Here is a 115,343-nt window from a genome sequence, read left to right as displayed (position 1 = left end):
TTCTGTCCAAACAGGCTTCAACTCTTGGTGTGTACTCACCGTGAAACACTGAAGCGCACAAATGGAAGGGCCGCCCTTAAAAGCGGTCCTTTTTTTATATCGGGCATATTCGGGGGTGTTGCCATACCGGTATGGATCTGCTCTGTGGAACGGTTAAATAAGCGGTGGTTTCTGTTTTTTGATAAAGAACTTGAAATGTTGATTTTTTCTATATATTGCTGTTGATATATTAATTTCGTATTAACAAATCATATTTTATAGAAAAAGTAAAAAATGTCCCACAGCGAAATTGAAGGAAAAAAGTGGATTACAGAAAGATTTTTATACTCGCAAAGATGGGGCTGTTTCATAATATATTGGACTTAGGTCCCGGATGTGCAGATTTGTACGGCCCTTGATGGGTGGGATTGGGAAAATAAAAACTACTGAATCAGCAATCAAAATCAAATTGAGCGGAGTTGTATTGCAATGCCACGTTTTTTGCCCTGCGGTGAAGTCTGTATTGCTGTTACCGCATACAATCGTAGTGCTCATACTCGGCGTACAATTGAATCCATATGGGAGCATGCCGGATGCGATTTCACGCTATGCGTTGTAGATAATTCAAGTACTGACGACACCTGGGATACCCTTTGCGAACTTCGTGAACAGGGGCTGGTTCATAAGGCGTACCGTTTTACCAAGAATATGGGGCCGGCTGTGGCGACCAATTACGTATGGTCGCAGTTCACAGCTCCTTATTATCTTAGGCTGGACAATGACATCTTTTTTTCCAAGGACGGCTGGCTAAAAGAAATGTGTGAACTGGGCAAAAAACACAAAGATGTCAGCGTCCTTTCATATCCGATTTTTTATAATTCAGACCATTATAAGGTCGTCCCCACCATGTACGGAGAAGAGCTTTTGGATCGGGTTGATTTCAAAGGCAGTCATCCCGGAGGAATTTTTTTCATGGACTATTTTTCGTTTAAGGAAATGGGGCCGTGGAATGAAGATTACGGCTCATACGGGGCTGAAGACGGGGATTACTGTGTACGTATCGATCTGCAGGACAGGAAACGCTTCTATATCAATTGCTTCGACTGGGGAAGCCATGATGATTTCAGTGCCGAGGACAATGAAAAATATATTGTATCAAAAAACATCCGTCAGAAGTCCCATAAACGGTATGGGGGACTTTTTCAGATCAATAATCTTATGTACCATTTCAAACTGCGCAGCCTTCGTGTAAACCGCAAATATGATGCCCGGACTGAAGGTGACGACGTATCTTTTTTCCTCAACAGGGAATATTCATCCCGCATAACCCGGTTGCAATCAGAGATTCGCAAAGCAATGAAAATTGCAGAGGACAACGGAAACGAAATAGATCGTATCAATCGTTCCATTTTAGTTAAACTGGTCAAATCCGTTGCGCCCGGGTCGAAAATTGATGTTGCGGATGACAGTTATTAAGAAATCAATCTCCCTCTTTCCATTTATAGACCGAAAATTGATGCCCGTTTTTTAGTTATTTGGGGGCATACGCAGTGGTGAGACAAGTTTAAAAAAGTTCATTTTTCCTTCAAAGGCGGATCTGAGTAGCGGACTCAGGTCCGTCTTTCCATTTAATTGATATAGAGAAGGCAGAATTGTCTCAAAGTGTAAGGGGGCAGTCTCAAGTTTATTTGTACGTGTTTTGACGGACATACACACTTTTGCAGAGTTGTTATGGAGGAAAAATTAATTCCCGACCGGGCATTAAGTCCAAAAACTTTGCAGAGGCAGAACATGAACATCTCAGACTCCACCGGAAACTCTCGCCACTCCCTTACACTGACGGCAGTAAGCTTAATTGCAGTTCTATCCATTCTAATAGTATTTGCTTCCCCCTGTATGGCAACACCGGGAAGTTTAATATGGAATTTTGCACCAGAGACGGGAAAGGCATATCCCCCTGCAATCGGCAGTGATGGAATTCTTTATGTGGGTGGCTCAGATGGGGTCTTATACGCTCTCAAAACTGATAAAACGGAGAAATGGAAGTATCAAACTACGGGCGAAATCTATTCCCCACCGACAATCGGTAGTGACGGAACTATTTATGTCGGAGCATCTGACCAGATATTGTACGCTTTAAATTCAGACGGCAGCGAAAAATGGAAATACCAAGCAGGCAGTTCAATCGGCTATTCTCCGGCCATAGGAAACGACGGGACCATATATGTAGCAACAAACGATGGTAAACTGTATGCCGTAAACTCTGATGGTTCCGAAAAATGGATATATGACTCAGGCAAAAGGTTCAACTCTGCTCCGGTGATAGGGCCGGACGGGACTGTTTATGTAGAAGCAAGCGACGATAATTTATATGCAATCCAACCCGACGGCACACTTAAATGGACATATGAGGCAAGTGGATCCGTATATTTTCCTCCTGCCATCGGCAGCAATGGTGTCATCTACTTCGGCTCGGATGGAGCTGACCAGAATCTGTATGCAGTCAGGCCTGACGGAACACTGAAATGGAAATTTAAAACAGATACCGGAATTTCCTCTTCGCCGGCTATAGGCAGTGGGGGCGTTATTTATTTCGGAACAGCAGGCGCGGCAGATGACGATCAGGACGGTTATTTATATGCTTTGAATGCTGACGGCAGTGAAAGATGGAAATATACCACAGAAGGTTATGTAGGCTCACCGGCCATTGCCAGCGATGGAACCATCTATATTCATACACTTAATTCTAAATTATACGCTATAAAGGCTGATGGGTCGCTGAAATGGAGTGCGGATACTTCAAGAACAACAACCAGCGTATCCCCGGCCATAGGTAATGATGGAACAATTTATTATATCTTGAATCCGGGGTTCGATGCTCAATATTTGCGCGCATCAGAAGGGGATTCCGGTGGTCTTGCGAATACTGAATGGCCCAGGTCCCAAAAAGACAACCAGAATACCGGAGCCAGTGAGTCCGGCAGCGTCTTTCCAAGTGAAACCCAGGCGGACGGGGTAAGTGTCAGTATTTCCGAAAGCGTTGCCAAAGAAATGGACGGCACCGAACTTACTTCAAAATACAATTCCGGCGGATTTACACCCAAAAGTAATGTTGATTCCTTCAACGCCACCATTGATATAAATGGCGGCTGCGCTACTTTCAGGATCAGTTCCGCTACCATCCCGACCGGCAAGGTCTCCGACCTGACCCTGATGAAATTCTACAACACCAACGGGACATCCAAGGAATATAGTAATTACGCCCTGACCGGACCGGAATACAATATCGATGGCTACTGGTGGGTGACAGACGCAGATGGCAACCATCTGGCTCAAACGGACGACACCACACTGGGTACTGAGTATTTCATCTATTTTGTAATCAAGGATAACGGCAGCTTTGACGAAGACCGCGATCTCGGTGAAATATCTGACCCGGTGGCTGTTGGAACCAGCACAAGTTCCGGTTCCGCTTCCTCCACAGGCTGCACGCTGAATCCGCAGGCAACCTTCAGTGTTGAATGGTTGCTGCTTCTGCTGGCCCCGTTGGGCTTTCGCCTGCGCCACATATTTAAAAGATAATTAAAGGGACGGGCATCAAACCTATCTTTTTTCGGTCTTTTTTTACACCATGCGTAATAACATCCGCTGCAGAAAGTTAGGCTGCCTGAAATAAACGGTGAGTAGAATACCGGCTGATATTAATTATCCACTAACTCAAAGGTAACATCAATATCTCCGGTCTTTCGGAATATTTCTACACCGGATTCGATATGGCCGATCTTTTGTAAATTGCTGATTCGTTCACCATTCTGTTCATACATGATGACGAAACTGTGTCTCGGGGTCCAATACACAATGTCCCCAACGTCGTAACCGCTGGTGCTGGCTTCATTCGCGGGTAACGCATCAGGGAAGCGATAACACATTTCGCGGGAATAAAGATCCATCATCGAAACTGTCAGCGGGAATTTGGCTATAAGCGCTCTTGTTGTCTCATTATCAATGAACGTTGCTTTCAGCACGTGACCTTGCACGGTTATCTTGACCCGTATGCCTTTTTCCGCTTCTGCAGCTATGGCCGGCACTGCTATAAAACAGAGAAGTGAAGCGCAAAAAATAAATAATTTTAACATGATAATCTCCCGTGTTAACGACAGGTAAGCCAACTCCATATAAATCTGTATGGAACCCCCATAGGTGAAGAGTAATCTGAAGTCTCATTTCAAACCTGCTGAGGATCATAATTGAGTGGAGCTATGGCGCGCATTATTCCGCCTACCACGTTTAAACTCACGTTCAGCGGAAGTCTCCAGTCAAAATCTGATCATACAAACACGGTAGGGTCAACAAACCGCTTCAGGGGAGATGGGCCACTCAAACAAACTCCGACTCCTGGGACTCTCCTCCGATAATCATGCTGAATTCTTTAGCATTCGTTTTATTGAAAAGGTGCCCGTATCTTGCCAATGCTTCAGCGGGGTCCTTTTCGTAAGCTTTGGCGAATTCCTGCGATAATTTCACGGCTTCAGCAATACTGTTCTTTACGCTTATTCCTCTGAAATCATTTGATAGATCACGGTTGTCTTTGAAAAGCTGCTCAATTTTGTCTTTTTGTGGATGGTCGCCCTTAACTCGCACATAGCCGGAACTGTCGGAGGTAAGTTCTACCGGTGGATCGGTGCTGATACCGTTTTCCAAAAATAGAATGTTGACATCATCCTTGAATTTTTTGGTTATTGTTTCCAGGCTTTCATCATTATCAAAGAAATCCAGAGACTCTGACAAAAGAGGCGTCATTGAAGCCAGTTTTCGTGCCGAGTCGGAGATGGTTACTGTATCCCCTGATTTCTGTTTTTGTGTAGTAGTTTGCGTTTCAGCGCGGTATTGGAGTTTATTAACAGGACTGCTTGCATATGCGGACTGGACTGTGTTGATCATATCAGGCTCCGTTTATCGGGAAATTTTTTCCTGACCCGAAAATATGCAATGTCTATTCCGTAAAATCAGCTGATGTATATTCAAGCAGGCTGGGTAATCAGATGTATTCAGTCCTCATGCCGCCGTGTTTCATGAGGTATTCGCTTTGTTGTGATATTCCCCATGACTTTTGTGCTTTCGGCGACATTTATTTAATTATCATAAGTGTTATCGATAGCTGAATCTGAAAAAATTGCTAGCGGCATCTGGAGTGCCTAGTAAATAGCTGGCAATTCGCTGATATGGTTTTCTATGTTCGTTTATTAAGTTCGTTTATCGCAAGAACAGGGTTATCGGTAACAAGGCCTGTAACTCCCCATTTCGCAAGGCGAGCCACATCGTCCGGTTCATTTACAGTGTACGGATTGATAGCTGTTCCGCATTCTCGGACCGCAGCAATGATGTCTGCTGTCAGAAATCGGAATCCGGGATGCCATGCATCGGCTTTATTTTCTTTGAGCAGCGCAACAGGATCTTTGCTGAATTTGTGCTCAGTCAAAAGTCCGGTCAGGATTTTCGGATTCAACACCTTACTTCGCTTCATATAGGAGTGGTTAAATGAAGAAAGGAGCACCTTGTCATTCATGGAATACAAGTCAACGCTCTTGAGTACCCTTTCTACAATGTCATGTTCAATCTTTGCTGGCACAGCCCTGGAAAGGTCCTTGATCTCGATATTTACCCACATGCCGAGTTTGTCTGCAAGTTGCAGAACTTCGCCGAGAGTGGGGATGCAGACATCATTTGAGACTGTCGTAGGCATATCCAGCCAGGGTTTTTCCGCATAATGAGGAGGACAGAATCTGCGTGGGAAAATGTCAGCCGAGAGCTGCTTAAGCTCCTCCAATGTCGCCAGCCATGGCAGGGGAAATTTCTTGCCCGACATGACAGGATGAACCCCTGCATTCGTGGTGCGCAGCAGATTCAAGTCATGCAGAATGATAAGCTCCCCGTCAGCTGTAGTCTGTACATCAATTTCCCATCCGTCCGCTCCGGCATCATGCCCCTTACGCATGGCACGCAATGTGTTTTCGGGAGCAAGAGCCCGAGCACCGCGATGCCCCCAGATCAGGGGGGTATCGTTAATAAGTTTTAATTTCGACAATGAAAAAACTCCGGCGAAAAGAATCGTGATCGGTCATGTTGAAAAAACGAATATGAATTAATGATTTAAAATCTGCTCAAGGAAAAGTCTGCTGCGTTCTTCTTTCGGTGCGGCAAAAAACTCTTTAACAGGTGAATATTCAACTACCTGTCCTTTATCCATAAAAACCATTGTATCAGACACCTCTCTGGCAAATCCCATCTCGTGGGTAACGCAGATCATGGTCATTCCCTGCTCAGCCAGTTCGCGCATAACATCCAGAACTTCCTTGATCATTTCGGGGTCAAGGGCAGAAGTCGGTTCATCGAAAAGCATGATTTTGGGCTGCATGGCCAGAGCTCTGGCTATGGCCACCCGCTGCTGTTGTCCACCTGAAAGCTGGCCGGGAAATTTATCCGCCTGCTCGGCAATTCCCACTCGTTTGAGATAGGTCATTGCAATTTCTTCAGCCTGCTTACGCGGCATGTTGCGCACATGAACCGGACCGGAAATTACATTTTCCAATATGGAAAGATGCGGAAACAGGTTGAATTGCTGAAATACCATGCCGACTTCGCGTCTGATCATCTCAATTTTACGGACATCGTTGGTCAAAGTGGTTCCCTTGACTTCGATTGTTCCTTCCTGATGTTCTTCAAGGCGGTTGATGGTTCTTATAAGGGTCGATTTGCCTGAGCCGGAAGGTCCGCAGACAACAACACGTTCACCCTGGCGGACTTCAAGATTGATGTCTTTCAGGACATGGAACTGGCCGTACCACTTATTCAATCCGCGAATTTTTATTACCGCCGGACTTTCTGCCAGATGCAGAGCATCATGGGGATGAGTTCTTTGCACTTGGTTTTCCTTTATTATAGCAACCCGCTATTTGTCTGCGGATGGTATTTTATTTTCAAGATGGCGGCTGTAACTGGAAAGAGCAAAACAAAGCACCCAGTACCAGAAGGCCACAAAAACATAAGCTTCTTCAAGACGTCCGAACCATTTTGGATTTGAAGTTGTAGCAAAAGCAACCTGCAGAAGGTCCACAAGGCCGACGATTCCGACGAGAGATGTGTCTTTGAGTATCCCTATGAAATTATTGACCATCGGAGGTATTACAATGCGTAATGCCTGAGGAAGAATGACCACAATAGTCTTTTTCCAGTAGCTCATGCCCAATGCATCCGCAGCTTCATACTGCCCTTTGGATATTCCCTGAAGTCCGCCGCGAATGTTTTCTGCCAGATAAGCGGAAAAGAACATGGTTATACCGACCATTGCCCTAAGCACTTTATCGAGTTTTACATCACCCGGCAGGAACAAAGGCAGAACAACCGAGGCCATAAAAAGGATTGTTATCAGCGGGACACCCCTGACCAGTTCAATATAAGCAATGCAAAACGGCTTAGCCACCGGCATGTCCGAAGTCCGGCCAAGCGCAAGAAGAACGGCAATGGGGAATGCGGCAATCATGGCCACTACTGCCAGAATAACTGTAAGCATAAGACCGCCCCAGTAGTGAGATTCCACTACCGGAAGACCGCTGAAAGCACCGCCGTGCACAAGGCCGTAAACAACAAAAGGAGAAATAATCCATAAGGCGCGGAGCCATCGTGTGGAGCGTAATTTCCCGGCCATGCTCAAACAGATCAGCAGAATGACCAGGGCAAGAGCAACAAGCGGACGCCAACGATCCGCTGCCGGATAAATCCCGGTCATGAAGACCGGCCACATCTCGCGTATAAATCCCCATGCGGCGCCGCTGGATTGCTTCGCCACTTCCGGGTCAAGTGAAATGGAAGCGTTTACAACCGCCCAGTTCCAAAACGGTTTGACCAGAATGTAAACAATGAAGGCGGTACTGAAAGTCAGTACGGCGTTGTACCATGGGCACAAAAGATTGTTGCGTATCCAGCCGATAAAACCGATGTTTTTAGCAGGCGGAAGTCTATCCGGAATTTCTTTAACCATACCTATCTCTCCACCAGCCTGACTTTATTATTGTACCAGTTCATTCCGCCGGAAATAAGCAGGGAAATACACAGATAAACCCCCATCCAGATTCCGACAATTTCAATTGCCTGCCCTGACTGATTTAAAATGGTTCCGCCGACGCTGACAAAATCCGGGTAACCTATCGCAACGGCCAGAGAACTGTTTTTGGCAATGGCCAGATATTCACTTGTCATCGGCGGGACAATAACCCTCATAGCCTGCGGCAGAATAACCACCCGCATTACCTGACGTTCTTTCATGGCCAGAGCACGCGCGGCTTCCCGTTGTCCCTTGGCTACAGATTGAATTCCGGAACGGATTATTTCGGCATTGAAGGCGGATACGTAGACACTCAGTCCGACAACAAGGGCGGAAAATTCAGGAGTAAGCCCGGTTCCGCCCTGATAATTAAATCCTTTAAGAACCGGAAAATCGAGGCTGAATGGAGTACCGGTGATTAACCAGGCAAGTGAAGGGAGGACAACCAGCAGCGCAAGTCCCGGCAGGAACACTTTGCCCGGAGTCCCTGTTTCATTGCGCATGCGTTTTGAACGTCTGAGGAGAACCAGAATGCCCAGAATGGCCGCGAGAACGGCTGTACAGAACAACCAGGCCCCGGACAGGGGTACGAGTGACGGTATATAAAGTCCGCGTTTATTAAGGATCAGCCAGCCGCCTATATCAATTGATTTGCGCACATTCGGAAGCTGTTGGAAGACGATAAAATACCAGAAAAACAGTTGCAGCAGAACAGGGAGGTTGCGGTTCAGTTCGACATACCAGCGGCATAGGTTACGTAAAAGCCAGTTGGGGGAAAGTCTTCCGAGCGCAACCAGAAGTCCTAGGACAGTTGATGCTACACAGCCGATAAACGTAACTTTCAAGGTGTTTATAAGGGCTGTATCCAGTGCTAGAGTATAGCTTGAAGATTCCGAATAGCGGACAATCTCGATATCATTTCTGAACAGGTACAGCGTGAGCAAAGGCAGTCCGAAACTTATGAGCAGGCATACGGAAAACCACCGACTGTCCATGGGACCGTTATTTTTATCCTTCAGATACCGTGAAATAATCTTACATATTGCAAGGCCTGCAATCAGACTGACAAGAAACCAGAGGACCCCGCCCTTTGGAAGCGGTATGGAATTTATCTCACCGATTCTGAATCCGGCTTCATTGGAAAGAAAACCGAATCCGGAACTGATTCCACGCTTGGCAAGGTTTGTAAGAGCATTTCTGTAAGCGGATATCGCCACATACAGAAACGCTGTCATCATACAGATCTGAAATATCCAGGCCCTGCCTTGCGGGCTGCGCCAGACCGGAACTTTCGGAGGTGCGGATTTTTCGGACATTAAAAAAGCTCTCCATTCGAGCCGAGGTGGATTCAAGTTAAAGAAGTAAAAGATACACAGGGCTCATGGATTTTAAAATATAAAATCCGTGCCGGCATTATGCCGACACGGACTGGATCAGTCTTGTAGATTCTAACGGAAAGGGGGAGCGTAAACCAGACCGCCGTCGGTCCACTGGGCATTCAGGCCTCTTTCAAGGCGGAGAGGGGTTTTAGGGCCGAGGTGGCGGTCAAAAATCTCGCCATAGTTGCCCACAGATTTAAGAATGCGTACAGGAGCCTTGTCATCAAGACCCAAATCTGTCCACAGCGAGCCTGTTTTTCCCAGCATACGCTGGACTTCAGGATCCTTGCTGTCGGCATACATTTCTTCAACATTAGCCTGTGTAATGCCTTTTTCTTCAGCAGCCATAGTCAGCCAGACAGTCCAGCGGACGATATCTTCCCACTGATCGTCACCCTGACGGACATAGGGTCCGAGAGGTTCCTTGGAAATGACTTCAGGAAGAATGATGTGCTCAGCAGGGTCTTTCATGAGTGAACGCTGTGCAGCAAGACCGGAAATATCCGTTGTATGAACATCACAGCGGCCTGCATCATAAGCTTTGCGAACATCAGCCTGTTTATCGAATACAACAGGCGTAAACTTCATTCCATTCTTACGGAAGTAATCTGAAATATTGAGTTCGGTGGTAGAACCGGTCTGGAGACATACGGAAGCTCCGTCCAGATCTTTGGCACTTGTTACTCCAAGAGATTTGCGAACCATCATTCCCTGACCATCGTAAAGAGTGGTGACGGTAAAATCGAGTCCTAGTTTTACGTCACGGCTCATGGTCAAAGTCGTGGTGCGAGCCAGAAGATCAATTTCTCCGGATTGGAGAGCGGGCAGACGTTCCTTTGAAGTCAGGGGAACAAATTTTATTTCGGGAACATTTACTGCGGCAGCGACTGCACGCATAAAGTCGACATCAAAACCGACTCTCTTGCCGTTACTGTCCAAAGAGGAAAATCCCGGGTTTTCAATGTGGGTTCCACATTTAAGAAAACCTTCCTTGCGAACGTTTTCAAGTGTGCTCGCGCTGGCTGTGGCAGCGATCAGCATAAGCACCAGACCTACTGAAATTACACGTATAAATTTCATACTTTTCTCCCGCCCCCGCAATAAATCAGCTAAGACAGAATCATTGAGGGCTTTTGCTACCACATGGAATCCATGCGGTAATATGCTGCAGGTTGAACGGATAAAACCTTTGCCTAAACCAAAGGCAATCATTCCCGGACTGAATATTAACACATTCAAGGAATGAGTCTTTCCTTACACAATAACTTTTACATTAGCAATTGGGTTAACCCAGATTGCGAGTTTTTGTGTTACAAAGCCGTAATGACATTGTTAAAAATAAGTGCCATACGAACGTGGTGATAAATAATGAGGGATTTTAATGGAAAAACAGCGTTTTTATCAGATTGTACGGCAGGTTATTCTTGATCGGTTAAAATCCGGTGAATTACGGCACGGGGACAAGCTTCCGTCAGAACGCGAGCTTTGCGCGGAAACAGGGACTAACCGCAATACCGTGCGTCACGCGTTGACCATGCTGCAGCGTGAAGGAAAAATCTATCGACTTGACCGCCGGGGGTGGTACGTCAATCCCGTTCGCCTGGTTTACAATCCGGCTCACCATGTAAACTTTGCCCGGCTTGCCGCATCGCAAGGCCGCGAAGCCCGCTGGACTACGGAGGAAGATGGGCGGATTACAGTTGAAAAGGATAAAGATTCGTCCGGATTGTTGGAAGGCTTTCCTGATGGGACTGAAGTGGATGTGATGAAAAATATTTTTTTTCTGGACGGACAGAAAGTCGCATACACCAAAAATTATCTCCACGCTGAACGCCTTGCGGGAATTATTCCCAAGACCCGTACGGAGGCTATGACTCAGGTTCTTGAGAAAGAATACAAGATAAAACTGATTCAGAAAGATCTGTTGATACGCCCTCAATTTCACTCACCGGAAGTTTCAAACGAGCTTGATGTTCTGCCGGGGTCACCGGGAATGTATATCCGCAGGATAAAGACAGATGGATCAGGCGTTGTTTTGACTGTGGAGCATGAATACTGGAGATTTGATGCTATTGAGTTGCGGGTTAGAAATATGCCTGCAGGTATATGATTTTTTTTCAGCCGAGAGTCAGCTTCCGTCTGTAAGCATAACCGTTGGTGCTTTGCTTGGGCAGATCTGCCGAGCAGCTTCAAAGGCTGCTTCCTTGGTTTTCTTGGTTATAATGACTACTTCCGCACCATAAAAATTATCCCAGGTGGGGGCATCGCTCTGTATGAGTCTCCCCTGAGCCTCAATTTGCACATATCTAATAAAATATTTGCATTCATCGACCATAAAGAGAGTTTTTTCAGTAGCCTCATACACTTGATTCCTGCGTGCCTGAGCTTCTTTCGTCAGGTAAGCTACGACCACATAGTGGTAACCCTCTTTGGTTGGACAGTGCCAAACTTCTCCACGAAGATGCCAGACCTCAATTTTGGTTACATCATCGCAAGAGAGCGGTAATATAGATTGTGCCCAGCTATTCATTGGTATGAACAGTGCGATGAGTAGAATGAATGTTGCGAATTTCATTTAACCTCTTATGGGATAAAAAACACTGCAATTGTCGGCTCCATCACAGGTGATCGCCACTTCCCATGGCACCGGTATTTCGCAAAATTTCGTGAATTCAAAAGATTCCGACATTCCCGGAGCCATCCACCCGGAATATTCACCTACACTGCCGTCAACCTGAATTTTAGCTCCGGAAACAAAGGGGGAGATAAAGCCGGGTAAAACAGAAGCACCGCAGCAAGTGCTGACGGGGCTTCTTGATTTTTTCAACCTAGAGTCAGCTTCCATCTGTAAGCATAACCGTTGGTGCTTTGCTTGGGCAGATCAGCCGGGCAGCTTCAAAGGCCCCTTCCTTGGTTTTCTTACTTATGATGACTGCTTTGTAACCACGGAAGTTGTCCCAGGTGGGAGCATCACTCTGTATGAGTCTACCTTGAGCCTTAATTTGCACATGTCTAGTGAAAACCTTGCAATTATCGACCATAACGATAGTTTCTTCAGCCTCCTCATATATTTGAGCCGATCGTGTCAGGGCCTCCTTCGTCAGGTAGGCCATGACTATATAATGATAGCCTTCTTTGGTTGGACAGTGCCAAACTTCTCCACGAAGACGCCAGACCTCAATTTTGGTTACATCATCGCAAGAGAGCGGCAATATAGATTGTGCCCAGCTATTCGTTGGTATGAACAGTGCGATGAGTAGAAAGAATGTTGTGAATTTCATTTAACCCCTTATGAAATAAAGAATACTGGAATTGTCGGCTCCATCGCAGGTGATCGCCACTTCCCATGGCACCGGTATCTCGCCGAATTTCGTAAAATCAAAAGACTTGGACTGGCCCGGAGCCATATGTCCAGTATTTTCCTCCACATCGCCGTCAACCTGAATTCTTGCCCCGGCAAAAAAGGGGCCGAGATTCCTCACTTCAACAACGATTTTCTGCCCGGCACCGAATTTATGACTTTCGCTGCTGCCTTGACCATCAAGTTTACCCATAATAGTGATGCCCTTGAAATGTCTCTTGATTTCGCACTTACAGTTGGGGTGCGGTCTTTCAGGTTCTTTCTTAAAGGTTTTTCCTTTGAGTGCCTGACATTTTTCGCAGGCATTCTCTTTGGGAGTTACCGTCCAAAAGAAATTTTCGTCTTCCTTTTCAGGCTCAGTTCCTTCGCCCTCGTCTTCCTCCTGCGCCTCACTGGTGTCACTCAGACCCATACGGTCGATAAAGTTAACCGGGTCATCTCCGCAGTAACCATAAAGATCCACATCACCGCCAGCATACCCCAAAGGATCAGGAGAAATGAATCTACCAATGGTCGGATCGTATTCTCGGTAGCCGAAATGGATCAGCCCGGTATCGGAATCACATAGTCCCCCGGCAAAGCCGAGCGGGAGCACTAGTTCGGGATGGCTGTTTTGTATCATAACTCCGAAAGAATCATATAGGACTTCCTGTACACTGTTTCCTGAGGAATCGGCAACAGTAAATGGCTCTACCTCAAAGAAAGGGCAGTGAAGAATCCTGATAAAAAAGGACTTACGATTTATTAACGTAAGTCCTTGAATTCTCTGGTCGGCACGAGCTTCTTTGAACTGTTGACCTCTTGCGTGTCAAGCACAGGGGTACGGCCTTAACTGTTTGTATTTATTGGTCTATTTTTTTGAAGGTCAACATTTTTCAGTGATGTAATAGGGGTGTTATAGGCATTGGCTGGCCGTCCCGGTTGACCCTGTTTTTCGGGGATGATTCTGGGGCTTGTGGGATGATGTTGAGACAATTTTAAATCGTTTATTTTTCCTTTCAAGGCGGACCTGAGTTAGCTGATTCAGGTCCGTTTTGTCATTTAATTTTGAGGTCAAAGGGGAGGGCTGTTTTGGATCACAAGGATTCTGGGCACTCCCCAACAACCTTTAAGACTGGAGGAAAGAATGAAATCTTTCACTAATTACCGGATGGAGCTTAGACCCCGCAGTGAATTGACAACTGGTCTGGTGCTGTACGGTGAAACCGAACCAGCGGAAATGCAGATCGAAAATCTTTGGAAGATAGTTGACCGCAGAACAGGTGAGGAACTGAAAGAGCCGAGAGTTGATTTTTCAGAATTTTCAATGGGAGACAAACTTTATTCATCTATGATGAAGCCGGAGACCAAACGTAGATGGGATCAGAAGTTATACGAGCAGGAGCAATCCAAAGCTATTTTCGCCAAACTGAAGCGAATGGTCCATGCTCAGTTTATGGAACAGAATCCAAACCTGCCCGTTGTTCGCGGACTGGCTGAAACGGACTACGGAAGGAAAGCTGTAGCAGAATTTAGTGCAGCCACAGCAAGTGTTAATCATCAGCATTCTCAACATCCGCTTCATCCATATGTACAAGCTGGAACCGGAGAAAGTATTCAGGACGAACTAGCCAAGGATGGTATTGAAATTGATCCTGATGAAAAGGTTCGTACCATCGCTTTTACTGTCCCCGGAGCTGATAAGCCCTTCTCCATTCTGGCTGCTGCACGTGATGAAAAGTGGCGCATATTTGAGAGGTTGCTCGCGTTTGATCCGAATGATCTTCATCTCCAATATGGATATGATGCAGGCGGGAGACTGAATAAGGTTTGGGAGGGAGATCGTCTTGTTGAGCAGTACCAGTACGGAGCGCAGGGCGAGCGGTTAGTTTCTGAAACATTGCATTCTGGGCGTAGGCACTACGAGTATGATGATAAGCTTCGTCTTCTACAGGCTGGTGATACCACATACACATACAATGCTTATGGAAGCCTGTCTGAGAAGAAAGTCAAAAATAGGGTTACTCAATACGAATACCTGTCCAATGGTCAGCTCTGTAAGGTTGTTCTGCCTGATGGTCGAATTATTAAATACGTTTTCGATAAACGTGGTGTGCGCATTGCTAAGAAAATTAACGGTGAGATTGTCGAAAAATATAAGTGGAAAGATTTCAAGACTATTGAAGCAATCGCTGACGGAACGGGTAAGAATAAAATAACTTTTACCCACGATGAAGAGTCTGACCAGATTATCATGACATCCGAGGGTAAGACGTTCTATCTGGCAGTTGATCAGGTCGGATCGGTTTTTATGGTTGCTGATGATCAGGGAAATGAGATAAAGCGAATTATATACGATTCGTTTGGAAATGTGTTGGTGGATACAAATGAGCAGTTTTATCTGCCGCTTGGCTTTGCATCCGGGCTTACTGATAAAGATACCGGGTTGGTTCATTTCGGTTTCCGCGAGTATGATTCCGAGATTGGGCGTTTTACAGCCCAAGATCCGCTTGGATATGGTGGCGGTGATGTGGATGTTTATGGGTATTGCTTGGATGATCCGATTAATTTTAATGATCCTGATGGGTTGATGACCGGTGGAGTTGGGCCTATCGATTTTCCTCCTGAGCGAACTGTTTTAGGGATTTTCTATCGGTGGCAAGCGAGTGATGGGGCATGTGCTGAATGCAAAAAATTGGATGGTGAATACTTCGATACCCCTGCGGTGAAAAGGCCGCATCCGAATTGTCGATGTCGACTAATTGAGTGCGTTGTCTGGGAGGAAGTCACAAAATGGGAAAAAGTGAGAGAAACTGATATTTATTATGAATATATCCGTGCTTTCATTGTAGGGTCTGGGGGTTCTGCATATTGGCGAAAATATTATACGGCAGAGGAACAAAGGACCAAAAGAAGGGTCAGGGAATGTGAGGACTCAAAGACAGAATTGTTAAATAAAACTGAAACCCGGCAAGTCGATGAGACCGATGTCGTTGAGACAGATGTCACAGTGATTTGCCAAGGTAGAAATATTGAACATGGAGATTTTGTATTTACCTATCATCCGGGGACAGGAAAGACCGTTGTACTCAGTAATAATTAATGCCGTATTGGTTGTTTTGGTTTTAGTTTCCCAAACTGTTTGGGCTTCTTCTGATGTGTCTCAGTTTTTAGGGCCACAGCCAGGAGAAAGCATAAAATTAAAATTAAGTGATTTTGGGATCACCAAAAGGGTAATATGCACTACGGTGAATGATGATGGAAGCTATGTTATTGAAGAATGGACGAAGTTACCTAAAGTAAGAAAAGTTTCACCGGGCGAGAGACTAAAAACTAAGCTTCCTGAAGGAGTTCGCTATGCGGATGATCTTCCGGAAGAAACAATGTATCGTTACTACCTCACAGCTGAAGATGGAAAATTAATTTTCAACAAGGGCAAAAAGAATGAAAATATTATTCTTGACTTAAATAATAGAGAATGGAGCCAGCTTATCTGGTCTTCGACCGGGAAGGTGAAAGCTGACTATGTGATTGTTAAAGAAGAGGAAAGAGTAGTTCTGGGTAAGTTACGCAAACTTGTACACGTTAAGTATTCACTTGATCTTGCAGGGATGCACATTGAGAAATTATACGTGGTGGCTTCTGGGTTGGGTATTATCCGAGAAGAGAGCTTAGCTCCCAGTTCAAACAAACTTACGTCTACTTTGGTTGAAGAGTAAATTTAAAGCCAGTCTCCCGGGAGGCTGGATTTTTTTAATCGTAATTGTAACTAAAATATGTGGGATACAGCTTGCCAAGGCAAGCAGTCAGGGAAGCATTTACGGATCACTGTAAAACCAAACAGGATCACTATAAGATCTCCAGATGTTGACCCTTGTGTTGACCCAACGAAAAAAGGACTCACGATTTTCATCGTAAGTCCTTATAATTTACCTGGTAGGCACGAGCAGCTTTGAACTGCTGACCTCTTGCGTGTCAAGCAAGCGCTCTCCCCCTGAGCTACGCGCCTATTTTTGGGCCGACTCGCTGTCGACGAAGCAGGTTCTACGTGAGAGGGGCTTTGCTGTCAAGCTGCTTTTTAGATTTTTTGTTGATTCTGTCTGTTCTTCTAAATAATCAGCCGGTTGAACCGTTTAGCGGGGTTGTTGGCTGGTGTTTTCGGGCTATGCTCTGTAGAGGGAAAGTTTGTTCTGTTCGGCAGATATTCGGCTCTTTTGGGCTTTTCTAAGGAGTGCCTCTCTGATACTAAGATATTCTATGTCAGGACAGATTGAAGAGAAAACATATAAGATCGGGCAGGCGGCCAAACTTGTCGGGCTGAAGTCCTATGTCCTGCGTTTTTGGGAAGGGGAGTTCGAGCAGCTGGAGCCTATCCGGACCCTTTCCGGACAGCGTCTCTACAGCGATGAGCATATTTCGCTGATCCGCCGGATCAAGGGATTGCTTCATGACGAAGGATTGACCATAGAAGGTGCCCGCAAGCGACTTGAAGGTTCAGAGAACGGCAATTGTGCTGAACAGAATAGAGCCGCATCTCCGGCCCCCGTAGATCAACTGCCGCTTTTGCGCATCGGGAATGAATCGGAAATGATCCCGGAAAGGAAAATTTTGCGTGAGGTAAGAGCGGAACTGCAGGAGATCAGGAAACTGCTCGGCTGATATATTTTGGATTATTGTGATAATGAAAAGGGGAAACGCCGGTTAATGCCGATGTTTCCCCTTTTTTAATCAATTGGTTCAGCTCTGGGGGGGCGGAAATATCCTTGTATCGCGGGAGTGAAGGTATAGACAGAAGGCGCTGAAAGCGACAATGAATCCCGGCAGAATGGGTTCCCAGGGGATGTGGTAAAAAACGGGATGTACCATCGCTGCTCCGTACAGGGTTGCGAAGCAGGCTGCAAATGACATGTAGAATGACCGGGAAAGTGCTCCGGCCGCGGCAATTACCATCCCGGTCCAGAATATTTTTTCCGGGAGTATGTGCGGATCAAGGTTGTAGACTTTCCACGATATGAACATTGTTCCGGCTGCAACAAGAGCTTCAATGACAGGGGAGAATCTGTTCTGATCCAGCAGAAACATTATGGCTCTGGGCAGAAGAAAGCAGGAATATGCTGAAAATCCCAAAGCCAATGGAAAGATATAGAAAAAAGCTTCCGTCATGTATGGCGGGTCCGGGTCCGGGTGAAGCATGTTCATCAGGAATCCCTGATAGCTGGCGTAAAAAAAGAATGCCCCCAGCAAAACGATTATGCTCGGCCAGAGTATTTTTCCCGGCACTTTCCTGTGCGGTTTCAACTTGAAGATCTTGGCGATGGTTAGGGGAATGGCAGCCCCGAAAATTGCCATATGTCCGATGCAGAAATATAGCAGAGGGGTATTGCCTTTCAGTTTTATTGCAAATCGGTATCCCAGTTCTTCGGGCCAGAAGCCCAAAACACCGTCCAGAAAATGAGGCAGGCTGACCATGGTGATAAGATACAGGGCATACGAAACAATACTCGCCAGAAGAAGAAACCACTTATTTTTCATGACGACTTATTGCCCGATTCCGCAGCAGTTGGCAATAGCCGCTTGAATGTGATCCGTTGAGACTTGTTTCTGAAACGAGTTCTATTATCTATAATAAGATTTGATTTTATCTGCTGTGAAGATATACTGAAGCTGATGTGTTTTTTTGCATCTGATTTTTAAATGAATTTGTACTGCTTTTTCAGTCTATACCAAGCGGGGAACTTATGGGAAAAGTATCCAAAATTGCCATTTGGATTGTAGCTGGTCTGGTTACGGTTATTGCGGCAGCCATGGTGCTGGCGACTGTTTTGATTGATCCGAATGATTACAAGGATGATATTTCAAAAATTGTTCGGGATAAAACCGGGCGTGAACTTGTTTTCAAGGGAGATCTTTCTCTCTCCGTCTTTCCCTGGATCGGGGTGCGAACCGGTGGTTTGGCCCTTTCCAATGCCAAGGGATTCGAAGGTCAGGATATGCTCAGCCTGAAATCCGCTGATGTAAGCCTGAAACTCGTCCCCCTTATTTTCGGGTCAATCGAGCTCAATAACATTGATGTGGCTGATCTCCAGCTTTACTTGATGCGTGACAAACAGGGAAAAACAAACTGGGATGATCTTGTAAAAGCGGAAGAAGCTTCGGCACAGGCGGAAGCTGCAACTCCTTCCGATTCAAAGGAAACCAAAGCGGAAAAGGGTGGTGCATCAATTCCGATTTCCGTGGCCGGAATAAATATCGAAAACGCGCAAATTGTCTGGGATGACAGGATGGAAGACATTCGGCAGGCCATAGACGACTGCGATATTAATGTGAATGGATTTGCACCGGGGGACCCGTTTACTTTTAAAATCCATGTTGCCGCTTCCTCCACCCGTCCTGAAATAAATGCTGATATCAATGTTTCCGGCAAGGCTGAACTTTTCGAAGATTTCAAAAAGGCCGGAGTCACCGGATTGAGTGTTGTAGTTGAGGCTTCGGGGCAGGCTGTTCCGGGGGGCAAAGGCACGGTCAAAATTTCCGGTGATGCTGCTTTTGATCTGCTCAAAGAGTCGGCGGATGTATCCGGGCTCGTTCTTGAGGCATATGGCCTGAGGGCGGAAGGCAATCTTAAGGCTTCCGATCTTGGTAATAAAAAAATGAAATTTTCCGGTGACATCAATGTCCCGTCCTTTAATCTGAAAGATTCCCTGAAAAGGATGGGAACACCGCTGAAAACAGCGGACGCCAAGGCGTTGACCTCGGTCGGGATGAATTTCAATTTTTCCGGAACCAAAAGTTCCGCAGAGATCAAGGACCTGCTGGTCAATCTTGATGAGACTACTGTAAAGGGGCTGTTCTCCATCGCAACCCCGGATCGCCCGAACATCGTGGCGCAGGTTGATGTCGATTCCATTGACGTGGACAGGTATCTTCCACCGGCTGAAAAGAAAAAGGCCGAAAGCAAATCCGCAGCTGAAAAAGAAGGTAAAGCAGAACCTGCCACAGAAGATCAGGGGCTGATCCCGGTTGAATTGCTGCGCAAGCTTACCCTCAAGGCTGATCTGTCCGTGAAGAGTCTGGTTGCGTCAAAGGCAAAACTTACGGACCTGATTATCAAGGCGCGGGCAAAGGACGGGGTTCTGACCGTAAAGCCGGCTTCGTTCAACCTGGCAAAAGGCTCTTTCACAAGCTCCGCCGTTGTTGATGTGCGCGGTAAGCTCCCGGTTATTTCCACGTCCGCATCGCTCAGCGGTCTGGATGGGGCGGTGCTTGCTCAGGATATGACCGGAAAGGACAGCTTTTCCGGTAAGGTGGATTTCAATACCGGACTTAACACCAAAGGAAATGACCTGAAGGCGATTTATGCCAATCTGAACGGGAAGCTCGGTTTCAAGGTCCTTGACGGTTATGTTTCCGGATTCGATATGCTTTATCTGGCCGGAGATGCCTTTTCCATATTGACCGGCGGGGCGTTCGGAAAGAGAGACAGCAAGAGAACTGAATTCGGAGAGGTTTCCGCTACCGCCACCATAAAAAACGGAGTGGCCGTAAACAAGGATCTGGTCATGCAGTCCCCGTTGCTGCGCGCTGCAGGTCAAGGATCGCTTGATCTGAATACCATGAAAATAGATTACGCTCTTGATGCCAAGATTGTTGGAACACTGGAAGGTCAGGGCGGAAAGGGTATGGACGATCTTATCGGACTGACTGTTCCTTTTACCGTGACCGGGGAGGTTGCCGATCCTTCCGTTATGGTTGACCTGCCCAAGTTTACCGTGATTCTTGCCAAATCCGGTTTCAAGATTGTCGGTAGCGTGATTGAAGGCGTGGGAAATGTCCTTGAAGGCATAGGCAACACACTTTCCGGAAAGAAGAGTTCCGGGACTGAATCCAAGGACAAGAACCCGGTTCAGGAGCTTGGAAATACCCTCAAAAAGCTTTTTTAATAAGTACCCGCATAACCCCTCTGAAGCAAAGCCGTTCCTACGCAGGAACGGCTTTTTTATTTTGCCGCCAAAAAATGGCAGAGACTGTCCTTTATAGAATTTAATATATCTTTATAGACAAACAAGGAGGAAGGGGAGATGAGAGATAATGATTTGTATGAGGCAATCCTCAGGGAAATGCATAAGGTCAAGGCCGGGGACAAATGTCCGGAGAACGCGGCTTTCAGTGTAATGAACGAGTTTTCGCGGGAAAGTATCTATGTTTCGACCCGTTTTCTAAGGCATGCACGCCTTGGGGAAAAGGTGCTGAAACTTCGCAACTCCGGTATCGGGACCAGTGAAATAGCCGAGCGTCTGGGAATCTCTAAAAGACATGCCAGGCGACTTTACGCGGCAATGCTCAACTGACACCTGATGTGGTCGGGACACTATTCCATTATGTTCTGTTCAAATCCGGGCATGGGAGTGGGCATCGGCACGGGCTGCGCTGCATCTCCTGTTGCAAAGCTTCCGCTGCTTTCTTTTTCAAGCGGTCCGGAAGTGTTCACCAGCGGCTCCATATACGGGGACTCTTCAATCGGAAGCAGTGAACGGGTCTTCGAGTTGAGCGGAACATTCCAGTCGTATGAGCCCATTATTTCACCGTCTTTTACGGTGGAAACAGCAGCAGTTATGAAGATCTGTTCCTGACCGACCGAGTATGCTCCGGCCAGAACACATTTGACCGGGGCCGGAAAATCGGCGTCTTCTGATTTTGTCGGAAATCCGGAACTGTCGGCCACTATGGCAAAGCCTTCCTGAGCCAGCCTGGATGCAACCTGTTCGGTAAGAACCTTTGCGAAATCTGTTTGAATCTCACTGCCGCGCATGCGGAACATGGTAACGGTAATGGGAGACCCCGGAGGGAGCCTTTCTTCAAGCTGGCGGGCTATTGTATCGCCTGCATTGTAGTTGAGTTCCACCATGGGTGTGTTGTCTTCCTTGAAGAAAGGTCCTGTTGTAGGTCTTTCTCCGAGGTAGTCCAGTGTGCGGTCCTCCCATCCGGAGCAGGCGCAGATACTGGTCATGACCATGAAGGCAAATAATATGAAGGCTGATCTTGATTTCATCGGTTATCCCCGTTGTTGCATGCTGGAACCATGCAGGCTTTTCCTGCGCCAAGTGTCAAGCAATGAAGATGCCATGGAATAAAAGCGGTGTTTATCCGGTGTATTGACTCTGCTCAGGGGTGATTTGTGTCAGCAATTCAGGCAAATAACGCCGGAATTCCGACTCCGGCTAATCCTGCCGGGAAATAATTTCTCTGATCAGGGCGGACATGGCTGCAGATGATTTAGCCGCCTGCTCAATTACCGCTTCGTGAGTTGTTTCGGCCATGCAGTCCGGGAGGTTCTTGTTGGTCAGGCAGGCAATGCCCATGACTTTTATGCCCATATGAACTGCGGCAATGGCCTCAATGGCTGTGGACATCCCGACGGCGTCCGCTCCCAGAGTCCTGAACATGCGGGTTTCAGCAGGTGTTTCAAGGTTTGGGCCGGACACCTGAACATAGACACCCCGTTCCAGACGCACGGAAACCGTTTTGGCCGCTTCTATGGCTGTGCTGCACAGTTCTTTGCAATACACCCGGCTCATATCCGGGAAGCGCACGCCCCATTTTTCGTGGTTCGGCCCGGAAAGCGGTGAGCATCCGGTGAAATTTATGTGATCGGTGATCAGCATCAGGTCGCCGGCATCGAATTGGGGGTTGAGAGCTCCCGCAGCATTGGTGATGAATATCCGGCCGATGCCGAGTTCTCCCATCACCCTTACCGGGGTGCATGCTTCTGCTGCACTGTACCCTTCGTACAGATGAAAACGACCGCTGAAGACCATAACCGGCGTTCCGTCCATGAAACCGTAAAACAGTTTGCCGCCATGCCCTTTGACTGTTGATTCCGGAAACCCGGGAATGTCCGAATAAGACAGTTCGGTGCATTCATCCAGACGTGTGATTGCTTCGCCGAGCCCGGAACCCAAGATTATCCCGGTTGCTCCGGGTTGAAAATTATCTATCTTTTCTAGTATATGCCTGTTAATATAACTTATGGATTCGGGGGAGGTCATAGTCTTTGCTCGTGTTTTTAAGTTGAAATGCAGGTGTTGCACAGGGGAGGGGCTGTTGCGCCGCTCTATCGCCTGCTCCACTACTAACTGAAAAGAGAACGGGATTCTATGGATTTTTCCACTTTGATCGGCATGCTTGTGGGGCTTTCCCTGGTTGTCGGAGCTATATTTATCGGCGGAGCCGTTAATGTTTTCATTAACGTTCCCGGTATGATGATTGTTGTCGGCGGAACCCTGGCCTCTATTTGCGTTGCCTTTCCGTTTGAAGAGGTCCTGCAGGCCATGCTTGCCGGGTTCAAGGCTTTCGCTTCCAGAAAAGTCAGGGTCAACGATGTAGTCAACATCATGGTCAAGGTTGCTGAAATCAGCCGCCGCGAAGGCCTGATCGCTCTTGAGAACGTTCAGACGGAAAATGTGGTCCTTAGAAAATCCTGCCAGCTTATTGCGGACAATGCCGATCCTGAACTGATCCGGGCCACTCTGGCTATTGAAATTTCTGCAATGAAAAGGCGGCACAAGATTGCACAGGACGTATACAAGCGTCTTGCCGGTCTGGCGCCTGCCTTCGGAATGCTCGGAACCCTGATCGGTCTGGTCCAGATGCTTTCAAATCTGGAGGATCCAGCTTCCATCGGGCCTGCAATGGCCGTTGCCATTCTGACCACTTTTTACGGGTCCCTGCTGGCTACACTGCTTTTCATACCCATCGGGGCCAAACTTCGGGCCAGAACGTTGCAGGAGCAACTGCACCTTGAGATAATTTTCGAAGGCGCCAAATCAATTCTTGAGAATAATAACCCGAGACTGGTTTATGAAAAGCTGTCATCCTTCCAGGCTCCCAAGGACCGTACCGGAGACTAGCCATGGATGACGAACTCCTTAAAGGTTCGCTGATTCAGGATGACGGCGAGGAAGAAGATGATTCCAATGAGTGGATAACCACCTTTGCGGATCTTTCCATGCTTCTGTTGGTCTTTTTTATTCTGCTTTATTCCATGTCCGAGATTGATGCCAAGAAATTCGATATGACTTTTCAGTCTGTGACCCAGGCTATTCACGGTAAGATGGATAAGGTGGCCACGAGCAGGACCGAAAGGGAGGAGGCCGGGGCCATCCTGAATCAGGTGATGACCCGCAGGCAGATAATAAAGGCGCAACGCAGGGTTTATGAAGATGTGAAGTATCTTCAGACCACTAAAGGTGTGGCCGGGTTAATGAGCGCCAAGTTCGAGGATGGAAAAATCACTATAAAACTGCCCTCGGATGTCCTTTTCCAACCCGGTCAGGTAGACCTCACCAAGGAAGGCATGGCGGCAGTCAGGGCGTTGAGGGATTTTTTTCTCAAACATCCCGATCAGTACATCAACATCAAGGGGTACACCGACAACACCCTTCCCGGAAAGGGGGGCAGGTTGAAGGATAATTGGGAGATATCTTCTCTTCGCGCAGTCAATGTGTTAAGATATTTGATGAAACTCGGGCTTAAGCCTAACAGGCTTACAGCCACGGGACTTGGTGAAATGAATCCGTTGGTGCCGAACAGTTCCCCCCGGAACCGTCAACTCAACCGTAGGGTGGAATTTGTTCTGGATAAGATAATGACAGGGCCGTAAATCGCGGTTGTCCGGCAGTGGGTTGTCGGCGTTTTTTGGAGTGAAAGATGGATATTTCATTTGACAGTAAGAATCAGGCCAGAGGGGCTTTCCGGACCAGCATTCCGGGACTGGCTATCAAGATTTCGGGAAAGCCGGCTCCATACTCGGTTAAGGATTTCAGCGTCAACGGGCTGGCTTTCTCCTCCGGTGGCCGGAAGTTCAATGTGGGAGAACAGTTTTCGGCCGATTTCGTGCTGGGACCGAAAGTGATTCTCTCGGGGCTGACGATCAAGATTGTGCGGGATATCGGCAAGGGGCTCATGGGCTGCATTTATGTGGATCTGGACAAATATCAGGAAGAGCGTCTCGATAAACTCGTTCTTGAGGTTCAGAAACGTATGATCATGATGCGCAAGCAGAAAGGTGCTAACAGCTGATATTCCCGGCGGTTTGATTTTGCATAACGGACGGCATAAAATCCTGATCGCAAACCGTGGCGAAATTGCGATTCGTATAGCGCGGGCCTGTGTCGAACTCGGTCACGGGTTCGTTTGTGTGTACACAGAGGCGGACAGCCAGAGCGGGCATGTGGACTACGCCCGTGAACATGGTGGGCCGGACTCCCTGTTCAGGATCGGTTCGTACCGCGATGCCAATGAAATTTTCAGTGTTGCGGACAAGGCCGGAGCCACTGCCATCCATCCTGGATACGGCTTTTTCGCCGAGGATTTCCGTTTTGCCCGGCGCGTTACCGAGCGCAGCAATCCACTTATATTCATAGGGCCGTCCTGGTGGATAATCAGGGAACTCGGCGACAAGATCAATACCAAGCGGCTGGCCCGCAGTCTGGGTGTGCCCACGGTTCCAGGATCGGACAGTCCCGTTTATGACGAACTTGAGGCCGTGGAACTGGCCGGTAGCCTCTTCTCATTTCAGCGGGAGCAGGGCTTTCAGTCTCCGGCCATAATGGTCAAGGCTTCCGCCGGAGGTGGAGGCATGGGGATTGAGGAAGTTTCTGATCCTGACGAGTTCCGGTCCGTATACAGACGGATCAGAAATTATGCCAAGCGGCAGTTCAATGACGATGGTGTTCTCATTGAACAGCGTATCTACGACTTCAATCACCTTGAAGTTCAGGTTGTTTCAGATCGGGAAGGTCGCAACCATGTCCATTTCGGCACCCGCAACTGTTCTGTTCAGAGCAGCGGGAACCAGAAACGCATTGAAGTTGCTCCCGGCTTCGCTCCAGATGAAATTCATTATATTTTCGATGCCGGAAACCTGCTGGAAAGAATTACCGGGCATTCTCTGACCATGGCCCGTGAGGTGAATTACGACAGTGTGGGGACCTGGGAGTGGATTGTCACGCCAAGGGGGGAACCTTTCCTCATGGAAGTGAATACCCGTATTCAGGTCGAGAACGGGGTTTCAGCCGCAATTGCTTCCATCTGCGGAAATGATGATGTGGACATCGTGCGCGAACAGGTCCGGTTGGCTCTCGGAGGTCCCATGGATTATTGCCAGCAGGATATCTCTTTGTGCGGCGCTGCATTGGAATACCGTATTATCGCTGAAAATCCTGCTGCTGATTTCGCACCATGGGTGGGCTGTATTGACGAATTCGCCTGGCGGGATGAGGATTGGCTGGAGGTTTATACTCAGGTTCCGGCTGGCAGAAGCTACGAAATTCCCACTGAATTCGATCCCAATCTTGCTCTGGCCATTGTGCGCGGAAGTTCCCTGCGTCAGGTTCAGGAACGGGGACTGCGCTTTCTCCGCGATCTGAGCCTCAAAGGTGCGGACCGCAATGGTCGTCTCCTTGAATCCAATGTTTCATATCTGATGGACAAGACTGCCGGGCTGCTGGAATTTTAGATGAACATCGATAAGCAGATAGATATCCTGACAGAGCGGTTGAACTATATTCGCGATATTTTCGGCAACAATGAAAATGCCAATATCACTATGCTCGGTACGGAACTGGCCGAATTCCGTGCCGATGTCCGGGGGCTTTCACATTCCGAATCCGTTCATCGACTGACCCGTCTGGAGGACCTTTTCGCATTTCTGGAATCCAAGCTGGAAAAGGAACTCACCCCCATGGATCGGGTGCGCATAGTCCGCCATCCGCAACGGATATGTCTGGCCGACATTCTTGAAAACGTCTACGACAACTATACCGAACTGGGCGGGCTGGGGGAATACAGCATTGATCCGTCCATGGTCATTGCTCAGGCGTACATCAGCAGGCGCGTGGGGCAGAAGGTCGTGCATCAGCCGGTCATGGTTATCGGGCAGGAGAAGGGACACGGGCAGGAGTTCCGTAACGGCGGATCAGTAAAGCCGTGGGGAAACGCCAGAGCGCTCCACTATATGAAAGTCGCACAGGCCGAGGGGATTCCCATCCATACATACATATTCACGCCCGGATCATATCCCGTGGAGGATTACCCCGGTGCAGCCCAGCAGATTGCCAGAAATATATATGAAATGTCGCGAATCGATGTGCCGATAATAGCGGTTATATCCGAGGGCGGGTCCGGAGGGGCGGAAGCCATTGGCCTTGCCGATCGTCGGCTGATGCTTTCCCATGGGTATTATTCGGTTATTTCTCCGGAGGGGGCTGCTGCCATAGAGGCCGGTTCCGGCAGCGGCAGGCGCGTCAGTGAGGAGCTTGTGGCCAATTGCGCCCGCCGACTCCGCATTACTGCCGAGGATAATCTGAGGATGGGCTATGTGGACAGGATAGTCCAGGAGCCCCATCTCGGCGCCAAACCGAACAGTTATAATTTTTTCAAGATGTTGCGGTCTTCGGTTATAAAGGCCACAAATGAGGCCTGTGTCTCCGTAAGGGGGATCAAGCTGTTCAGGGCCATGGCCCTGAAACAGAAGGGGAGCAAGGGCGGCGAAGATGTTTTCATGCGTTGGAGCCTGTCTCCCCGGGCGCGGGAAAGGCTTGTTGAAAAGCGCTATGAGAAGTTCCGCAGTCTTTCCACCGGATCATATCTGGACAACCGATCCATTTTTTTGCGGGTCGGTGCAGCTATTCAGGGCGCGGCCTGGACCACGCGGTCATGGGTTGTCTATAACTTTGTAGGTCGCGGCATACGCGCTGCAAAGAACGGAATGGAGGAGATTCAGGCCGAAGCCCATATAATTAGAGAGAGGACCGCAAGGCTGCTGCGAAAGGAAGAAAAGAAACGCAAGCCTCGCGCTGCCTTATCCTCTGACACTCGCGATAAGCTGTTCTGCCTGTCCAACCCCGAGCAGGGTCCTTGTTTCGAGGACGGGAAATGGAAATACATCAGTGTCCGGGCCAAAGAGGACCGCGCATACTCCTGCCCCAATTCCGGAACGGAAGGATGCCTCGATCTGTGGGGGCCGGATCTGTTTGGAGATTTTGCCGGGGTATGCAGCCATTGCGGACATCATTTCCCGATGGAGTACCAGTGGTATCTTTACAATGTTTTCAATTACGCAGACGGGTTCGAGTTCAATTCCGGGATAGAATCAGCCAACCCGCTGGATTACGAAGGGTTTGACCTGAAGCTTGATGAAGCCCGCAAGAAAACCGGCCTGAGATCTGCCTGCATTACTTTTGAAACCAGGCTGGACGACATCAACGCGGTTGTAATCTGTCTGGCGGCTCCGTTCAGGGGAGGGTCCGTGGGGGCTGCCGAGGGTGAAAAGATTATCCGTGCGACCGAACGGGCCCAGCGCAAGCAGCTTCCCCTGATTGCCTATGTGCATGGAACTGCCGGGATAAGGATTCAGGAAGGAACAAACGGTGTGCTGCAGATGCCGCGCTGTACCATGGCCCTGCGCCGGTATATGGATGCCGGGGGATTGTACCTTGTTGTTTACGATACCAATTCATACGGCGGTTCTGTGGCCAGTTTTCTGGGATGCTCCGCGTACCAGTTCGGTATCAGGTCCTCCAGCATCGGCTTCGCCGGACCCAGAGTCATTGCCGAGACAACCGGGATTTCAGTTCCGCCGGATTATCACAATGCCTGGAAAGCCTTGTCCCGGAGCCATATTCTGGGGATCTGGGATCGCCGTGAAATGGCGAAGAATATCCGGCAGGCATTGCTGACCATGGGCGGCAGGAATCTGTACTACAGGTAGTTTTTACCTTCGCTTATGCATGTACTTATCGTTGTCCGTTTTCTATGATAGGACCCTCATGAATCTGTTGACTTCGGGGATATTGTCTGCAAGTTTCCCGAAGCCGTGTTTTTCGGACCGCCTGCCTTGCGGTTCCGGCGTATAAAAATGTATATAATGGACTGCCGCCTGAAGCGCGCTGCATCAGTCATAAATGAATCGAGGTCGATAAATGCTTAATATCAAGGAATTACTTGAAGAAATAAAGGCTTCTCCGTATGAGGAAATCGAAATTTCAGTTCCGCATACCGGACTGGTGGAATTTGCCGGTCTCAAACCCGGAGACAAGGTGAAGGGACCTTCCGGGGAATGGAAGGAAAAACAGGGAACCGTGCTGGCCAAACTCACTCGCGAACGCAACACCAAGAGTATAACAGCACCGGAAAAGGGCGAAATAGTCTCTGTACGGCAGGAGCTGGAAGGGCAGTTTGTGGAAGCCGGTGAAGTCCTGATCAGGATTCGTCATTTCCTGTCCAAGGAAGAGGTTATCGAGCAGATTCTCAAGAAAGCCCTTTTTCTGTTTAATGCTCCGGAAAAGGCAAAATATTATTTTATTCCTGAGGTCGACAGCAAGGTCAAAGGTTCCGGCGCCCGTTCCGTAAAGGTCGGGGAAGGCATGGATCTTTTTATCGTTTCCCGCATGAAACGTGAAACAGCACTCAACTACAGCGGACCGGAAGGGTTGATTTATTCCGTTTATTTTCATAACGGAGACAATGTAGATGCGGGACAGCCGCTTATCGGAGTCTGTCCGGCCGATCAGCTCAAACAGATTCAGGAAGTTGTAAACCGGGTACAGAGCGAGTGGGAAGAACGCGATTAAAGTTCTTCAACAGATCCTTTCCGGCTTTCCGATTTTCTGTCTGCAGCTTATAAGGAGCCTGTAATGGGAGACGTACTTCAGATAAGGGTTATGGCCCGGACTTATGATGAGGGCGAGGTGGAAAAGAAATGGCCGGCTTTGGTCGCTACCGCCTGGGAGGAACCCCGGTCGCCCGGAAGGGCCAGAGGAGTCATCGAGCTTGTTGAGGACTTGAAGGACAGGCTGGAACTTGGCATGATTCCCGAAGACAAGGCCGAAGCCGTTGGCGAATCCATCCGCCGGGCTTATGACTTGAAATTACGTCTGGAAAAGGCTCTCGGGGACTGGAAGCCCTCGGAAGCCAATACGATCAGCTATGATCTTGAAGAAGAATTGAGTGCTGCCGAAAAAACGGCGGCTAAAAGAAAATTTAGATAAGTGGGGACCGAAAATGGCTGGAAGCATGAACAAGGTTATATTGATAGGCCGGATCGGTCAGGATCCGAAAATTTCGTACACTACCTCCGGCCAGGCATTTGCCAACCTGTCAGTCGCTACCGACGAAGGGTACAAGGACCGCAATACCGGACAGCGGGTTGATAAAACCGAATGGCACCGTGTTGTGGCCTGGCGCCAGACCGCTGAATTCGTAGGCAAATATCTTTCCAAGGGACGGCTTGTACTGGTTGAGGGTAAACTGCAGACCCGCAAGTGGCAGGACCAGAACGGTCAGGACCGCTATACGACTGAAATCGTGGCCAACAATATTCAGGGCCTGGACAGCAGACAGGATGCCGGCGGCTATCAGGGACAGCAGGGCGGCTACAGTCAGCAGAATAACCAGGGCCAGTATAACAACAACCGCCAGCAGGGCGGATATCAGCAGCCTCAGCAGCAGGGTGGCTATCAGCAACCCCAGAATCAGCAGAACGGCTATCAGGATGATGAAGATCTCGGCCCGGCTTTTCCTTCCGAGGCCAGCGGAATGGACGAGGTTCCGTTCTGATTCGTTGTGTAAGAAGAGTGTCCAGTTATTAGTCTATGAGTCTTCTTTAGCCTAGAATTGACAAGGGCTAACAGATTTCAAGGAGTGGTTTTAACCACTCCTTTTTTTTGATTAATCAGTGAGATTGCTATGTCTTTTTGACTGGTCGGAAAGTTAGATATGAAGCTGAAAACCATAATCCGGCAGAACCGGTGAAAGAAAAAAGGGTTCGGGGCCGCTATTGAGGTCCTCCCCTTCGGTTCCTGCCGGGACCGTGGCCTTCAGGCACACAGAAAATCCGCTTATTGCGGGATATGCAGAGTCCTTTAAGGGGGCCATGGGGAGTCTGCACTGTGCAATCGTCTCCGACAGCGCGTCCTTCGCAGGCTGTGAATGCTTCTTCAGGCGGGCCCTGCCTGTTTCCGGGACCCTGCCCCATGGAATTGTCTCTCATTTCCCCATTATTCCGGTTGTTGAAGCTCGAGCGTCCGTTCTGATTCGGATTTCCTCCGAATTCCTGTAGACCATTCCTGCCTCTCATTCCTGAACCGGAGAAGCCTGCAGTTCCTTTCCATACGGGTATTTTGACATAAGGCGGATCATAGGTTTCTACATCGCCACCGGCCACACAGCGTACATAGTTGTAGATGCGTATATCATCCCCTTGAGGACCGCGCCCGGAGGAATAAGCATCGGGATCACCAGATTTGGGATCGCTGCGTTGTGCTCCCGCTCCGTGGACATCCATCCAGCTTTTGTTCTTGCTGCGAAAAGGTGCGAAATTGCCCATGGCCCGACCGAAAGCGACATAACAGGCCGCTCTGGGACTGGGGCCGTCCAGATGGGTTGTGGAAGAGTAATAATAAGATTCTATGTCAGTGACATCAAATACAGGATCGATGGCAGCAGAATTGGTTGTTTCTGGGCTGCGTGAGTAATCAACGATTGACTGCAGTTCCTTCACGCTTGGCAGACGCCAGTCATTGCGGCCTCCGTAGGTAAGATTCTCGCAGTAACTGAGAGCCTGCTCCCAGTTGAGCTTCCGGCCGCTGTCAGTCTTCTGCCAGATGAGTCCGGTGGCCCTGTCTTCAATAGTACCGTCACTGCGCTTAACAAAAATATTTTTTCCGTAATCAGGATTTCCACGAACGTAACGTATGTATTTTTTATCCATGGGTCTGCGATGTGTTTTCCCATACCCTTTTATGCGTCCGTCAGCGAAATTGACTCCGAATGCGGTGGGGTTGCCGTCCATGGTTCTGCTCACATAGCTGGTCGAAGACCAGTCCTGGCAGTCAATTATGCGGTTTCCTTTCGAGGTGTCTCCAAATTTGAAATCGAAATATTTTGTGTTTATGAATGGAATTGAACTTGATTCGGAACACTGAACCCATCCGTTAAAATTTATAAGAGAGTACAGTTCCTTAATGGTTGGGGCACGCCAGTCGGTATATCCGCCCACCCTGCAGTCTTTTGCCCCGTCCATGGCCTCCTGCCATGAAAGCTGAGGCCCTCGGGCTTTGACCCACATCAGACCGGTCACCAGATCCGAAACCGTTCCGTCTCCATTATCCCGGTATTGCGGTTGGTTTCCTTTATACTGGGCATCCTGACCGTAAAAGCTGTCACCTTTATCCGGGCAACTTATCTGCCGTGAATTGTTGAAGCATGCTTCCTGCCCGCTATCCACTATGGGGTATGATCCGGCATGGGCTGCTATGGCGAAAAACAGCAGTGAGACGAAGACTGTCAGTATATGAATTCTTTTCATTCAACTATCCTCCATCCTCTGTACCTGTTTCAGATTAGACAGCGAAAGAGTCCTGATTCCGGCAGTCAGTGTTTCAACAGCTGCTTTCTGTCGGTGTTTTATTAAAACATAAAGTTGCAGAAAAGAGTAAGCAGTATTTAAATAGTGGTCAGCTGTTTTTCCGGCCCCCGCCGCAGCAGCGGAGGCCGGGAGCAGTGTTTATGAAGGGTTTTTGACCTTGTAGAACATGGAATAAAGAACCGGAACAACCAGCAGTGTCAGCACTGTGGCAAAGGCCAGACCTGCCATGATGGTAACCGCCATGGCCGAGAAGAAGGCATCGGTTACCAGCGGGAGCATGCCGAGTATGGTTGTGCCGGAAGCCATGGCCACCGGGCGGATACGGCTCAGCGCCGCATCCATGACCGCACGGTATGGGGGCTTGCCGTCAGCCAGTTCTATGTTGATCTGGTCCAGCAGGACGATGGCGTTTTTGATGAGCATTCCCGAAAGTGAAAGGAAGCCCAGCAGAGCCATGAACCCGAACGGCTCTCCCGTGGCCAGCAGTCCCCAGGTTACCCCGATGATGGACAGGGGCACAGTCAGCCAGATTATGGCCGGGACCCGCAGGTTGTTGAAGAGCATTATGGTTACGATGATCATGATCAGGAACGGGCCGCCGAGACATTTTGCAAGACTGGTCTGGGCGTCCTTGGAGTCTTCATATTCCCCGCCCCATTCCATGGAGTATCCCGCGGGAAGTTTCATGGCTTCGATCTGCGGACGAAGCTCTTTGAAAAGCATCGAAGGCAGGCCGCTTACCGGCTCGCAGGATACGGTCACGGTCAGCATGCGGTTGCGTGTGCACAGTTTGCCCGGTTCGATATTTGTTTCAAATCCGGAAACGACTTCCTCTACTGGTATCATGCGCCCGGCCACAGGGCTGAATATCTGTACATCCCCTATCTGGGTTACATCCAGCCTCTCCTTGTCCGGGGGGCGGGCAACAATAGGCAGGAGCTTGTCACCTTCCCTGTAGATTCCCACGTTGGTGCCGGTGAAAAACATATTCATGGCTTTTGCCAGGTCCGGACGGGTGATACCCGCGATTTTGGCCTGTGCCTCCGATATGACCGGGCTGATGATTTTGACATCCTGCCGCCAGTCATCTCGTACTGATTCCGTTTTTCCTCCAGCAAGCATTATTTCCTGTGCGTCGCGTGATATCCTCCGCAAAACAGATGTGTCCGGACCGCTGAACCGGACTTCAATGGAGGCAGCCCGGCCTGGACCAAGCTTGAATTTTTTTACCTTTGGTTCAGCATCAGGATAGTTTGTTTCAAGATATTTTTTATAGCGGGCCATGACCTCGCCGGTAGTTTCATAATCCTTCACTTCCACCAGCAGCATGCCGTATGATGAAGCCGTCTTTTCCGGGGAATAGGTCAGGATAAAACGGGGTGCTCCTTCGCCGGTGAAAGTGGTCACATTTTTGACCTGCTCGTCTTTCCTTATTACCGCTGCTATTTCATTTACATCCTCAGCCGTGGCCCGGATATCCGTTCCCTGCGGTAACCAGTAGTGGATATAAAAACGGGGCTGGGTGGAGTCCGGAAAGAAACTCTGCTTGACGTAGCCGAAACCGTATATTGACCCCACCAGCATCAGGAACAGGGTTGCCATGGTCAAAACCCGGTTGCGCAGGCAGAATTCGAGAATGCCGCGATATATGCGAAAGAGGACTCCTCCATATGGATCACCGGATTCGCTGATTTTGGGCCGCAGGAATATTTCACAGAGCAGCGGGGTTACTGTCACTGCAGTTACCCAGCTCATCATCAGTGAGATGAACAGGACAATAAACAGGGATCGGCAGAATTCGCCGACCTTGTCCGGACTGAATCCTATTCCGGCAAAAGCCATAATCGCTATGACTGTGCCGCCGAGAAGAGGCCACTTGCTTTGCTCTACAACGTCAATTGCGGATTGGATGCGGTCCATGCCTTTCTGGTAGCGGATGAGCACGCCTTCCGTTACCACAATGGCGTTGTCCACAAGCATTCCCAGTGCAATGATCAGCGCGCCGAGGGAAATGCGTTCCAGCGCCACTCCCGCCATCTGGATGAAAATGAACGATCCGCAGATGGTGATGAGCAGGATTGCCCCGATGAGCAGACCGGATTGCAGCCCCATGAACAGCAGCAGTACGATAATGACGATGACCACGGCTTCAGCCAGGTTTATGACAAAGGAATTGACTGCGGCTTCCACTCGGCTCGGCTGGAAGTACACATGTTCCACATTCATGCCAACCGGGGTCTGGGCCTGCAGTTCATCCAGCTTTTTATTGATGGCTACGCCAAGGTCGACCACATTGGCCGATGGAGTCATGGAAATTCCGATGGCAACGGCATTGCGCCCGTTGAAGCTCATCAACTGCGAGGGCGGGCTTTGATAACCGCGATGAATTTCGGCCACGTCCCGTAGCGGAACCAGTCTGCCCGAACCGTCCCTTATGTAGAGGTCCCCAAGGTCTTCAACCGATTCAACTCCGCCTGACGGTGAGATCTCGATATATTCCCTGCCGACCTTGACGTTGCCGGATTTGACCACAAGGTTGCGGTTGGACAGAGTTTTGTAAATCGAATCAAGGGAGACTCCCAACCGGGCCATACGCGCCCTTGAAATCTCCACGAATACGGTTTCCTGCTGTTCCCCCCAGACCGTGATCTTGGCCACATTGTCCACCAGCAGCAGCTGCTTGCGCAGGAACGTCACATAATCCTGCAGATCCTGCTGAGAGTATCCGTCCCCGGAAATTGAAAGCAGAATTCCGTAAACATCACTGAAATCATCTATGACAAGGGACTTCCCTGCCCCGGGGGGGAGGGATGGCTGGGCATCACTGACCTTCCGGCGGAGTTCGTCCCAGACTTGGGGCAGGGTGTCCTTGTCATATCGGTCCTGCACTTCAACGGTGACAATGGACTGTCCACGGTTGGAGATGGAGGTTACCTTCTTGAGTTGTTTGAGTTGCTGGGCCGCCCCTTCAATCACATCGGTGACTTCGTCAGCCACTTCCGAGGGAGTGGCTCCGGGGTACGAGGTTACTACCAGCGCTTCCTTGATAGTGAATTCGGGATCTTCAAGGCGGGGCATATTCAGAAACGCCATTATCCCGTATAGAAAAAACACAATTGTCAGGACCACTGAGACGGTTTTCTTCTCAATGGTCAGCCGTGCAAGACTCATCCCCGGCCTCCGATTCTGCCCTTCAGGATCTTAACTTCCTGTCCTTCGCGCAGGTAATGCGCTCCGGATACGACAACCTGTTCGCCGGGGTTGACCCCCTTGTGGACTTCAAACCTGTCGCCGATGATTCTGCCTATTTTGACATTGCGTTTCTTCACAGTGCCCTTTTCGTAGATCCAGACGAATTTGTCCTGATCCGGAAAGCCGACAACGGCTGAAACAGGTACGGAAACAGTTTTCACTCCTTTTGTCTCCGGCATACTGGCCACGACCTCTGCGGTCATACCCGGATGTATGGACAGTCCCTCGGGTTTTTCCATTTTGAGGGTTACCTCATAGGTCTGGGTCTCGGAATTGGCCTTTGTCTGGAACTCCTTGATCCCAAGCTTGAAATCGCGGCCCGGGTAACTTTCAAACCTGGCAAAGGCGTTGAAGGTGCGGCTGTCCTTATTGATGAATCCGCGAACCCATATGTTTTCCGGCACATCCACAACCACATCCAGAGCTGATGTGTCCTCAAGCTGCACAATAGGCTCCTTGGCCTGGATGAATTCATGATTGTCCACTGATTTTACGGCAATTGTTCCGCTGAAGGGTGCTACCAGCCGGGTGTACTGCAGGTTGAGCTTGGCCCGGCGCAGTTCCTGAACCAGCGAGTTGACCCGGGCCCGGCTGCTTTCATACGTACTTTTGGCTGAATCAAAGGAAGACTGGGCCACGGTATCGGAAGCGAGCAGTTTGCCGTTGCGTTCATAATTAAGTCTGGCTTCGTTCATCACAGACCTTGCGCCCAGAAGCTTTGCTTCCAGATCTGCTACCGCGGCCTGAAAATCCCGCTGGTCAAGCTCGGCAATCACCTGTCCCTTTGCAACGAAATCGCCTTCCTTTACATCAAAATGTTCAATCTGCCCCGGAACCCGGAATGCAAGGGTCGCCTCACGGGTGGCCTTGACCTTGCCGGGAAATTTGCGTTGTTCCGGCATGTTCTGGTCTGTTATTTTAAGAACCCGCACAGGGCGTATGGGCTGCTCCACCTGAACTTCTTCTTTGCATCCCGGTAGAAGCAGCATTGTCAGCATCAAAAATAATATTGTATTGCGCATGGCTATCCCCCCTTATGGCAATATTTCGACGTATCTAATCAATCAGTTGATTAGTAATCGTGCAAAAAAAATGGGAATATGGATGTTCCGGAGCCCATCATTATTCAATTTCGCGAACACCCATATCGGTCTAATTCTCTGATCATGCTTACGTCCTTGGACTGGTGACCGGAAAAGGTTCCGGCAGTCGCAGCAGAAGCAGTGAACCTCTGCGATCTGGGTTTGTCGTAACTAAATGCGGCCAGAGTGAAAAAGTAGCAACGCTACGCAAGTCATCCGTTTGCTTCTTTGTTACGGCATTATGTGAATTGATGAGATATCCGGCGATATCCGTTTCTCGGCAATGTCTTTTTGCACGCCTTCATGGCCTTAATTAATCGCATGATTAAAGAATGTCAATCGATTGATTAGATGTTGACATCCGGAAAATATTCCAACTGTCCTTGCATGTTGGATCAGAACGACAATAGGTAAACGCGCCATAGGGTGCAGTAAAATTTTTAGTTAGGTCTCTTATAAGATTTTCATCTGGGCAGTTCAGGGAATATTTTTCTGACAATGGCCGCTGCTTCCTGTGTTGCCATGATGGCTCCGAAGTCGCTTATGAAGGGTTTCAATTCGTCAATCAGCAGGGGAATTTTTTCCGTGCAGGATTTTGCTGTATTGAAATCGGATTCAGCATCAGCTGCGTCCGGTCCTTTCTGGTAGAGGTGGCAGGACAGCTTCCAGGCAACCTGAAGATCACGATAGGCCGAGCGGTATTCCTTGAGGGAAGAGTATGCCTCCGCCCGGAGCATGAATGCGTGTGCTTTGACTGATTCCGATTCATCCGAACCGATTACGTTGTCCAGAGTCTGTACCGCAGCCTCATAATTGGATTCCCGGCTGTATTCCTGCGCCTGGTCCAGCGAGCCGTGCATCATGGCACAGCCGTTCGCCATAATCAGCAGCAGGATGAGTATCAGTTTTGCCGCAATGCTCAGTCGTGACATGGAGTATTTCATGATGCCGTCATTATTGCACATCAGGAAGGACACTGTCCATGCTTGAGCATTGCGGTAGTCTGGGGTGGGAGTTTATTCTATTTCAGCGGGGCTGTTCGCGAGGAGGTTCGGTGAGATGTGTTTTTCGATAAGTTCCTGTTTCTGGTCATCGCTAATTTTCACAAATTGCAGTCCGTACCCGAATTTTCCGTTTTCTTTTGCAGCAGACCAGCGGATGGCCCCGTATACAGGAAGTTTGTTTGAGATGTCGTGAAATCTCATGTGTACGAATCTGTTTGCGGAAAGGTCGGTTTCGGTTGTTATGAAGCATCCTGCTTCGGACAGGTTCTCGACATTGGCGTAGAACTCCCTTGCCATTACGTGGTCGTCCTCGTGGCTGAGCTGCACCTGCAGAGAAACGGGAACCCTTTCATACAGGCGGGTTGATCTGGTTTTTCTCTGCATGCAGTCATTGCGAAAACAGACCGGGTCGTCAACCGGCAATGTCTGCCGACCATTTCCTCGTATTCTCATCATGGGTCTGCCGGCAGCAAGGGCGAATATCTTGTTTCGATCATTTGCCGGTGTGCTCATGACTTTTTTCATCTCCAGGATAACACCTGAAAAATCGTTTTCGAGCATTTCATCAAGAAAGCTTTCCAGGTCCCGGCAGTGTCTGATGTTCAGTTCCGGATATGTTCCGAGTGACGGGCAGCAGTTGCCGCTGTCCGCATAGGCTATCACGGCAATTTCAGTATTACAGTTCATCTTGTTTCTCCTTTCAGGTAAAAAGGCCCGGACTCTCTTAAGAGAGTCCGGGCCAACTTAATTTGATCCGGTTATATTTTTGTTACGTGCAGGTTAAATTTCGAACAACATTTCAAGATCGTCACGGGTGAGCGACTTGAGGGCGGACTGGCCGGGAATAATGGCATCCGCAACGTTTTTCTTCATTTCCTGCAGCTTGAGTATTTTTTCTTCCACCGTGTTCTGGCAGATCATCTTGTACGCAAAGACCTGACGCTTCTGTCCTATGCGGTGCGTACGGTCTGTTGCCTGGTTTTCCACTGCCGGGTTCCACCACGGGTCGTAGTGGATCACGTAGTCGGCAGAGGTCAGGTTCAGTCCGGTTCCGCCAGCCTTCAGAGAAATGAGGAAGATGGGGATGTCCGGGCTGTCATTGAAGCGGTCAACCTGATCGAAACGGTCCTTGCTGGAGCCGTCAAGATAGGCAAACGGAATATCCTTGATGGTCAGCCAGGAGCGGATCACATGCAGCATCTGTACGAACTGTGAGAAGACCAGCACCTTGTGTCCACCTTCCACGATATCAAAGACCAGGTCCTTGAACGCATCGAACTTGCCGGAGGGCAGGTTGGTGGAAAGTCCGGGCATATCCAGTTTGAGCAGGCGCGGATGGCAGCAGATCTGCCTGAGTTTGAGCAGGGCGTCGAGTATGGACATCTGGCTTTTGGCCATGCCTTTTTCGTCCACATCCTTGAGCACCTGGTCCTTGAGCCGCTTTGCAAGAGCGTTGTAGAGCTCCCTCTGCTCCTCGATGAGGTCGCAGTAATGCACGGTCTCGATCTTGGGCGGCAGGTCTTTGGCCACTTCAGACTTGGTGCGGCGCAGGATAAAGGGTTTTACCCTTGTCCGCAGATAGTTCAGAGTTTCCTCGTCCCCGTCCTTGATCGGTTTTACTATTCCGCGCTGGAACGAATGCTGTGAACTGAGGAATCCGGGCATGAGGAATTCAAACAGGGACCACAGTTCAAAAAGGTTGTTTTCTATCGGCGTACCGGAGAGACACAGTCTCATGTCGCTCTTGAGCTTGCGGACCGATTTTGCCGTTATGGTATTCGGGTTTTTGATGTTCTGGGCTTCGTCCAGAATAACCGATGTGTATTCGTGCTTGAGCAGTTCTTCCAGATCCCGCCGCAGCAGCGCATAGGTGGTGATGACGATGGTCGATTCAGGAATCTTTTTGAACAGGTCTTCACGCCTTGAACCGTAAATGGTCAGCAGGGGCAGATGCGGACAGAATTTTTGTGCTTCCCTTTCCCAGTTCGGCATTACCGAAGTGGGAACAATGATCAGGTTCGGACCGGTGATTCCCCGTTCGTGCAGAGAAAGGATGAACGACAGGGTCTGGATGGTTTTACCCAGCCCCATTTCGTCAGCCAGAATCCCGCCGAAGCGGTATTCACGCAGGAAGTTGAGATAGCTGAGCCCCTGAACCTGATACGGCCGCAGGGTGGCATTGAGCGCCTTGGGCTGATCAATCATCCTGATTTCATCGAAGTTATGAATCTTTTCCCTGAGCTTGACGAAATGTTCATCTGTTCTGGCATCGGGGAGATCCTCAATGATCTTATCGAGAACCGGAGTTTCATATTGTTCGTACTGCTGTCTTGGCGGCTGTTCGGGATCGTAACCCAGAGCCTTGAGCTTGTGGCTGAGTTTCTTGAGCCATGATTCAGGCAGGCTTGTATAGGAGCCGTCCTTCAACTGCACGTACCGTTTGCCCTGACTCCAGGCTTCCCATATCTTATCAATGGGTACCCGCTGGTCGTCGTATTCCACGTTGATGTCGAGGTTGAACCACTTGTTGTCTTCGTCAGTCTCGATTTCGGCGACAATCTGAGGCGAGGTAAGTCTTACCTTGTAGCGGGTAAGGTTCTTTTCCCCGTATATTCTGTAGGCTTCGACAAGCTGCGGGTAAAAGTCCAGCAGAAAGGTTATGGCCGCTTCCTGTTCCATGAACCAGACCGAGTTGCTTCTCGGCTGGAATCCCATGTCTCTGAGTTCCGAAAAAAGCTGTGCTTCCTCGTCCTGTGCCCGGCGGACCAGGTAGGATTTTTCGCCGTCCCTGTAACTTCCGGTCTGCAGATCCGGGTTGGGATCTCCCATGGAGACTTCCCCGTGCTCGGTATCGTAGATGTTGTCGATCTTGATCGTCAGCAGCGAGCCTTCCTCGTTGAGGTAAAGCTTGGGATTGAAGGTTGCGGGAACGAAGAACGGCTGCATCTTTTCCAGAAATTCTTCGTGATCATGCAGGTCGGATACCGGAATCTGGGTCCAGACGCGGTCAAGGAATTCCGGTATGTCCGCGGGGGGAATCACCGGATTCTGTATGCGCATTTCCTGCACCAGCTTGGGCGCAAGGGTGGTCTGGACGGGGTAGAATCCCTGTTTCCAGTATACCCACAGGGGCAGCCGCCCGTAAAAAAAGACCTCATCATCATCCATGATGGAAAACGGCGGTTTGCCTTCATCAGACAAAAGTATATCGAACCTGAGGCCTTCCTCGGAAAGCTCCGGAGAGAGTCTGAGCTGCATGGTCCTGCTTTCAATGCGGATCGGAATATCCGTATCCCGCAGGAACATGTAGTATTCATCCTTTACAGCAGTGAAAAACCAGGCATGCAGCCCCGGAGGGATTTCCACCCGGTGCCCGCGGTAATCAAGGTAATGCCCGATCTGTTCGGCCACCAGCGGAAGGCCGGGTGACGTTTCGCTCCAGTCCGGCTTGTCGATTATATCCTGCAGCTCGATTTCGTTCTGCACCTGAGACAGGCCGGACTTGTTCTGTCTGGCTCTGAAAAAAGCAACCTGCAGGCGTTCCGGTTCCGGGTACATGCGGTACAGGATATAGTGCTTGCCCGCTTCCGGCTCCAGTTCCGTGGCAAAAAAGGATCGGAAGTTCTGGCGCCAGTCAACGGTGTTCTGTGCCTCCGGCTGATCCTCGTCAGTATCAATAGTCTGAAGCAGCTTTATGGCCGCAGCACCGACATGTTTGCATACCCCGGAAAACGATTCAGGACAGTTGCAGTAGAAATTTATGCTTTCCTCGGCCAGATTGAGGCCGAGTTCCGTGGAATATATCTGGAAATCTTCTCCCTGGATTGACGCGTCTACATCCCAGTATCTTTCTCTTTTTTTCAATTCAAGACGCTGTACTCCGTCACAGGCCACAATAGAGTGTGAGCCGTCGAGGATATATTCCGGTACGGTACCGGATAAAAATGATTTCAGAATCGATTTAACTACGGTTTCTTCATTTTGTGACATACTTACACGTTCCCCCGAACTATAAACTTCAGTATGTTATGTATAATTCAGTCTTTGTTATAATGATAATTATTCTAAGTAGAGGCAGATAGAATGTTTCCGTAAAGTAAAATCTGTTAGCGGTCAATATGCCGCTGCACATTGCTTGGCTTTTCCAGAACAATAGTCCATACTGAATATGTTAGCAATCTAGCGATCTTTATGGAAGATTTTTATGCAAAAAAATAAGGGCAACATGAACAGACCTGCGATAGTTTTTATGTTTTTTTTGTTTCTCGCACTGCTTGCAGGGTGTGGGGATGCTCCTGATGTTAAAAAAGAGGAGCCTGCGAAAGAGGTTGCGCAAGCGACGATTGATGACTCGAAACCGGTTTTCGGCGGCAGGCTGACCGACCCTGTGCTGGCGGAGCCTATGTGTCTCCTTTCGGCTCTGGCTTCCGATTCCGCCAGTCACGGAGTTGCAAGCAAGCTTTTCGTCTCGCTGCTGAAGTACAACAAGAATATTGAGCTTGTCCCGGACGCGGCCGAATCTTTCGAGGTTCTGGATGGCGGGAAGCTGCTGCGCTTCAAACTCAGGAAGGATATCCGCTGGACGGACGGAGTTCCTTTGACTGCCGAAGATGTGGAGTTCACATATAAAATGATGATCGATCCTGATACGCCTACGGCATATGCCGGGGATTACAGAAACGTCAGGGAATTCCGGCTGACCGGGAAATATTCGTTCGAAGTCCGTTACGATAAGGTGTTCGCCCGTTCCCTGATTTCCTGGGCAAACGACATCCTTCCGAAGCATATTCTTGAACACGAGAACCTGAACGAAACAAAATACAGGCGCGAGCCCATCGGCGCAGGCCCCTACAAACTCAAGGAATGGATTCCGGGCAGGCGGCTCGTGCTGGAGGCTAATGACGATTATTTTGAAGGCCGTCCGTATATTGATGAATTGGTCTACAGGGTCATACCGGACCAGTCCACGCAGTTTCTGGAATTCAAGAGCGGTTCTCTTGATGACATGGAGCTTACCCCCCAGCAGTATCTTTATCAGACCAAAGGGGGAAACTGGGATAGCAATTTTCAGAAATACAAATATCTGTCGTTCTCATACACCTACCTCGGCTTTAATATGGAGAGTCCTTTTTTCAAGGACGTCAGGGTGCGTCAGGCCGTCAATTACGCCATAGACAAGGATGAGATAGTAAAAGGGGTTCTGTTTGGGCTGGGCTATCCGGCAATCGGTCCGTACAAGCCGGGCACCTGGGTATACAACGACAAGCTCAAGCCTTACGGATATCATCCGGAAAAGGCTCTGGCCCTGCTTAAGGAAGCCGGGTGGACCGATACGGACGGGGACGGAATTCTCGACCGTGACGGCAAGCCTTTTTCCTTCAGCATCATCACCAATCAGGGAAATTCCTTGCGTATTAAGTCCGCAACAATTATTCAGAACCGGCTCAGGAAAATCGGTATAGATGTCAAGATACGGACAATTGAATGGGCTGCCTTTCTCAAGGAGTTTATTGACAAAGGTCGATTCGATGCCACTATTCTCGGTTGGAATATCTTGCAGGACCCGGATATCTATTCCGTATGGCACTCCTCCAAGGCCGTTCCCGGCGGCTTGAATTTCATCAAGTACAAGAACAGCGAAGTGGATGAATTGCTCGACAGGGGGCGCTCCACTCTGGATCAGGCTGAGCGGAAACGGATTTATGACCGCGTTCAGGAGATCATGCACGAAGAGCAGCCTTATTGTTTTCTTTATGTTCCCATGTCTCTGCCGATTTTCAGCAAGAGAATAAAGGGGATCGAAGTGGCCCCGGCAGGGCTTGATTACAATGCAAACGAGTGGTGGATTCCGAAAGCGCTGCAGAAGAAACCCACCTTACAGCAGTAGATTATGATACGCATCAATGAAATAACTGACATAGTCAGTTCCTATATCAGCGACCCGGACCTGGCCCTGATCCAGCGGGCATACGTTTTTTCGGCCCGGGCTCACGAAGGGCAGGTCCGTCTTTCCGGTGAGCCTTATCTTGCCCACCCCCTGCATGTGGCCAAGATTCTGGCGGACATGCGTCTGGACGAACCTACCGTGGCCGCCGGCCTGCTCCACGATACGGTGGAGGACACCGATGCCACCATCGACGAGATCGCCGATCTTTTCGGTGAGGAAGTCGCCGATATCGTGGACGGGGTGACCAAGATAAGCATGATGGATTTTGAATCCAAGGCCATTGCCAAGGCCGAGAACATCCGCAAGATGATTCTGGCCATGGCCGAGGATATCCGGGTGCTTATGGTCAAGCTCGCCGACCGTCTGCACAACATGCGCACCCTTGATTTCCAGAAGAGCTACAAGCAGATGCTTATCGCTCAGGAGACCCTTGATATATATTCCCCGCTGGCCAACAGGCTCGGTCTGTACATGGTCAAGAGGGACCTTGAAGATCTCTGCCTTTATTATCTCAAGCCTGATGTATACAAGGATATCACGGACGGACTGGCGAGGCAGCATACCCTCGGCAAGGAGTATGTGGACAAGGTAGTCAGTCTGCTCGGCGATATGCTCAAGGACAACAAGATCAAGGGGACCGTTTACGGCCGTACCAAGCACAAGTTCAGCATCCACAAGAAGATGCAGCGGCAGGGACTCAACCTTGATGAAGTTCACGACATAATCGCCTTCAGGGTCATTACCGATTCCGTCAAGGACTGTTACGCTGTTCTGGGGCTGGTCCATTCCATGTGGAAACCTGTTTCCGGCAGGTTCAAGGACTATATTTCCATCCCCAAGGCCAACATGTACCAGAGTCTGCACACCACGGTCATCGGCCCGGAAGGGGAGCGCATAGAAATCCAGATACGTACCGATGAAATGCAGCAGGTTGCCGAGTACGGGGTTGCGGCTCACTGGCAGTACAAGGAAACCGGTTCCAGTGCCGCCAAGCAGAACCGTGATGCCGAACGTTTCTCGTGGCTGCGTCAGATAATGGACTGGCAGCGGGAGCTTGAAGATCCCCGCGAGTTCATGTCTTCGTTGCGTTTTGATCTTTTCAACGATGAAGTCTACGTTTTCACTCCCGCCGGTGAGATCAAGGAACTGCCGGACGGTGCAACTCCCGTGGACTTTGCCTATTCCATCCACACCGAGGTGGGGAACCATTGTGCCGGGGCCAAGGTCAACGGAAGACTTGTGCCTCTCAATACCGCGCTCAAGAACGGCGACACCATAGAGGTTATTACCGACAAGAAGCGCAAGCCCAGCCGGGACTGGCTTAAATTTGTCAAGACAGCCAAGGCGCGTACTCGGATCAAGCATTACATCCATACCGAGGAACGGACCCGTTCCATCGTACTGGCAAGGGAAATGCTGGAAAAAGAAGGCCGGCGCATGAATCTCAACGTTACCAAAGCCATGAAGGACGGTTATTTCGTCATTCTGGCAGACGAGTTTTCCTGCGGCAGCGTGGACGACCTGCTTTCCAATATCGGATATTCCAGAATCACGCCCAGAAAGGTGCTGCGCCGTCTTTACGCGGTGATCAATGAAGCTGAAGGTCTGACTGACGAACCGCAGCAGCCGGAACACCACGAGCCGGGAGAGGGGGGCGGCAAGAATGCTGCAAGCTCCATCAATATCGAAGGTGTGGACAATGTTCTGATCCGTTTCGCAGGTTGCTGTACTCCGCTTCCGGGCGAACCGATCATCGGATACATCAGCCGTGGCCGGGGCGTGATAATTCACTCTGCCACCTGTCCGAACATCAAGAATCTGGAGGCCGAAAGGCTGCTGAATGTATCCTGGGAAGGCGGGCAGGAGGAAACATCGCATCCTGCTCAGATCAGAATCCGCTGCCGCAACCGCAGGGGGATGCTGGCCCAGATATGTACTGTGCTGACGGAAATGGACGTGAATATAGATTCCGGAAACTTCAAGTCCGATGTAGACGGTATTTCGTTTCTGGAATTCACAGTGGAAGTAACCGATCTCGGCCACTTGCACCGTTCCCTGAACAAAGTCAAAACCATTGATGGAGTTCTGGAAGCAACCAGATTGAGTTGATTTGTTTTGTGCCGAAGTCCATGTCTAATTAACGACAGAGGAACCCCGACTAGATTTATAGCCCTATCAAATAAAGTCCCGCTGATTTAGGTCAGCGGGACTTTTTTATGCCCATGAATATTCGTAAGCGCACGATAACCCCCTTCTTACAGCAGCACCCCATCAATGCCATGATGCCCTTCAGCTCAAGGAGGAGCATCCATGGCCAAGGCATCCCGAAAACAGAAGAAACTCCGTTCAGCCGACTTTTGGCGTAAACATGTCGATGGTTGGCGTGCGAGCAAGCTGACGCAAGCCGAATACTGCCGCAGACACAAGCTTTCCGCAGGCGCGTTTTATCACTGGAAACGGCGTTTCCTGGGGCAAAGTGAAGGTTTTCGTGTCAAGACGCCGGACATAGTTGCGATTCCGGTGCAACAGATCACGGCCAAGGAAGTCCAACAGCTATTCACCCTCGCGTTCCGGCAAGGTTGCCGAGGGGCTGGTGCGTGAATTTTCAGGCTATCTGCAAACCGACGGGTATGCGGGGTATAACGCCTTTGGGGGGCGAGAGGGCATCATCCATGTCGGCTGTCTGGCGCACGTGCGGCGTAAGTTCATGGACGTGCTCAAGGCCGGGACAAAAAAACGAGGCACGGACTTGTACAGCCTGGTCGAGACTGCGTAGGCTAACGGGCTGGAACCGCTGCGATATCTGCACTTTCTCTTTGAAAGACTGCCTGGCGTAAAGTCGGATGATGAAAGAAGAAGCTTGTTGCCTCAGTATCTTGCAGTAGAAGATCTGGCGTGATAAAAGGACTTGGACGATTGGAAGAGGGCAAAAAATTTGAGCGCGCGCCAGCCTTCCCAGGTCAAAGGACGCGCCTTTCAAAATCGTCCTTTTTCCGCCATGCCGGGCGGTTGTCTGGCATGGCCGCCTCCTGGCCCCTCGGCAATATTTTTCAAGGCCGTGCCTGTCCGGCCATTCCCAATCATATACCCGCCGGCAACGAGAAAAAGATTGACGATAGAGTATAGCTGCTATACACATTGCGCATGTTGGTTCGTAGCAAAGAAGAATCCGGTGTAAGCTATCAATTGTTGCGCGTGGCTTGGCTGCTTTTCGATCATGACAAGCGGACCCATTACTACGGCACGGACGAACGCCTGTTCGAGGCCGAAATCCATTTGATAGTGGCAATCAAGGACAATCCAGGATTCCATGTGGCCGCCCTGGCCCAAAGGTTCGGCGTGACCAAAGGCGCGATTTCCCAGATAATAAAAAAGCTGGAAAAAAAGGGAATGGTCGTCAAGGCCAGCGATCCGAAGAACCAGTCAAGGCTTTTGCTGAGCCTTACCACCAAAGGGGAAACAGCCTATGAGGCCCACGCCAGGCTCCACCGCGACTTTGACGAAATGGTGGCCGGGCTGCTTGAGCAGGAGTCCGAAGAACATCTCGTGTTTCTGAAAAATTTTCTGCGCAGGGTGTCCCAGGAGATCGAATCCCACGAGGGATAATTTTTTTATCTAAAGTGTATAGTAGCTATACGCTTTAATCACAATCATAAGGAATCATATGAACGCCAAAGACAAAAGAATCCGCATCTTGAGCGAGGAAAAGGTTTCAACTGCCCTTTTGAAGCTCGGGCTCCCGGCCATCATCGGGATGCTGGTCTCGGCCTTGTACAACGTGGTGGACGCCTACTTCATCGGTTGGCTCGGCCCCAGCCAGATGGCCGCTGTGTCCATTGTTTTTCCGGTGGTGCAGGTCGTCATCGGCCTGGGGCTGACATTCGGATGCGGGGCGGCGTCCTGCATCTCCCGGTACATGGGCGATGGCGACATATCCGGCGCGAGCAAGGTCGCCTCCACGGCCCTGTTCTCCGGTATTGCCGCTGGAGCTGTCCTTACCGCCGCCTGCATGCTGTTTTCAGAGGAATTGTTGACATACCTGGGGGCAACGGAAACCATCCTGCCCTATGCACGGGATTATTTCTCGGTCTTCATGCTGTTTTCTACTGTAGGCGTATGCTACATCACCATAAACAACATCGTCATCTCCGAAGGCGCGGCCAGGATGTCCATGGTCGTGATGCTGTTCGGCGGGGTGCTGAACATGGTTTTGGACCCGGTATTCATCTTCGTGTTCAACTGGGGAGTTTATGGGGCCGCGGCCGCGACGGTCATTTCCCAAGCCTCCATGCTCGCGGTTTTCATCTGGTATTTCGCAAGTTCCAGGGCAAATGTCAGCATCGCTCCAAAACATATGACTTTTGAAAAAGACGTATATCTCAACGTGCTCAAGCTGGGCCTTCCCATGTTCGCCTTTCAATTGCTTTCCGGCCTTTCCATGGGAATGACCAACACGGCCATCAGCGAATACGGAGACTCGGCGGTTGCCAGCATCGGGGTCGCGCTCAGAATACTGGCCTTGGTGTCCTTTGTTGTTTTTGGTTTTGTCAAAGGATTTCAGCCCATAGCTGGATACAACTATGGAGCGGGAAACTATGGCCGCTTAAAGGAATCCATCGCCGTCGCGCTGAAATGGACCGGAGCCTATTGCGCCGTGGTGGCCGTATCCCTGTGCCTTTTCAACGGCGAAATCATGAGGCTTTTCAGCCACGGAGACTTGAACATCGTGGAAATAGGCGGGAAAGTCCTTATGTACAACGGGCTCGTCTTCATATTGTTCGGACTTTTCGTGGTTGATGCGACGCTTTTCCTGGCCCTTGGAAAGGCCGGGGAAGGGATGCTGTTGAATCTCAGCAGGCAGGGAATATTCTTCATTCCCGCGATCATGATCCTGCCCGGAATATATGGAATGAAAGGCGTGATCTACGCCCAGCCCGTGGCCGAGGTATTGTCCTTCGCCCTTGCCTTTTTGCTGTTCATTCCGCTGAAAAGGTCTTTGAACGGGCTGGAGGAGAATTCAGCATCCCTTGTGCCCCGCCATGGGGTGTGAGGCCAGGGATCGCAGCCAGATAGGCGCTCGCGGCAACGACGCAGACCTTTTGGTCGTGTGGGTGTTCTTCAGGTTTCCGGACTTACCGTACACAAATTTCCGTTTGGTGAAGAGAGCTCTAAATGTCCTCATATTGCAGCTTCGCTCCCACCGGGAGTCAGCTTCATAAGGGGAGTGCAGAATTCGGAAAAAATCGTACGGTAAGGGGGCATTCCATAATCTGGGAAAAATCCCACGCTAACGAATATTTCCTGGAGAAACTTGCTGCTTTAACACTCTACTATACCTGAACATTAGTCTGGTTTATCTTTCCTGTTTGTATATAAACAAAAGTTTTGAACAAATATTTTAAACAAACGTTTGACTTTATAGTGAACGGTGTTTATTTAGTTCCTGTAAGAATGAAAATAGATTGCGGGCGGTCGATTTTCGCCGCCCGATCAAATGTGAGGTTTCCGGGTATGAAAACTAATGCCACGTGTACGGTGTGCAAGTCCAAGGGAATGACCAACAAGGCCAGGGGAGAAGAGACCCGCAGACGGCTGATAGAAGTCGGGTTGCAACTGTTTGCCATGAACGGGTTCAACGGGGTGAGCATGCGCAATCTGGCTTCCGAGGCGGAAGTCAACCTTGCGACCGTGGGGTACCACTTCGGGGGAAAACAAGGGCTTTACGAGGCTATTCTGAATGAGATCATTGCGTGTCGCGATGAAGTCATGCCCGGCATGGATGTCGTCATGGAGAAAGTATCCGAATACGAATCCGGAACGCTTAGCGGCGAAGAAGCAGTGGCCTGGTTTTTCAGATCCTTTATGAGCGGAATGCTCAGCAATCCGGCTTCCATCTGGGGTATAATGCTTATCAACCGGGAGCTTGCCGCTCCCAGTGAAGCGTATTCCATGCTTGATGAGAAATTTTTCAGCCCTTCCATTGATGCCATGAACATGCTGCTCAAGGCTGTCATGCCTGATGGAACCACCTTTACCGAAATTATGATCGTGGGTACCGCTCTGATCGGTATCGCGCTTAAGTTTGTAAATCACAAGGCTTTTTCCGACCGTGTCGGGTGGGATGAAATGACCCCGGAAAGAATTGATATAATAACTGAAACCCTGTGTAAAAGAGCCGTGGCTTTTGTCTGCTGCAACGAGGCTTAATATGAAAAAAATATTAGTTGCTACGATAATCCTGTTTTTGTTCGCGCTTGGCGGGTGCAAGGAAAAACCGGGTCCGGCGCAGGAAATCCTGCGTCCGGTCAAGACAATGACTGTCGGAGAATCTGCATCCAGCAGGCAGTGGGTTTTTTCCGGAACGGCTGAGGACGCCCTCCAGTCAGACCTGTCTTTTCGTGTCGGAGGCAAGATAATTTCCTTCCCCGGCGACCAGATAGGTCGCAAGTTTCAGGCCGGAGAAGTTATTGCCCGGCTGGACCCTGCCGACTACGAGCTGGAAGTGCGCCAGAGCGAATCCAACCTTGAACAGGTCCGGGCCAACTATGTCCGCGCCAAGGCGGATGTGGCCCGCATCAGAACCCTTTATGAACGCAAGGTTGTTTCCAAGTCCGAGCTGGATCAGGCCGATGCGGATTTCAAATCCTTTCAGGCTCAGCTGAACGCTTCTGAAAAGCTGCTTGATATTGCGCGTAAAAGGGTGCGTTACACAGTCCTCAAGGCCCCGTTTGATGGATGGGTCGGTTCCGTGGATGTCAATGTGCACCAGAACGTGCAGCCCGGCCAGAAGGTCGTGGGATTCAATGCCGGTAAACAGATGAAAATGTATATAGCTCTGCCGGATACCCTCATTTCAGAGATATCGGAAGGCGAGAAGGTGCTTGTAACCTTTGATGCCCTTCCGGGAAAAGTCATGAACGGGGTGATCATGGAGGTCGGCATAGGCACGAACCATGGTTCCTCTTTTCCGGTCAAGGTTTATCTCGATAATTCCAAGCAACTGGTTCGCAGCGGCATGTCCGGAAACGTGAAGTTTCTGGGGCGTTCAGCCGGTGGCAGTCTTTTTGTGGCTCCGTCCTCGGTCGTGGGCGGATCTGACGGCAGCAAGTACGTGTGGGTGCTGGAGAACGGGACTGTGGTTAAACGCCGTGACGTAAAGGTCGGGACTCTTTCCAGGCAGGGACTGGAGATTCTGGAAGGCCTGAAGTCCGGTGAAACAGTTGTCACACGCGGTGTTCATTCGCTGAAGGACGGCATGAAAGTTCGCAGCGTGGGGGGATTGTCGTGAATCTTGCCAGATGGTGCATAGAGAACAGCCGCACTTCCATAGCTCTGTTTCTGCTCATCGCCCTTGGCGGCGTGATGACTTTCATGAGCATTCCGAAGTCGGAAGATCCGGATTTTACAATCCGCACGGCCGTGGTCATCACCGCGTTTCCGGGAGCCTCTCCACAGAGGGTGGAGGAACTGGTTACCGACAAGCTTGAAGAGAAGATTCGCGAGATTGATGTAATCAAGAATGTCCGTTCGCAGTCCATGACCGGCATATCCATCATAGAGGTCGAGTTTCAGGATAGCCAGAAGGATATGAATCCTATCTGGCAGAAACTGCGTAACAAGGTCTCAGACGCGCAACCGACACTGCCGCCGGAAGCCATGACCCCGAGCATCAATGACGAGTTCGGAGATGTGTACGGAATTCTGGTCGCCCTTACCGGTGACGGCTTCACCTATCGGGAACTCAAGGACGTGGCCGACTATACCCGCGACAAGCTGTTGCAGACTCCCGGAGTCGGTAAGGTCGAGCGGTGGGGGCTGCAGGACGAGCGGGTTTTCATCGATTTTTCAAACTCGCGCATGGCAGCGGCAGGTATAACTCCGTTTGCTCTGGGACAGATGATCGATCACCAGAACTCGATCCGCCCCAGCGGTTCGGCCAAGGTCGGACCGGAGCGTATTTCCATAGAGCCGACCGGTGAGTTCAAATCAGTTGACGACATCGCTGACCTTTCCATGAGAATCGAGGGCATGAAGTCTTCGGTAAAGCTTTCCGATGTTACCAAAGTCAGCCGCGGATTCGCCGATCCTCCGGGTGTTCTGGCCAGGTATAACGGAAAACCGGCCATTATGCTCGCCATCTCCATGGCCGACGGCAACAACATCATGGAAGTTGGCAAACTGGTCAGCGCAAAGCTGGATGAGCTTTCCAAGGATCTATATCTCGGCATGGACTACAATATAGTAGTCTACCAGCCGGATTATGTTGATACGGCCGTTTCGGATTTCATGCTCAATCTGCTTGAGTCTTTTGTCTTCGTGGTCGTGGTCATTCTTGTTTTCGCCGGGTTCAAGACCGGGCTGATCGCCGGATCGCTGGTTCCCATGGCCATGCTGGGGTGCATCGGTCTGATGCCGTTTTTCGATGTGGGGATGCAGAGAATATCCATTGCCTCGCTTATCATCTCACTGGGTATCCTTGTCGATAACGGTGTCGTTGTTTCGGAAGCCATTCTTGTACGCCTTGCGGCCGGTGAGGACCGTATGAAGGCGGTTGTCGGTTCCGTTTCAGAACTCTGGATGCCGCTTCTTGCTGCATCGCTGACAACAGTTTTCGCTTTTCTGCCGATTCCGCTGGCCGACAATACCACCGGGGAATACTGCTTTTCACTGTTCATAGTCGTGAGCCTGACTCTGCTGTGTTCCTGGGTGCTGTCCATGTCCATGGTGCCCATGCTCTGCTATTACATACTCAAGCCCAAGAAGGTCATTCAGACATTTTCCAGCCGTATGTACAGAATCTACAGGAGCATGCTCATCGCCTGCCTGAAACACAGGACCGTGTTTCTTGTCATAGTTCTTTTCGGTTGCGCGGTGGCTTTCTGGGGATTCAAGTTTGTCCCTAAAATGTTCTTTCCGCCCAACGAACGGGCCCAGTTCACAATTGATTTCTGGCAGCCCTTCGGATCGGACATAACCACCACCGCCGAGGAAGCCGGGAAGCTTGAACAGTTCCTGATGTCCGATGAAGGGGTGGAGAGTGTCGGAACTTTCGTAGGCCATGGCGGTCCGCGCTGGTACCTGCCGCTCAACCTTGAACAGCGCAATGACAACCTCGCCACTTTTGTGGTCAACACCAAAAGTGTTCCGGAAACCGATGCCGTTATCGAGCGGGTCAGGAAGGAGTTAAAGGGCAAGTTCCCGGATGCGGACTTCAGTCTCAAGAAGCTTATGAACGGTCCTCCGGTGGGTGCTCCGGTGCAGATTCGTATTTCCGGTCCGGACCAGAAGACTCTTTATATGCTACGTGACAAAATCGCCGCACTGCTTGATAAAACACCCGGAGTTGCCCGTGTATGGGACGACTGGGGGCAGTGGACCAAGAAAATGGAAGTCGATGTGGATCAGGACAAGGCCCGGCAGGCCGGTTTGTCCAGTTTCGATGTTGCCGCTTCCCTGCAGTCGGCCATGAGCGGCTATCAGGCTTCAACTTACCGTGAAGGAGATACCAATATTCCTATCCTGCTGCGCAGTGAGGAATCCTTCCGCAACAGGCTGGACAAGCTGGACAGTATAAACATCTATTCATATCAGGACGGCAAATCCGTGCCGCTCAGCCAGATAGCCAGTTCCAGACTGGTCTGGCAGCCTTCGGACATACGTCGCCGTGATCAGACCAGAACCATGACCGTCAAGGCCGACCTTCTGGACGGCTATTTCGCCATGCAGACTCTGGATGCTGTTCGCCCGGAAATAAACAGGATGATGAAATCGCATGAATGGCCGGTGGGTTATTCCGTTGCATACGGCGGTGAATTCGAGAAGAGTCAGGAAAGCCAGGAAGCCATAAATGCCAATATGCCGCTGGCCATGGGGCTGCTTGTGCTGGTACTTATTTTCCAGTTCAACTCCTTCAGGCGTCCGCTCATAATTCTCCTGACCCTGCCGCCCATGATGTGCGGGATCACTCCGGGAATGATCCTGACCGCTTCCCCGTTCGGGTTCATGCCCATGCTGGGTATGATCAGTCTTCTGGGAATCATCGTTAACAATGCCATAATGCTGATTGACCGCATTGAGATTCTGCGCGGCCGGGGAATGATTTTGAGCGATTCCATAGTGCTGGCTTCGCTGGAACGTGCAAGGCCGATCATAATGACCGCCACCACCACTATTATAGGTATGGTGCCGCTCTCGCTTCAGGGAGGGGAAATGTGGCGGCCCATGGCCAACTGCATCATGTCTGGCCTCATGTTTGCCACCGTGCTTACCCTGATTCTCTGCCCGGTTCTTTATTCCATATTCTTCAAGCAGAGCTTCAAGGGATATGAATGGGATTCGGCAGTGATTGCGAGAGGCGGCGACTAAATCCTGATATTCATCCGTAACGGGTGGTTGAAAATATATAAGACAATAAAAAAGCGCGGTGTTCCGGGAACATCGCGCTTTTTATTGTTCTGTATGAATGAGTTAAAGCTTTTCCAGAATCTGCTGGATAATGTCCACAAGGTGCTTCGGAGTTGATGCCCCGGCAGTTAGCCCTATTGTCTTTATCTCCTTCAGTTCATCAAGAGGCAGTTCTGCCGCAACTTCAACATGGGTGCATTTTGTACCGGCTGTTTCGACAACCTGCACCAGCCTGCGGGTGTTTCCGCTGATGCGGCCGCCGACAACGATCATGTGATCTACTTTACGGGAAAGGGATATAGCTTCTTCCTGTCTCTGGCGCGTTGCATCACAGATGGTATTCAGCGTTACAAAGTCGATGCCCTTGCCCTCAAGGAAACGGATGCTTTCTTCATATACACTGCGGTCCTGAGTTGTCTGGGCGGCGAGACAGTATTTCTTGTCCGGGTAGAGTTTAATGGCCTCCAGTTCCTCTATGGAGTCGAAAAGGTGTGTGCCGGACGGGGCATAGCTTAAAAGTCCTTTAACTTCCGGGTGGCTGTCTTCTCCGTAAAGGAGAAGAATCCGGTCATCTTCAGTGTTTTTCTTGATGAGCAACTGCGCTTTTTTCACCTTCGGGCAGGTGGCATCAATGACGTTTACTCCCCGTAAACGCAGTTCTTCTTCCGCGTTTTTGGGTATTCCATGAGCCCGGATGACTCCGTAGGCTCCTTCGGGGACGTCATCCGGCGTGTGTGCGGTGATTACGCCTTTTTTTTCGTAGTCCTCCAGAACCTGCGGGTTGTGGATGATCGGACCGAGGATATATATTTTGCCGTTTTCATTCTTATCAATGAGCGAGTCCAGTTTGTTGAGGGCCAGGTCAACCCCCATGCAGAACCCTGCTGTCTCGGCTCTTATAACTTTAACCATGTCATGGTCTCCTTTATTTGCGTGCCGTCTTTTCGGCCTGTTCAACTTTTCCGCGCAGGCTACAGTTCCCGCTCTGTTTTGGCAATGCACTAATGCATGAATGAACGGGTTATCCATTGACCGCGAACTGGAAGCGGAGTATTTCTCGTGAAAATCATATTCAACGCCATTTTGCAAAGGTACACTGGAGCCTGATAGAATGAGTACTGAGATTGTAGAAAAATATCAAGAAAGGCTTGCGGAGGCTTATACCCTGCACCGCAAGTTTGTTAACCCCCAGTTCGTGCGTGTTCTGGAAGTAATCGGGTATGACAGGAATTACGTTTCCGCGGAAGGGGCATACCTTACGGATGCCAACGGTGTTAAGGTTCTTGATTTCCTCGCCGGGTTCGGGGTCTACAACATAGGCCGCAACCACCCCCATGTGGCGCGAGTGCTGCATGATACCATCGATGCCAAAACCGCGAGCCTTGTTCAGATGGACCTCGGAGTACTTTCCGGTATGCTCGCCGAAAAACTGGCGGAGATAACTCCGGGTAATCTTGAAGCCGTTTTTTTCACCAATTCCGGTACGGAAGGTGTGGAAGGGGCTCTCAAGTTCGCCCGCCAGGCCAGCGGCAAGCATAAGATAGTACACTGCCATCATGCTTTCCACGGTCTGACTCTGGGAGCGCTTTCCGTAAATGCAAACCCTGAATTCAGGGAACGTAACGAGCCTCTGCTGCCCGGCTGTATACCCGTTCCTTTCAATGACCTTGATGCTCTTGAAGAGGCCCTTCGCGGCGGAGATGTCGGAGCATTCATTTTCGAGACCGTGCAGGGCAAGGGCGTTTTCGTTCCCGATGATGATTACCTTAAAGGAGCACGGGAGCTTTGTGACCGCTACGGCACCTACATGATTGCCGATGAAGTTCAGTGCGGGCTGGGGCGGACCGGAAAGATGTTCGCGGTGGAGCATTGGGGAATTGTTCCGGATATTCTGGTCATTTCCAAGGCTCTTTCCGGCGGTTTCATCCCCGTCGGAGCAATCGTCACCACCCGTGAAATCCATGGAAAGATTTTTGATTCCATGGAACGCTGTTTCGCGCATTCCAACACTTTCGGTCAGAACGACCTTGCCATGGCCGCAGGACTGGCCACCATTGAGGTGCTGGAGAAAGAAAATCTTGTGGAAAATTCTGCCAGAATGGGCGGACGTATTATCGCAGGCATGCAGAAGCTGACCGAAAAATACGAAATGCTCAGCGAGGTTCGAGGCAAAGGACTGATGATCGGCATGCAGTTCGCAGAACCTAAATCCATGGCTCTGAAGGCCAGTTGGAAGCTGCTGCACAAGATGAATAACGATCTCTTCTGCCAGATGATCACCATGCCGCTGCTTGAAAAGCACAACATTTTAAGCCAGGTTGCCGGTCACGGTCTGGATACGGTCAAGATTCTGCCTCCGCTTATGATAAATGACGTGGATGTGGACAAATTTCTGGCCGCAATGGATGATGTGCTCAAGGAAGCGCACAAGATTACCGGCTCGGCCTGGAAGACGGTGAAAGACCTCGGCATAAGGACAGCAAGGACATCCTAATAGCCGGAAATCCGCTGCTGCGGAAATAATAGAGTTTATCATGGAAGGCAGACTGTGCTATGGTTTGCCTTCTTTGTTTATTTGAGATTTTTCATAAAAAGCCCCGTCCGTATCCCGGCGGGCACGTATTGCGTGAACGTATTCAAGAATATTCAGATTTCTTTCATCATGGGACTGTGGAACATGGTCCGCCGGGCTCCGGTTCTTGTGGTTGTCTGCGGAATTCTTCTGGCGGTTGCCTGCGGAGTTTCATCTGCATTGTGGCTGCATCTGGACAGTGATCAGGACAACCTTATCTCGCATGAACTGCCGTTTCAGAAACGCAACCTTGATCAGATCAGGAATTTCGGGGATCAGGAATACATGTTCGTGGTCATCAGAACCGGCGGTACCGATTCCGGAAGGGATAAGGCCGCGCAGTTCGCTACAGTTCTGGCCTCGCGGCTGGAAAAACGTCCTGATCTTGTCCGGGAGGTACATTACGCTATGTCCCCGCGGGAAATGGGGCCGGGAGTGCTGATGTTCGCCAGCCCGGACGAGTTGCGGGAGTTTGTGAAGCTCGCGCAGGATTTCGGTCCGCTGGGCCGGGAATGGTTCAAGGAACCGGGGCTTGCCGGATTTCTGAACATCACGGCCGGACTGCTGGGCGGTAAATACGGAAACGGCGGTGCAGACCCGGAAATGTTCGGCCCGGTAATGGGGGCACTGGGTTCGTTTGTCGGTGACATGGAATCCGCTCTGGAGCAGGGTCCTGACGCCGCAGCCAAGGGCGGCCCGGTACTCGGTCTGGACAAGGCCGGAATACACTATTTCTTTACCCGCAGCGGCAAGCTCCTGATCATGCGCATCCTGCCCAAGAAAGATTTCGGTGCCATGGATGTCATCGGGCCTTCGCTGAAATTCGTGCGCGAATCTCTGGATCAGGTACGGCAGGAATTCCCCGAGGTCGAAGCCGGGCTGACCGGGCGTCCCGTGCTTTCAGCGGACGAGATGCATACCACCGACAAGGACATGACCCTTGCCGCGATTATTTCCGCCGTGGCTGTGGGACTTCTGTTCATGATTATACTGCACGGCTGGCTGCGGCCCATGCTGGTCATGGTGTCCCTGTTCTGCGCCATGGCCTGGACCTTCGGGTTCACGCTGGTGACTCTGGGCAGTCTGAACCTGCTTTCCATTGTCTTTGCACTGGTCCTTGTAGGGATCGGGGTGGATTTCGGTATCCATATTGTCATGCGCTACGTGGAAGGAACCGCGGCAGGACTGACTCCTGATGACGCCGTCAAAGAGGCTCTTATTCATACCGGTCCCGGCGTTCTTCTGGGGGGTATCACCTCGGTCTGCGCATTTTACGCCGTACTGGGGCAGGACTTCGTGGGGCTGGCCGAACTTGGGCTGGTAGGCGGAACCGGAATCATTTTCTGCCTCATTGCCATGCTGACCGTGCTGCCTGCCATGTTGCTCATTGCCGGGCGCAGGGACATGTTTCCCTCGTCCCATCCGCGCATGGCCACCATGCCGTTCATGGAAAAAATTGTTTCGCGTCCTGTACCTGTGCTTCTGGCGGTCGTTCTGCTTTCCGCTCTTGCCTATCCGGGACTTCAGAAAGTCGGATTCAATTACAATCTTCTGGAACTGCAGGCCAAGGGGCTGGAATCCGTTGAATACGAGCATGTGCTTATCAACGAATCAGATGAATCAACATGGTTTGCGGTCATGACCAGCCCGGATCTTGCGGGTGTGCGCCGACTGACCGCCGAGTTGAAAAAGATTCCTTCGGTAGGGCGGATAGAGTCCATTCTGGATTACCTGCCCGAGGGCCAGAAGGAAAAAGCTGAAATTCTGCGCGGCGAAGCCAGGGTTCTGGCCGGAATTGATTTTAAACAGTCCGGGCTGCACACGATTGAACCGCACAAGGTGCAGCTGGCTCTGGCCAACCTTATCGAGTCTCTTGAAGGGCTGGAGGAAAAGCTGTTTTCGGCCGGAGCGCGGAAGGAGCTGGATCAGGTTTCGGCCATTGTCGACAAGGCTGAAAAATGTATCGATATGATCGAGGAGAACCCGGCGGTGACGCTCAACCTTGCTCCGCTACAAAGCGGACTGGTGACGGAACTTTCGGATTCATTCCGCTGGCTCAAGGAGATTCTGGAAGTGCGCTCCGTAACCCCGGACAACCTTCCGGAACAGTTGCGGTCCATGTACGTAGGCAAAGACGGCCGTTACATGATCAAGGTTTCGCCCGTTGACAATGTCTGGGATTTTGACAAGCTTACCGGATTTGTAGCCGACCTGCGCCGGGTCGATCCCGATGTGACCGGAGTACCCGTGGTGGTTCACGAGTCTTCGCTGCTCATGCGCGAGACTTTTCTTGAGGCTGCCGGGCTGACGGTAATTCTGGTCTCGCTGATACTGTTCCTTACCTCGTTCAGCATCAGTTACGTTATTATGGCGCTTCTGCCGCTTGTTGCCGGTATATTCTGGCTGCTGGAGGTAATGGGGTTTACCGGCCTTAGCTTCAATCTGGCCAATTTTTTCGCGGTGCCCATTTTAATTGCCATCGGTGTTGACGGAGGGGTGCATTTTCTGGCCCGCTGGAAGGAGCTTACCGAGGGAGAAAGGCTTTACCATACCAGCACGCCGGTAGCTGTCGGGCTGAGTTTCTGCACGACCATGATAGGTTTCGGAGGACTTCTGCTGGCCCATCACCGGGGACTCGCCTCACTGGGAGGGATCATGGTCACCGGATCGGCCACCTGTCTCGTGGGTTGCATGGTTGTGCTTCCGGCCGTGTTCAGACTTATTGAAAAGATCAAGGGAAAATAGTCTATGTTCAGAAAGATACTGCTTTTCGCGTTGCTTTCGGTTTTCGTCTTTGCCGCTTCCTCCTTTGCGGCAGGACGATTCGACTTTGCGGTTATCCAGCCGGGGCAGCCCGGCAATACGGCCGAAGCACAGCCGGTTATGGATGAACTGGCCGGGTACATGAGCAAAAAACTGGGTGTCCCGGTAAAGGGCGTGTACTACAATGATCTTCAGGCTGCTCTGTCCGGCCTAAGCGCAGACAAGCCTGCCTGGGGGATTACCGACCTTACCTTTTTCATGAGCTTCAGCAGCAAGTTCAACATGGTTCCCGTAGCCTCGACCATGCCGCAGGGGCAGAGCAAGGATGTCTGGCGGCTGCTCGTGCCTGCTGACGGGCCGGATTCCGTCCGGGATATCAAGGGAACGGTTTACGGCTCCATGCTTTACACGCCGGAGTCCACCGCAATCCTTTTCGGTGGAAAAGAGAAGACTTCCTTTTCCATTGAAGGAACTCATAATGCCCTGCGCGTGCTGCGCAAGGTCAATAAGGGGCGTGCTGTTGGAGTCTGCCTGGACGGCGCGCAATATTCGGTGGTTGAAGGGTCGGACCGCTACGGAAACACCAAGGTTGTGTACACTTCCGGAAAACTGCCCACCAGTCCGGTGGTCTGGTTCGACAAGGTGGATGATGATGCTCTGCGTTTGCAGGCAGTATTGCTGGACATGGCAAAGGATCCTTCGGCAGCAGGTCTGCTCAAGCTCCTACAGACAACCGGGTTCGGCCCTGCCGACAAGGAGCTTAAGTGATGAGACTTCCATTGCGCACGGTTCTATTGTTGTTGCTGCTTGTCTGCTGCGGATGTTCCGCTGCCCGGTATGATCTGCCTCTTTTTGAATACAATGCCGGAGGCGTGGTTCTCTGGAAGCCTTGTTCCCGCGCTCAGGCGGAAGTTCTGGCAACCGGTAAAAATGATTCGGATATCCTGCAGTCCGCTGCATGTTCCGCATGGCTTCTGGAAAGCGGTACGGTCAAAAGTGCCGATTACGCCAAACAGAGTCAGGCTGTCTTGCGTCAATTTCTGCAAAAAAAGCCGGACTCCGGCCTCGGACACTATCTTTTGGCTTATTTAGTTGCTAAAGAGGCTCAGCTTGCTCCGGTCAAGGGACTTGACCTTGTGCCTGTCATGGAGCAAGAAGCACTTCTTGCGTCGAAACTTGCTCCGGAGGTCGATTTCGGCGGTCCGGACCGCATGCTCGGCGAATTGTACCTCAAAGCCCCGTCCGCTCCGATAAGCGTCGGCAGTCTGGATAAGGCTCTTGAATATTATGAAAAAGCTGTGAAAGTGGCCCCGGATTTCGCCATGAACCGGCTCGGGCTTGCAACGGCTCTTCTTGAAGACGATGAACAGGAAAAGGCCTGTGCAGAGTACAAAACGGCCATTTCCAGCAAAAGCTACCATGAGAAACTTTTGAAAGTGGACGCCTGTGAAAAGCTTGTGAAAGCCTGCTCCGCTAAAAAATAAACCCGCCGGACCAGGGCGGAAAAAGAGGTTGATACCTTGGCAATTCCTGCAATTCAAATAGCTAGACTCGGCAAATATATTCTTACCCAGACCATCAAGGGAAACAAGCATTATCCGCTGGTTCTCATGCTTGAGCCTCTGTTCCAGTGCAACCTGCGCTGCAAGGGCTGCGGAAAGGTCAACCAGCCCCCGCACATCCTCAACCAGCGTCTTTCCGTAGAGGAATGCGTTGCCGCCGCAGAAGAGTGCGGAGCACCCATCGTCTCCATTCCCGGCGGTGAACCCATGCTGCATCCCGAAATGCCTACCATAGTCAAGGAACTTACCAGACGCAAAAAATTCGTCTACCTGTGCACCAACGGCATCCTGGTTCCCGAACGGATCAGCGAATTCAAGCCCAGCCCTTACCTTACCTTCAACATTCATCTCGACGGCAAAGAAGAAGTTCATGACAAGATCGTTTGCAAACAGGGCGTTTTCCAGTCCGCCGTGCGTGCGATAAAACTGCTCAAGTCCAAAGGGTTCAGGGTCAACACCAACACGACCCTGTTCGGCGGGCAGACCGCTGAGGGAGCAGCTGAATTCTTTGATTTTCTCATGAGTCTGGGCGTAGACGGAATGACCCTGTCTGCTGCATTCAGCTATGAGGCTGCTGAAGATCAGGACAGCTTCCTGACCCGTGAACAGAGCAAGCAGCTTTTTCGCGAAATTTTCAAGATCGGCCGGAACAAAAAATGGGATTTCAGCCACAGCAGTTTCTATCTGGATTTCCTTGCCGGAAATCAGGATTACAAATGCTCTCCCTGGGGTAACCCCTGCCGCTCCGTACACGGCTGGCAGCGTCCCTGCTATCTGCTCGAAGACGGTTTCGTCTCCTCCTACAAAGAGCTGATGGAAGAAACCGAATGGGACAAGTTCGGCGTAGGCAACGATCCGCGCTGCTCGAACTGCATGGTTCACTGCGGTTTCGAACCGACCGCTGTAGCAGACTCGGTCAGAAGGCCGCTCAAGGGCATGATGCTCGCGCTCAAAGGCGTGAAAGTAGACTGATGATGTTTGCCGGATGGGGACCTTTGGTTTGGTAGGACCCCGGCAGGGCCGTCGGAGACTATCTGTCTCATCTAGCTGAGAAAAAAGTAAATCCGCAATGTCATATGGCATTGCGGATTTTTTATAGAACTTCGTTGTTGTAGGTTCGGCTGTGACGCGGTCAGATAATTCCGGCCATGATTCTGTTTTTCCTCAGCAGTGCGGTGACGATCCAGCAGACAAGGGTAGAGCCGACCAGCAGCAGCGGGGCCTTTATGAACGGGGATGCATCAAACCGGAGCAGGTAATAGGCCCCGTAGTATACTGCCAGGGAGTGAAGCAGGTAAATTCCATAGGAGCTTGCGGCAAAGGATTTCCATACCGGAGCACTGCTGTTGACGAATTTTTTGAAAAAGGAAATTCCGGTCATCGCTATGGAAAAGGCAAATGTATTGAATCCCAATGCGTTGCTCGCCTGTACAGCCAGTTCCGTGCCGTTTGTGTGCATCTGGAATTTGAAATGAGTGTAAAACACAGCGGATAAAACAGACAGAACAAGCCACGGAAGCAGTCTGGGAGTGTATCCCTGTCTGGTGAACCAGTTCCGTTTCCACGCAAGTATACCCAGCCAGAAATAAAGCAGGTAGATTGAAATACGCAGTGGTTCGAAGGTAAAAATATAGTAGTCGTTAATCCATGTGTCTGCCGGGAAAAATTGGTTCATGGACAGAAACAGACTGGTCGTGATGGCTATAAAGATAATGTGCAGTAGTGGTGACGGGATCATACTGCGTCTGGATTGGCTGCGCAGTACCGGGAAAAAATTGTATAGCGCGGAAAGGATCATGTAAAACAGCGTCAGTATGCCCAGAAACCAGAATACTGACTGGCTGAACATGGGGGGTACCCAGAACGTTTTGGCCCAGAAATTCATGTAGTCCGGACTCTTGCCGCGTGAAAGGAGAATCATGTACATTGCAGGCGGGGCAAGGAATAGTACTCCGATTATCCAGGGGATGATTATGCGTTTGAATTTGGCCGTCCAGAAGCCAGACAGCCCGTATCTTTGCATAGAGGACAGTGCGAAATAGCCGGCCAGAAAAAACATGGTCGGCATAATCGGGACATCAATCAGGATGACTGCATAAGTAAAAAAAATGCTCTGACGCGGATCAATGACGAACCACCATGACGGGGCGAAGATCATATAGCAGAGTGATACATGCAGGGCCACGACCATGAAAATGGTAACAGCCCTAAGGTTGTCCAGAAAGTATAGTCTGTTGCTCATGCTGAATTCCGTTCTGTAAATTAAACGTTTGAATAATTGCCAAAGTAATATTCCGGCATCAAAAGTAAGTCAAATTTCGGACCTGAGTATTTTGTCTGTCGTATACCTGTTTAATATCAGCGCATTGCAAGAGGATTGGAGATGGAAGTAAAGAACTTGGTCGTAATAGCGGCCATGGAGCAGGAAGCCCTTGCCGTGTTTCCGGGAGCGCAGAAAAAAAGTTTCGGTCGGTTCGATATGATGGCAGGCACGCTTGCAAATGGTGTTTCGTTCCGGTGCATTGTTTCCGGCATAGGGATTAAGAGAGCCGCCGAAGCAGCAGCAGCGGTATGTGCCGAAAAACCGGACCTGCTGCTGAGCATAGGTGTTTCAGGCGGACTTGTTCCGGGGCTTTGCGCCGGAACCACTGTAACAGCCACCTCCATCGTTTCCGACATCAGCGATATTCCGTCCTGGAGGGAAAATGCGGCCGATGAAGCCGCACGGGAGGCCCTGCTGCCGGCCTGCGGAGAATTTGCCTGCGGTCCTCTTGTCACCGTACAGAGCCCGGTTCTGACTCCCGATGAAAAGCAGACTCTCTATGAGCGCACCGGAGCATTGGCTGCGGATATGGAATCAGTGGTTGTTGCGAACACTGCCGTAGCAGCAGGGATACCCTTTGCCTGTATCCGTGCCATAAGTGATGATTGGAGCAGGGCGGTGCCAAGCGAGGCAATGGAAGGGGTTGATGAGGAAGGAAGAACCAGAATCCGCCCTATTCTGAAAGCCCTGCTCAAGCGACCGGGCCTTGTTTTTGAACTGATTCCCATGGGCAGGGATTATTCAAAGGCACTGAAAGCCTTAGGCAGTATTTTTTGATAGGGTATGGCTCCGGCGGCGAAATCAATTAATAAAAGCGCAAAGCGCATCAGCTTATTTCACAAAGAAAAAGCCGCTGCGGGAGTTTTCCCGCAGCGGCTTTAATTGCTGATTTACTTGGTGCAGCAGCCCCCGCCGCTTTTTTTCTTTTCATCCTTTTCTTCGTCACCGGCTCCGAAGTTCTTGAGTCCTTCGGCCAGATCGATCAGGCGGGCGTCCACTTTGCCGTAGATTGAATCTTCGGGGTATTTCCCTTCACCGTCTTTTTCTCCGGCGGGAATGCCGGTGAGGATTTCTATGCCCTGTTCGATGGTTGACACCGACCAGATGTGAAACTTGCCTTCACGCACGGCCTCGACCACTTCCTTGCGCAGCATCAGATCCTTGACGTTGGGTTCGGGGATCATGACCCCCTGCTCACCAGTGAGTCCAGCATGCTTGCAGCAGAGGTAGAACCCTTCCACTTTCTGGTTTACTCCGCCGATGGGCTGGACTTCTCCTTTCTGGTTGACCGAGCCTGTCACGGCGATGCCTTGCCGGATGGGAACTTCCGCGAGGCTGGAGAGCAGGGCGTAAAGTTCGGTTGAGGAGGCCGAATCGCCGTCTATGCCTCCGTAGGACTGCTCGAAGGCGATGCTGGCAGTAAGGGAGAGCGGTTTGTCCTGAGCGAAACAGCGGCGCAGGAAACCGGAGAGAATGAAAATTCCCTTGTTGTGCGTCGGCCCGGACATATCTGCTTCTCGCTCAATGTTGATTATGCCGCCTTTGCCCATGGCGGTTACCGCCGTGATGCGTGAGGGCTTGCCGAAGGAGTAGTCGCCGAGGGAGTATACGGCCAGCCCGTTGACCTGTCCGGTTACTTCGCCGTCGGTGTCCACATACAGGCTGCCTCGGTCGATCATTTCCTGAAGGCGTTCCTCGGCCTGATTTGAGCGTTTGCGGTGGGCTTCTATGGCCTGCTCAACATGCTCGGCCTTGACTGATCCTGAACCGTTCCGGCCTGCATAGTGGCTTGCCTCGCCCAGCATGTCCGCCAGCAGGGGAAATGACGTGGTGATTTTCTCCTGACGCCCGGCCATGCGTACAGCCTGTTCAATGATAGCTGCGACTCCGGTCCGGTCGAAGGGCATGAGTTTGTCTTTTTCAACCATGCGGCTGACGAATTTTGCAACGGCATCAACGGCCTTTTCGTCCCGGTCCATGGTGGTTTCGAAATCCGCACGGACCTTGAAGATTTTGGGTACGTCCGGGTCGTAGTGGCGCAGCAACTGGTACAGATGGGGGTCGCCGAGCACAACTACCTTTACGTCCATCTCAATCGGTTCCGGTTTGAGGCCGGTGGATGAAATGAAGTAGTAGGGGTCGAAGGTCTGGATTTCAATTTTTTCGGTTTTGAGAGAGCGTTTGAGCGTGGGCCAGACTCCGGGCTCAACAATGGCGTCCATGAGGTTGATGACCAGATATCCGCCGTTGGCCTTGATGAATGATCCCGCCTTGATTTTGGTGAAATCGGTGCGCCAACCGCCGCTGCGGTCCATGACCCTTTCGATGGAACCGAACAGGTTGCGGTAGGTGGGGTACGCCTCGAAAATAACCGGGGGACCGGACTGTTCCGAGTTATCCACCAACTGATTGACCTGATACGGGTGGAGGATGGCATCTGCCTGCGGGGGCATGAACATCATTCCGCCTTCCATGGCCTGCGGCTTTTTACCGATCATGCGCAGCGAGTCGAGGTCTTCGCTCATGTTTTCCAGCATCTCGTCAAAATATTTCATGGTCTTTGCGTCCGGGTATTTTTCCCGCAACGGACCGATGAGATCCTGAGCAAGGGTCATGAACATCAGCTTGTCCACGTCATCGCTTTTCTTCTTTACCTCTTTCTGAAGCTGGCGAACCTGAGCAAGGATGTTGTCGACTTCTTCCTTCAGTTCCTTTTGCTTTTCCTTGAGCCGTTCGAATTCTTCACGGGGAAAGCGGCCCTTTTCGACTTTTTCCTCCAGCTGGATCATGCGTATGGGCTCACCGTCCACCAGCGGGACCACGTCCGGGCGCTGGAAGTGGCCCATCTGCATGTTTACTATCACCAGACCGGAATCCTTTACCTTTTCTTCAATTCCCTGAAAGAATTCACGGGTCTGCTTTTCATGCATTTCGATGATTTCATTTTTGCGGGCAATGTACTCCTGGCTTTCGAAAAGCTGAGGCACTTCCCGCTTTATCCCTTCCAGAAAATCATGCACTGCTTTGCGGAAGGTTGTGCCTTCCCCGGCCGGCAGCCGGATCAGTACCGGAGATTCGTTCGACTTGAAGTTGTTTACGTACAGCAGGTCGTCAGGTGTCTTGTCGGATTTTGAAAGATCCTTGAGCATCTTTTTCACCGAGGCCTGCTTTCCGGTTCCTGCCGGCCCGGTTACAAAAATATTGTAGCCTTTCAGCTGCATGCCCATGCCGAAGCGGAAAGCCTCCACACCCCGGCACTGGCCTATTATTTCATCTTCGGGTTCCAGATCGTCTGTAGTGCTGAAGGCGAGGGTTTCAGGATCAAGGGTCCACCTGAGTTTTTCAGGTTCAAGTTCTCTTTCTTTGAGGATGTTGGTCATTTGTGTCTCCGTTATGCGGATTATTCAGCGTTGATGGAGATGGTCTTCTGAGGCTTGATGATGCATTTGAGCAGGATAATTTTCAGTATTCCGTCTTTGAACGTCGCCCTGACGTTTTCCGGGTCCACCCGGCAGGGCAGGGGGATTGTCTTTTTGAAATGGCTGGATTGCCGGCCGCCCTCGAAAGTGACTTTTTTCTCGCCGGAAATGGTCATGGAAGTCTCGGTTACCTTTACTTCCAGATCTTCGGCCTGGAATCCGGGCATGGTTGTGGATACTTCAAGCGCATCACCGACTTCTTCCATTTTTGTTCTCGGGGTGCAGTCTATTATTCCGCATACGGAAGGGATGCCGTAATCGTTGCACAGACTGTTGAACAGCCTGTCCATATCGGTTTTAAGCTTTTCAAGCTCCCGGCTTCCCCATGATGTAAGGTTGGGCATTTGCGGTCTCCTTGTTAAAAACAGATGGGAGTATGAATTATGAACAGGTTAGCATACGGGGAAAAAGTTTAGCAACCGCTTTGCTGCACCGGAACTGCTTTATGCCGTATTTATAATAACCGAAAAAATATGGTAAAAAAAATCGTGCGCGGCGTATGATCCTCACAAATTTGATAAAAAAGGGTCCGTGCGTTCAGTTTTGCATGGTAACAGCCTTGCAAGTTGCCGCTTCATGAGCTATTCGATTCAACGCTTTGGGTTTCCGTCCGGACGGTTGGAACCGTTTTCCATATCATGCCCGGAAACCTGGAAATGCAATACCAAATTTTAGGAGTGACGCATGAAAAGGGTATTAGTAATTCTCATGGTTGCAGTGATGCTGGCATTTGCAGCCTCCGCTATGGCAGGTGACGGTTCTCTCGAAAAGGTCAAACAGGCAGGACAGCTTGTAATCGGCCTTGACGATACTTTTGCTCCCATGGGTTTCCGTCAGGATGACGGTACACTGGTCGGATTCGATGTTGATGCCGCTGAAGAAGTCGGTAAACGCATGGGCATCAAAATAGTATGGCAGCCCACAGAATGGTCCGGTGTTGTCCACTCCCTGAATGCCAAGAAATTCGACTGCATCTGGAACGGCATGACCATCACCCCCGAACGTGAGAAGGCTGTTTCTTTTTCCAAGCCCTACATTATGGATGGACAGATTGCCGTAATCACCATGGGCAACAAGGCCATCAAAGGCCAGTCCGACCTCGGTGGTAAAATCGTAGGCGTTCAGAAAGGTTCTCCCGCTCTTGAAGCCGCAAAATCCATCAAGCCCGCTGCAAAGGAAATCCGCGAATACGATACCAACGTCAAAGCCCTGCTTGACCTTGAAGCCGGTCGTCTTGATTCTGTTGTAGTAGACAGCATCGCAGGCCGCTACTCCATGGCTCAGCGTCCCGGCAAGTATGTTGCCCTTCCCGGCTACATCACCAATGAAGCTTTCGGTATCGCTTTCCGCAAGGACGACAAATCTCTGCAGGCCGAAGTTCAGAAAACCATCGACGCTATGATTGCCGACGGCACCATGGGTAAAATCTCCCGCAAGTGGTTCGGCGAAGACGTCACCGACCCCGCCAAATGGTAAGGTATGCTTAGTTTTAGAATTAAACTCGGAAAGAGCGGGGCGGCTGCCTCGCTCTTTCTGCTGTTTGTGCTCCTTCTTTCCGTTTCTGCTGTCTGCGCTTCAGTGGACGCCGATACTCTGCTCAAGCAGGGGCGTGACGCCCTTGCCGCAGGGCAGATTGACAAGGCGTGTTCCATGTTCAGCCAGGTGCCCGCGCCGGGACCTGACGGGGATGACGGACAGTTCGTATATTCTCGTATGCAGCTTGCCCGGATCAGTTATTCCATGAAAGATCCGGGAAAGGCACGCAGCTATGCCGAACAGGTTATAAGCGTTTATCCGGGCAACGTGGAAGCAAAGAACTTTCTGGCCTCGCTCGACCGGGAAACGAAACCGGAGTGGCGCAGGGCTCTGGACGACTGCGCACGGTTTATGCCCAACCTGTTCAAGGGCGCTACCATGACGCTGGTGCTGGTGTTTTTCACCATGATAGTCTCTCCCATTGGAGGACTGTGCATTGCGCTGGGCAGAATAACCAAGGTGCAGCCTTTCTGCGCCATAAGCTGGTTCATTATCTGGTTTTTCCGCGGCACTCCGCTTCTATTGCAGCTTTTTTTCATCTATTACGGACTGCCCGCAATAGGGATAACCCTTTCCCCGCTGGTGTCGGCACTTATCGGACTGGGCATCAACTATTCGGCTTATCTCGCGGAGATAATCAGAGCGGGGATAGAGTCCATTGACGATGGTCAGACAGAAGCGGCCAAGGCGCTGGGCATGACCTACGCACAGACCATGCGCAGGGTAATCATCCCCCAGACGTACAAACGGATTATACCGCCGGTGGCCAACGAATTCATCGCGCTCATCAAGGATACCGCCCTTGTTTCAACCATTGCCATGGTTGAGCTCATGCGTGCGGCGGATCAGATGTTCAACGCATATTTCAATGTAACCGTGCTGGTCATGGCCGCCATAATCTATCTCATTTTCACGACCGTGTTCACTTTCGTTTTCGAGAAGATCGAATACAGGGTCGGGGTATACGAAAGGCGTTAGATGGAAATCATTTTAGAACTCAAGAAGGTAGTGAAGACCTTCGGCTCCCTCACTGCGGTCAACAATATTGACCTGAAGATCGAGAGAGGCGAAAAGGTCGTTATTGTCGGGCCCAGCGGGTCCGGCAAGTCCACTCTGCTGCGGACCATGAATTTTCTGGAAACAATTGATTCCGGTGAAATTCACTTTGAAGGGAAGCGCTGCGGCTACACGTACAAGGACGGTGTACCCGTTCTTGATTCCCAGAAAAAGCTTTGCGCCATACGTTCCGAGATCGGGATGGTGTTTCAGCAGTTCAACCTGTTTCCGCACATGACCGTCCTGCAGAATGTCATGGAAGGACAGGTCACAGTGCTTGGAAAAAGCAGGAATGACGCGCGCAAGACCGCGCTGCAGATGCTGGACAAGGTCGGGTTGTCCGACAGATCGGAAGTTTTCCCGGTAACCCTTTCGGGCGGACAGAAGCAGCGTGTGGCCATTGCCAGAGCCCTGGCGATGCAGCCCAAGATGATGCTTTTCGATGAGCCTACTTCCGCTCTCGACCCGGAACTTGTGGGCGAGGTTTTCGATACGATCCGTTCGCTGGCCGACGACGGCATGACCATGGTTATTGTCACCCACAACATGGGCTTTGCCCGTGAGGTTGCCGACACGGTTATTTTTATGGAAACCGGAGATTTTATAGCCAAAGGCACTCCCGCCGAGTTCTTTTCCTCCGATACGCAGCATCCGCGCATCAAGGAATTTATGGATAAGCTGCTTTAATTATGATGTCCTATGTTAGGATTTTTAATAGCCTTGTGCCATTTGCAGAGGTGGCTGTTTCAGCGCAGCAAAACATTTGATTAGCATGCCTTATAATTAATGAATTTAAATTATTAGGGATTCCAAAGGGGATTATCCCCTTTGGCTGCCAGAGGCGAAATCAAGTTATTAAAAGCGCGAAGCGCAACAAAATTAAAGTTAAAATCCTGAAACAAACGTATGCCGATATGCGTTTGTTTCAGGATTTTTTTTTGCTTTTGTCCCGGCACCCTAACGTAGCCTGTCCGACTTGAAGTTTAAACACTGCTGATTTAATGTACTAGGTGATGTATAAGATAATATCCGAATTTTATAGAATTTTTATCAGGCCGGTCGATCCGGGGCTTTTCATGACCAAGTATGCCCTCAAATCGGTCGCAGCCTGTGTCGCGGCTATTTTTCTGGCCTGGCTGGTCGGTTCGGAAGCAGGCACCATTCAATGGTGCGCTTACGGCTCGCTGGCAGTTTCCATTTTCCGGTCCGGCAGCACGCTTGCCAGGCGCAAGATGGTGGCGGCGGCAATAACCGCAGCGACGGTCTGTCTGGTTCCTGTCTCAACGGTGTTCGGAAACTGGCCGGGCTTTCTGGAAGTATACCTTTTCCTGCTTGCATTTGCCGTCTTTTTCATACCTGTGCTCGGTATGTCTGCGGCTACAGCCGGCATCGGAACTCTTATCGTGAACATGCTGGCTCTTACTTCCCCGGATACTTTTGCCGCCGGACTGCATCGGTCCGTGGCTCTGTTTTTCGGTGCATCGGTCTCCTATATCGTTCTGTTCTACGTCTTCCCCATGAAACCGGAGCAGGTCCTCAACCGGGCCGGAGCGGTCGCCCTTACAGATATAGGTGATTATTTTCGCGCCGTGGCTTCCTCCTCCGGAAGTGATGATGACCTGCGGGAAATTGCGCAGGTTCATGAACGGTCCGTTGAATCGATCCGCAGGTACAGGAGTTTTATGGAAGCCATGAATGTCGACCCGGTAAAGCATCTCGGCAGCTACGAAGGGCCGTCGGCTCTGTACGCTCTCCTTGTGCGGATGTTCGAGGCTGTTGTGGGACTTGCCAACAGCAGACAGTTCGCGGACCACAGTCCCGTGTTTTCCGGCATGCGTTTCAAATTCAGTGATATTGCAGGCCGGAGTTCGGTTGTTTTTGATGTTCTCGCCGCAAGGCTTTCCACCGGAAAGGGGGAAGTAAATCTCGGCGAAATAGAGAAGGGCATCGCAGATCTGGAATCCGAACTGCTGCAACTGGGCGCGTACAAGAGAGATGCCGGATTGCGGGATGAATTTCTGGAAGCCTGGGGGGCCATATACGGTCTCAGGAATCTTGTGCTTGAATTTACCGAGATGAACAGGCTCAGCTGTTCCGGGGGGAGTTGCAGTGTTCGCTGATCTGGTTGCAACCATCCGCCGGGAGTTTCGGACCGACTCTGTGGCATTCAGGCACGCAATCAAGGCTGCCACGGCCATTACTTTTGCCGTTGTCGCGGCCAGATTTCTGGAACTGCGCCATGCAGTCTGGCTGCCGGTAAGTGTTATCGTAATCATGCGGCCTTCGGTCGGGGGCACTTTGCGTATGGGCTGGCGCAGGTTGTGGGGAACTGCAATCGGTGCTGCCATCGGGGTGGTAATCCTGTTTCTCAATCCCGGCACTGTGGTTCTCGGAGTATTGACTGCGCTTGCCTTTTTCCTTGTCATACTGCTGCGGGTTTTTAACTACACAGCCTTTTCATGCTGCCTCGCCGCCGGGAGTATACTTCTGCTGGGCATAGTCTTTACGGATGGCTGGCAGTTCGGTCTGGAGCGTATACTGGATACTTTTCTGGGAGTTTCCATCGGTATTGCGGCTTCTTTCGGTGTCTGGCCGAATCTGGCCCGCAAGAACCTGCGCGAGAAGATGGGGAGCCTTGTAACCGCGCAGGGAGTGCATTTCAAAAAATTGTCGGAATCATATCTTTATGGCGGGGTGAAAGAATCGGAGCTTGTTGCCAGCCGCATCGAGGCATCCCAGATGCTGGACAAATGCTCGGAATCTTTCCGGGAAGCTGCGGCCGAGCCGGGTCTGCAGGTCTGGCAGCGTGAAGACCTTACTCGCCTGCTGCGAACCTTTACCCGCATGCACAGCCTGCTGGTAAGCATGTCCACTATCATACGCCGTGGTTACGGCGGACCTTTGCCTTCCATTGCAGACGGTATGCGGAGCATACTTACCCAGACCATTGACTATTACGCATGGCTTGAGTGTTATGCCCTCACGTCGGACGATTGCCCGGAGCAGCCTGATTTCGACAAGGCGGTAAACGAGTTCATGAAGGCGGTCGGTGATGCCCGTATTCGAGGAGATTTTGAAGATGTTCCCCTTGAGCGGCGCAACAACATTTCGGCTTTTATCTGGAACATTCGCGCGCTTGGCAGTGAAATAGAGCGAGCCGGGCGGCGAATGCGCGAACTGCGTTACGGCCGGGCCGAGGATTGATGCCTTTTTGATGCGCTTCGCGCTCTTGATGGTCTGATTGCGCCGCTGGCGGCCAAAGGCGAAATTAAATTATTAAAAGCGCGCAGCGCATCAAATTCAGTGCCTTAAATATTTTTTTGAAAAATTAATGAAATAGCCAAATCAATATTTGTCTTTAATCGGTGCATCCCTAAATACAGGAAGGTCAGTGATGCTTGATCAAAACGGTCCCTATACTTTCGACAGGGTTGTCCGTCTGGTTCTCGCGGCGGGGTTCATCTGGGTAAGCATACAGCTTCTGCGTACGCTTAGTGATGTGCTGATACCGTTTGCCGTGGCCTTGACCCTGGCCTACATGCTTAACCCTCTGGTCGGTTTCACGGCCAGATACATCCGCAACCGCACGGCCGCGGTGCTGGTAACGCTGATAGTCCTGCTTGTTCCGACAGTAAAACTGTGCTGGCTGGCTCTGCGCATGGTCGGTGGGGAATTGAAACATACTGGGCAACTGCTGGCCAAGCTTGTTAACGATTCCAATGTTGCCCGCAGGGCGGCCGAATACATCCCGGACGATATCTGGCAGAAGGTGCTGGATATAGCAAAGCAGGAGGATGTGCGTTCCTTTCTCAGTGAATCGGGCCTGAGTGATTTTTTGCAGACCACGGCCCACAAGGCCCTGCCGGGCATCTGGAATCTGGTCAGCGGTTCCGCTCAGACCATGATTGCATTTGCCGGAATTTTTGTGATTCTCCTCTATCTGGTCTTTCTGCTGAGCGATTACGACCGGCTGTCCCGCTGGCGGGAATTTCTGCCTGACACCATCCGCAGCAGGGTGGGAGCGTTTGTGGATGAATTCACTGCCGTCACCAATCGTTATTTCCGTACGCAGGCCCTGATCGCTTTGGTGGTGGGCTGCCTTTTCTCCATCGGTTTTGTGATCGTAAAACTGCCGCTGGCAATCCTGCTGGGCATGTTCATAGGGCTGTTGAATATGGTGCCTTATCTGCAGATTATCGGTCTGATTCCGGCCTTTTTCCTTGCCGGAGCGGACGCTCTGGCTACCGGTGGAAATCTCTGGGTGGCACTAGGCGGTGTGGCCCTTGTTTTTGCCGTGGTGCAGGTTCTTCAGGACGCGGTATTGGTTCCGAAGCTTCAGGGGGAGAGCATGGGGCTGGCACCGTGGATGATACTGCTTTCACTTTCCGTATGGGGAAAATTGCTTGGGTTCCTCGGTGTGGTTATGGCTCTTCCTTTAAGCTGCATGGTGCTGGCCTTTTACCGGCGGTACGTGAAAGAGAAAGAGGAACTGCGTGCTGAAGGGACGCTCGCTATTGAGGACGGCGGGGAGTAGATTCTTGCCCGATAGATAGCTTTGCGGTTGAAAATTGATTAATCGTGCCGGTGTTTCTTTTTGAAGTTGCGTCCTATCCGTCATCTCCTTTGATTCTACTTCTGTTGCTGCATTTAACTTTTCGGCAAAATAGATCGGTTTTATAAAAATATTTAAATAGAAATATAAGTTATTTTAGCTATCTGTTTGAGTTGATATTGCGGCAAACATTCCGGCAAAAATTTCGGGAGTGTTTATGCTTGTTCCTGATCATCAGTGAGTAACAACTTTGGCCTGCGGAACTTTGAGATTTTCCGTGTCCTTGCGGGGTGTATTCGACCCTTTGCTTATGGGCGCGGGCATTCCTGAGGCCGGTTCAGCGGCGTAGTTTGTTGCGCAGCGCAAAACCGAAAAGGGCGGCCTGTACCGATATAGCCACGTTGAATAGTGCCCTGAACAGTTCATTCCAGCCGGTTGGTTGAAGTTTGTCTATTTTCAATAGAGGCATGTACCACAGCCAGGATTTGATGAATCCTCCTGATACCTCGGGCAACTGTGCTGTGGCAGATGTTTGCGTTGCCTGCGCTGCGTCCGGGCCAAAGAAAGCGGCAACCATTGCGCCGAAAATGAAAACCAGCAGCCACGCTCCGGCTCTGAGCGGTTCTTCTCCATAGCCGGAAACAAGCCAGTAGGCTGTGTTTAGGAACCGTATGAAAGGAGTGCTCTTTTTTTCCGCAGCTGCAACCAGCCCGGCTGTTTTTTGCTGGAAATCCTCAATGCCGCAGGGCAGGTAATCGCAGACCTTTGCGTATATATTTTCGATTATTCCGGGCCCGTTTTCTTCCCGCAGCCTTTTACGAAGCATTTCTTTTTCTTTGTAATGCCAGGTTGATGCCCGCATTTCATCGTTGTTTTCACGGGCAACTTTTTTCAGTCTCCGGTATATTTCTTCCAACTGCCGGTATATTTTTTCCAGTTCGGCGGGTTTGCGCTTCTCTTTGCATTCAAGTTTGACCGTCTCATCACGAATGATTCTGTGCCCGTTTTTACCCTTTGGCCATGTACATTCAGTAAATTGAAATGATTCAATATTGGTTTCCGAGAGGCTTAAGAGGGAAAGGTCTGCGGCTTCAACGAGAATGGTTTCCTTGGAGATTGTTCCGGCAAAAGAGGTCGGGGCCAGAAATTTTACATTGCGGAAATAGGTCCATTCCTTGAAAAGGGCATGGCGGAAGGAAACAGGGCCGTAAAAGCGGGTTTTTTCGAAATTAGAGTATTCGTGGAAGATTGCGTTGGTGAAGGTTGTTTTATCTAAAAAGAAAGCTCCATCCAGATGGGTAGGACCTTTGAATTCCATCTGGTCGAAATTTGCTCTGTTAATGGCAGCGTCTTTCAGCAGCAGCTGCTTGCGGGATTCCGCCCTTTTAAAATTGGCCTTATGAAAGCCGCAGCCAGTAAAGTCGGTATCTTCCCTGAACTGGGTTTGATTAAAGGAGCAGGCTCGGAGGAAGTCACAATGCCCAAAGTCAGAGTTTTTCCGAAACTGGCAGTTTGAAAATGTGCCGCTGTCGCAAAAAAGCGAGTTGGAAAAGTCTGTCTCTTTTCGGAATTGGGTTCCAGCGAAAGTATATCTATTAAGAAATAGCGAATTTTGGAAATAGGTGTTCCCCCGGAACTGCGATTTGCCGAAATAAGCGTCCCCCCGGAACTGCGATCCGCTAAAAGAAGTTGCCTCCCAGAACTGCGATTCGCTGAAATAAGTTGCTTTACAGAATTGCGATTTATTAAAATAAGCGTTGCCTCGGAACTGCGATTCCCTGAAATAAACCATCTCCTGGAACTGCGATTCCGCGAAATAAGCGATCCCCCGGAATTGCGATTTCGCGAAATAAGCGATTTTCTGGAATTGTGATTTTCGGAAATCAGTGTCCTCCCGGAACTGCGATTCTTTGAAAGAAGAATTTCCCCAGAATTGTGATTTCTCGAACTCAGCTTCCCCCCAGAACTGTGAGTTCTGAAAATTTACCGGGGGTAGATATATATTGTTTTTTGAGTTGAAGTCTGAAAATGAAATGAAGACATGAAAAATTGTACCTGCAAAATTGCATCTTGGGTTCCAGTCAAGATAATAAAACTTATCCCGCTCTTCATCCTCCCCGGCATCCAACACTCCTTGTATTCGGTCAAATACAAGCTGGTTGAATTTGTTACCATCCATCAGGGGCGGCTTTTCCCCTCCTTCCCGCTCATCATAAAGCTCGACAAATTTGCAGTCAGCCGGAGCATGGAAAATGCAGTATTTGTTTCCTTCCTTATCTATGTACCTGATGGGATAGCTGGGGCCAGTGGGATTATCCTGACACCAGTTGTGATATTTTTCTCCGATGCAACAGCCCATATTTCAACCTTTTAGCGTTAATTATTTGCAGGATCAGAACTGCATACAGCATTACCGTATACTTAATCCAGAGTTGCGGGACGGAAAAATTAATATTGGTGTAGGCGGTGTGGGGTGGAGTGTTTTGTGCGGGCAGTCGAGACAAAAAGCAACGGCAGGAAATTTGATCAATCGGGTTTGCGCCCCTTTCTTCGGTGTAGCCCCATCTTTCTGCCCGCTACCGAGTCTCTTTTACTCTGTCGGTCAAGGCATCGGTTATCCATGCGTTCAGACTCTTGCCGGATATGGCTGCGGCTGCCGCAGCTTCCCTGTGGAGTTCCGGTTTTATGCGCAGATGCAGTTTTCCGGAATACGGTTTTGCCGGTTCCTCCCCTTCTTCGCGGCAGAAATCCAGATAATCTTCAACAGAGTCAGCCAGGGCGGATTTCAGTTCATCAATGCTTCGGCCCTGAAAAGTTACCACGTCCTTGAGGTTTATGACCTCGCCGTGAAAAATATCTGCGTCAGGGTCATAATCAAACTTTCCCAGATAGCCTTTATATTGGATGGTGTTCATGGCTTTACTCCTGCTTCTTCAAGGAAACGTCGTACAGATTTTACCGCGCCTTTATCCGTCGTAGGCTCTGGATGCGGTCGGTGGAAAATGGCTTTTATCCCGCCCAGCTTAAACCGAATCCGTGATCCTCGTCCTTCCGATTTGACGGCACCGATAGCCGCAAGCAACGCTTCGATATCTGCCGGCTCTACCTCAAAGAAAGGGGCGATGACTTAATCCGATAAAAAGAAAGGCATACCGAACCGACTCGATATGCCCTATAAATTGATCAAATTTCCGACCAAAGAAAGGAGATCAATTTATGGATCGAATCTTAATCGGCCTGCCCGATTTTGCAATCAAAAATGTGGTGTCGTATTTTCCGATAATTCTTGAGGTAGAGTGGACAGGCAAGCCAATTTGTCCTCGGTGCCGAAGTTCTTCATTTCGGATCAAGGATACGTTCAGGCGATTTATCAAGAGCATTCCGCATAACGGGCGCGCATCGATTTTGCGGGTAAAGTGCCACAAGTATCACTGCAAGGATTGTGGTCGATATTTCAACACCCGTATGGACGGGATTAAGAAGTGGAGCCGCTCTACCGAAATTTTAAAGCGCGAAGTTTTTCGGCAGTACAACAACGGATCATGTAACAAGACCATTGCCAGTGAAAACGGAATCGGAGTTTCCAGCGTGGAGCGATTTTATCATCAGGTCATCAATCTAAAAGTCCGACAGCGCAGCAACTGGAAGTGTCCTCGGTATCTCGGAATTGATGAGCATCGTTTCACACGCAAAGTGGGGTTTGCAACCACGTTTTGCGACCTTGCAAACAATAAAATTTTTGACATAGCCATGGGCCGCAGTGCCGCTGAATTACTTCCCTTTCTCAGGACTCTTAAAGGGCGGAGTAAGGTAAAAGTAGTTTGTATAGATATGAATTCTGCTTATAGGCATATGGTCAAAACCTGGTTTCCGAACGCCCGGATTGTTTCGGATCGCTTTCACGTAATTCGGCTGGTGAACCAGCATTTCAGCAAGACCTGCAAGCTGATCGATGAAGAAAATATTTCGTATGGTCGGGGTGGAATTTTGCGGGCCATGCTGTGTCGGCAGGACCGTTTGTCAGACAAAAGGAAAGAGCTTTTATCTAAATATTTTGAGGCGCAACCGGCAATCGAAAGTCTTTACCACTTCTGCCATGAACTGAACGATCTGCTCAGAGTTAGGGCACAAAATGGCCGTAGCTGCAAAAAATACATTTTCGAACTGCTTGATAAAATCAAGCAACTTCAGCAGAGTCCTTTTGCTCCGCTTCGAACGCTGGGCAGAACTCTGAATAGCTGGAAAGAGGAAGTGGCCCGGATGTTTCGTTACGGTAAAAGCAACGGAACAACCGAAGGATTTCATCGGAAGATGAAACTTATCCAGAGGCGGGCATACGGATTTAGAAATTTCGAAAACTATCGGCTGCGTGTACGGGTTTTGTGCGGGTAGTCGAGAAGAAAATCAACGGTTGGAAATTTGATCATTCGGGCTTGTGCCCCTTTCTTTGGTGTAGACCCTATCATGTCAAGTGTTTGTATTACCAAAAATAAAAGGGTTTACGAATTGCTTCGTAAACCCTTGTATTATCTGGTCGGGATGAGAGGATTTGAACCTCCGGTCTCTGCGTCCCGAACGCAGCGCTCTACCAGACTGAGCCACATCCCGTCGTGCGAAGAGGGTAGTTAGCCAAAGATCGCGGATATGGCAAGTAAAAAATAGAGAAAAAAAATAATTTCAAATCTGTCAGCGATATTTTTTTAATAGCCTTGTGCAGGAACAAGCGTTATTTTAATCTTGCTTATTTTCGTTCGGGGAAAAGAGCGGCGTGCAGACTGAAACGGTTTTTTTGTGAAATTCAGGCTGTTTGTTGGACAAAAATGCTCATATATGCGAAGTTTATTTACGGTTGTTGTACATTGTGTTGGTTCTTTTGCAAAAAATGGTTTACCCTGTAACTAATTAGCCTTTTTTATACAAACGCTTAAGTGTAATGTAGCCGCTGACGCCGTAGGAACAAGGAGACTTGGTTAGTGATAAATGTCGTAGTCGTAGATGATTCCGCCTTCATGCGCAAAGCCATCAGTACGATGCTGGAAAAGGATCCGGACATCAAGGTTGTGGCCACTGCCCGTGACGGAGAAGAAGGACTGAGGACTGTCAGGAAATATAATCCCGATGTCGTCACCCTTGATATTGAAATGCCCAAGATGGACGGCCTTACCGCTTTGCGGCACATAATGATGGAAATGCCGCGTCCTGTGCTCATGGTCAGTTCCCTGACCACCGAAGGAGCAGAAGCGACCCTGAAGGCCATGGATCTCGGGGCAGTTGATTTTATTCCCAAGCAGCTTTCCAAAGTCTCCCTTGATATCGTTAAGATTGAGCGTGATCTTATTTCCAAGGTCAAGTCTGTTGCCAAGCGTAAGATGCGTCCCATTCCGCGCATAAGATCAGCTGCTGCCCGCCGTCCTGCCGCTCCGGTCAGAACCCATGCAGGCAGGCCCAAGCGCGATGTCGTGGTTATAGGTGTTTCCACAGGTGGGCCGCCGGCCGTGCAGAAGATACTTTCTTCGCTTCCGGCTGATTTTCCTGCCGGCATCGTGATAGCACAGCATATGCCCAAAGCCTTTACCGGGCCGTTTGCCAGCAGACTGAACGGAGTAAGTCCGTTGAAGGTAAAAGAGGCGGAAACCGGCGACAGGCTGCTTCCCGGGCATGTTTTTGTGGCTCCCGGGGGTTCTCACCTGATAATCAGTCAGAAAGTGAGCCGAATTGAGATTATTGTTACACCCGACCCCAAAGAGGCCCTGTACAAGCCTTCTGCCAATGTGCTGGTTTCTTCCGTTGCAAACGCGGTGGGCAGGCGCGCCCTCGGTGTTATACTTACCGGCATGGGCAACGATGGCCGGGACGGCATAAGGGAACTCAAAGGAAAGGGTGGGCGGGCCATTGCCCAGAGTGATTCCTCCTGTGTGGTTTACGGCATGCCCAAAGCTATTGTGGACGACGGGCTTGCGGACGAAATTGTGGATATTGAAGATATGGCAGCGGCCATAATCAATAATCTTTACCTGTAGAAATTAGACAGCGTGCAACCGTAAGCTGTTTTGCGGCTTTAAAAAAAATGGGGACTGGCAATGACGGATTGTTCAAAGGTTCTGGAAAACCTTAAAAGCGATGACAATGAAATTATCCGTGAGGCAGCTTTTCAGGCGGGGGATCACGGCTGCACAGAAGCTGTGCCCATGCTTGCGGATCTCCTGAAATCCAACCATCTCGGGCTGCAGGAAGCTGCCGACCACGCTTTGCGCAGCATCGGGGGAAAGAATGTCGTCCGGGCTGTGGTTCCGCTCCTGCGCTCCGATGATGCTCCGGTGCGCAACCTGTCCATGGATATCCTCCGGGAAATCGGCGATCAGGACTTTCCTTCGCTGGTGGCACTGGTGCACGATGAAGATCCGGATATAAGAATTTTTGCTACCGACATTCTGGGATCTACCGACAGTTTCATGGCGGTAGACCCGCTGTGTGATGCGCTGCTCAAGGACCCCGAGGTCAACGTGCGCTATCAGGCGGCAGTAAGTCTCGGAGATCTTGCCAACCCCGCTGCGGCCCGTTGCCTGAACAAGGCCATGCAGGATGACGAGTGGGTTCAGTATGCGGTTATCGAAGCTCTGGCCAAAATCAAACATTCCAGTTCGGTCGATGCGCTGGTCAAGGCTCTGAATACCAGCTCCGACCTTGTGGCTTCCATGATTGTCGATGCCCTGGGGGAGATGGGCAACATCAAGGCCGTGACCATGCTGCTGAGGCATCTGGACAAGGCCCCCACAGCCCTGCGTAACAAGATTGTAAAGGCCATTGTCGGCATCCTCGGCGGCAAGTCTCTCAAGCTGCTCTCCGCAGTGGAACGCGAAAAGCTGCGGGAGTACATGCTCATAGCTCTCAAGGACGAGGATACGGATGTACAGGACGCGGCGATCAGCGGATTGAGCTTCGTCGGGGGTGAAAAGGCCACCGAGGAAGTTTTCAATATTGCCTGCAAGCTTGACCCCGACCGTGATCGTGACAGGCTTGCCCGTATTGTCGACGATATGTCCAACCTGACTTTCAACAATGCCATGGTCGATGCGCTCGGCAGCGACAACTCCAACAAGGCCGCCCTTGCTGTCCAACTTCTGGCCCGCCTTGAAGATGACGCAGTTTCAGGGGCACTGATGGGGGCATTTGCCGACAGTGATCGGGACATCAAGCGCGCGATTCTTGAAGCCCTTCTGATTACTGCGGGAGATGAGGCCCGTGTCTTTTTCGAGGATGTGCTGGAAAACGAGCAGGACGGTTCCATGCTCAAGTCGGCCATCCATTTTCTCGGAGGCAAACTGCGTGATGAAAACGCGGTTGACTCCATTTTTGCTCTGCTCAGCCATCCTTATGACGATGTCAAGGAGGCTGCTCTCGACGCCTGCGTTGCCATCGGCGGTGACGAGGTGAACAGCCGGTTTATGGAACTGTTCAACAGTGATGATCCCATTGACCGCTTGATGGCTGTTTTTGCGATGGGTAAAATTGATGCCAGAGGCAATCTTGAATATATCCGGAGAGCTCTTGAGGACGAAGTGCCGGATATCAGGAAAATTGCCCTGGAGGCGCTGCATGACTGCGGTTCCGACGGTGACAGCATGTCCCTTGTCTTTTCCCGTCTGCATGATGAAAACCGTGATGTCCGGTTGACCGTGGTAGAGCTTCTTGGCAACTGCTACAAGAAGGAAGTGATACCCTATTTGATTCAGGCTCTTCAGGATGACGATGACTGGGTCCAGATCCGCGCGGCGGAAGCCCTGGGTGAGCATCGTGAAGAAAGTGCGCTGCCGCAATTAATAACAATGCTGGATTCTCCGCACAAACTTGTGGCCATCAAGGTTATTGAAGTTCTGGGAGCAATCGGTGGAACCATGGCGTTTCAGGCCCTGCTTGAAGCTTCCAATGCCGATGCCGACCCGGAAATACTTCAGGCTGCCGAAGAGGCCATTTCAAGAATCCAGGAAGAGCAAGGAGCTGGAGACTAGATGTCTTCTTTGTTTTCAAAGACCATATCACTGCGCAAAGAGTTGAAAATTTCCGAGCTGGAATTTACCCAGCTCAGGGATTTTATCTATGACCAGGCCGGTATTTTCATCGCAGGGAACCGCAAATACCTTCTTGAAAACCGGCTGTCCAACCGCCTGAAGGAACTTAACCTCAAGAGTTTCGGGGAATATTACTATTATCTGCAGTACGACCCCGGCAAGAAAGCGGAGCTTAACAAGCTGTTCGAGGTCATCACCACGAACGAGACAAGCTTTTATCGCAATCCGCCGCAGCTCAAGGTCTTTCAGACCAAGGTTCTTCCCGATGTTCTGGGCGAGTTGCGAAAGAAACATAAAAAGAGGCTGCGCATCTGGTCTGCCGGATGTTCTACTGGTGAGGAACCATACACTCTGGCCATGATCCTTCATGATGTGCTCGGAGCGGAACTGTCTTCCTGGGATATAAAGATCACTGCCAACGATCTGTCCGAAAGGGTTCTCAAGTCGGCCAGACGTGCTGTCTACAGCGAATACGCCCTGAGGACCACTCCGAAGGAAGCCGTGAGCAAGTTTTTTGACCAGGACGGTAAGCAGTACAAGGTAAAACCGGCCATAAAGCAGCTGGTCAGCTTCGGGCCGATCAACCTCAGCGACAGAATGCAGGTCAAACGTGTGGAACGTTCGGAGATTGTTTTCTGTCGTAACGTCATAATATATTTTGACGAGGCCATGAAGAAAAAGGTCATTAACGCCTTTTACGATAATCTGGTGCCGGGCGGATTTCTGATCATCGGGCATTCGGAGTCTCTGCACAACATTACCAGAGCCTTCAAACCGGTGCATCATCCCGGAGCTATTATCTATCAGAAACTGGAATAGCAGAGGTCTGCGGCAACATTTTAAATTCTGCGGACTTATATGGAAAACGATAGAGAAATGCAGTCCGGCGGTACTGCAGGCAGGGCCAGGGTAATGGCCATTGCCAACCAGAAGGGAGGAGTGGGCAAGACAACCACGGCTCTGACACTGGGAGAGGCTTTGAGCAGGCTTTCCAAAAGAGTGCTTGTTATAGACCTGGACCCCCATGCCAATGCCTCGGTGTATATGTCGTTTTTCCCGGAGATGGTGACCGTTTCGGCCCATGATCTTTTTTTCGATAATGTCGATTACAAGGTGGTGTGGCCGGCGATAGTTCAGAAGCGCGAGCATGTCGGGTTCGATTTTGTTCCGGCCTGCATACGGCTTTCCGAACTGGAAGTTGACTTGAAGGACAGGAAGAATAAGGGAATGGTGCTCTCCACGGCCCTTGAGGAAGTGAAAGAGTTCTATGATTATATTCTGATAGACTGTCCTCCGCATGTAGGGGTACTGCTGGTAAATGCCATCGTGGCTTCAGATTTTGTTCTGATACCTATTCAGACTGATTTTTTGGCCCTTTACGGCATCCGGCTGCTCTTTGACACAATAAAGATTTTGAACAAGGTGTTACCGAGTCCGGTAAGGTTCAGGGCTCTGCCGACCATGTATGACGGCAGGGCGGGAGCATGCAGGAAAATTTTGAACCTGATCAGGAGAAAACTCGGAAATAAGGTTTTCAGCACCATAATACATATGGATACGAAATTTAGAGAGGCCTGCGCCAGTGGACGGATCATCTTTGATATTGACCCGAAGACAAGAGGCGCACTGGAATATATGCAGCTGGCAAGAGAGATTTTAAGAAATGAAAACTCCTGAGGAATATTTCGTAGAAAGCGTGAACCTTCCGAGCGAGGAAATACAGAACGGGTCTTATACCGATGCCGAAGCAGCCTTTATGGACAAGTACATCGGCATCGGCGGACAGGCTGCTCTTGGAAGCATGGAGCGTGTTGATCCGAGGGGCGATTCGACCTATCCCGGCTTGGGAATTGCGCCGGGTACAGACGATTACGCAACTGACACCCTCGATCCTGATTATGAAGAGAAGCTGAAGGACGATGATGAGATTCAGTTGGTCAGTTTCGTTGTGGGAGACAGGGAATACGGTTTGCCCATCATGCTTATTCAGGAAGTTGTGCGCAAGGTTCCGGTCACGCTTCTGCCTGCGGCTCCCAGATTTATGCAGGGAGTCATCAACCTGCGGGGAAGGGTTACACCCGTACTGGATCTGAGGCATCTGCTGCATGACGGAAAAGGGGTGCGTGATAAGTTTGTAGTCGTTTGCAAACATAAGGGACTTCAAATAGGATTAGCTATAAGCGCGGTGCGCACCATGTATCGCGTGGATAAAAAAGACCTTGTATGGGGCGTGGAATCAGAGGTGGGAGTGGCGTCCGAATTTCTGCTTGGTCTTTATAAAAACGGGGACAAACTGGTCAACATTCTTTCCGTCGACAGGCTTGTTGAGCAGATTTTAAAGAGTGAAGGAGAGGGAAATGCCTAAACATATTCTGATTGTGGACGATTCAAAGACTGTAAGAAACCTCGTTGCCTTCATCATGAAAAAAGAAGGATTCAAGGTTACCACTGCAGAAGACGGGCTGGACGGGCTGGAAAAGCTGTACAGTCTTGATCATGTCGACCTTATTATTTCCGACGTGAACATGCCCAGAATGGACGGATTCACGTATATCAGGACCGTGCGGGAACAGGATGCCTACAAGGATATTCCTATTATCGTACTCTCCACTGAAGGTCAGGAAAAAGACATTCAGACAGGCTTGAGCCTGGGAGCGAATCTTTACATGGTCAAACCCGCTCAGCCTGAGAAAATGGTAAAAAATATCAAAATGCTTCTGGGCTGATACGGTTGAACAATTCTGCTGTGACCGGATTCAGTTGCGGAATTTGAACAGAATAAAGACGAACTTTTAATACAGGGGTCTCTAGATGAGCCAGGATTTCATGGATCCTGAAATTTTTGCGGATTTCATTATCGAAGCCAAAGAGCATCTCGAAACTATCGAGCCGAACCTTCTTGAGCTTGAAAACAATCCCGAGAATCTGGATCTTCTGAATGAAATTTTCAGACCGATGCATTCTCTCAAGGGCGCATCAGGTTTTCTGGGATTGAACATCATCAACGGTTTGGCACATAGAGCCGAAAACATACTCGATGAACTCCGTAAAGGGGAGATCGCAGTTACTTCGGAAATTATGGACGTCATTCTGGCTTCCACAGATCTCCTGCGGCAGCTTATTGACAACCTTGATGAGCTTGGCAACGAGGGAGAAGTCGACACTTCCATCATCATCGATAGAATTGATGCCATAATGGCCGGGGATATGGCTCCCGCAGCCCCTGAACCTGAACCGGAACCTGAACCGGAGCCAGAGCCGGAAGTCGTGGAAGACCCGGAACCTGTTGAAGAGCCGGAAGAATCAGAAATTGAATTGTCGGAGGTTGAGATGGCGCAGGATTCTAACTCACCGGAGTATTCCTCCCGGAAGCAGGCGTTTCAGTTTGTGGCCATAGTCAACGAAGAAGCTGATCCGTACAAGCTTACAACTGTCGGTGAAGGGCATTTGGCTGATTTTCTTGAAGAAGCCCATGAAATAATCGAAAATCTGACCAACGGATTGCTGGAACTTGAACAGGATCCGGATGGAAATGATGATCTCATCAACGATATCTTTCGCTATTTCCACAACCTCAAGGGTAATAGCGGAATCATCGGGTTCCGCGAACTCAATTCTCTGACCCACGAAGCGGAAACTCTCCTGAACCGCGTCCGCAAGGGTGAAGTGGATGCCACCCATTTCATGATTGATCTCCTGCTTGCGGTTGTGGACGGAATTGAGGCCCTGATTGCGCATGTCAATCCTGCTTCCGGAGAAGTGCAGCCGCTTGATATCTCTCAACTCATAGATCCGCTGCAGGAAGCTGTCGAGAAGGGAGAAGTTGTCCCGCCTGAGGATGACGGACAGGAACAGGAAGTTGAGGCTGTCGAGGAAATAGAGCCGGAAGTGGAATCCCCTGCAGAGGACTCAGACGGCCTGGACCCGGAAGATGTTACAATTTTTCAGCAAACTGTGCAGCAGCAGATCGATAATATCGAATTGGCCCTGAAAACCCTGAATGAGGATTCCAATCAGAAAGATTATATTGACGGGCTGTACAGAAGCCTTGTTTCAATCCAGAATTCAGGTGGTTATATGGGTTTTGATTCTCTGCGCGAGTACGCGGAGAGAACTGCCAGCCTGGTAGATCAGGCAAGATCATCGGATATGGATTTTTCGTTGATGCTTGACCTGCTTCGTCAGGAATGCGGGATTATTTCGGAGATGATTGATGCCGCCGTGGCCGAGATCTCCGGAGAAAGTCCGGAAAAAGAATCCGCACCGAAGCCTGCTCCGGCTCCCAAACCTGAATCCGAGCCGAAACCAGCAGCCGAGCCTGCTCCGAAGCCGGAACCGAAGGCGGAACCAAAGCCTGAGCCTAAGCCTGCACCGAAAGCAGAACCAAAGGCTGAGCCCAAGTCCGCGCCCGAACCGGCCCCGAAACCAGCGGCAAAGCAAGAGCCGAAACCTGCGGCCAAGGCTGCTCCTAAGGCAGAGCCCAAAGCTGCTCCTGCGGTCAAGCCAGCCAAGGCCAAGCCTGCCGCCTCTGCAGCATCTTCCCAGCCGGTGAAGACTTCCAAGCCCAAGGCGATGTCTACTATCAGGGTCGACCACCAGAAGCTCGACCATCTGATGAACCTCATCGGAGAGCTCATCATAAGCCGCGGAAGATACACAATGCTTGCCCGCGGTCTTGAGGAAGGACAGCTTGAAGTGCCGGTCGTCGCTCAGCAGTTGACCGAGACAACCTATGCCCTTTCCAGAATTTCGGATGACCTTCAGGATACGATCATGAAGGTGCGCATGGTTGCAGTGCAGACCGTTTTTTCCCGTTTTCCGCGCTTGGTTCGTGATCTCAGCCGTAAGAGCGGCAAGAGAGTCGAATTGATAACAGAAGGCGAAGAAACCGAACTCGATAAGAGTGTTGTCGAAGAAATCGGCGATCCTCTGGTCCACCTGATCCGAAATTCGGTGGACCACGGCCTTGAGCCCGAAGAAGAACGCATTGCCTGTGGCAAGCCCCCGCAGGGGCATGTCTGGCTGCGGGCTTACCACAAGGGTAACTCGGTCGCCATTGAAGTAGAAGATGACGGACGCGGGATTGATCCTGAAAAGATGCGTAATGTCGCAATCAAGAAGGGAATCATTTCACCGGAAGAGGCTCGCAATCTGGATGACCGCGAAGCCATAGAGCTTATTTTCGCTCCCGGTTTTTCCTCTGCGGAAAAGGTTACGGACATATCCGGACGCGGTGTCGGTATGGACGTTGTGCGTAACAACATAAAAGATCTCAAGGGAAGCGTGCATATCTCTTCCGAGGTCGGCAAGGGATCCAAGTTCACTTTGACCCTGCCTTTGACCCTGGCAATCATCGATGCGCTTATGGTCCAGATCAACGGTGCCAACTACGCAATACCGCTTGATGCCGTGTCTGAAACAACCAAGATTGAGGCCGAAAGACTTACCGAGGTCAATAACAGAAAGGCCGTTACCCTGCGCGGCGAAGTCCTCGGAATAGCCGAACTGGCCGAGCTTCTGGAACAGCCGGTCAGCGACCCTGACCGTGAAGTTCTGCCGGTGGTAATCATTCATGACAACGAGCGTAGACTCGGACTTGTTGTGGACCGGCTTCTTGAACGGCAGGAAATCGTTATCAAGCCGCTTGGAAACTACCTTAACGGGTTTGATCTCAAGGGTGTTTCCGGGGCCACCATCATGGGCGACGGAAGCGTTGTCCTCATTCTTGATCCCCATGAAATATACAGCATGGCTACTGTAAAGGGCTCTTCAATGCAGTCCTGAGCAGGCTCAGACTTTACAGACTGATACAAAAAATCCCCCTGAACATGTTCAGGGGGATTTTTTGTAACCTGTACAAATGCGGCCCGGCCGCAGCCTGATGCTTACTGTGCCAGAGTCAGGTAAAGTTTCATTGCTCCGCCCAGGAGGGCTCCATGGGCAATGATCATCAGGAAAGGTGCGAAAGCCAGCCCGATTTTATGGCGCATGGGGGTCTCGCTTACCCATGTAACAATCCATATGGCGCAGCAGACGGCCACGAGGAACAGGAAGCTGCCCATGGCTGTTGCCGCGGTAATATCCGTATAGATCATTTCAAAGTTGGGATTGATCATGTAGTAGACAACTCCGGCAACTGCGGCCAGAAGGGCAAGCGTGGGAAAAAGAGCCCACCGAGCAATGACCGGAAGTGCAAATTTGTAGTAGTCGCGGCCGAAATCATCCTTGTTGCGCCGCAGCACAAGGTAAAAACCCGAGGCTGTTGCCGCAAAGGAAAGCGCCATCACCAGATAGATGCCGGTCAGGCACAGTTCCGCATTGCCGGGAAGGGCTGTGAAATGGCTGTAGAACGGAACATCCTGCACTGCAGGAGCGGCACTCTGCGCCTGGAGGGTGAAAAACAGTTTCATGATGACTGTTGCGACATGAACAGATGCGGCTCCACCGAGCAGTCCGATAATGCCCATCAATACGTGCGGAATCTTGTTCTTTTTGAACTTTTTCCATGTATATTTATATGGAAGAAGCCCGATGACGGCGATCGCAAGGGTGAGATACAGCATCATCAGCGGGGAGGCCGGGTTGATGAACCAGTCCTTGATCCACGGCAGTTTCTGGGAGAAGTAGACTGCTGATCCGCCGATGCACAGGATGAAGAGGAAATACAGGATCAGGGATAGTGCCGCGACCTGCTGGGCCAGTTTGTCATAAAAGATTTTTTTCCGGGCCTTGGCCGTGATCTCAAGGATCACCGCGATAACCGGAGCGCCGATAGCTGCCAGCGTCGTAAAATCAACGGCAGATTTGGGCAGCATCTGCACGGTTAAGAGGCCCGCAAGTCTGATCGGGTCCATGGGAATGTTCATTTTCTGCTTCCTTGAATGTTGTGTCGCCTTACAGGTAAGTTTTATCCGGAAAAAAGCAAGTCCTGCACCACGCGGTTGACGGTGCAGGCTGAGCCTGAGAGGCGGAAATCAGGGCATGTGAGAGCACATACAGCACGATTCAGCCATAAAAAGCACATTATGCAAAACAACAGCTTCTTTTTTGTGCACTTTTGCCTTAATTTCGGCCAGGAAGCAAGAGTGAGGCAGTGTTCTTCCTGTAAAAGCTGCGAGATGCTTGCCAAAGCTGTACAAGTGGCCTACGTTAAATCCGGTGAAACCTGAGCCAAATCCATTGCTTGCGAACTGATTGTCTTGTGGCTTTTTGTGTTTTCCAAAGGTAGCCAAGTCTGCGGAGTAAATTTAAATGAAATATATACGTATCCTGCCGGTCCTTCTGCTGGCTTTTGTTTTGGTAGGCTGCTTCGGCACTAAAAATACCGAACCGGATAAACCGGCCTGGGGCGGAAGTGAAGAATGGCGTTTGAAAAGCCTTGAAGAGAACTTCCTCAATTTCAAGGAAGGGTTGCGCGAGCAGAATGATCAGATAGAACGCAATCACAATGAAACTACTGCTCAGATGGAAAAACTGCAGCAGCGCATGCAGGAGATCGACAGCTCCCTTGCCGAACTCAAGGAAAATCAGCAGAAGATTCTGAGCATGCAGTCCGAAGAGGATGTTAAGGACGTCGCGGCACCGGCTGTTGCCGTTTCGGCTGCACCAGCCGAGGACGTTGTAATGGGAGGCGCCCAGAGCGGTGAGGAAAAACCGTGGATGAACGTTCCCGGTGAACAGAACGGTTCCGGACAGGTTTCGGCCGCAGCAGCTTCCGCACCCGCAAAGGGGGCTGGTCTGAGCGGTGACGCCCTCTATCAGGAAGGCGTCCGTCTGGTCATGAATGATCAGCCTCTGAAGGCCAGAGAGCTCCTTACCCGGTACCTTGGTGAAAATCCCAAAGCGGCTCTGGCACCCAATGCCCTTTACTGGATCGGCGAGACCTATTACTCGGAAAAGAACTTTGCTCAGTCCATCCTCAAGTTCAAGGAAGTCAGCAGACGTTATCCCAAGGCCGGGAAGGTTCCGGATTCAATGCTCAAGATCGGTCTTGCTTATGACAAGCTCGGTGACAGGGAAAACGCAGTCTTCTACCTCAAAACCCTTATCGATGATTATCCGAAATCGGCACCGGCCGGGATAGGCCGCAAGCGGCTTCGTGAAATCGAAAAATAGCCGGGAAGCCGTGTCTTTCGACTTTTTGAGGGAAGAGTATTTTGCCTGCCTGGCTTTGCGGCATACTCCCGGACTGGGCCCTTGTGCCTGGGGGCGGATACTCAATCATTATACAGGGGCATACGAAGCGCTGAAAGACTGCCGGAACTGGCCTGTTCTTAAGCTTGCCTCCGACGCCTGTTCGCAGAACGCCGCGTCTGAACAGTGGCGCCCTAAGGCCGAGAGTGAATACCGGGAAGCTGTGAGGTTGAGGTTGGGAATTCTGCCTTGGAGTCATCCTCTTTTTCCTCGAAAGCTGAAGGAAATAGCCGACCCGCCTGCCTGCCTCTATTATCTGGGAGACTCGGGACTGCTTGCCAATCCGGCTGTGGGCGTAGTCGGTTCTCGCAAGAGCTGCCGGTTGGGGCAGGAATACGCGAGTCGCATTTCCGGGGATCTTTCCCGCAAGGGGATAACGGTTGTTTCCGGATTTGCCCGAGGTATAGACAGCTGTGCCCATAGAGCTGCTCTCTCGGAAGTAGGGTCAACCATAGCAGTTCTCGGTACCGGTCTGGACGTGGAGGACTACCCCAAAGGCAGCGGAAACCTGCGTAAGGAGATGATAGCCGGTGGCCTGCTTCTTTCCGAGTTCACACCGGGAACAAAACCTTATTCAAATAATTTCCCTTACCGAAATCGTATAATAAGCGGTCTTTCCACAGGAGTTCTGGTGGTGGAAGCCGATGCAGCAAGCGGAAGTCTCATTACCGCCCGGCTTGCAGGTGAGCAGGGGCGCGAGGTTATGGCCATGCCCGGACCTTCCGGAGACAGCTGTTTTGCGGGGTGCCTGAGACTGCTGAAGGAGGGGGCCGCCCTTGTGGAAACGGCGGACGATGTGCTGCTGAACATCGGGCATGCTCTTGACCTGCATTCGGCAACGCAGCCTGCAACGGCAAAAGTCCAACTCCGGCGCGGTAGAGCGGAACTGCCTCTTGTAGCTGAAAATAATGTACATTGTTCATCGGCTGCGGTTGAAATGACCGTTGATATTTCCGGACTTGTACCGCCGGAGTCAGATATAGCGGCGATCCTGAAACATGAGGGAAAGCTTCATGCGGACGAGATAGCGCAGAAAACAGGTTGCGCGGCATCTCTTGTGAGTGCAACGCTGGTCGGTCTGGAAGTAAAGGGAATAGTTGTGCGCTTTCCCGGCATGTATTATGATCTCATGCGTTGCTGATTTATTGCGGCATTTTTGATTTGTACGAGGAGATGTTCAACTGATGCAGAAAATTCCAGTCAACCTGGCGGCACCGGGGATGAAACTTGCCAAGCCTGTAACCCGTGAGAACGGCATGGTCGTTCTGGCGGAAGGGCTTGAACTCACCGAAGGGATTATAAACAAGCTGCAATCAATGAACGTGGAGCGGATTGTGGTCCAGGGCAATCCCGTTGATATGGGGGATGCCGGAAACTCCTCGTGGGCACAGAAGTCCGAGCGGCTGGACTATCTTTTCCGCCGCTACTCGCGGGACAAATGGATGTTTCGGGTAAAAGGTTTTTTCCGGGAATATTTCAACCTCAAGGCCGCTGCCCAGAAAGCTGAAGAGGAAGCCGAAAGGCTGGCCCAGGAACAGGCCGCAGCCGAGGCCGCAGAAGCCGAAGCCGCTGAAAACGGAGGAGAGGCATAGGTATGGGTGAGGATCTTAAAACAAGCGTCAAAGGACAGATTCTGTCCACTTCCGACCTTCCGACCCTTCCTTCCGTTCTTGATGAAGTAAGCAAGCTTGTGGACGACCCGAACTCCTCTACGGAGCAGGTCGCCAAAGTCATCGCACAGGATCAGGTTCTTTCCGCAAAGGTCCTGAAAATGGTCAATTCGCCGATTTACGGTTTTCCGGGCCGGATTACCACAATTCAGCATGCTCTCGTTCTGCTCGGGCTGAATGTCATCCGGGGTATAATCATCTCTACGTCCGTGTTCGATATGATCCAGCAGGCCATGTCCGGTCTTTGGGAGCACAGTCTGGGATGCGCAATAGCTAGCGGTGCCATTGCCAAGGCTGCCGGTTTTGAAGACCCGGAAGAATTTACGGTGGCCGGACTTCTGCATGATCTCGGCAAGGTCGTTACCGCAGTGCAGTTGCCGGAACTGAATGCCGCCGTGGGAATGACCGTGAAGGAAAAGGACCTGACCTATTATGAGGCGGAGCGCCTTATTCTCGGGTTCGGGCATGACCGGATCAACTCATGGCTGGCCCGTCATTGGAATCTGCCCCCGAACGTGCGTGAGGCAATGACCTACCATCATCATCCGGACCGTGCACAGTTTTATCAGCAGACTGCCGCCGTTGTTCATGTGGCCGATTTCATGGTTCGCCTCTTTGAATACGGAAACGGCGGAGACGATCAGATCTCCTATTTCAAGCCTGCTGCAATGAAGATTCTCAAGCTCAAGATGAAAGATCTGGAACCGGTAATGGATGAGCTTTCCGATCAGTTTGTTGAAATTTCCGGATTTTCTTTCTAGTCGGTTCATACCAATTATTTTTTTGAAACAGTTTGTCCCGGCCACGCTCGGAGTCCGTTGCGGGCTTTGACGTTGTTATTGAGTGGTGATAAGCGTAGCCCATGGACAATAATAAGAATCACGGCCTGTTGGGATTACCCGGACAACGGGCCATCCTTGTTTCTCCGGACGAGAAACTCAAAGATATCATCCTCAAAATATGGCCTGCAGAAGTGCTTGAGTTTACATGTTATTCTCAGGCCAAGGGCGCGGTCGAGCAGCTATTCAACGATCCACCGGACCTCCTTATTGTCGACAACCGTCTGGAGGACGTTCCTGCTGTCGAGCTTGCCCGTCTGGTCAAGAGCGAGAACGTTTATCGGCAGTTGCCGGTAATCGTCTGCCTTGACGATGCTGACATTGAAACTCCCTGGAACTGGGATGAGGTCGAGGTGGATGATTTTCTGCTGCGTCCTTTTTATGCCCCTGTCATCAGAGAGAGGGTGAATCTGACCCTCTGCCGTGCCATGCGTGCTCTGGACGCCAACCCCCTTTCCAAACTGCCCGGCAACACTTCCATAATCCAGCGCATACAGACCCTTATCGACCGCAAGCAGGATTTCGCCCTGGCGTACTGCGATCTGGATTATTTCAAGTCCTTTAACGACAAATACGGTTTTTCCCGTGGCGACGAGGTGCTCATGATGAGCGCCCGCATAATCGTAAACACGGTCAAGAGCTTTGCCGGGGAGCATACCTTTGTGGGCCATGTCGGCGGTGATGATTTTGTTGTGATAACCTCGCCGGACATTATCGAAGAGGTTTGCCAGAGAATCATATTTTCATTTGACGGCATTGTGCCTAATTTTTATGACATGGAAGATCGCAAGCGTAAGTCCATTGTCTCCACAGACAGACAGGGTAATATCCAGACGTTTCCGCTCATGGCCATATCCATAGCCGTGGTTTTCAATATAAACGGGGCGCTGAAACATTATGGAGAAGCGTCCGCCATAGCCATGGGCCTGAAGAAAAAAGCAAAGGAAAATCCGAAAAGCAGTTATGTCCTCGACCGCCGCAAAAACTGATCCGCTTCCTGAGCCGGTGAATGTCTTCATGACATATATGGATGCTGAAAAAAGGTCATCCGCAGCCACTCTGCGCTCATATGAAAAGGATCTGGCACAGTTTGAGGAATTTCTGCAGGAACGCAGAAAAACGCTAGGGCGCCCGGAAGACATCAAGCCGGATCTTATTCGGGCCTGGCTTTCCCGCCTGCACGGCCAGCGTCTGGCAAAATCAACCTTGTCCCGAAAACTTTCCTCGCTCCGGTCTTTTTTCAAGTATATGACCAGGCACCGCTTTATACCGGCGGACCCCATGGTCGGAATCCGCAACCCCAAGCAGGAGATCAGACAGCCGCGTGCGCTTAATGTAGATCAGGCGGTCAGCATTATGGATTCGCAGGTTGGTGACGGGCCGGAAGAAAAGAGAGATCTTGCACTTGTCGAACTTTTGTACGGGTCCGGGCTCAGGGTCAGCGAGGCGATTGCGCTGAATATGTTTGATGCGGATACTTCAAGCGGAGTTGTGCGGGTTTTCGGGAAAGGGAGCAAGGAACGTCTTTCCCCCCTGAGCGATACAGCCCGCAAGGCCATTGATTCATATCTGGCGGTCAGGTCCGAACTGGGGCCGTCCCTCGGCGAACAGGCTTTGTTTCTGGGGAACCGGGGAGGGCGCATCAATCGCAGGCAGGTCAACCGCATACTGGCCCGCATGGCCGAGCAGGCCGGAGTTTTCGGCGGAGTGCATCCGCATATGCTTCGGCACAGCTTTGCTTCCCATATGCTGCAGTCCGGTGCGGATATGCGGGCGGTTCAGGAACTGCTCGGACACGAGCATTTGAGCACAACACAAAGGTATACTCATCTGAACCTGCAGCAGATAATGAACGTATATGACCGGGCTCACCCGTTGTCCGGCAATCAGTCGCCGGACTCGCCTAAGGAAGATGACGAGGACAGTTTTTTAAAGCTCTGATACGGAAAGTACATCCATTAACCAAGCAACACCGGAGGAAGTTTCATGAAAAAGCAGACCGCGGCCGCAGTTACAAATGCCATTGACGCCAAAAGCGAAGAGGCCAGAAAAGATGCTCTTTTTGAACTCCGCACCTTGAAAAAGGATCTGGCTCAGCTGGAGAAGGATCTTTCCGCCAAGAAGTGTGAAATAGAAGATCCTGCATTCGATCTGGTGCACAGCGCTTTTGAAATTTTCAGACATACCCAGATAATTGCGGAAAACAGAAAACTTAATCTGCAGATAGAGGAGAGCCTCGAAAAAAACTCCTATAAGGAATATCTGGATTCCAAGGGTGCAAGGGTGCTTAAAAAGCCGGAGGGCTGGCACTGGATTTCTCCTCAGGGCGAGATGCATTATCTCGGTGAGTCTTCAGATACTCAGGGGGCCGCGGAAAAGCTTGAATCCATCATGACCGCCAAGCGCAAGAAACCCGCACCCAAAAAAGCCGCTCCGAAAAAAGCTGCACCCCAAAAGGTGCCCAAGGAAGAAGTTGTCCCGGCTGAAGGGGCAGAGGAAAATAGCGACAAATAGTTCCCGGACTGCTGAAGGGAATAAAAAAGGCGTTCCGCACTGGAACGCCTTTTTGCTTTTACGATATTAAATCCTGATTACCGTGCACAGGCCTTGTCGAATTCAGCTTTGAGGTCGGTGAAGAGCTGTTTTACGGTGATGATTTTTTCTGTCTTCCAGGCATTGGAACCGGCAAAAGCGAATCCGTTTTTGAGCTTACCGCGCTGGGCGTTGATGAGCGCCGAGGCAATGCAGTAGGGGCTCTGCTCCACTTTGCAGCTCTTGATGCAATGGAACGGGCATTTGAACGGGGACTTCTGGCCGCTGCTTACAGCTTTGAGGAAGTCGTTGTTCACCGCGCGTCCGGGCAGTCCCACCGGGCTCTGGATAATGGCCATGTCTTCCTTGGTGGATGTTACATAAGCCTGCTTGAATTTTTCATCCGCATCACACTCGTGCGTGGCCACGAATCTTGTTCCCATCTGTACGCCTGCAGCCCCCATGTGGAGGTATTTGCAGATATCTTCACCTGTGTACACACCGCCGGCGGCGATTACAGGTATGGTCTTCCCGGTCTGTTCTTCAAAGGGCTTTACAGCCTTGATGACTTCGGGAAGAATTTTTTCAAGCGCGAAAAGCGGGTCGTCGATCTGTTCGCGTTTGAAACCGAGATGTCCGCCGGCCATGGGGCCTTCAACGACAAAAGCATCGGGTATGTAATCGAATTTCGAAATCCATTTTTTGCAGATAATTGTTGCCGCCCTGCCGGAGGAGACAATGGGGACCAGCTTGGTCTTTGCACCTTCGGTAAGGTATTTGGGCAGGTCCAGGGGCAGTCCTGCTCCGGAGAAAATGACATCGGCTCCTTCCTTGACGGAGGTGCTTACCATGTCGGCAAAGTTGGAGAGAGCAACCATGATGTTCACTCCGAGAATGCCGGAAGTCATTTCCTTGGCTTTTCTTATTTCTTCGGCAAGAGTTTCTATGTGCGCCTTGGCCTGGTCTTTATAGCTGTTTTTGCTGGTAAGTCCGATCATGGCTGCAGCAATAACACCTATGCCGCCCTCTTTGGCCACAGCGGAAGCAAGACCGGAAAGAGATATTCCGACTCCCATGCCTCCCTGAATTACGGGCACTTTGGCAACAAGGTCGCCAATTTTGAGCTGAGGAAGATTCATACTTAAGTTCTCCTGTGCTGTATATTTTAAAACCGCTCCTCCCCGTAGCAATGCTAAAGTCCAACAATGGCACGGTGATGATCTCCTTTGATGCAAACACCGGTTTTGTTTCTTTAGAGCGGATTTTGTGTCCGAGGAAAGTTTTTTCCTGTATGGGAGTTTAAGTCAAGTCTTTTTTAATGTTACAGCTCTGTGGCGACAATGTTGCGTGATGATTTTTCAATGCAACTAGGTATACATTCTTTACTGTATGTATTTCTCCACAATCATTTCAGCAAAGTACATGGAACTGGTGAATGCCGGTGATATGGCGTTCAGCACGTGGACGCTTTTGCTGTCACTTTCCACCAGAAAATCCATGACCAGTTCGTTGCGCTTCAGGTCCACCAGCTGCGGGCGTATTCCGACCTTGGGCGAGTTGACTATGTCTTCGGGATTCAGTTCTTTGACCAGTTCCCGTGCATCGTTGAAAAAGCATTTGAAGAAGTATTTGCGCGGTTCCTCAAAGGCCAGAGTCCGGAATTTGGGGTTGCGGAAAAAGAGGATCGCGTCGCGCAGCATGATGTCGAACGCTTCCTTGTCCATGCCGGAAAGAATGCCGTAATTCTCGCGTCCGAATGCCGGAATGGCGGTAGGTCCGAGATACACATCGCCCGATGCCCCGCGAGTGAAATGGATGCCCAGAAATGGGTTTTTGATATTCGGAACAGGGTAGATGCTGCCCCGTATGGTGTGGGCTTTATCCTTTTTCAGCTTCTTGTAGATGCCTTTGAATGGGATGAGTTGGTAGCCTTCTCCAAACCCGAATGGACGGGCCACCTGGTCGCTGTAGGAGCCTGCGGCGTTGATGAAAAGCCCACAGCTAATTTCTCCCTTGTCAGTGACGATAACATTGTTGGGTTTTGCAGTAATGAACTTTGTACCAAGCATAAAAGTGACTTTTCCGCTTGTTTCGAGATCATGATACAGTGATTTCATTACCGCTTTAGGGTCTACAACAGCAGTGTAATGTGAAAATAAAGCTTCATTTGTTGTTTTTGCATTGGGTTCGATCTTTGCGAGTTGTTGCTCATCAATGATGTCGACCTTGGCTCCGTTTGCTGTTGCCCGACTGTGCAGTTCGTGAAGGGTGGTAAGTTCGGATTCGTTACGTGCGACGATCACCTTTCCGGTTTCCAGCAGAGGCAGATTTTTTTCTCTGCAGTATTCTTTCATTCTGAAGTTGCCGGAAAGACATGAAACAGCGCGCAGGCTGCCAGGTGCATAGTAAATGCCCGCATGCAGAACGCCGCTGTTACGACCGGAAGCGTGTTTAGCAACTTCATCTTCCTTGTCGATGATGAGAATGTTTTTGTGTCCTCTGGAGAGGAGTTCCCTGGCAACGGTAAGGGATACTATCCCCGCACCGCATATCATGATGTCAAATGTCTTCATATCTTATTGTTCCCTTTTGTAATATTGTAAGCCGGCACTATTCATTAGGGCCGGATTAAAGTCAAACCGTGTCTGCACGGATTTTATCATGATCCGCATGCTTCCCGGTACGGGCACCACTGGCACTGTCCTGACCGGATAGGGCGGAATTCCTTTTCGTGAAGCATGTTCCCTATGATCGCCCCGGTCAGTGCCGGGATTTTGTTTTCGATTATTTTTTGCCGTTCCTCGGCTTCCATGTCGGCATCGAAAAGTTCTTTTTCCCGTCCTTCCTTTACCAGTTCCACCAGTGCTGCCTGTCGCGGCAGTTTACCGGATGTACTGTGATCCATCAGCAGGTATAACGGGAGTTGCAGGCTGTCCGCTTCGCGTTTCACGGTTTCCAGAAAGGATGAGCCGTCTCGGCTTATTTCTTCCGGGGAATCGAAAACCGGTCCCCATACGGATTCATCGGACCAGAAAGATTTTTTAGGCAGGTGCAGCCCGCCGGTCTTGTAGTCCAGCACATGGCGTTCCCCGCCGCGCAGGTCCACACGGTCAATGCGGCCCTTGATGCCTATCTTGAGCCCTTCAATTTCGATTTCCGTCCGCGAATCGGATTCCAGTTCAAGGACTTCGGTCTGCCCGATATTATCAAGGAACAGGGAGAGTCTGTTGCAGCCTGCTCCTGCAAGAGATTTCCTTATGTCATATGGAAGGTCGATATAGAGGGAATCCCTTTCCAGCCTGCTCAGAAAAAGCTCCTCAAGCCTTCCTCCGTCAAGGTCTTTGCCGCAGATTTCCTGCCCCATGTGCGGCAGCAGAAAATCCTTGAGCACTGAGTGGATCAAATCACCGAATCCTGCACGGTCGCCTTCCTGATCTACTGTTGCACATTCCCGCACACCGGAAAGGTAGCGGAAGAAGAAATTCTTCGGACAGCCCACGTAACAATCAAGTGCGGAAGGGGAAAGCCCCTTGTTTTTCAGCATGGAGCGCAGTTTTCCTGCCACCGGTTCCTTGGGGATGGAGGCAGGCGTATTCACGATTGCTCCCACCGGAAAACTGACCGCCTTAAGTGGAAAATTGTCCGAGGGTGTTATTATTTTCCCCTGTCGTTGTTCTATCTCCCAGAGCAGTTGCTCCACGAATCTTGAGCGGATGCTTCTGGAATCCAGAAGTCCCGGCTGCACTCCGCTCTGGTAAAAGATACATGTTTCTTCGCTGCCCATGATCAGGCGGTAGAAGTTGTATGTGGCCACGGATTCCCTTTCCCGCGAATCCGGCAGGCCGAGCAGATGACGCAACGGGTCCGGCAGCAGCGGATCGTACGGGTCCGTGCCGGGCAGTTTTTCTTCCACCGTATCAAGAATGAAGGTGCGTCTGAATGTCAGCAAACGGCTTTCAAGCATCCCCAGCACCTGAAGACCGGATATCGGGTCCGGTTCAAAGGATACCCTTTGGGCTGAGAGCAACTGGCGGAAAATGGAAAAGCAAAGCGATCTGCCGAAAATTTCATTGCCCAGAGAACTCTCCCGCAGTTCGGGTATTACCTCGTTCATGAGCCTGAACAGGCATTCGGAGTCCAGCAGGTATCGGTTCCAGAGCGTGCCGCCCCTGTTGCGCAGCATTTCGGCCATGGCCTGCAGGGCATCGGCCAGTTCGGAAAGGGTTTCGATATCCCTGAATCCGTCAATGCAGACCCGCACGACCTCGGCACGGAGTTCCTCGGTTATTTCGGGTTGGGCTATGAGAGAGCCGTCTGCAGCACTGTAGACCGGGCTGAAATCATCAGGATCTGTGTATGGCGCACCGTTTCGCAGAACAGTTTCCCACTGGTGAAAGATGGTCCGCAAGGGCTGGTCGCCGTCCACTTCCAGCATTTTAAGGTACGGATGCCGGATCAGGCCCAGGATGTCCCGCCAGCGGAAGGTGTTCCCATTGCGGTTTTCCTGCAGCGTGAGCACTGCTTCCACAAGGTTGCCGAGTGCGGAACGCTCCAGCGGATAGCCCATGCTTATGTTGACGTCCTGTTCCGGCAGGTGATGCATGACCGGGAGAAGCAGCGAGGTGTCCGGTAGAATGACGGCGCAGTCACCGGACTCACGGGCGCAGATTTCCTCCCGCATGGCTGCAAGCTGTGAATGGCGGTCGAATCCTTCGAAAAATTTCAGGTCCGGAAGTGCGCAGCCCCCGTGCGCGGGACTTTCGCTTACCGCCTGCGCTTTCCAGTCACGCAGCCAGTTGCGGTGTTCCTTTACCGCGAAATGGCCGTTTTCGCCTTCCGCAAGAGCCGGGTCTCCGTGCCAGATAATGGTGAGTCCCAGTTCTTCCCATAGGTAGCGGAAGAAGATGTCTTCCACGCCGCTCAGACCGTAGAACCCGGCGAGGTATAACTTCCGTCCGCCTAGAACCGATTCCAGCCCGTCAAGGTTGCGCACCAGATTGCGGGCTTCCAGTCCCGGTGTTGTCCAGCCCCGTCTTTCAAGTTCCTCCACGTAGCGGACATAGATGGTTTCCAGTTCGGCGAGCAGGGCGGCTGCCCATTCCATGACTTCGCCCTGAAGCATTTCCAGATTTCGCGGCTTAATGTCCTGGCGCAGAAGTTCTTCCAGCAGAGAGGCCAGTCTGGTACCCCAGGGAAAAAACTGCTGCAACTCCGCAGGCATGGCGGAAAGAGGTCCGCTGGATTCCGTGCGCAGTCTTTCAATAATCCTGAAAAGCAGTCCGACCTGATCCAGTCGGCCTATCCGGCGGGGAGAACTGGCCGTCAGCCTCGGAATAAGTCTGGAAACGAAATCGGAGAAAGAATAAATTTCCGGAAGAATACACGGCTTGGGCAGATTTTCCGATGCCGCCAGTGCCTTCTTGAGGTATCGGGCCGGACGATGGTGCGGGACTATGACCGTCACGGCACTCAGGTCACCTCCGGATTCCGAGATCAGAAGCGAAGCCAGACTTTCTATGAAGTCCTGCTTCCATGAAATAATGCGGACGGGAGTACCATTACTCATCATAATGTCACCTCCCGGATGAATTTCCCGTCAAGGTAGACCAGCACTCCTCTCAACTCCTTTTCTTCGCCGTACATATCTCGCAGCAGGGACAGATATCTTTTGACCTGTTTTTCGTTTTCGTGAGTCGGCTGACCTGTCTTGTACTCTACCACCAGCCCGCTTTTTTCTTCCAGAAGCAGAAGGTCGGCCCGGTGGGTTTCGCCTTTTCGGTCCATGATGGAGACTTCCGGCCTGCCAAGTTCCACGGCCCTGCGTACTTCCGGGACCGAGAGGGCCCATACTCCCATGGCCGTGACTTCCGGGACCAGAGTGTCGTGCTCTTCGGTCACAGCCGGGAATTTGGCGAAAGCAGCTTCGGCGCTCTTACGGCAGTCAGCTTCATCATCTCCGGTCAGGATCAGGTTTTCCATGGCGCAATGGGCCAGTTCCCCGCGCATCCTTGCATCGTAGGAGTAGTCTTCAAGATTGTGCCGATAGACCCGCAGTCTCGGCAGCCAGCTCATGAGTTCGGTCTGCAAATTGGTGCCCGTAGCCCCGGCGTCCTGTTGCGGCAGTTCCGCTCCCTCGTGATCTTCTACGGATTCTGTGCTTGCAGCTTTTTGATCAACCGGCTGCGTTCCCTGCTCGAACAGACCTTCTTCAGTGAACCGGTCCGCAAGAATCAGTTCGATGGAAGCCAGAGCCGGTGACAGCCCCTTTGTCTTTTCGGCGGGCAGGAATCCGTATAGTTCCTCACCCGCGCGGGTCCAGGCCACATAAAGCAGGTTAAGCTGCTCTATGAACATGCGGGTGCGGTTTTCATAATAGATGTCGCCGAGCGAGCTGTTCATGGTGGTGAGCAGCAGCTTTCCGTCAATCTCCATATCCGCGAATGAGGTGTCCGGGCTTGAAATGGACCAGTTATGGAAGGGGACGATAATGACCGGGAATTCCAGACCCTTGGATTTGTGTATGGTCATGATGCGCACGGCATTGACTGATTCCGGCAGGGGAACCTTTTCTTCGGCAGAGGAATTTTCCCAGAAATCCAGAAAGGCGGCCAGTGATGTTCCGCGTTTTTCCTCGGCCAGATGGACTACTTCCAGAAAGCGGCGGATGTACAGTTCGTCCCGCGAATTTCTTTCAATCAGCCGGAAGCGCGAAACCATCTCGCTGGCGAGGTCGTATGGTGTCATCAGGCCGGATTTGCGCAGGAACGGAGAAATGTGCAGGTCCCAGAATTCCGGGAAGCTCTCCGCGAAACGGCGGTAGAGCGGACCTTTATCCCGTTCGCAGAGCCATTCAAAGAGGGCTTCGCGGGAAATATCCGAGATTTGTTCGAAGATTTCCTTTCCGCAGAGGAATTCCAGGAGCGCCAGATCATCCTGCGGATAGTCCAGAAATTTCAGCAGGGAAACCATCTGGCGGATTACCGGGTGCCGGTCCAGTTGCAGGCTGTTTTCGGTGATCACCGGAATATTCTTTTCCACCAGCCAGTCGCAGACCAACTGCGCGTGCGTGTTGGAGCGTACCAGCACGCAGATGTCCCGGTATTCGCGACGGTCGGTGAGATCTTTCAGCAGCAGGTTGAAACCGTCTTTGGTCTCTTCGATGATTTCAGGAGTGGTGGGAGCGAGTATTTTTTGCAGTCGGACATATCCGCCATCTCTGTTGCGGCCCTGCGGGAGTTGTTGCGATGCTCCGTCAAAAGATACGGAAATTTTCCGGGCCAGATCAAGTTGAACGTCTTCCGGCGCGTTGGGGTAGAGGATTTCGGCCAGATCAACGGCAAGGTCGTAGTCGGCGAGTGAGTCGAAGAAAAAGTTGTTGAACCCGACAACTTCAGCGAGGCTTCGCCAGTTGTATTCGAGGTCCCCCTGTTTGAATTCGGACAATCCGGCCAGTTCCGGGTCCTGGCCCACGGAATCGAAAAGCTCGGAACGGCCCCCGCGCCAGCTGTAGATAGCCTGTTTAACATCGCCCACGTAGAAAAGGCTGCCGTTCTTGGAGAGGCATTCCACTGCAAGCGGCAGCATGGCCCGCCACTGCGCTGTGCTGGTGTCCTGAAATTCGTCAATGAGCAGGTGGTGCAGCCGGGAACCCATCCGGCAGAATGCGTCCGGAAGTGCGCTTCCGCCTTCCAGCACAAAGCCTGCGATGCGGGGCAGGTCGGAACTTAGCAGCATGCCTTTACGGGACTGGTATTCGATTATATCCGCCCGGATTACCTCCGCTATGCGCAGGAAAGGAGCAAGGGCGTATGCGCCCCGCAGGATTATCGTCCGGTCGCGATAGGTTTCGTGGGCAGCCTTGAGATCGGCATAGATCTTTTCGTGATAAGGCCCGATAGCGTCCTTTGACTTTTTGTTTACACAGTCCCGGAAGCTCTCCTTGTGCAGCATGGCGGAGTCCTTGGGCTCTCCCATGAGTTCCAGGCCGGCGGAGTGGGCAAGGTATTTCTGCAGATGGGCGGATGCGGCCAGATTGTCCTTCTCAATCATTTTGCGGGTCGCGGAAACGGCGTGCATGAATTCATCGAACTGCAACTGCAGCAGCCCGGCTATTTCCTGCTGGTCGGTCACTCTTTCCGCCGGATTGTCGATCAGGTACGCGAGAATTGATTCAAGCCGCTGGCGCATCTGTTCAGCCAGCCAGAAACCCTTTTTGTCTTCATTGAGGAGCAGACTTTCTACAGCCTCATCCATCAGCTTCCTGCTCTGTTCATCGCCTTCGTCGCACTGGGAAAGAAATTTATTGAAGTTGGGTTCGAACAGGGCGTAGGGGTCGAACAGCAGTTCAAACTCTGGACTCAGGCCCAGTTCCAGTGCGAAAATGCGCACCAGCAGGTTGAGCAGGCTGTCAATGGTCCTGATGTTCAGCCTGTTGTAGCGCTGCAGGATAGGCGTGAGGTGTTTCTTGGCTGTGCCGGGAGCCCAGTCTCCTCCGAGTCCGTCTCCCGGAATGTTCAGGGCCCGGTTTTTGAGTGAGCGGACAACGCGCTCTTTCATTTCCGCTGCCGCCTTGTTGGTGAAGGTCACGGCCATGATTTCAGGCCAGCAGTATCCCAGCTCCCTGCCGGATTTGCAGACCGGGATGGAATCCTCCTCCTGCGCGCCCGCAAGCAGCGACAGGAATCTTGCGGTCAGTTCGTATGTCTTTCCTGATCCGGCTGAAGCTTTTACCTGTTTGAGCATGTCTGTCTATACCGATTGCGGCTGCGGTTTTGAAAAGAATGCGTACACCTTCTTCTCCATGACGATCATCAGTACGGCGAGGATGATCATGGCACTGCCCAGATATCCGGTCCAGTCAAAGCTTTCGTTCCACCACAGCCATGCAAGAATGGCGGCCACTACCGGCTCAACCGTGGCTATAACCGATGCGGTTGTTGCTTCAAGGTATTTAAGTCCGGCGTAGTAGACCGAGTAGGCTCCGTAGGTGCAGATGATGGCCAGTGCGACAAGGCTGAGCCATGATGTCGCGGTCTTGTGCGTGAATTCGAAAAACGGGGTCATGCACAGGGCTCCTACGGGCAGGGCGTAGAGGAATACCGTCGGCGTGGTATAGCGGGCGAAAATGGTCTTGCCGTAGATATAGTAAAGAGCGTAGGTGAAGCCGGAAGCAAGTCCGCAGATGATCCCGAACCAGGTGAATCTGATCTCCGTTCCTGTGCCGAAAAGCTGGGGTCCCAGCGATACGCAGACAACTCCGCAGATGGTTATGCCCAGCGCGGCCAGTTTTACCGGTCCCATTTTTTCACCGAGCAGCAGCCAGGACATGAAAGCTACCCAGGCCGGGGCCGTGTACAGCAGCACCGAGGCCAGTGCTGCCCCGACATCCTGAACAGCCAGTTGATAGGAACCGTAGAACACGGTTACACCGATGAATCCGAAGCCGATAATTCTGGGAAGATCCTTGGCGGCAATGGAAACACGGCGGATGCGGCAGGCATGGACAGCAAAAAGTATCCATGCGAAAATGGCGCGCCAGAATGCGTTTTCCAGCGGGGAGACTCCCTGTTCTATGGGAAATTTGGAAACGGGACCGATGAGTCCCCACATCACTGCGGCAGTGAGTATAAATATGCAGCCCTTGATGTTCATGCAGGGGTCCTTGTGTCTGAATTGATCGGATCGGTTTGCCGGAAGGCATGCCGCAGGAGCGTACGCAGCCGGTGTTCAATTGTCCAAAACTGTTATCGGAATGTTTAAGCTGTTTTATCGGCAGCGTAAAGACCGGTGTGGGCAGTATATAATTTTGAAGGTAATTACAGCGGGTATTTTAATTGAGTGAAATCAAGTCCATGATAGCGGGTGCCGGGCACGCGGGAATGCGGTTCGACAGGGTTCTGGAAGAACTGCTTCCGAGGAGCGGGTTGCGGCTGCGCAGACGGTTGATAGAGAACGGCTCCGTCCTTGTTGACGGGAAGAAGCGCAAGCCGGGGTTCAAAATTTATGCAGGGGCTGAGGTGGTCCTGTCCCGGCTGGAAAATTCCGAATGTGTCGGAAAGACGGCATCAGCCATACAGGTAGTAGAACGGGGTGAAGGATTCGCCGCTCTCGACAAGCCGCACGGCCTGCATTCGGCCGGTATTGCCGGGAGTACCGGAGTAAGTGTTGAAGAATTCCTGCCGGAGATATTCCCAGAAGAGGATGCTTTACTCGCCAACAGGTTGGACCTGCTTACTTCCGGGCTTCTGCTCGTGGCCTTCGGCACTGGTAGATTGCAGGAATTTCATGAATATGAGGATGCCGGAAAGGTGGAAAAGGAATATCTGGCCCGTGTGCACGGCCAGCCTCATGATCCTTTTACCGTGAAGAACCGCCTTGATACAGCCGATCGCAAGCAGACCGGTGTTCTTGATGAACCGGACGGCCCTCTGCGCTGGACCGTTGTCGAACCCCTGCGAAAATTCGATGACGGAACATCGCTTGTGCGGGTAAACATAGCAAAAGGCGCCCGGCATCAGATACGTGCCCATCTCGCCCATGCCGGGTTCCCAATAGTCGGAGACCCTCTTTACGGCATAGGCAACGAGACAGGGCGTATGTATCTGCACCATTTCCGGATAGCATTTACCGGTTTTGAGGCGGTTAGTGAGCCGGACTGGTAGTTCAGTATGAAAATCATATAAAAAAGCACCGCAGTTTCCGTATGGGAGACTGCGGTGCTTTTTTATAGGCACCAGGCTATCCCGGCTGGATAGCGGCAGATTTATATTGCTTTGGGGCTATGAGAGCAGCAGGGCCTTGGCGAAGTCCTCTCCGTTGAAGGGCCTCAAGTCTTCCATTTTTTCCCCGAGTCCAACATAGGTTATGGGCAGTTTGTTCTGCATGGTCACAGCGATCATTACTCCGCCCTTGGCCGTGCCGTCGAGCTTGGTAAGGATCAGTTCGTCCACGCCGATGGCCTCGTTGAACAGCTTGGTCTGGGAAAGGGCATTCTGCCCTGTTGTCGCATCAATGACCAGAACGCTGCGGTGCGGGGCTTCATCGTGCTTTTTGCCGAGGACGCGGCGAATCTTGTGCAGCTCTTCCATGAGGTTGGTCTTGGTGTGCAGGCGTCCGGCCGTATCCAGAAGCATGAGGTCGTAGCCGTTCTTGACTGCGTAATCGATGGCCTCGTAGGCGACTGCAGCAGGATCGGAACCCTCTTCCTTGGCGTAGAATCCGGCCCCTACCCGACGCGCCCAGACCTCAAGCTGCCCGATGGCCGCGGCCCGGAAGGTGTCTCCGGCAACGATGAGAACCTTGCGGCCCTGCATCTGGGCGCGGTGGGCCAGCTTGGCAATGGTGGTGGTCTTGCCCACGCCGTTTACGCCGATCATCATGACCACTTCCGGCGGGTTGTATGCTTTGATGCGTTTAGGCACCTTGAAAATTTCATCCAGTTCTTCGCGCAGCAGGTCCTTGAAGTTTTCCGGATTGGTCTCGCCCGCCTTGCGGACCCGATCCTTCATGCGTTCCACCAGTTCCACCGTGGCTTCATAACCCACATCGGCCATGATCAGGATTTCCTCGAATTCCTCCCAGAAATCGTCATCGAATGCCGTATGGCTGGAAAGCATGGAATCAATGCGCTTGGTGATCTGCTCGCGGGTCTTGTTCAGCCCTTCGGAAAGTTTGATGAACAACCGGCTGCGTTCGTCTTCCTCATCTTCGAGTTCAAGGGCCAGAGCCAGTCTGTACTGAAGTTCGGAGCGGAATTCTTCAACGTATTCGTAATCCATTTCCTCAAGCCAGTCTTTGAACCGGCTGATGAAGTCCGTTGCTTCCGCTTTGGGTGCTTCAAGGGCTATAAGCAGGAATTCCAGACGGTCCCAGAGGTCATCGCAGGCTTCGTCTATTCCTTCAAGGATGAGGTTCAGCCAGACAGAGAGTCTGGGCTCGGCCTGCTGCAGGGATTTGGTGAGGTCGCGCTGCCATTGGGGTTTTTCCGCATCCTGTTCCGTTTCCGCTGCACCGGGCATTACCGGTTCGAGAATTGTGGTCCCAGCGGATGCGGCCGGTCGGGGAGCGGGAATGGAAGGCTCGCTTTCCTTTTCCTCGGTTTTTATTTCTTCGTGAGTCTCGGGTGATTCAGAAACAGCTTGTATTTCCGGCTCCATGTCTGCTTCTGCAGGCTGTTCCGCTTCCTTGACTGAAATTTTCTGTTCAGAAACAGTCTCTGCTTCCTCTTCCACAATAGAAACAGGTTCTTCCGGCTGCTCAGCCGTCTGTTCGGATTCTGCTTCTGCAACGGATTTCATTTCCGCCACAGGTTCAGGTTCTGCTACAGGAGTATCCGGTTGTGCCGGAGCGGTTTCCGGTTTTTCTGTTACTACCGCTTCCGGCTCGGAAACCGGTTGAGGAGCCGGTTCCGGAGCGACTTCGGCTGTCGCATCCGGAGTAGGTGTTTCTTTTTCTGTATATTCATCTCCCAGATATTCTTTGATTGCCTGTTCGGCTCTTTGTTCCGGGCTGGACCATAATTTTTTTACTTTAGAAAAGAATCCCATTGAAATCCCCTTTGCAGTCTGTTTTGAACAGGCGAAGATAACTCAGTCGGTCATGATGCGCAACCGTTGGGAGCTGGTCCTTTTGGGGTCTGTTTTTTATGGATTTATTTGCAGTGGAAGGTTCTGTTGCGTAGCAGGCGTTATTATATGGTGTAATGCCGCTGGCGATGGTGCCTGAAATGCTTGAGCCCGCGACTTTCGTCGCGGGCTCAAAGATCGGCAGATGTGGGAAAAGTATTAATCTACTTTTACGTATGCCTTGGCTGCAGCGCCGCAGATAGGACACTTGTCGGTCGCCGGGCCGTCCTGAGTGTGGCCGCATACGGAACAGATGTAGAATTCAGCTTCGGAAAATACGTCGCTGTCTGCTTCCAGAGCCTCGGTGTAGAGTTCGGCATGGATTTTTTCAGCTTCGTTGGCAAATCCGAAATAGCGCAGTACTGCGTTTTCGCCTTCTGTTTTGGCATCTTCCATCATTTCGGGGTACATATTTTCAAATTCATATGTTTCTCCGGAAATAGCTGCTTTGAGGTTGTCTTCTGTGGAACCGATGCCTTTCATCAGACGAAGGTGTGCGTGAGCGTGAATGGTTTCGGCTGCGGCAGCTGCACGGAAAAGTTTGGCTACTCCGGGCTTGCCTTCGGATTCTGCTTTTTCGGCAAAAGCGAGATATTTACGGTTAGCCTGGGATTCACCTGCGAATGCTGCTTTCAGATTTTCAGTGGTCTTGCTCATTTGGAATTCTCCTTTTAACTGTTTGTATTTTAATGTTTGAAAGACTTGTCCGTTTCGTTGAAATTAGTAGTAATAGTTCCTGTTAAGAATAGCAAGCAAAATCTGTAATTTTTTTACACCTTCCCATTTAAAGAATTTCAAGCCGCTTCCATCTATTAATGAAGCATAAGTTTGTTGAAATTTATACGTCATGGAGATACATATTTTGCAAAACGAAGCCATTGGAGATTTTTATGAGAAGAACATGCGTAAAGGATATTCTTAATGCGGAAAAACCAGTTCCTGAGCTTGTGGTCAAGGGCTGGGTCCGTACCAAGCGTGACAGCAAGGGATTTTCCTTTCTGGAGGTTAACGACGGTTCCTGTCTCAAGAATGTGCAGATCATAATCGATCACACACCGGAAGTGGAGAGCGAACTGGAGAAGATTTCCACCGGGGCTTCCGTTTCTGTTGTCGGTGAGCTTGTAGAGTCTCCGGGCAAGGGTCAGAAATGGGAAGTACGCGGAAAGTCAGTTGAAATGCTCGGATATGCTGATCCGGAAACCTTCCCGATGCAGAAGAAGCGTCACAGTGACGAGTTCCTGAGGACCATAGCGCATCTCAGACCGCGTACAAACAAGTTCAGTGCAATGTTTCGCATCCGTTCTGAGCTGTCCTACGCCATCCACAGTTTTTTCCGCGATAAGGGATTCTTTTATGTCCATACGCCGATCATCACCGGTTCCGACTGCGAAGGGGCCGGAGAGATGTTCCGGGTGACTTCGCTTGATTATGCCGGTCTTGCCGGAAAGAAGGAAGAGCAGCTTGCCGATGACTTTTTCGGGAAAGCCGCACACCTGACTGTTTCCGGGCAGCTTCCCGCTGAGATGTATGCCCTGTCCCTGGGGCAGGTCTATACCTTCGGCCCTACGTTCCGGGCTGAAAAATCGAACACGCCCCGCCATGCCGCCGAGTTCTGGATGGTTGAACCGGAAGTGGCCTTTGCAGATCTTGATGACAACATGGATCTTGGCGAAGAGATGGTGAAATATCTGATTAAGCATGTTCTCGAACGCTGTGCTGACGACATTGAGCTTTTCGCAAAGTTTGTCGACAAGTCCCTGATGGACACCCTGAACAATACTTTGAACAATAATTTCGAGCGCATTTCCTATACCGATGCCGTGGAGTTGCTCAGGGGCTGCAAGAAAGCTGACAAATTCGAATTCCGTCCCGAATACGGCGAGGATCTCCAGACCGAGCATGAGCGCTACCTTACTGAAGAGCATTTCGGCAAACCGGTTATCGTTTATAATTATCCAAGAGAGATCAAACCCTTCTACATGCGGGTGAACGATGACGGTAAAACCGTTACGGCCATGGACCTGCTGGTACCGAGGATCGGAGAACTGGTGGGCGGCTCGCAGCGTGAGGAAAGACTGGATGTGCTGGAAAGCAGAATCGCTGAAACGGGAATGGATGCCGCTGAATACTGGTGGTATCTGGACAGCCGCCGTTTCGGTTCCGCTCCCCATTCAGGATTCGGCATGGGCTTTGAGCGCATGCTTATGCTGCTTACCGGCGCAACCAATATACGTGACGTGATTCCTTTTCCAAGAACCCCCAAGAATCTCGAATTCTAGTCAATTCCGGGCCGCCTCGTGCGGCCCGATTCATCCCATGATATCCATTCCACGCCATATACGTGAATCTTCCGCCGTACCGTCCATAAGTCTGGGCGGCATAACATTTGTTCAGTATCGCAGCCAGATTTCCGAGATCAGGCATGAACTCTGCGTTTCTCAGCACTCTCTCGTCTTTATTCTAGAAGGGACCAAATACATCCATTCCGCGGACGGAGATATTGTCGTGAAAAAAGGTGAGGCCTTTTTCTGCCGGAAGGGGTGCCATCTCATGTCCGAAATGATTCCGGATGATGGAAGCTCGTTCGATACCGTGCTTTTTTTCTTCGATGACTCAATGTTTGCAGGATTTGTGGATCAGCTTGATGCCGGAGAAAGTCCGGCTCCCGGTACGGAAAAGGCTGTTTTTCCCATTGCGGTTGATGAGGCCATAAGCATCTTCCTGTCCTCCATGATGCCGCTTTTTGATTCTCCTCTAGGGCATGATGATTCCTTTCTGCGACTCAAGGTGAACGAACTGCTCCATTACCTTTGCTTTTCAAAGGACAACAGTGCGTTTGTCGGCTTTCTGCTTGCCTGCCGCAACGAAATGAAAAACGATCTTTCCTCTGTCATGGAAGAATATTTCAACAAGAACATCAGCCTTGAAGATATGGCGGAACTCTCCGGCCGCAGCCTTTCGACCTTCAAAAGAGAATTCCGAAAAGTTTTTGATACCACTCCCGCCAGATGGATAAGGGAGCGCAGGCTTTCCTGGGCTGCGCAGCTCATCCGTAATTCGCAGAAGAACATAACCGAGATTTCCTACGAATCCGGCTACGACAGCCTTTCTCATTTCAGTTCCATTTTCCGCAGCAGGTACGGGGTTTCCCCCAGCGAATACAGAACTGGACTGATTCCGTCAAAATCTGAACTTTAACCGCAAGCGGCAGCATCTCTTTTGCGCTAGTTTTCCTCCAACACAAATCAAGGAGGAAATTATGCGTAAGTATACTCTCGTTTTTATCATGTCTTTGGCCGTTGTTCTCGCGGCCTGTACCGTAAAGAGCACAAAGGTGTCCGGTTTTTCATCCCCGGAAAGTGTAACTTCGGACGGAACATTCTTTTATGTTTCCAACGTGGGCGAAAAGCTGGCTCCAACTGAAAGGGACGGGGACGGATTTATTTCGAAACTGACCGGGGACGGCAGGATTGACAGACTCCGTTTCGCCGAAGGGCTCAACGCTCCGAAAGGCATGGCCGTACTCGGAGATGTTCTCTATGTAGCCGACATTGAACGCATCCGTGGCTTTGAGCTCAAGGACGGTCATGAAGTATTCAATCTCGACCTGTCCGGGGCCGGAACCTCTTTTCTGAATGACATCACGGTATTCTCAGAAAACGAACTGCTCGTTACCGCCACCGATATCGGGGCTGTGATCCTTGTCCGTGTCGGCGCTGCTCCGTCCTACCAACGGCTTGAATCCAATATCGACCTTGCAGGCATAAACGGAATCACTTTCGACCAGAGCGGCGGGAATGTGTATTTCGTTACTTTCGGTACGGATAACAAACCAACCGGTTTTGTGGGCAGTGGACGTATTTCCGGCGGTAAATTTATCGGCAGAAAAATATGTTCCAAGGAAGGGTATTATGACGGCATCGCCGTTCACAACGGGAAAGTCCTTGCTTCAGACTGGGTTGAATTCAAGAAGTCCGGCCTGCTGATTCAGGTCGATCCCGAATCAGGAAGTTATTCCAATGTTGACCTTCCGGAGAAAATAGGTGGTCCGGCGGACTTTTATCTCGATGAAAAGGGTGAAAGGCTCTGGATACCCATGATGCTGGAAAACAAGGTCCTGATTTACGGACTGGGAAATTAACCGGGCAATCCCCGCTTCGAGAATAATTCGAAGCGGGGATTTTCGTTCGGTTACTTAAGGGGCAGAAGCAGAAGTGTCACCAGATGTTCCGGTTTGGTGGTCATGGGATCGTTCATGTACTGCTCCATGCAGGGGCCCTGTCCCATGTCCATACCGCTGCCCGGCAGCCAGCTTCCGTAGAATTCCGACCAGGAGTCCACAAGTTTTTCGTACGGTCCGAGGTGGACGGCTACTGCGTATTTTCCGCCCTGAAAATCCCGCACATTGATATCGGCTGAAGCGGGAACATCTGCTCCTACGGTTATGCAGGCTTCAGAGCGCAGTTTCTGCGGTTCAACCGTGGCCGGATCATCGTAGAACACCCCGTAGAATCTTGTGGTTGCGTTAAAGTGTCCTGCCGGTCCGGCCCAGGCACACAATTTTTCCCAGGCCGCACCTATTTCGTTGTACGGGCCTGTATGTTCAGCGTAGGCCATTTTCACAGGATCAATAGACCAGATTTGTACGTCCATCGTATACTCCTTTTTATGTGGTTCTGCTCAGCACAGCCCCATCCATATTTCAGTCACCAAATCCTCGGGGCCGACTTCGGCCGGAGTTTTGATGTATTTTTCGAAAGAGGCGATGCTGTCGTTGAGACTGTATCCGTATGCAGGCAGCCATTTGCCGTACAGCTCCCGGTATGTGTCCACCAGCTTTTCATAAGGCCCGAGGTGTGTTGTTACAGCGTAGCTTCCGCCGGGGATCGTCTGTATCCTTATTTCCGGGGTTGTTTCGGTTTCTTCTATTATAGATAGACATGCGTCATAGCGGATTTTCCCTGACGGAGTGACATCGGGGTCGTCATAACAGATACCGATAAATTCGGTTTCTGCTGTCAGCAGATTTTTGCTGCCTCCCCAGGTACAGAGTCTGCTCCAGGCGGATTCTACTTCAAAGTAGGACCCGATGTGCCGGATGAAGGCCACCTTTGTTTCATTCCTGCGGCGAACCTGCACCTCACAGGAAAGCGGCGAATCATCAAGTCTGAAATCATTTCTGCTGGGTTTGGGACGATAGTGTATTTTGCCTGTTCCCTGCAGATTCAGAATCTCTCTGGATCTGGACCTGAATTCGCTGGGGGGGACTGAAAATCTTTTCTTGAATGCCCGGCTGAATGTTTCAGCGGATTCGAAACGGGCATCCAGAGCAATCTCCATAACGGAAGCATCGGTATATGAAAGTTTATAGGCGGCCTTTTCAAGGCGCAGCCGGCGTACATGTTCTTTCAGGCTTTCTCCAACCATGCCTTTGAATATGCGGTGGAAATGGGTCACCGAAAAACAGGCCACTCCGGCAAGCGTTTCCGGGGACAGATCGGCATCCAGATTCCGCTGTATATACAGGAGAACTTCCATCATTTTTTCATTATACGGCTGAAGCAGTGTGGACATTTTTAGTTTCCTTGATCTGTTGCTGTGTTCAGTGGAAATAAACACGATTCGCGATTCTATTTCATGACATTTTTTATCATCCCGGCAAATCCGTTCAAATATTGTGAATCAGGCTGTTCTAAGTGTTACATTAATTTTTTCGGATTGTTACGATGAGGATAAATGATGTTGGATTCTTCCTGTTCAGGTTTTCTAACGAAAATAATGCATAAACAGCAACCCGCTACTGCCGCACAGATTGCCCTTGCCGCCAACTTGGCGATGAGGTTAAAGTAAACAACATGAACAAGTTCAAATTCATACTAGCTCTGTTTATGGTGTTTTTCATCCTCGGAGGGTGCAATTCATTCAAAAAGGTGACCGGCAGTCCCTGTGTGAGCAACTCCAGTTCAACTCCGCAGTGGATAGTGGAATCTGCGGCCTGTGCTCTGGAACAGATGCGGGAGGAAACCGACGGACCGTCAATAAATTATCTGCTTGAGATGGCCAGGGGAGTGTTTATTTTCCCGGACGTGTACAAGGCGGCGTTTATGGTGGGAGCCGAAGGTGGGCCGGGAGTACTCTGCGCAAAGGACGATACCGGATTCTGGAACGGTCCGGCCTTTTTCAATATGGCCGGGGTTAATATCGGCCTGCAGGGCGGGGTGGCAGGAAAGACCGTAGTGGTTTTCCTCATGGATAAGGAGGCGCTGGATGATGCGCTGGGTGGAAAGATTGATCTTTCCATGGGTGCGGATCTGGCCATCGGGCACCTGAACGACAGTTCTCATCGCGGGTCGTTTGACGTTCAGGGCAATCTGTTTACCCTCGTATATCAGGCCGGGATGTTCAGCGGAATGGCGTATCGCACCGGCGCGCTTATGGTCAGCAATGATTACAACAAGAAATATTACGGCCAGGCTGTCGATGTAAGGGATATCCTGAAGACTCACAAATATGACAAACCGGAAGCAGACGTCCTGTTGATGAGCCTGCTGGGGATATAATGCATCAGTTCTTTCGAATGTTTTTTATGCGTTTGCGTTCCCGCGTATAACGCAGCAGCTCTTTGCAGATGAATTCGGCACTGTGGTAGAATGCAAAAAACTGTACCAGCTTCTGCAGGTAGAACCGTTTGGTGACTCCTTCATTTCTGAGCTTTTCCAGCCTTTTTTGAGCCCGATCAAGTGCCAACTGAAGGCTGTTTTCGTCGGGTATTCTTTTGGACCCGATGGCGCGCATGGCTTTGGATGAAGCCTTGGCAAGGGCGGTCAATTCATCTTTCATGATGATATCATACCCCTCGCCATGTACGTTATTCAGGGCATTAAGCATTGAACGAAGATGCGATGCGCAATCCTCCAGAATTTCGACCTTCATGCCTAGAAGCTCAGTGTTTTCCATATAAAGAAGGCTTTCAAGGCGAATTACTTTAGAGTATATTTCCCTGTTTTTTGCCATCTTGGCATTGGTCGAATCAAGCAGGCTGGGGGAAAGTCCGGACTGTTTGTGGAGAAAGCAGTCCATTAATGTTTCATAGTTATCTGCACATTCGCTGAACTGCTTGAAAAGGTCTTCTTTCAAGGCTTCGGCAGCCCGGACAGGGTAAATACTTATGCTGGTCAGAAAAGCGCTGGCTACACCGAGGCTGATTTCAAGAACCCGGAAAATACCGAACTGGATGCGGTCCGGTTCTCCGAGGCTGGCCAAAAGTACGATGGTGGTTGTTATCGCAGCCATTTTATAGCGATTGTTGTATCTGGTCATGTAGGCGCAAAAGCCCACGGACAGGAACAGGGACAGAACTGTCATCAGTGGGGTAGGGGGTAAAATGACCATGAATATGATAGCGATGAAAGCCCCGATGGCGGTGCCTGAAAATCTGTACCAGCACATCTTGATGGAATCCGCTACGTTGATCTGCATGACTATAACAGCAGAAAGAGCGGCCCAGTATCCGTATTTGAGATCGAATAGATCTGCTGCGTAATAGGCCAGCACTGCGGCTATGCCTGTTTTAATACCATGAATGAGATGTGCTTTTTGTGAAGAGAATTTAAATCTGAGCATATTTGCGTAGTAAAGGTGGTGAGGTGTTAAAAACCAA

At 50.8% G+C, this 115,343-nt stretch carries 95 protein-coding genes, 2 tRNA genes and 1 pseudogene; 58 read left to right on the top strand and 40 right to left on the bottom strand.

The genetic code is table 11. From position 1 onward, the window contains the following. The first annotated feature begins 468 nt into the window (after positions 1–468). The gene (locus tag ACKU4E_RS08580; RefSeq protein ID WP_320170657.1) at positions 469–1,455 is read left to right on the top strand and encodes a glycosyltransferase; all 987 of its coding nucleotides are present in this window, start codon (positions 469–471) and stop codon (positions 1,453–1,455) included. 255 nt (positions 1,456–1,710) lie between these two features. After that, positions 1,711–3,561, top strand: coding sequence for a PQQ-binding-like beta-propeller repeat protein (locus ACKU4E_RS08575; RefSeq protein WP_320170656.1), 1,851 nt, complete (start codon positions 1,711–1,713; stop codon positions 3,559–3,561). 119 nt (positions 3,562–3,680) lie between these two features. Here ACKU4E_RS08575 and ACKU4E_RS08570 read toward each other — a convergent pair whose 3' ends face one another. The 7 genes from ACKU4E_RS08570 to ACKU4E_RS08540 all read right to left on the bottom strand — a co-directional run bounded on the left by ACKU4E_RS08570 (position 3,681) and on the right by ACKU4E_RS08540 (position 10,539). Then, a complete protein-coding gene (locus tag ACKU4E_RS08570; RefSeq protein ID WP_320170655.1) occupies positions 3,681–4,115 on the bottom strand; it encodes a cyclophilin-like fold protein in 435 nt (144 codons plus the stop codon). A gap of 241 nt (positions 4,116–4,356) precedes the next feature. Further along, a complete protein-coding gene (locus ACKU4E_RS08565; protein ID WP_320170654.1) occupies positions 4,357–4,920 on the bottom strand; it encodes a hypothetical protein in 564 nt (187 codons plus the stop codon). A gap of 289 nt (positions 4,921–5,209) precedes the next feature. Continuing rightward, positions 5,210–6,064, bottom strand: coding sequence for a glycerophosphodiester phosphodiesterase family protein (locus ACKU4E_RS08560; RefSeq protein WP_320170653.1), 855 nt, complete (start codon positions 6,062–6,064; stop codon positions 5,210–5,212). Positions 6,065–6,121: 57 nt separating this feature from the next. Beyond that, on the bottom strand, positions 6,122–6,901 hold the full coding sequence (locus tag ACKU4E_RS08555; protein WP_320170652.1) for an amino acid ABC transporter ATP-binding protein: 780 nt from the start codon (positions 6,899–6,901) through the stop codon (positions 6,122–6,124). A 27-nt stretch (positions 6,902–6,928) separates the two neighbouring features. Further along, positions 6,929–8,017 (bottom strand): amino acid ABC transporter permease, encoded by a 1,089-nt coding sequence (locus ACKU4E_RS08550; protein ID WP_320170651.1) that lies wholly within the window; start codon positions 8,015–8,017, stop codon positions 6,929–6,931. A 2-nt stretch (positions 8,018–8,019) separates the two neighbouring features. Continuing rightward, positions 8,020–9,396: an ABC transporter permease subunit gene (locus ACKU4E_RS08545; protein ID WP_320170650.1), complete on the bottom strand. Its 1,377-nt coding sequence runs from the start codon at positions 9,394–9,396 to the stop codon at positions 8,020–8,022. A gap of 132 nt (positions 9,397–9,528) precedes the next feature. Then, complete coding sequence (locus ACKU4E_RS08540) at positions 9,529–10,539, bottom strand: amino acid ABC transporter substrate-binding protein (protein WP_320170649.1); 1,011 nt, start codon at positions 10,537–10,539, stop codon at positions 9,529–9,531. A gap of 301 nt (positions 10,540–10,840) precedes the next feature. Between ACKU4E_RS08540 and ACKU4E_RS08535 the strand changes: the two genes are divergently transcribed. Beyond that, positions 10,841–11,569: a GntR family transcriptional regulator gene (locus ACKU4E_RS08535; RefSeq protein WP_320170648.1), complete on the top strand. Its 729-nt coding sequence runs from the start codon at positions 10,841–10,843 to the stop codon at positions 11,567–11,569. 18 nt (positions 11,570–11,587) lie between these two features. On the opposite strand, the gene ACKU4E_RS08530 is transcribed toward ACKU4E_RS08535, so the two are convergent. The 3 genes from ACKU4E_RS08530 to ACKU4E_RS08520 form a co-directional block, all read right to left on the bottom strand. Further along, positions 11,588–12,034: a hypothetical protein gene (locus ACKU4E_RS08530; RefSeq protein WP_320170647.1), complete on the bottom strand. Its 447-nt coding sequence runs from the start codon at positions 12,032–12,034 to the stop codon at positions 11,588–11,590. 259 nt (positions 12,035–12,293) lie between these two features. Further along, complete coding sequence (locus ACKU4E_RS08525) at positions 12,294–12,740, bottom strand: hypothetical protein (protein ID WP_320170646.1); 447 nt, start codon at positions 12,738–12,740, stop codon at positions 12,294–12,296. After that, a complete protein-coding gene (locus ACKU4E_RS08520; protein ID WP_320172623.1) occupies positions 12,741–13,538 on the bottom strand; it encodes an RHS repeat-associated core domain-containing protein in 798 nt (265 codons plus the stop codon). Between the two features lie 408 nt (positions 13,539–13,946). On the opposite strand from ACKU4E_RS08520, the gene ACKU4E_RS08515 reads away from it, so the two are divergent. Then, complete coding sequence (locus ACKU4E_RS08515; protein ID WP_320170645.1) at positions 13,947–15,902, top strand: RHS repeat-associated core domain-containing protein; 1,956 nt, start codon at positions 13,947–13,949, stop codon at positions 15,900–15,902. Beyond that, positions 15,883–16,518, top strand: coding sequence for a hypothetical protein (locus ACKU4E_RS08510; RefSeq protein WP_320170644.1), 636 nt, complete (start codon positions 15,883–15,885; stop codon positions 16,516–16,518). Before ACKU4E_RS08515 ends, ACKU4E_RS08510 begins: the two co-directional genes overlap by 20 nt. Positions 16,519–16,733: 215 nt before the next feature. Here the strand turns inward: ACKU4E_RS08510 and ACKU4E_RS08505 are convergent. After that, a tRNA-Val gene (locus tag ACKU4E_RS08505) sits at positions 16,734–16,808 on the bottom strand. Positions 16,809–17,056: 248 nt separating this feature from the next. On the opposite strand from ACKU4E_RS08505, the gene ACKU4E_RS08500 reads away from it, so the two are divergent. After that, positions 17,057–17,458 (top strand): MerR family transcriptional regulator, encoded by a 402-nt coding sequence (locus ACKU4E_RS08500; protein ID WP_320170643.1) that lies wholly within the window; start codon positions 17,057–17,059, stop codon positions 17,456–17,458. A gap of 78 nt (positions 17,459–17,536) precedes the next feature. Here ACKU4E_RS08500 and ACKU4E_RS08495 read toward each other — a convergent pair whose 3' ends face one another. After that, a complete protein-coding gene (locus ACKU4E_RS08495; protein WP_320170642.1) occupies positions 17,537–18,331 on the bottom strand; it encodes a hypothetical protein in 795 nt (264 codons plus the stop codon). A gap of 206 nt (positions 18,332–18,537) precedes the next feature. Between ACKU4E_RS08495 and ACKU4E_RS08490 the strand changes: the two genes are divergently transcribed. Both ACKU4E_RS08490 and ACKU4E_RS08485 read left to right on the top strand, forming a co-directional pair. Then, positions 18,538–20,739 carry an AsmA family protein gene (locus ACKU4E_RS08490; RefSeq protein ID WP_320170641.1) on the top strand — a complete coding sequence of 734 codons (2,202 nt, stop codon included), beginning with the start codon at positions 18,538–18,540 and terminating at the stop codon, positions 20,737–20,739. Between the two features lie 138 nt (positions 20,740–20,877). Further along, positions 20,878–21,147, top strand: a complete 270-nt coding sequence (locus tag ACKU4E_RS08485) for a hypothetical protein (RefSeq protein WP_320170640.1) — start codon at positions 20,878–20,880, stop codon at positions 21,145–21,147. Between the two features lie 20 nt (positions 21,148–21,167). On the opposite strand, the gene ACKU4E_RS08480 is transcribed toward ACKU4E_RS08485, so the two are convergent. Both ACKU4E_RS08480 and ACKU4E_RS08475 read right to left on the bottom strand, forming a co-directional pair. Then, positions 21,168–21,848, bottom strand: coding sequence for a hypothetical protein (locus ACKU4E_RS08480; protein WP_320170639.1), 681 nt, complete (start codon positions 21,846–21,848; stop codon positions 21,168–21,170). Between the two features lie 169 nt (positions 21,849–22,017). Beyond that, on the bottom strand, positions 22,018–22,845 hold the full coding sequence (locus tag ACKU4E_RS08475; protein WP_320170638.1) for a purine-nucleoside phosphorylase: 828 nt from the start codon (positions 22,843–22,845) through the stop codon (positions 22,018–22,020). 108 nt (positions 22,846–22,953) lie between these two features. On the opposite strand from ACKU4E_RS08475, the gene ACKU4E_RS08470 reads away from it, so the two are divergent. The 8 genes from ACKU4E_RS08470 to ACKU4E_RS08435 all read left to right on the top strand — a co-directional run bounded on the left by ACKU4E_RS08470 (position 22,954) and on the right by ACKU4E_RS08435 (position 30,415). After that, the gene (locus ACKU4E_RS08470; RefSeq protein ID WP_320170637.1) at positions 22,954–23,706 is read left to right on the top strand and encodes a MotA/TolQ/ExbB proton channel family protein; all 753 of its coding nucleotides are present in this window, start codon (positions 22,954–22,956) and stop codon (positions 23,704–23,706) included. 2 nt (positions 23,707–23,708) lie between these two features. Then, entirely contained in the window at positions 23,709–24,458 is a 750-nt protein-coding gene (locus ACKU4E_RS08465; RefSeq protein WP_320170636.1) for a flagellar motor protein MotB, read from the top strand. A gap of 47 nt (positions 24,459–24,505) precedes the next feature. After that, the gene (locus ACKU4E_RS08460) at positions 24,506–24,877 is read left to right on the top strand and encodes a PilZ domain-containing protein (RefSeq protein ID WP_320170635.1); all 372 of its coding nucleotides are present in this window, start codon (positions 24,506–24,508) and stop codon (positions 24,875–24,877) included. Between the two features lie 19 nt (positions 24,878–24,896). After that, the gene (locus tag ACKU4E_RS08455; RefSeq protein WP_320170634.1) at positions 24,897–26,315 is read left to right on the top strand and encodes a biotin carboxylase N-terminal domain-containing protein; all 1,419 of its coding nucleotides are present in this window, start codon (positions 24,897–24,899) and stop codon (positions 26,313–26,315) included. Continuing rightward, positions 26,316–28,568 carry an acetyl-CoA carboxylase carboxyl transferase subunit alpha/beta gene (locus ACKU4E_RS08450; protein ID WP_320170633.1) on the top strand — a complete coding sequence of 751 codons (2,253 nt, stop codon included), beginning with the start codon at positions 26,316–26,318 and terminating at the stop codon, positions 28,566–28,568. A gap of 211 nt (positions 28,569–28,779) precedes the next feature. Next, positions 28,780–29,430, top strand: a complete 651-nt coding sequence (locus ACKU4E_RS08445; protein ID WP_320170632.1) for a biotin attachment protein — start codon at positions 28,780–28,782, stop codon at positions 29,428–29,430. 63 nt (positions 29,431–29,493) lie between these two features. After that, positions 29,494–29,847, top strand: coding sequence for a hypothetical protein (locus ACKU4E_RS08440; protein ID WP_320170631.1), 354 nt, complete (start codon positions 29,494–29,496; stop codon positions 29,845–29,847). A gap of 13 nt (positions 29,848–29,860) precedes the next feature. Continuing rightward, positions 29,861–30,415 (top strand): single-stranded DNA-binding protein, encoded by a 555-nt coding sequence (locus ACKU4E_RS08435; RefSeq protein ID WP_320170630.1) that lies wholly within the window; start codon positions 29,861–29,863, stop codon positions 30,413–30,415. A gap of 217 nt (positions 30,416–30,632) precedes the next feature. Here the strand turns inward: ACKU4E_RS08435 and ACKU4E_RS08430 are convergent, their stop codons facing one another. The 6 genes from ACKU4E_RS08430 to ACKU4E_RS08405 form a co-directional block, all read right to left on the bottom strand. After that, positions 30,633–32,165: a DUF1566 domain-containing protein gene (locus tag ACKU4E_RS08430; RefSeq protein ID WP_320170629.1), complete on the bottom strand. Its 1,533-nt coding sequence runs from the start codon at positions 32,163–32,165 to the stop codon at positions 30,633–30,635. A 198-nt stretch (positions 32,166–32,363) separates the two neighbouring features. Beyond that, the gene (locus ACKU4E_RS08425; RefSeq protein ID WP_320170628.1) at positions 32,364–35,396 is read right to left on the bottom strand and encodes an efflux RND transporter permease subunit; all 3,033 of its coding nucleotides are present in this window, start codon (positions 35,394–35,396) and stop codon (positions 32,364–32,366) included. After that, the gene (locus tag ACKU4E_RS08420) at positions 35,393–36,499 is read right to left on the bottom strand and encodes an efflux RND transporter periplasmic adaptor subunit (protein WP_320170627.1); all 1,107 of its coding nucleotides are present in this window, start codon (positions 36,497–36,499) and stop codon (positions 35,393–35,395) included. Before ACKU4E_RS08420 ends, ACKU4E_RS08425 begins: the two co-directional genes overlap by 4 nt. A gap of 524 nt (positions 36,500–37,023) precedes the next feature. Further along, positions 37,024–37,524, bottom strand: coding sequence for a hypothetical protein (locus tag ACKU4E_RS08415; protein ID WP_320170626.1), 501 nt, complete (start codon positions 37,522–37,524; stop codon positions 37,024–37,026). Between the two features lie 51 nt (positions 37,525–37,575). After that, positions 37,576–38,250, bottom strand: coding sequence for a PilZ domain-containing protein (locus ACKU4E_RS08410; RefSeq protein WP_320170625.1), 675 nt, complete (start codon positions 38,248–38,250; stop codon positions 37,576–37,578). Positions 38,251–38,343: 93 nt separating this feature from the next. Next, on the bottom strand, positions 38,344–41,553 hold the full coding sequence (locus ACKU4E_RS08405; RefSeq protein WP_320170624.1) for an SNF2-related protein: 3,210 nt from the start codon (positions 41,551–41,553) through the stop codon (positions 38,344–38,346). Between the two features lie 214 nt (positions 41,554–41,767). On the opposite strand from ACKU4E_RS08405, the gene ACKU4E_RS08400 reads away from it, so the two are divergent. From ACKU4E_RS08400 to ACKU4E_RS08360, 9 genes are all read left to right on the top strand, one after another. Then, on the top strand, positions 41,768–43,450 hold the full coding sequence (locus tag ACKU4E_RS08400; RefSeq protein ID WP_320170623.1) for a peptide-binding protein: 1,683 nt from the start codon (positions 41,768–41,770) through the stop codon (positions 43,448–43,450). 3 nt (positions 43,451–43,453) lie between these two features. Next, complete coding sequence (locus ACKU4E_RS08395) at positions 43,454–45,619, top strand: bifunctional (p)ppGpp synthetase/guanosine-3',5'-bis(diphosphate) 3'-pyrophosphohydrolase (RefSeq protein WP_320170622.1); 2,166 nt, start codon at positions 43,454–43,456, stop codon at positions 45,617–45,619. Between the two features lie 201 nt (positions 45,620–45,820). Beyond that, a complete protein-coding gene (gene tnpA / locus ACKU4E_RS08390) occupies positions 45,821–46,111 on the top strand; it encodes an IS66 family insertion sequence element accessory protein TnpA (RefSeq protein WP_320170621.1) in 291 nt (96 codons plus the stop codon). Beyond that, positions 46,104–46,286 (top strand): transposase, encoded by a 183-nt coding sequence (locus ACKU4E_RS08385; RefSeq protein WP_320170620.1) that lies wholly within the window; start codon positions 46,104–46,106, stop codon positions 46,284–46,286. The genes tnpA and ACKU4E_RS08385 overlap by 8 nt, the downstream gene beginning before the upstream one ends. A 368-nt stretch (positions 46,287–46,654) precedes the next feature. Beyond that, on the top strand, positions 46,655–47,116 hold the full coding sequence (locus tag ACKU4E_RS08380; protein ID WP_320170619.1) for a MarR family transcriptional regulator: 462 nt from the start codon (positions 46,655–46,657) through the stop codon (positions 47,114–47,116). A 58-nt stretch (positions 47,117–47,174) separates the two neighbouring features. Then, a complete protein-coding gene (locus tag ACKU4E_RS08375) occupies positions 47,175–48,560 on the top strand; it encodes an MATE family efflux transporter (protein WP_320170618.1) in 1,386 nt (461 codons plus the stop codon). Positions 48,561–49,021: 461 nt separating this feature from the next. Further along, positions 49,022–49,717: a CerR family C-terminal domain-containing protein gene (locus ACKU4E_RS08370; RefSeq protein WP_320170617.1), complete on the top strand. Its 696-nt coding sequence runs from the start codon at positions 49,022–49,024 to the stop codon at positions 49,715–49,717. 1 nt (position 49,718) lies between these two features. After that, complete coding sequence (locus ACKU4E_RS08365; protein WP_320170616.1) at positions 49,719–50,798, top strand: efflux RND transporter periplasmic adaptor subunit; 1,080 nt, start codon at positions 49,719–49,721, stop codon at positions 50,796–50,798. Then, entirely contained in the window at positions 50,795–53,875 is a 3,081-nt protein-coding gene (locus ACKU4E_RS08360; RefSeq protein WP_320170615.1) for an efflux RND transporter permease subunit, read from the top strand. The genes ACKU4E_RS08365 and ACKU4E_RS08360 overlap by 4 nt, the downstream gene beginning before the upstream one ends. 102 nt (positions 53,876–53,977) lie before the next feature. On the opposite strand, the gene ispH is transcribed toward ACKU4E_RS08360, so the two are convergent. Beyond that, positions 53,978–54,826 carry a 4-hydroxy-3-methylbut-2-enyl diphosphate reductase gene (gene ispH / locus ACKU4E_RS08355; RefSeq protein WP_320170614.1) on the bottom strand — a complete coding sequence of 283 codons (849 nt, stop codon included), beginning with the start codon at positions 54,824–54,826 and terminating at the stop codon, positions 53,978–53,980. Positions 54,827–55,025: 199 nt separating this feature from the next. Here ispH and ACKU4E_RS08350 point away from each other — a divergent pair, with 199 nt between their 5' ends. The 5 genes from ACKU4E_RS08350 to hpnH all read left to right on the top strand — a co-directional run bounded on the left by ACKU4E_RS08350 (position 55,026) and on the right by hpnH (position 61,783). Continuing rightward, a complete protein-coding gene (locus ACKU4E_RS08350; RefSeq protein ID WP_320170613.1) occupies positions 55,026–56,408 on the top strand; it encodes an aspartate aminotransferase family protein in 1,383 nt (460 codons plus the stop codon). Positions 56,409–56,540: 132 nt separating this feature from the next. Further along, positions 56,541–59,231: an MMPL family transporter gene (locus ACKU4E_RS08345; protein WP_320170612.1), complete on the top strand. Its 2,691-nt coding sequence runs from the start codon at positions 56,541–56,543 to the stop codon at positions 59,229–59,231. A 3-nt stretch (positions 59,232–59,234) separates the two neighbouring features. Further along, complete coding sequence (locus tag ACKU4E_RS08340) at positions 59,235–60,017, top strand: PhnD/SsuA/transferrin family substrate-binding protein (RefSeq protein ID WP_320170611.1); 783 nt, start codon at positions 59,235–59,237, stop codon at positions 60,015–60,017. Next, a complete protein-coding gene (locus tag ACKU4E_RS08335; RefSeq protein WP_320170610.1) occupies positions 60,017–60,733 on the top strand; it encodes a hypothetical protein in 717 nt (238 codons plus the stop codon). Before ACKU4E_RS08340 ends, ACKU4E_RS08335 begins: the two co-directional genes overlap by 1 nt. Positions 60,734–60,769: 36 nt before the next feature. After that, on the top strand, positions 60,770–61,783 hold the full coding sequence (gene hpnH, locus ACKU4E_RS08330) for an adenosyl-hopene transferase HpnH (protein ID WP_320170609.1): 1,014 nt from the start codon (positions 60,770–60,772) through the stop codon (positions 61,781–61,783). 160 nt (positions 61,784–61,943) lie between these two features. Here the strand turns inward: hpnH and ACKU4E_RS08325 are convergent, their stop codons facing one another. Then, on the bottom strand, positions 61,944–63,053 hold the full coding sequence (locus ACKU4E_RS08325; RefSeq protein WP_320170608.1) for an acyltransferase family protein: 1,110 nt from the start codon (positions 63,051–63,053) through the stop codon (positions 61,944–61,946). 141 nt (positions 63,054–63,194) lie between these two features. On the opposite strand from ACKU4E_RS08325, the gene ACKU4E_RS08320 reads away from it, so the two are divergent. Beyond that, positions 63,195–63,911, top strand: a complete 717-nt coding sequence (locus tag ACKU4E_RS08320) for a phosphorylase (RefSeq protein ID WP_320170607.1) — start codon at positions 63,195–63,197, stop codon at positions 63,909–63,911. A gap of 113 nt (positions 63,912–64,024) precedes the next feature. Here the strand turns inward: ACKU4E_RS08320 and ACKU4E_RS08315 are convergent, their stop codons facing one another. Together ACKU4E_RS08315 and ACKU4E_RS08310 are read right to left on the bottom strand one after the other, a co-directional pair. Beyond that, positions 64,025–66,514, bottom strand: a complete 2,490-nt coding sequence (locus ACKU4E_RS08315; protein WP_320170606.1) for an AAA family ATPase — start codon at positions 66,512–66,514, stop codon at positions 64,025–64,027. 20 nt (positions 66,515–66,534) lie between these two features. Next, positions 66,535–66,957, bottom strand: a complete 423-nt coding sequence (locus ACKU4E_RS08310; protein WP_320170605.1) for an Hsp20/alpha crystallin family protein — start codon at positions 66,955–66,957, stop codon at positions 66,535–66,537. Between the two features lie 340 nt (positions 66,958–67,297). Here ACKU4E_RS08310 and ACKU4E_RS08305 point away from each other — a divergent pair, with 340 nt between their 5' ends. From ACKU4E_RS08305 to ACKU4E_RS08280, 6 genes are all read left to right on the top strand, one after another. Further along, complete coding sequence (locus ACKU4E_RS08305) at positions 67,298–68,089, top strand: amino acid ABC transporter substrate-binding protein (protein ID WP_320170604.1); 792 nt, start codon at positions 67,298–67,300, stop codon at positions 68,087–68,089. Positions 68,090–68,092: 3 nt separating this feature from the next. Further along, positions 68,093–69,127 carry an ABC transporter permease subunit gene (locus ACKU4E_RS08300; RefSeq protein ID WP_320170603.1) on the top strand — a complete coding sequence of 345 codons (1,035 nt, stop codon included), beginning with the start codon at positions 68,093–68,095 and terminating at the stop codon, positions 69,125–69,127. Continuing rightward, positions 69,128–69,892, top strand: a complete 765-nt coding sequence (locus ACKU4E_RS08295) for an amino acid ABC transporter ATP-binding protein (protein WP_320170602.1) — start codon at positions 69,128–69,130, stop codon at positions 69,890–69,892. Between the two features lie 389 nt (positions 69,893–70,281). Then, positions 70,282–71,325, top strand: coding sequence for an FUSC family membrane protein (locus tag ACKU4E_RS08290; RefSeq protein WP_320170601.1), 1,044 nt, complete (start codon positions 70,282–70,284; stop codon positions 71,323–71,325). Beyond that, entirely contained in the window at positions 71,315–72,409 is a 1,095-nt protein-coding gene (locus tag ACKU4E_RS08285) for an FUSC family protein (RefSeq protein WP_320170600.1), read from the top strand. Before ACKU4E_RS08290 ends, ACKU4E_RS08285 begins: the two co-directional genes overlap by 11 nt. A 190-nt stretch (positions 72,410–72,599) precedes the next feature. Further along, positions 72,600–73,739 carry an AI-2E family transporter gene (locus tag ACKU4E_RS08280; protein ID WP_320170599.1) on the top strand — a complete coding sequence of 380 codons (1,140 nt, stop codon included), beginning with the start codon at positions 72,600–72,602 and terminating at the stop codon, positions 73,737–73,739. 355 nt (positions 73,740–74,094) lie between these two features. On the opposite strand, the gene ACKU4E_RS08275 is transcribed toward ACKU4E_RS08280, so the two are convergent. Both ACKU4E_RS08275 and ACKU4E_RS08270 read right to left on the bottom strand, forming a co-directional pair. Continuing rightward, positions 74,095–75,075 (bottom strand): pentapeptide repeat-containing protein, encoded by a 981-nt coding sequence (locus tag ACKU4E_RS08275; protein ID WP_320170598.1) that lies wholly within the window; start codon positions 75,073–75,075, stop codon positions 74,095–74,097. A gap of 72 nt (positions 75,076–75,147) precedes the next feature. Further along, a pseudogene (locus ACKU4E_RS08270) lies at positions 75,148–75,888 on the bottom strand (pentapeptide repeat-containing protein); the annotation flags it as partial. Between ACKU4E_RS08270 and ACKU4E_RS08265 the strand changes: the two are divergent. Continuing rightward, positions 75,799–76,131 (top strand): hypothetical protein, encoded by a 333-nt coding sequence (locus ACKU4E_RS08265; protein WP_320170597.1) that lies wholly within the window; start codon positions 75,799–75,801, stop codon positions 76,129–76,131. The pseudogene ACKU4E_RS08270 and the gene ACKU4E_RS08265 overlap by 90 nt on opposite strands. Positions 76,132–76,333: 202 nt before the next feature. Here the strand turns inward: ACKU4E_RS08265 and ACKU4E_RS08260 are convergent, their stop codons facing one another. After that, on the bottom strand, positions 76,334–76,672 hold the full coding sequence (locus ACKU4E_RS08260; RefSeq protein ID WP_320170596.1) for a type II toxin-antitoxin system HicB family antitoxin: 339 nt from the start codon (positions 76,670–76,672) through the stop codon (positions 76,334–76,336). Next, complete coding sequence (locus ACKU4E_RS08255; protein WP_320170595.1) at positions 76,669–76,839, bottom strand: type II toxin-antitoxin system HicA family toxin; 171 nt, start codon at positions 76,837–76,839, stop codon at positions 76,669–76,671. The genes ACKU4E_RS08260 and ACKU4E_RS08255 overlap by 4 nt, the downstream gene beginning before the upstream one ends. Before the next feature lie 134 nt (positions 76,840–76,973). Between ACKU4E_RS08255 and ACKU4E_RS08250 the strand changes: the two genes are divergently transcribed. Then, positions 76,974–78,149 (top strand): ISL3 family transposase, encoded by a 1,176-nt coding sequence (locus tag ACKU4E_RS08250; protein ID WP_320170096.1) that lies wholly within the window; start codon positions 76,974–76,976, stop codon positions 78,147–78,149. Between the two features lie 139 nt (positions 78,150–78,288). On the opposite strand, the gene ACKU4E_RS08245 is transcribed toward ACKU4E_RS08250, so the two are convergent. After that, positions 78,289–78,365 (bottom strand) — tRNA-Pro (locus tag ACKU4E_RS08245). 365 nt (positions 78,366–78,730) lie between these two features. Here ACKU4E_RS08245 and ACKU4E_RS08240 point away from each other — a divergent pair. The 7 genes from ACKU4E_RS08240 to ACKU4E_RS08210 all read left to right on the top strand — a co-directional run bounded on the left by ACKU4E_RS08240 (position 78,731) and on the right by ACKU4E_RS08210 (position 87,610). Continuing rightward, positions 78,731–79,777: a chemotaxis response regulator protein-glutamate methylesterase gene (locus ACKU4E_RS08240; RefSeq protein WP_320170594.1), complete on the top strand. Its 1,047-nt coding sequence runs from the start codon at positions 78,731–78,733 to the stop codon at positions 79,775–79,777. Positions 79,778–79,837: 60 nt separating this feature from the next. Continuing rightward, positions 79,838–81,766 carry a HEAT repeat domain-containing protein gene (locus ACKU4E_RS08235; RefSeq protein WP_320170593.1) on the top strand — a complete coding sequence of 643 codons (1,929 nt, stop codon included), beginning with the start codon at positions 79,838–79,840 and terminating at the stop codon, positions 81,764–81,766. Continuing rightward, positions 81,767–82,645 carry a protein-glutamate O-methyltransferase CheR gene (locus tag ACKU4E_RS08230; RefSeq protein WP_320170592.1) on the top strand — a complete coding sequence of 293 codons (879 nt, stop codon included), beginning with the start codon at positions 81,767–81,769 and terminating at the stop codon, positions 82,643–82,645. It begins immediately after the preceding gene. Between the two features lie 39 nt (positions 82,646–82,684). After that, positions 82,685–83,503: a ParA family protein gene (locus ACKU4E_RS08225; protein ID WP_320170591.1), complete on the top strand. Its 819-nt coding sequence runs from the start codon at positions 82,685–82,687 to the stop codon at positions 83,501–83,503. Beyond that, positions 83,490–84,191 carry a chemotaxis protein CheW gene (locus tag ACKU4E_RS08220; RefSeq protein WP_320170590.1) on the top strand — a complete coding sequence of 234 codons (702 nt, stop codon included), beginning with the start codon at positions 83,490–83,492 and terminating at the stop codon, positions 84,189–84,191. Before ACKU4E_RS08225 ends, ACKU4E_RS08220 begins: the two co-directional genes overlap by 14 nt. Then, positions 84,184–84,552, top strand: a complete 369-nt coding sequence (locus ACKU4E_RS08215; RefSeq protein ID WP_320170589.1) for a response regulator — start codon at positions 84,184–84,186, stop codon at positions 84,550–84,552. The genes ACKU4E_RS08220 and ACKU4E_RS08215 overlap by 8 nt, the downstream gene beginning before the upstream one ends. A gap of 85 nt (positions 84,553–84,637) precedes the next feature. Then, positions 84,638–87,610 carry an Hpt domain-containing protein gene (locus ACKU4E_RS08210; RefSeq protein WP_320170588.1) on the top strand — a complete coding sequence of 991 codons (2,973 nt, stop codon included), beginning with the start codon at positions 84,638–84,640 and terminating at the stop codon, positions 87,608–87,610. 101 nt (positions 87,611–87,711) lie between these two features. Here ACKU4E_RS08210 and ACKU4E_RS08205 read toward each other — a convergent pair whose 3' ends face one another. Beyond that, positions 87,712–88,692: a hypothetical protein gene (locus tag ACKU4E_RS08205; protein ID WP_320170587.1), complete on the bottom strand. Its 981-nt coding sequence runs from the start codon at positions 88,690–88,692 to the stop codon at positions 87,712–87,714. 385 nt (positions 88,693–89,077) lie between these two features. Here ACKU4E_RS08205 and ybgF point away from each other — a divergent pair, with 385 nt between their 5' ends. The 7 genes from ybgF to ACKU4E_RS08170 all read left to right on the top strand — a co-directional run bounded on the left by ybgF (position 89,078) and on the right by ACKU4E_RS08170 (position 95,042). Continuing rightward, on the top strand, positions 89,078–89,941 hold the full coding sequence (ybgF, locus tag ACKU4E_RS08200) for a tol-pal system protein YbgF (protein ID WP_320170586.1): 864 nt from the start codon (positions 89,078–89,080) through the stop codon (positions 89,939–89,941). Further along, positions 89,925–91,160 carry a DNA-processing protein DprA gene (gene dprA / locus ACKU4E_RS08195; protein ID WP_320170585.1) on the top strand — a complete coding sequence of 412 codons (1,236 nt, stop codon included), beginning with the start codon at positions 89,925–89,927 and terminating at the stop codon, positions 91,158–91,160. Before ybgF ends, dprA begins: the two co-directional genes overlap by 17 nt. Positions 91,161–91,203: 43 nt before the next feature. After that, positions 91,204–91,611, top strand: coding sequence for a hypothetical protein (locus tag ACKU4E_RS08190; RefSeq protein ID WP_320170584.1), 408 nt, complete (start codon positions 91,204–91,206; stop codon positions 91,609–91,611). A 2-nt stretch (positions 91,612–91,613) separates the two neighbouring features. After that, positions 91,614–92,450: an HDOD domain-containing protein gene (locus tag ACKU4E_RS08185; RefSeq protein WP_320170583.1), complete on the top strand. Its 837-nt coding sequence runs from the start codon at positions 91,614–91,616 to the stop codon at positions 92,448–92,450. Positions 92,451–92,551: 101 nt separating this feature from the next. Next, positions 92,552–93,517, top strand: coding sequence for a diguanylate cyclase domain-containing protein (locus ACKU4E_RS08180; RefSeq protein ID WP_320170582.1), 966 nt, complete (start codon positions 92,552–92,554; stop codon positions 93,515–93,517). Further along, positions 93,492–94,469 (top strand): tyrosine recombinase XerC, encoded by a 978-nt coding sequence (locus ACKU4E_RS08175; RefSeq protein WP_320170581.1) that lies wholly within the window; start codon positions 93,492–93,494, stop codon positions 94,467–94,469. The genes ACKU4E_RS08180 and ACKU4E_RS08175 overlap by 26 nt, the downstream gene beginning before the upstream one ends. 45 nt (positions 94,470–94,514) lie before the next feature. Continuing rightward, positions 94,515–95,042, top strand: coding sequence for a hypothetical protein (locus tag ACKU4E_RS08170; RefSeq protein WP_320170580.1), 528 nt, complete (start codon positions 94,515–94,517; stop codon positions 95,040–95,042). A gap of 77 nt (positions 95,043–95,119) precedes the next feature. Here ACKU4E_RS08170 and ACKU4E_RS08165 read toward each other — a convergent pair whose 3' ends face one another. The 5 genes from ACKU4E_RS08165 to ACKU4E_RS08145 form a co-directional block, all read right to left on the bottom strand. Continuing rightward, positions 95,120–96,199: a nitronate monooxygenase family protein gene (locus tag ACKU4E_RS08165; RefSeq protein ID WP_320170579.1), complete on the bottom strand. Its 1,080-nt coding sequence runs from the start codon at positions 96,197–96,199 to the stop codon at positions 95,120–95,122. A 243-nt stretch (positions 96,200–96,442) separates the two neighbouring features. After that, a complete protein-coding gene (gene lhgO, locus ACKU4E_RS08160; RefSeq protein WP_320170578.1) occupies positions 96,443–97,633 on the bottom strand; it encodes an L-2-hydroxyglutarate oxidase in 1,191 nt (396 codons plus the stop codon). Positions 97,634–97,719: 86 nt separating this feature from the next. Next, positions 97,720–100,629, bottom strand: a complete 2,910-nt coding sequence (locus ACKU4E_RS08155; RefSeq protein ID WP_320170577.1) for a PD-(D/E)XK nuclease family protein — start codon at positions 100,627–100,629, stop codon at positions 97,720–97,722. Continuing rightward, positions 100,626–103,802, bottom strand: a complete 3,177-nt coding sequence (locus ACKU4E_RS08150) for a UvrD-helicase domain-containing protein (RefSeq protein WP_320170576.1) — start codon at positions 103,800–103,802, stop codon at positions 100,626–100,628. The genes ACKU4E_RS08155 and ACKU4E_RS08150 overlap by 4 nt, the downstream gene beginning before the upstream one ends. Positions 103,803–103,808: 6 nt before the next feature. Continuing rightward, a complete protein-coding gene (locus ACKU4E_RS08145; protein ID WP_320170575.1) occupies positions 103,809–104,711 on the bottom strand; it encodes an EamA family transporter in 903 nt (300 codons plus the stop codon). 182 nt (positions 104,712–104,893) lie between these two features. Between ACKU4E_RS08145 and ACKU4E_RS08140 the strand changes: the two genes are divergently transcribed. Further along, complete coding sequence (locus ACKU4E_RS08140; protein ID WP_320170574.1) at positions 104,894–105,721, top strand: pseudouridine synthase; 828 nt, start codon at positions 104,894–104,896, stop codon at positions 105,719–105,721. Positions 105,722–105,838: 117 nt separating this feature from the next. On the opposite strand, the gene ftsY is transcribed toward ACKU4E_RS08140, so the two are convergent. Both ftsY and ACKU4E_RS08130 read right to left on the bottom strand, forming a co-directional pair. Beyond that, on the bottom strand, positions 105,839–107,605 hold the full coding sequence (ftsY, locus tag ACKU4E_RS08135) for a signal recognition particle-docking protein FtsY (RefSeq protein ID WP_320170573.1): 1,767 nt from the start codon (positions 107,603–107,605) through the stop codon (positions 105,839–105,841). A 237-nt stretch (positions 107,606–107,842) separates the two neighbouring features. Continuing rightward, entirely contained in the window at positions 107,843–108,340 is a 498-nt protein-coding gene (locus tag ACKU4E_RS08130) for a rubrerythrin family protein (RefSeq protein WP_320170572.1), read from the bottom strand. A gap of 233 nt (positions 108,341–108,573) precedes the next feature. On the opposite strand from ACKU4E_RS08130, the gene asnS reads away from it, so the two are divergent. The 3 genes from asnS (at position 108,574) to ACKU4E_RS08115 (ending at position 111,824) form a co-directional block, all read left to right on the top strand. Continuing rightward, positions 108,574–109,962, top strand: a complete 1,389-nt coding sequence (asnS, locus tag ACKU4E_RS08125) for an asparagine--tRNA ligase (protein ID WP_320170571.1) — start codon at positions 108,574–108,576, stop codon at positions 109,960–109,962. 37 nt (positions 109,963–109,999) lie between these two features. Next, positions 110,000–110,881 carry a helix-turn-helix transcriptional regulator gene (locus ACKU4E_RS08120; RefSeq protein WP_320170570.1) on the top strand — a complete coding sequence of 294 codons (882 nt, stop codon included), beginning with the start codon at positions 110,000–110,002 and terminating at the stop codon, positions 110,879–110,881. Positions 110,882–110,942: 61 nt separating this feature from the next. After that, positions 110,943–111,824: a hypothetical protein gene (locus ACKU4E_RS08115; protein WP_320170569.1), complete on the top strand. Its 882-nt coding sequence runs from the start codon at positions 110,943–110,945 to the stop codon at positions 111,822–111,824. 50 nt (positions 111,825–111,874) lie between these two features. On the opposite strand, the gene ACKU4E_RS08110 is transcribed toward ACKU4E_RS08115, so the two are convergent. Next, positions 111,875–112,336 carry a GyrI-like domain-containing protein gene (locus ACKU4E_RS08110; protein ID WP_320170568.1) on the bottom strand — a complete coding sequence of 154 codons (462 nt, stop codon included), beginning with the start codon at positions 112,334–112,336 and terminating at the stop codon, positions 111,875–111,877. Between the two features lie 27 nt (positions 112,337–112,363). Further along, the gene (locus ACKU4E_RS08105) at positions 112,364–113,257 is read right to left on the bottom strand and encodes an AraC family transcriptional regulator (protein ID WP_320170567.1); all 894 of its coding nucleotides are present in this window, start codon (positions 113,255–113,257) and stop codon (positions 112,364–112,366) included. Between the two features lie 281 nt (positions 113,258–113,538). Here ACKU4E_RS08105 and ACKU4E_RS08100 point away from each other — a divergent pair, with 281 nt between their 5' ends. After that, positions 113,539–114,243: a lipid-binding SYLF domain-containing protein gene (locus tag ACKU4E_RS08100; RefSeq protein WP_320170566.1), complete on the top strand. Its 705-nt coding sequence runs from the start codon at positions 113,539–113,541 to the stop codon at positions 114,241–114,243. A gap of 4 nt (positions 114,244–114,247) precedes the next feature. Here the strand turns inward: ACKU4E_RS08100 and ACKU4E_RS08095 are convergent, their stop codons facing one another. Then, positions 114,248–115,306 carry an FUSC family protein gene (locus ACKU4E_RS08095; RefSeq protein ID WP_320170565.1) on the bottom strand — a complete coding sequence of 353 codons (1,059 nt, stop codon included), beginning with the start codon at positions 115,304–115,306 and terminating at the stop codon, positions 114,248–114,250. Between the last annotated feature and the right edge of the window lie 37 nt (positions 115,307–115,343).

This window comes from Maridesulfovibrio sp. (assembly GCF_963677005.1).
GTDB lineage: Bacteria > Desulfobacterota > Desulfovibrionia > Desulfovibrionales > Desulfovibrionaceae > Maridesulfovibrio.
The sequence above is the reverse complement of the archived record's forward strand: the minus strand, read 5'-3'. Positions and strand labels throughout refer to the sequence as shown.

Coding starts and splice junctions, on each gene's coding strand:
- ACKU4E_RS08545 (WP_320170650.1), bottom strand. CDS start 9,396: ATGTCCGAAAAATCCGCACCTCCGAAAGTTCCGGTCTGGCGCAGCCCG.
- ACKU4E_RS08405 (WP_320170624.1), bottom strand. CDS start 41,553: ATGTCACAAAATGAAGAAACCGTAGTTAAATCGATTCTGAAATCATTT.
- ACKU4E_RS08445 (WP_320170632.1), top strand. CDS start 28,780: ATGCTTAATATCAAGGAATTACTTGAAGAAATAAAGGCTTCTCCGTAT.
- ACKU4E_RS08580 (WP_320170657.1), top strand. CDS start 469: ATGCCACGTTTTTTGCCCTGCGGTGAAGTCTGTATTGCTGTTACCGCA.
- ACKU4E_RS08320 (WP_320170607.1), top strand. CDS start 63,195: ATGGAAGTAAAGAACTTGGTCGTAATAGCGGCCATGGAGCAGGAAGCC.
- ACKU4E_RS08410 (WP_320170625.1), bottom strand. CDS start 38,250: ATGAACTGTAATACTGAAATTGCCGTGATAGCCTATGCGGACAGCGGC.
- ACKU4E_RS08370 (WP_320170617.1), top strand. CDS start 49,022: ATGAAAACTAATGCCACGTGTACGGTGTGCAAGTCCAAGGGAATGACC.
- ACKU4E_RS08095 (WP_320170565.1), bottom strand. CDS start 115,306: ATGCTCAGATTTAAATTCTCTTCACAAAAAGCACATCTCATTCATGGT.
- ACKU4E_RS08280 (WP_320170599.1), top strand. CDS start 72,600: ATGCTTGATCAAAACGGTCCCTATACTTTCGACAGGGTTGTCCGTCTG.
- ACKU4E_RS08290 (WP_320170601.1), top strand. CDS start 70,282: ATGACCAAGTATGCCCTCAAATCGGTCGCAGCCTGTGTCGCGGCTATT.
- ACKU4E_RS08120 (WP_320170570.1), top strand. CDS start 110,000: ATGATATCCATTCCACGCCATATACGTGAATCTTCCGCCGTACCGTCC.
- ACKU4E_RS08450 (WP_320170633.1), top strand. CDS start 26,316: ATGAACATCGATAAGCAGATAGATATCCTGACAGAGCGGTTGAACTAT.
- ACKU4E_RS08145 (WP_320170575.1), bottom strand. CDS start 104,711: ATGAACATCAAGGGCTGCATATTTATACTCACTGCCGCAGTGATGTGG.
- ACKU4E_RS08305 (WP_320170604.1), top strand. CDS start 67,298: ATGAAAAGGGTATTAGTAATTCTCATGGTTGCAGTGATGCTGGCATTT.
- ACKU4E_RS08375 (WP_320170618.1), top strand. CDS start 47,175: ATGAACGCCAAAGACAAAAGAATCCGCATCTTGAGCGAGGAAAAGGTT.
- ACKU4E_RS08315 (WP_320170606.1), bottom strand. CDS start 66,514: ATGACCAACATCCTCAAAGAAAGAGAACTTGAACCTGAAAAACTCAGG.
- ACKU4E_RS08475 (WP_320170638.1), bottom strand. CDS start 22,845: ATGACCTCCCCCGAATCCATAAGTTATATTAACAGGCATATACTAGAA.
- ACKU4E_RS08565 (WP_320170654.1), bottom strand. CDS start 4,920: ATGATCAACACAGTCCAGTCCGCATATGCAAGCAGTCCTGTTAATAAA.
- ACKU4E_RS08275 (WP_320170598.1), bottom strand. CDS start 75,075: ATGGAATTCAAAGGTCCTACCCATCTGGATGGAGCTTTCTTTTTAGAT.
- ACKU4E_RS08440 (WP_320170631.1), top strand. CDS start 29,494: ATGGGAGACGTACTTCAGATAAGGGTTATGGCCCGGACTTATGATGAG.
- ACKU4E_RS08115 (WP_320170569.1), top strand. CDS start 110,943: ATGCGTAAGTATACTCTCGTTTTTATCATGTCTTTGGCCGTTGTTCTC.
- ACKU4E_RS08155 (WP_320170577.1), bottom strand. CDS start 100,629: ATGATGAGTAATGGTACTCCCGTCCGCATTATTTCATGGAAGCAGGAC.
- ACKU4E_RS08420 (WP_320170627.1), bottom strand. CDS start 36,499: ATGCGCAATACAATATTATTTTTGATGCTGACAATGCTGCTTCTACCG.
- ACKU4E_RS08190 (WP_320170584.1), top strand. CDS start 91,204: ATGCAGAAAATTCCAGTCAACCTGGCGGCACCGGGGATGAAACTTGCC.
- ACKU4E_RS08325 (WP_320170608.1), bottom strand. CDS start 63,053: ATGAGCAACAGACTATACTTTCTGGACAACCTTAGGGCTGTTACCATT.
- ACKU4E_RS08425 (WP_320170628.1), bottom strand. CDS start 35,396: ATGAGTCTTGCACGGCTGACCATTGAGAAGAAAACCGTCTCAGTGGTC.
- ACKU4E_RS08340 (WP_320170611.1), top strand. CDS start 59,235: ATGTTCAGAAAGATACTGCTTTTCGCGTTGCTTTCGGTTTTCGTCTTT.
- ACKU4E_RS08540 (WP_320170649.1), bottom strand. CDS start 10,539: ATGAAATTTATACGTGTAATTTCAGTAGGTCTGGTGCTTATGCTGATC.
- ACKU4E_RS08350 (WP_320170613.1), top strand. CDS start 55,026: ATGAGTACTGAGATTGTAGAAAAATATCAAGAAAGGCTTGCGGAGGCT.
- lhgO (WP_320170578.1), bottom strand. CDS start 97,633: ATGAAGACATTTGACATCATGATATGCGGTGCGGGGATAGTATCCCTT.
- ACKU4E_RS08400 (WP_320170623.1), top strand. CDS start 41,768: ATGCAAAAAAATAAGGGCAACATGAACAGACCTGCGATAGTTTTTATG.
- ybgF (WP_320170586.1), top strand. CDS start 89,078: ATGAAATATATACGTATCCTGCCGGTCCTTCTGCTGGCTTTTGTTTTG.
- ACKU4E_RS08525 (WP_320170646.1), bottom strand. CDS start 12,740: ATGAAATTCACAACATTCTTTCTACTCATCGCACTGTTCATACCAACG.
- ACKU4E_RS08430 (WP_320170629.1), bottom strand. CDS start 32,165: ATGAAAAGAATTCATATACTGACAGTCTTCGTCTCACTGCTGTTTTTC.
- ACKU4E_RS08105 (WP_320170567.1), bottom strand. CDS start 113,257: ATGTCCACACTGCTTCAGCCGTATAATGAAAAAATGATGGAAGTTCTC.
- ACKU4E_RS08110 (WP_320170568.1), bottom strand. CDS start 112,336: ATGGACGTACAAATCTGGTCTATTGATCCTGTGAAAATGGCCTACGCT.
- ACKU4E_RS08210 (WP_320170588.1), top strand. CDS start 84,638: ATGAGCCAGGATTTCATGGATCCTGAAATTTTTGCGGATTTCATTATC.
- ACKU4E_RS08575 (WP_320170656.1), top strand. CDS start 1,711: ATGGAGGAAAAATTAATTCCCGACCGGGCATTAAGTCCAAAAACTTTG.
- ACKU4E_RS08185 (WP_320170583.1), top strand. CDS start 91,614: ATGGGTGAGGATCTTAAAACAAGCGTCAAAGGACAGATTCTGTCCACT.
- ACKU4E_RS08485 (WP_320170640.1), top strand. CDS start 20,878: ATGAGAGATAATGATTTGTATGAGGCAATCCTCAGGGAAATGCATAAG.
- ACKU4E_RS08100 (WP_320170566.1), top strand. CDS start 113,539: ATGAACAAGTTCAAATTCATACTAGCTCTGTTTATGGTGTTTTTCATC.
- ACKU4E_RS08225 (WP_320170591.1), top strand. CDS start 82,685: ATGGAAAACGATAGAGAAATGCAGTCCGGCGGTACTGCAGGCAGGGCC.
- ispH (WP_320170614.1), bottom strand. CDS start 54,826: ATGGTTAAAGTTATAAGAGCCGAGACAGCAGGGTTCTGCATGGGGGTT.
- ACKU4E_RS08230 (WP_320170592.1), top strand. CDS start 81,767: ATGTCTTCTTTGTTTTCAAAGACCATATCACTGCGCAAAGAGTTGAAA.
- ACKU4E_RS08550 (WP_320170651.1), bottom strand. CDS start 8,017: ATGGTTAAAGAAATTCCGGATAGACTTCCGCCTGCTAAAAACATCGGT.
- ACKU4E_RS08395 (WP_320170622.1), top strand. CDS start 43,454: ATGATACGCATCAATGAAATAACTGACATAGTCAGTTCCTATATCAGC.
- ACKU4E_RS08490 (WP_320170641.1), top strand. CDS start 18,538: ATGGGAAAAGTATCCAAAATTGCCATTTGGATTGTAGCTGGTCTGGTT.
- tnpA (WP_320170621.1), top strand. CDS start 45,821: ATGGCCAAGGCATCCCGAAAACAGAAGAAACTCCGTTCAGCCGACTTT.
- ACKU4E_RS08150 (WP_320170576.1), bottom strand. CDS start 103,802: ATGCTCAAACAGGTAAAAGCTTCAGCCGGATCAGGAAAGACATACGAA.
- ACKU4E_RS08220 (WP_320170590.1), top strand. CDS start 83,490: ATGAAAACTCCTGAGGAATATTTCGTAGAAAGCGTGAACCTTCCGAGC.
- ACKU4E_RS08215 (WP_320170589.1), top strand. CDS start 84,184: ATGCCTAAACATATTCTGATTGTGGACGATTCAAAGACTGTAAGAAAC.
- asnS (WP_320170571.1), top strand. CDS start 108,574: ATGAGAAGAACATGCGTAAAGGATATTCTTAATGCGGAAAAACCAGTT.
- ACKU4E_RS08235 (WP_320170593.1), top strand. CDS start 79,838: ATGACGGATTGTTCAAAGGTTCTGGAAAACCTTAAAAGCGATGACAAT.
- ACKU4E_RS08265 (WP_320170597.1), top strand. CDS start 75,799: ATGAAAAATTGTACCTGCAAAATTGCATCTTGGGTTCCAGTCAAGATA.
- ACKU4E_RS08435 (WP_320170630.1), top strand. CDS start 29,861: ATGGCTGGAAGCATGAACAAGGTTATATTGATAGGCCGGATCGGTCAG.
- ACKU4E_RS08295 (WP_320170602.1), top strand. CDS start 69,128: ATGGAAATCATTTTAGAACTCAAGAAGGTAGTGAAGACCTTCGGCTCC.
- ACKU4E_RS08470 (WP_320170637.1), top strand. CDS start 22,954: ATGGATTTTTCCACTTTGATCGGCATGCTTGTGGGGCTTTCCCTGGTT.
- ACKU4E_RS08260 (WP_320170596.1), bottom strand. CDS start 76,672: ATGAACACCATCCAATATAAAGGCTATCTGGGAAAGTTTGATTATGAC.
- ACKU4E_RS08495 (WP_320170642.1), bottom strand. CDS start 18,331: ATGAAAAATAAGTGGTTTCTTCTTCTGGCGAGTATTGTTTCGTATGCC.
- ACKU4E_RS08130 (WP_320170572.1), bottom strand. CDS start 108,340: ATGAGCAAGACCACTGAAAATCTGAAAGCAGCATTCGCAGGTGAATCC.
- ACKU4E_RS08180 (WP_320170582.1), top strand. CDS start 92,552: ATGGACAATAATAAGAATCACGGCCTGTTGGGATTACCCGGACAACGG.
- ACKU4E_RS08515 (WP_320170645.1), top strand. CDS start 13,947: ATGAAATCTTTCACTAATTACCGGATGGAGCTTAGACCCCGCAGTGAA.
- ACKU4E_RS08415 (WP_320170626.1), bottom strand. CDS start 37,524: ATGTGCAATAATGACGGCATCATGAAATACTCCATGTCACGACTGAGC.
- ACKU4E_RS08205 (WP_320170587.1), bottom strand. CDS start 88,692: ATGAACATTCCCATGGACCCGATCAGACTTGCGGGCCTCTTAACCGTG.
- ACKU4E_RS08570 (WP_320170655.1), bottom strand. CDS start 4,115: ATGTTAAAATTATTTATTTTTTGCGCTTCACTTCTCTGTTTTATAGCA.
- ACKU4E_RS08175 (WP_320170581.1), top strand. CDS start 93,492: ATGTCCTCGACCGCCGCAAAAACTGATCCGCTTCCTGAGCCGGTGAAT.
- ACKU4E_RS08250 (WP_320170096.1), top strand. CDS start 76,974: ATGGATCGAATCTTAATCGGCCTGCCCGATTTTGCAATCAAAAATGTG.
- ACKU4E_RS08530 (WP_320170647.1), bottom strand. CDS start 12,034: ATGAAATTCGCAACATTCATTCTACTCATCGCACTGTTCATACCAATG.
- ftsY (WP_320170573.1), bottom strand. CDS start 107,605: ATGGGATTCTTTTCTAAAGTAAAAAAATTATGGTCCAGCCCGGAACAA.
- ACKU4E_RS08465 (WP_320170636.1), top strand. CDS start 23,709: ATGGATGACGAACTCCTTAAAGGTTCGCTGATTCAGGATGACGGCGAG.
- ACKU4E_RS08460 (WP_320170635.1), top strand. CDS start 24,506: ATGGATATTTCATTTGACAGTAAGAATCAGGCCAGAGGGGCTTTCCGG.
- ACKU4E_RS08535 (WP_320170648.1), top strand. CDS start 10,841: ATGGAAAAACAGCGTTTTTATCAGATTGTACGGCAGGTTATTCTTGAT.
- ACKU4E_RS08170 (WP_320170580.1), top strand. CDS start 94,515: ATGAAAAAGCAGACCGCGGCCGCAGTTACAAATGCCATTGACGCCAAA.
- ACKU4E_RS08380 (WP_320170619.1), top strand. CDS start 46,655: ATGTTGGTTCGTAGCAAAGAAGAATCCGGTGTAAGCTATCAATTGTTG.
- ACKU4E_RS08300 (WP_320170603.1), top strand. CDS start 68,093: ATGCTTAGTTTTAGAATTAAACTCGGAAAGAGCGGGGCGGCTGCCTCG.
- ACKU4E_RS08335 (WP_320170610.1), top strand. CDS start 60,017: ATGAGACTTCCATTGCGCACGGTTCTATTGTTGTTGCTGCTTGTCTGC.
- ACKU4E_RS08310 (WP_320170605.1), bottom strand. CDS start 66,957: ATGCCCAACCTTACATCATGGGGAAGCCGGGAGCTTGAAAAGCTTAAA.
- ACKU4E_RS08480 (WP_320170639.1), bottom strand. CDS start 21,848: ATGAAATCAAGATCAGCCTTCATATTATTTGCCTTCATGGTCATGACC.
- ACKU4E_RS08165 (WP_320170579.1), bottom strand. CDS start 96,199: ATGAATCTTCCTCAGCTCAAAATTGGCGACCTTGTTGCCAAAGTGCCC.
- ACKU4E_RS08365 (WP_320170616.1), top strand. CDS start 49,719: ATGAAAAAAATATTAGTTGCTACGATAATCCTGTTTTTGTTCGCGCTT.
- ACKU4E_RS08500 (WP_320170643.1), top strand. CDS start 17,057: ATGTCAGGACAGATTGAAGAGAAAACATATAAGATCGGGCAGGCGGCC.